General features: G+C 72.5%; 111 protein-coding genes, 4 tRNA genes, 3 pseudogenes and 1 riboswitch (1 of these 119 only partly in view). Of the genes and pseudogenes, 20 read left to right on the top strand and 98 right to left on the bottom strand.

Annotated elements, in window-relative coordinates:
* The 4 genes from ACL02O_RS01440 to ACL02O_RS01425 form a co-directional block, all read left to right on the top strand.
* Positions 1-504, top strand: partial view of an FAD-dependent oxidoreductase gene (locus ACL02O_RS01440; RefSeq protein WP_412816072.1) — the final stretch only. Its footprint begins 948 nt before the window's first position; 504 of the gene's 1,452 nt are visible here — the last part of the coding sequence; its start codon lies off the left edge, out of view; it ends in the stop codon at positions 502-504.
* 127 nt (positions 505-631) lie between these two features.
* Positions 632-3,160, top strand: a complete 2,529-nt coding sequence (nirB, locus tag ACL02O_RS01435) for a nitrite reductase large subunit NirB (RefSeq protein ID WP_412816071.1) — start codon at positions 632-634, stop codon at positions 3,158-3,160.
* Positions 3,161-3,236: 76 nt separating this feature from the next.
* A complete protein-coding gene (gene nirD, locus ACL02O_RS01430) occupies positions 3,237-3,584 on the top strand; it encodes a nitrite reductase small subunit NirD (protein ID WP_412816070.1) in 348 nt (115 codons plus the stop codon).
* Positions 3,584-4,672, top strand: coding sequence for a uroporphyrinogen-III synthase (locus tag ACL02O_RS01425; protein ID WP_412816069.1), 1,089 nt, complete (start codon positions 3,584-3,586; stop codon positions 4,670-4,672). Before nirD ends, ACL02O_RS01425 begins: the two co-directional genes overlap by 1 nt.
* A gap of 51 nt (positions 4,673-4,723) precedes the next feature.
* Here ACL02O_RS01425 and ACL02O_RS01420 read toward each other — a convergent pair whose 3' ends face one another.
* The 4 genes from ACL02O_RS01420 to ACL02O_RS01405 all read right to left on the bottom strand — a co-directional run bounded on the left by ACL02O_RS01420 (position 4,724) and on the right by ACL02O_RS01405 (position 9,168).
* On the bottom strand, positions 4,724-5,341 hold the full coding sequence (locus ACL02O_RS01420; protein ID WP_412816068.1) for a GTP-binding protein: 618 nt from the start codon (positions 5,339-5,341) through the stop codon (positions 4,724-4,726).
* Positions 5,322-5,684: a DUF742 domain-containing protein gene (locus ACL02O_RS01415; RefSeq protein ID WP_412816067.1), complete on the bottom strand. Its 363-nt coding sequence runs from the start codon at positions 5,682-5,684 to the stop codon at positions 5,322-5,324. The genes ACL02O_RS01420 and ACL02O_RS01415 overlap by 20 nt, the downstream gene beginning before the upstream one ends.
* 68 nt (positions 5,685-5,752) lie before the next feature.
* A complete protein-coding gene (locus ACL02O_RS01410) occupies positions 5,753-6,160 on the bottom strand; it encodes a roadblock/LC7 domain-containing protein (protein ID WP_412816066.1) in 408 nt (135 codons plus the stop codon).
* Positions 6,157-9,168 (bottom strand): sensor histidine kinase, encoded by a 3,012-nt coding sequence (locus tag ACL02O_RS01405; protein ID WP_412816065.1) that lies wholly within the window; start codon positions 9,166-9,168, stop codon positions 6,157-6,159. Before ACL02O_RS01405 ends, ACL02O_RS01410 begins: the two co-directional genes overlap by 4 nt.
* Positions 9,169-9,616: 448 nt before the next feature.
* Here ACL02O_RS01405 and ACL02O_RS01400 point away from each other — a divergent pair, with 448 nt between their 5' ends.
* On the top strand, positions 9,617-10,798 hold the full coding sequence (locus ACL02O_RS01400; protein WP_412816064.1) for an ABC transporter substrate-binding protein: 1,182 nt from the start codon (positions 9,617-9,619) through the stop codon (positions 10,796-10,798).
* A gap of 142 nt (positions 10,799-10,940) precedes the next feature.
* On the opposite strand, the gene ACL02O_RS01395 is transcribed toward ACL02O_RS01400, so the two are convergent.
* Both ACL02O_RS01395 and ACL02O_RS01390 read right to left on the bottom strand, forming a co-directional pair.
* Positions 10,941-11,774, bottom strand: a complete 834-nt coding sequence (locus tag ACL02O_RS01395) for an ABC transporter permease (protein WP_412816124.1) — start codon at positions 11,772-11,774, stop codon at positions 10,941-10,943.
* A 111-nt stretch (positions 11,775-11,885) separates the two neighbouring features.
* A complete protein-coding gene (locus tag ACL02O_RS01390; protein WP_412816063.1) occupies positions 11,886-12,917 on the bottom strand; it encodes an ABC transporter substrate-binding protein in 1,032 nt (343 codons plus the stop codon).
* A 288-nt stretch (positions 12,918-13,205) separates the two neighbouring features.
* Between ACL02O_RS01390 and ACL02O_RS01385 the strand changes: the two genes are divergently transcribed.
* From ACL02O_RS01385 to ACL02O_RS01370, 4 genes are all read left to right on the top strand, one after another.
* Positions 13,206-14,045 carry an ABC transporter ATP-binding protein gene (locus ACL02O_RS01385; protein WP_412816062.1) on the top strand — a complete coding sequence of 280 codons (840 nt, stop codon included), beginning with the start codon at positions 13,206-13,208 and terminating at the stop codon, positions 14,043-14,045.
* Positions 14,046-14,047: 2 nt separating this feature from the next.
* Positions 14,048-14,998: an LLM class F420-dependent oxidoreductase gene (locus ACL02O_RS01380; protein ID WP_412816061.1), complete on the top strand. Its 951-nt coding sequence runs from the start codon at positions 14,048-14,050 to the stop codon at positions 14,996-14,998.
* Positions 14,995-15,291: a cupin domain-containing protein gene (locus ACL02O_RS01375; RefSeq protein ID WP_412816060.1), complete on the top strand. Its 297-nt coding sequence runs from the start codon at positions 14,995-14,997 to the stop codon at positions 15,289-15,291. Before ACL02O_RS01380 ends, ACL02O_RS01375 begins: the two co-directional genes overlap by 4 nt.
* 64 nt (positions 15,292-15,355) lie before the next feature.
* Positions 15,356-18,097: a hypothetical protein gene (locus tag ACL02O_RS01370; RefSeq protein ID WP_412816059.1), complete on the top strand. Its 2,742-nt coding sequence runs from the start codon at positions 15,356-15,358 to the stop codon at positions 18,095-18,097.
* Positions 18,098-18,145: 48 nt separating this feature from the next.
* Here the strand turns inward: ACL02O_RS01370 and thiC are convergent, their stop codons facing one another.
* From thiC to ACL02O_RS01315, 11 genes are all read right to left on the bottom strand, one after another.
* Complete coding sequence (gene thiC / locus ACL02O_RS01365; protein WP_412816058.1) at positions 18,146-19,738, bottom strand: phosphomethylpyrimidine synthase ThiC; 1,593 nt, start codon at positions 19,736-19,738, stop codon at positions 18,146-18,148.
* 11 nt (positions 19,739-19,749) lie between these two features.
* A complete protein-coding gene (thiD, locus tag ACL02O_RS01360) occupies positions 19,750-20,544 on the bottom strand; it encodes a bifunctional hydroxymethylpyrimidine kinase/phosphomethylpyrimidine kinase (protein ID WP_412816057.1) in 795 nt (264 codons plus the stop codon).
* The gene (locus tag ACL02O_RS01355; RefSeq protein WP_412816056.1) at positions 20,541-21,149 is read right to left on the bottom strand and encodes a thiamine phosphate synthase; all 609 of its coding nucleotides are present in this window, start codon (positions 21,147-21,149) and stop codon (positions 20,541-20,543) included. Before ACL02O_RS01355 ends, thiD begins: the two co-directional genes overlap by 4 nt.
* A gap of 86 nt (positions 21,150-21,235) precedes the next feature.
* On the bottom strand, positions 21,236-22,015 hold the full coding sequence (locus tag ACL02O_RS01350; RefSeq protein ID WP_412816055.1) for a thiazole synthase: 780 nt from the start codon (positions 22,013-22,015) through the stop codon (positions 21,236-21,238).
* Complete coding sequence (gene thiS, locus ACL02O_RS01345) at positions 22,012-22,212, bottom strand: sulfur carrier protein ThiS (protein ID WP_412816054.1); 201 nt, start codon at positions 22,210-22,212, stop codon at positions 22,012-22,014. Before thiS ends, ACL02O_RS01350 begins: the two co-directional genes overlap by 4 nt.
* Entirely contained in the window at positions 22,203-23,384 is a 1,182-nt protein-coding gene (thiO, locus tag ACL02O_RS01340) for a glycine oxidase ThiO (protein ID WP_412816053.1), read from the bottom strand. Before thiO ends, thiS begins: the two co-directional genes overlap by 10 nt.
* Positions 23,378-24,004 carry a thiamine phosphate synthase gene (gene thiE, locus ACL02O_RS01335; protein WP_412816052.1) on the bottom strand — a complete coding sequence of 209 codons (627 nt, stop codon included), beginning with the start codon at positions 24,002-24,004 and terminating at the stop codon, positions 23,378-23,380. The genes thiO and thiE overlap by 7 nt, the downstream gene beginning before the upstream one ends.
* Positions 23,999-24,107: riboswitch (TPP riboswitch) on the bottom strand. Its footprint overlaps the gene before it by 6 nt.
* Before the next feature lie 244 nt (positions 24,108-24,351).
* Entirely contained in the window at positions 24,352-25,314 is a 963-nt protein-coding gene (locus ACL02O_RS01330; protein WP_412816051.1) for an aldo/keto reductase, read from the bottom strand.
* Positions 25,315-25,438: 124 nt separating this feature from the next.
* On the bottom strand, positions 25,439-26,236 hold the full coding sequence (locus ACL02O_RS01325) for a nucleotidyltransferase domain-containing protein (RefSeq protein ID WP_412816050.1): 798 nt from the start codon (positions 26,234-26,236) through the stop codon (positions 25,439-25,441).
* Positions 26,233-27,912, bottom strand: coding sequence for an ATP-binding cassette domain-containing protein (locus ACL02O_RS01320; protein ID WP_412816049.1), 1,680 nt, complete (start codon positions 27,910-27,912; stop codon positions 26,233-26,235). Before ACL02O_RS01320 ends, ACL02O_RS01325 begins: the two co-directional genes overlap by 4 nt.
* Before the next feature lie 41 nt (positions 27,913-27,953).
* Positions 27,954-28,559, bottom strand: coding sequence for a class I SAM-dependent methyltransferase (locus ACL02O_RS01315; RefSeq protein WP_412816048.1), 606 nt, complete (start codon positions 28,557-28,559; stop codon positions 27,954-27,956).
* Positions 28,560-28,684: 125 nt separating this feature from the next.
* Here ACL02O_RS01315 and ACL02O_RS01310 point away from each other — a divergent pair, with 125 nt between their 5' ends.
* Positions 28,685-29,803 carry a hypothetical protein gene (locus ACL02O_RS01310; RefSeq protein ID WP_412816047.1) on the top strand — a complete coding sequence of 373 codons (1,119 nt, stop codon included), beginning with the start codon at positions 28,685-28,687 and terminating at the stop codon, positions 29,801-29,803.
* Between the two features lie 30 nt (positions 29,804-29,833).
* On the opposite strand, the gene truA is transcribed toward ACL02O_RS01310, so the two are convergent.
* The 58 genes from truA to ACL02O_RS01020 form a co-directional block, all read right to left on the bottom strand.
* On the bottom strand, positions 29,834-30,667 hold the full coding sequence (gene truA, locus ACL02O_RS01305) for a tRNA pseudouridine(38-40) synthase TruA (protein ID WP_412816046.1): 834 nt from the start codon (positions 30,665-30,667) through the stop codon (positions 29,834-29,836).
* A gap of 73 nt (positions 30,668-30,740) precedes the next feature.
* The gene (gene rplQ / locus ACL02O_RS01300) at positions 30,741-31,301 is read right to left on the bottom strand and encodes a 50S ribosomal protein L17 (RefSeq protein WP_412816045.1); all 561 of its coding nucleotides are present in this window, start codon (positions 31,299-31,301) and stop codon (positions 30,741-30,743) included.
* A gap of 34 nt (positions 31,302-31,335) precedes the next feature.
* Entirely contained in the window at positions 31,336-32,358 is a 1,023-nt protein-coding gene (locus tag ACL02O_RS01295) for a DNA-directed RNA polymerase subunit alpha (RefSeq protein ID WP_007073009.1), read from the bottom strand.
* Positions 32,359-32,454: 96 nt separating this feature from the next.
* Complete coding sequence (gene rpsD / locus ACL02O_RS01290) at positions 32,455-33,081, bottom strand: 30S ribosomal protein S4 (RefSeq protein ID WP_412816044.1); 627 nt, start codon at positions 33,079-33,081, stop codon at positions 32,455-32,457.
* Positions 33,082-33,095: 14 nt separating this feature from the next.
* Positions 33,096-33,503: a 30S ribosomal protein S11 gene (gene rpsK, locus ACL02O_RS01285; protein ID WP_013288613.1), complete on the bottom strand. Its 408-nt coding sequence runs from the start codon at positions 33,501-33,503 to the stop codon at positions 33,096-33,098.
* A gap of 18 nt (positions 33,504-33,521) precedes the next feature.
* Positions 33,522-33,902 carry a 30S ribosomal protein S13 gene (gene rpsM, locus ACL02O_RS01280; protein WP_412816043.1) on the bottom strand — a complete coding sequence of 127 codons (381 nt, stop codon included), beginning with the start codon at positions 33,900-33,902 and terminating at the stop codon, positions 33,522-33,524.
* A gap of 261 nt (positions 33,903-34,163) precedes the next feature.
* Positions 34,164-34,277, bottom strand: coding sequence for a 50S ribosomal protein L36 (gene rpmJ / locus ACL02O_RS01275; RefSeq protein ID WP_073834917.1), 114 nt, complete (start codon positions 34,275-34,277; stop codon positions 34,164-34,166).
* A gap of 93 nt (positions 34,278-34,370) precedes the next feature.
* Positions 34,371-34,592 carry a translation initiation factor IF-1 gene (gene infA, locus ACL02O_RS01270; RefSeq protein ID WP_007073013.1) on the bottom strand — a complete coding sequence of 74 codons (222 nt, stop codon included), beginning with the start codon at positions 34,590-34,592 and terminating at the stop codon, positions 34,371-34,373.
* 270 nt (positions 34,593-34,862) lie between these two features.
* Positions 34,863-35,381, bottom strand: coding sequence for a DUF1707 SHOCT-like domain-containing protein (locus ACL02O_RS01265; RefSeq protein ID WP_412816042.1), 519 nt, complete (start codon positions 35,379-35,381; stop codon positions 34,863-34,865).
* A 284-nt stretch (positions 35,382-35,665) separates the two neighbouring features.
* Positions 35,666-36,517 carry a type I methionyl aminopeptidase gene (gene map, locus ACL02O_RS01260; RefSeq protein ID WP_412816041.1) on the bottom strand — a complete coding sequence of 284 codons (852 nt, stop codon included), beginning with the start codon at positions 36,515-36,517 and terminating at the stop codon, positions 35,666-35,668.
* Between the two features lie 91 nt (positions 36,518-36,608).
* Positions 36,609-37,262: an adenylate kinase gene (locus ACL02O_RS01255; RefSeq protein WP_412816040.1), complete on the bottom strand. Its 654-nt coding sequence runs from the start codon at positions 37,260-37,262 to the stop codon at positions 36,609-36,611.
* Positions 37,263-38,591 carry a preprotein translocase subunit SecY gene (secY, locus tag ACL02O_RS01250; protein ID WP_412816039.1) on the bottom strand — a complete coding sequence of 443 codons (1,329 nt, stop codon included), beginning with the start codon at positions 38,589-38,591 and terminating at the stop codon, positions 37,263-37,265.
* Between the two features lie 235 nt (positions 38,592-38,826).
* Positions 38,827-39,270 carry a 50S ribosomal protein L15 gene (gene rplO / locus ACL02O_RS01245; protein WP_123240576.1) on the bottom strand — a complete coding sequence of 148 codons (444 nt, stop codon included), beginning with the start codon at positions 39,268-39,270 and terminating at the stop codon, positions 38,827-38,829.
* Positions 39,270-39,452, bottom strand: a complete 183-nt coding sequence (gene rpmD / locus ACL02O_RS01240; RefSeq protein ID WP_013473693.1) for a 50S ribosomal protein L30 — start codon at positions 39,450-39,452, stop codon at positions 39,270-39,272. Before rpmD ends, rplO begins: the two co-directional genes overlap by 1 nt.
* On the bottom strand, positions 39,452-40,066 hold the full coding sequence (gene rpsE / locus ACL02O_RS01235) for a 30S ribosomal protein S5 (protein WP_073834922.1): 615 nt from the start codon (positions 40,064-40,066) through the stop codon (positions 39,452-39,454). The genes rpmD and rpsE overlap by 1 nt, the downstream gene beginning before the upstream one ends.
* Positions 40,067-40,099: 33 nt before the next feature.
* Complete coding sequence (gene rplR, locus ACL02O_RS01230) at positions 40,100-40,489, bottom strand: 50S ribosomal protein L18 (RefSeq protein ID WP_459560879.1); 390 nt, start codon at positions 40,487-40,489, stop codon at positions 40,100-40,102.
* Positions 40,486-41,028, bottom strand: coding sequence for a 50S ribosomal protein L6 (gene rplF / locus ACL02O_RS01225; RefSeq protein WP_412816038.1), 543 nt, complete (start codon positions 41,026-41,028; stop codon positions 40,486-40,488). Before rplF ends, rplR begins: the two co-directional genes overlap by 4 nt.
* Before the next feature lie 16 nt (positions 41,029-41,044).
* Positions 41,045-41,452, bottom strand: coding sequence for a 30S ribosomal protein S8 (rpsH, locus tag ACL02O_RS01220; protein WP_088997380.1), 408 nt, complete (start codon positions 41,450-41,452; stop codon positions 41,045-41,047).
* A 96-nt stretch (positions 41,453-41,548) separates the two neighbouring features.
* Positions 41,549-41,734, bottom strand: coding sequence for a type Z 30S ribosomal protein S14 (locus ACL02O_RS01215; RefSeq protein ID WP_007073023.1), 186 nt, complete (start codon positions 41,732-41,734; stop codon positions 41,549-41,551).
* Position 41,735: 1 nt separating this feature from the next.
* The gene (gene rplE, locus ACL02O_RS01210; protein WP_353890592.1) at positions 41,736-42,305 is read right to left on the bottom strand and encodes a 50S ribosomal protein L5; all 570 of its coding nucleotides are present in this window, start codon (positions 42,303-42,305) and stop codon (positions 41,736-41,738) included.
* On the bottom strand, positions 42,305-42,625 hold the full coding sequence (gene rplX, locus ACL02O_RS01205) for a 50S ribosomal protein L24 (protein ID WP_018217055.1): 321 nt from the start codon (positions 42,623-42,625) through the stop codon (positions 42,305-42,307). Before rplX ends, rplE begins: the two co-directional genes overlap by 1 nt.
* Positions 42,622-42,990 (bottom strand): 50S ribosomal protein L14, encoded by a 369-nt coding sequence (gene rplN, locus ACL02O_RS01200; RefSeq protein ID WP_007073026.1) that lies wholly within the window; start codon positions 42,988-42,990, stop codon positions 42,622-42,624. Before rplN ends, rplX begins: the two co-directional genes overlap by 4 nt.
* Positions 42,991-43,088: 98 nt before the next feature.
* Positions 43,089-43,364, bottom strand: a complete 276-nt coding sequence (rpsQ, locus tag ACL02O_RS01195) for a 30S ribosomal protein S17 (RefSeq protein WP_088991889.1) — start codon at positions 43,362-43,364, stop codon at positions 43,089-43,091.
* Positions 43,361-43,597, bottom strand: a complete 237-nt coding sequence (rpmC, locus tag ACL02O_RS01190) for a 50S ribosomal protein L29 (RefSeq protein WP_117665103.1) — start codon at positions 43,595-43,597, stop codon at positions 43,361-43,363. The genes rpsQ and rpmC overlap by 4 nt, the downstream gene beginning before the upstream one ends.
* Entirely contained in the window at positions 43,597-44,022 is a 426-nt protein-coding gene (rplP, locus tag ACL02O_RS01185; protein WP_073834927.1) for a 50S ribosomal protein L16, read from the bottom strand. The genes rpmC and rplP overlap by 1 nt, the downstream gene beginning before the upstream one ends.
* A 3-nt stretch (positions 44,023-44,025) precedes the next feature.
* Positions 44,026-44,898, bottom strand: a complete 873-nt coding sequence (rpsC, locus tag ACL02O_RS01180) for a 30S ribosomal protein S3 (RefSeq protein ID WP_091262800.1) — start codon at positions 44,896-44,898, stop codon at positions 44,026-44,028.
* On the bottom strand, positions 44,898-45,353 hold the full coding sequence (gene rplV, locus ACL02O_RS01175; protein WP_357438197.1) for a 50S ribosomal protein L22: 456 nt from the start codon (positions 45,351-45,353) through the stop codon (positions 44,898-44,900). The genes rpsC and rplV overlap by 1 nt, the downstream gene beginning before the upstream one ends.
* Before the next feature lie 40 nt (positions 45,354-45,393).
* The gene (rpsS, locus tag ACL02O_RS01170) at positions 45,394-45,675 is read right to left on the bottom strand and encodes a 30S ribosomal protein S19 (RefSeq protein ID WP_091079388.1); all 282 of its coding nucleotides are present in this window, start codon (positions 45,673-45,675) and stop codon (positions 45,394-45,396) included.
* A 12-nt stretch (positions 45,676-45,687) separates the two neighbouring features.
* A complete protein-coding gene (rplB, locus tag ACL02O_RS01165; protein WP_088997376.1) occupies positions 45,688-46,527 on the bottom strand; it encodes a 50S ribosomal protein L2 in 840 nt (279 codons plus the stop codon).
* Positions 46,528-46,539: 12 nt separating this feature from the next.
* Entirely contained in the window at positions 46,540-46,842 is a 303-nt protein-coding gene (gene rplW / locus ACL02O_RS01160) for a 50S ribosomal protein L23 (protein WP_412816037.1), read from the bottom strand.
* Positions 46,839-47,489 (bottom strand): 50S ribosomal protein L4, encoded by a 651-nt coding sequence (gene rplD, locus ACL02O_RS01155; RefSeq protein ID WP_412816036.1) that lies wholly within the window; start codon positions 47,487-47,489, stop codon positions 46,839-46,841. Before rplD ends, rplW begins: the two co-directional genes overlap by 4 nt.
* Complete coding sequence (gene rplC / locus ACL02O_RS01150) at positions 47,486-48,151, bottom strand: 50S ribosomal protein L3 (RefSeq protein WP_412816035.1); 666 nt, start codon at positions 48,149-48,151, stop codon at positions 47,486-47,488. Before rplC ends, rplD begins: the two co-directional genes overlap by 4 nt.
* An 11-nt stretch (positions 48,152-48,162) precedes the next feature.
* On the bottom strand, positions 48,163-48,471 hold the full coding sequence (gene rpsJ, locus ACL02O_RS01145; protein ID WP_007073037.1) for a 30S ribosomal protein S10: 309 nt from the start codon (positions 48,469-48,471) through the stop codon (positions 48,163-48,165).
* Positions 48,472-48,827: 356 nt separating this feature from the next.
* Positions 48,828-50,021: an elongation factor Tu gene (tuf, locus tag ACL02O_RS01140; protein WP_412816034.1), complete on the bottom strand. Its 1,194-nt coding sequence runs from the start codon at positions 50,019-50,021 to the stop codon at positions 48,828-48,830.
* 223 nt (positions 50,022-50,244) lie between these two features.
* Positions 50,245-52,341: an elongation factor G gene (gene fusA / locus ACL02O_RS01135; protein ID WP_412816033.1), complete on the bottom strand. Its 2,097-nt coding sequence runs from the start codon at positions 52,339-52,341 to the stop codon at positions 50,245-50,247.
* 75 nt (positions 52,342-52,416) lie between these two features.
* A complete protein-coding gene (gene rpsG, locus ACL02O_RS01130) occupies positions 52,417-52,887 on the bottom strand; it encodes a 30S ribosomal protein S7 (protein ID WP_358069101.1) in 471 nt (156 codons plus the stop codon).
* 1 nt (position 52,888) lies between these two features.
* Positions 52,889-53,263 (bottom strand): 30S ribosomal protein S12, encoded by a 375-nt coding sequence (gene rpsL / locus ACL02O_RS01125; RefSeq protein WP_007465318.1) that lies wholly within the window; start codon positions 53,261-53,263, stop codon positions 52,889-52,891.
* 520 nt (positions 53,264-53,783) lie between these two features.
* A complete protein-coding gene (locus ACL02O_RS01120; protein ID WP_412816032.1) occupies positions 53,784-54,218 on the bottom strand; it encodes a hypothetical protein in 435 nt (144 codons plus the stop codon).
* Positions 54,219-54,927: 709 nt separating this feature from the next.
* Positions 54,928-55,296: a hypothetical protein gene (locus tag ACL02O_RS01115; protein ID WP_412816031.1), complete on the bottom strand. Its 369-nt coding sequence runs from the start codon at positions 55,294-55,296 to the stop codon at positions 54,928-54,930.
* Between the two features lie 194 nt (positions 55,297-55,490).
* Positions 55,491-59,378, bottom strand: a complete 3,888-nt coding sequence (locus ACL02O_RS01110; protein ID WP_412816030.1) for a DNA-directed RNA polymerase subunit beta' — start codon at positions 59,376-59,378, stop codon at positions 55,491-55,493.
* 82 nt (positions 59,379-59,460) lie between these two features.
* Positions 59,461-62,892: a DNA-directed RNA polymerase subunit beta gene (rpoB, locus tag ACL02O_RS01105; protein WP_412816029.1), complete on the bottom strand. Its 3,432-nt coding sequence runs from the start codon at positions 62,890-62,892 to the stop codon at positions 59,461-59,463.
* A 572-nt stretch (positions 62,893-63,464) separates the two neighbouring features.
* Complete coding sequence (rplL, locus tag ACL02O_RS01100) at positions 63,465-63,848, bottom strand: 50S ribosomal protein L7/L12 (RefSeq protein ID WP_412816028.1); 384 nt, start codon at positions 63,846-63,848, stop codon at positions 63,465-63,467.
* A gap of 55 nt (positions 63,849-63,903) precedes the next feature.
* On the bottom strand, positions 63,904-64,449 hold the full coding sequence (rplJ, locus tag ACL02O_RS01095; protein WP_412816027.1) for a 50S ribosomal protein L10: 546 nt from the start codon (positions 64,447-64,449) through the stop codon (positions 63,904-63,906).
* Between the two features lie 387 nt (positions 64,450-64,836).
* On the bottom strand, positions 64,837-65,526 hold the full coding sequence (locus tag ACL02O_RS01090) for a hypothetical protein (protein ID WP_412816026.1): 690 nt from the start codon (positions 65,524-65,526) through the stop codon (positions 64,837-64,839).
* The gene (locus ACL02O_RS01085) at positions 65,523-66,398 is read right to left on the bottom strand and encodes an ATP-binding cassette domain-containing protein (RefSeq protein ID WP_412816025.1); all 876 of its coding nucleotides are present in this window, start codon (positions 66,396-66,398) and stop codon (positions 65,523-65,525) included. The genes ACL02O_RS01090 and ACL02O_RS01085 overlap by 4 nt, the downstream gene beginning before the upstream one ends.
* 77 nt (positions 66,399-66,475) lie before the next feature.
* Positions 66,476-67,192, bottom strand: a complete 717-nt coding sequence (gene rplA / locus ACL02O_RS01080) for a 50S ribosomal protein L1 (RefSeq protein WP_412816024.1) — start codon at positions 67,190-67,192, stop codon at positions 66,476-66,478.
* An 83-nt stretch (positions 67,193-67,275) separates the two neighbouring features.
* Positions 67,276-67,707 carry a 50S ribosomal protein L11 gene (rplK, locus tag ACL02O_RS01075; RefSeq protein WP_412816023.1) on the bottom strand — a complete coding sequence of 144 codons (432 nt, stop codon included), beginning with the start codon at positions 67,705-67,707 and terminating at the stop codon, positions 67,276-67,278.
* Positions 67,708-67,892: 185 nt separating this feature from the next.
* A complete protein-coding gene (gene nusG / locus ACL02O_RS01070; protein ID WP_412816022.1) occupies positions 67,893-68,615 on the bottom strand; it encodes a transcription termination/antitermination protein NusG in 723 nt (240 codons plus the stop codon).
* Between the two features lie 35 nt (positions 68,616-68,650).
* Positions 68,651-69,046: a preprotein translocase subunit SecE gene (gene secE, locus ACL02O_RS01065; protein WP_412816021.1), complete on the bottom strand. Its 396-nt coding sequence runs from the start codon at positions 69,044-69,046 to the stop codon at positions 68,651-68,653.
* 216 nt (positions 69,047-69,262) lie between these two features.
* Positions 69,263-69,335, bottom strand: a tRNA-Trp gene (locus ACL02O_RS01060).
* 128 nt (positions 69,336-69,463) lie between these two features.
* Positions 69,464-69,856 (bottom strand): MaoC family dehydratase, encoded by a 393-nt coding sequence (locus ACL02O_RS01055; protein ID WP_412816020.1) that lies wholly within the window; start codon positions 69,854-69,856, stop codon positions 69,464-69,466.
* A gap of 3 nt (positions 69,857-69,859) precedes the next feature.
* A complete protein-coding gene (locus ACL02O_RS01050) occupies positions 69,860-70,306 on the bottom strand; it encodes an FAS1-like dehydratase domain-containing protein (protein WP_412816019.1) in 447 nt (148 codons plus the stop codon).
* A gap of 125 nt (positions 70,307-70,431) precedes the next feature.
* Positions 70,432-70,599: a 50S ribosomal protein L33 gene (gene rpmG / locus ACL02O_RS01045; RefSeq protein WP_013288652.1), complete on the bottom strand. Its 168-nt coding sequence runs from the start codon at positions 70,597-70,599 to the stop codon at positions 70,432-70,434.
* A 131-nt stretch (positions 70,600-70,730) separates the two neighbouring features.
* A tRNA-Met gene (locus ACL02O_RS01040) sits at positions 70,731-70,803 on the bottom strand.
* A 25-nt stretch (positions 70,804-70,828) separates the two neighbouring features.
* Positions 70,829-70,901, bottom strand: a tRNA-Thr gene (locus ACL02O_RS01035).
* 96 nt (positions 70,902-70,997) lie between these two features.
* The gene (locus ACL02O_RS01030; protein ID WP_412816018.1) at positions 70,998-73,526 is read right to left on the bottom strand and encodes a putative bifunctional diguanylate cyclase/phosphodiesterase; all 2,529 of its coding nucleotides are present in this window, start codon (positions 73,524-73,526) and stop codon (positions 70,998-71,000) included.
* A gap of 90 nt (positions 73,527-73,616) precedes the next feature.
* Positions 73,617-73,745 (bottom strand): hypothetical protein, encoded by a 129-nt coding sequence (locus tag ACL02O_RS01025; RefSeq protein WP_412816017.1) that lies wholly within the window; start codon positions 73,743-73,745, stop codon positions 73,617-73,619.
* 1,243 nt (positions 73,746-74,988) lie between these two features.
* A tRNA-Tyr gene (locus ACL02O_RS01020) sits at positions 74,989-75,072 on the bottom strand.
* Positions 75,073-75,220: 148 nt separating this feature from the next.
* On the opposite strand from ACL02O_RS01020, the gene ACL02O_RS01015 reads away from it, so the two are divergent.
* Entirely contained in the window at positions 75,221-75,715 is a 495-nt protein-coding gene (locus ACL02O_RS01015) for a YajQ family cyclic di-GMP-binding protein (RefSeq protein ID WP_132180567.1), read from the top strand.
* A 173-nt stretch (positions 75,716-75,888) separates the two neighbouring features.
* Here the strand turns inward: ACL02O_RS01015 and ACL02O_RS01010 are convergent, their stop codons facing one another.
* Positions 75,889-77,148, bottom strand: coding sequence for an MFS transporter (locus ACL02O_RS01010; protein WP_412816016.1), 1,260 nt, complete (start codon positions 77,146-77,148; stop codon positions 75,889-75,891).
* 381 nt (positions 77,149-77,529) lie between these two features.
* Between ACL02O_RS01010 and ACL02O_RS01005 the strand changes: the two genes are divergently transcribed.
* The gene (locus ACL02O_RS01005; RefSeq protein ID WP_412816015.1) at positions 77,530-78,714 is read left to right on the top strand and encodes an MFS transporter; all 1,185 of its coding nucleotides are present in this window, start codon (positions 77,530-77,532) and stop codon (positions 78,712-78,714) included.
* 54 nt (positions 78,715-78,768) lie between these two features.
* Here ACL02O_RS01005 and htpX read toward each other — a convergent pair whose 3' ends face one another.
* The 8 genes from htpX to ACL02O_RS00965 form a co-directional block, all read right to left on the bottom strand.
* Positions 78,769-79,647, bottom strand: a complete 879-nt coding sequence (gene htpX / locus ACL02O_RS01000) for a zinc metalloprotease HtpX (RefSeq protein WP_412816014.1) — start codon at positions 79,645-79,647, stop codon at positions 78,769-78,771.
* 151 nt (positions 79,648-79,798) lie between these two features.
* The gene (locus ACL02O_RS00995; protein WP_412816013.1) at positions 79,799-81,262 is read right to left on the bottom strand and encodes an NADH-quinone oxidoreductase subunit N; all 1,464 of its coding nucleotides are present in this window, start codon (positions 81,260-81,262) and stop codon (positions 79,799-79,801) included.
* On the bottom strand, positions 81,259-82,767 hold the full coding sequence (locus tag ACL02O_RS00990; RefSeq protein WP_412816012.1) for a complex I subunit 4 family protein: 1,509 nt from the start codon (positions 82,765-82,767) through the stop codon (positions 81,259-81,261). Before ACL02O_RS00990 ends, ACL02O_RS00995 begins: the two co-directional genes overlap by 4 nt.
* Entirely contained in the window at positions 82,764-84,689 is a 1,926-nt protein-coding gene (locus tag ACL02O_RS00985) for an NADH-quinone oxidoreductase subunit 5 family protein (RefSeq protein WP_412816011.1), read from the bottom strand. The genes ACL02O_RS00990 and ACL02O_RS00985 overlap by 4 nt, the downstream gene beginning before the upstream one ends.
* Positions 84,686-85,096 carry an NADH-quinone oxidoreductase subunit NuoK gene (nuoK, locus tag ACL02O_RS00980; RefSeq protein WP_412816010.1) on the bottom strand — a complete coding sequence of 137 codons (411 nt, stop codon included), beginning with the start codon at positions 85,094-85,096 and terminating at the stop codon, positions 84,686-84,688. Before nuoK ends, ACL02O_RS00985 begins: the two co-directional genes overlap by 4 nt.
* On the bottom strand, positions 85,093-85,731 hold the full coding sequence (locus ACL02O_RS00975; RefSeq protein WP_412816009.1) for an NADH-quinone oxidoreductase subunit J family protein: 639 nt from the start codon (positions 85,729-85,731) through the stop codon (positions 85,093-85,095). Before ACL02O_RS00975 ends, nuoK begins: the two co-directional genes overlap by 4 nt.
* Positions 85,728-86,318: a NuoI/complex I 23 kDa subunit family protein gene (locus ACL02O_RS00970; protein WP_412816008.1), complete on the bottom strand. Its 591-nt coding sequence runs from the start codon at positions 86,316-86,318 to the stop codon at positions 85,728-85,730. The genes ACL02O_RS00975 and ACL02O_RS00970 overlap by 4 nt, the downstream gene beginning before the upstream one ends.
* A gap of 170 nt (positions 86,319-86,488) precedes the next feature.
* A complete protein-coding gene (locus ACL02O_RS00965; RefSeq protein ID WP_412816007.1) occupies positions 86,489-86,896 on the bottom strand; it encodes an ester cyclase in 408 nt (135 codons plus the stop codon).
* Between the two features lie 92 nt (positions 86,897-86,988).
* On the opposite strand from ACL02O_RS00965, the gene ACL02O_RS00960 reads away from it, so the two are divergent.
* A complete protein-coding gene (locus tag ACL02O_RS00960; RefSeq protein WP_412816006.1) occupies positions 86,989-88,035 on the top strand; it encodes a glutathione S-transferase family protein in 1,047 nt (348 codons plus the stop codon).
* An 88-nt stretch (positions 88,036-88,123) separates the two neighbouring features.
* Here the strand turns inward: ACL02O_RS00960 and nuoH are convergent, their stop codons facing one another.
* Together nuoH and ACL02O_RS00950 are read right to left on the bottom strand one after the other, a co-directional pair.
* Positions 88,124-89,086 (bottom strand): NADH-quinone oxidoreductase subunit NuoH, encoded by a 963-nt coding sequence (gene nuoH, locus ACL02O_RS00955; protein ID WP_412816005.1) that lies wholly within the window; start codon positions 89,084-89,086, stop codon positions 88,124-88,126.
* A 263-nt stretch (positions 89,087-89,349) separates the two neighbouring features.
* A pseudogene (locus ACL02O_RS00950) lies at positions 89,350-89,946 on the bottom strand (NADH-quinone oxidoreductase subunit C); the annotation flags it as partial.
* A 173-nt stretch (positions 89,947-90,119) separates the two neighbouring features.
* On the opposite strand from ACL02O_RS00950, the gene ACL02O_RS00945 reads away from it, so the two are divergent.
* Positions 90,120-91,166 carry a glucose 1-dehydrogenase gene (locus ACL02O_RS00945; RefSeq protein ID WP_412816004.1) on the top strand — a complete coding sequence of 349 codons (1,047 nt, stop codon included), beginning with the start codon at positions 90,120-90,122 and terminating at the stop codon, positions 91,164-91,166.
* Positions 91,167-91,287: 121 nt separating this feature from the next.
* On the opposite strand, the pseudogene ACL02O_RS00940 reads toward ACL02O_RS00945, so the two are convergent.
* The 3 genes and pseudogenes from ACL02O_RS00940 to ACL02O_RS00930 form a co-directional block, all read right to left on the bottom strand.
* Positions 91,288-91,482 (bottom strand): annotated as a pseudogene (locus ACL02O_RS00940) (DUF2252 family protein); the annotation flags it as partial.
* Between the two features lie 127 nt (positions 91,483-91,609).
* The gene (locus ACL02O_RS00935; protein ID WP_412816003.1) at positions 91,610-93,493 is read right to left on the bottom strand and encodes a hypothetical protein; all 1,884 of its coding nucleotides are present in this window, start codon (positions 93,491-93,493) and stop codon (positions 91,610-91,612) included.
* Between the two features lie 146 nt (positions 93,494-93,639).
* Positions 93,640-94,221: an NADH-quinone oxidoreductase subunit B gene (locus ACL02O_RS00930; protein WP_412816002.1), complete on the bottom strand. Its 582-nt coding sequence runs from the start codon at positions 94,219-94,221 to the stop codon at positions 93,640-93,642.
* Positions 94,222-94,480: 259 nt separating this feature from the next.
* Between ACL02O_RS00930 and ACL02O_RS00925 the strand changes: the two genes are divergently transcribed.
* Both ACL02O_RS00925 and ACL02O_RS00920 read left to right on the top strand, forming a co-directional pair.
* The gene (locus ACL02O_RS00925) at positions 94,481-95,038 is read left to right on the top strand and encodes a SigE family RNA polymerase sigma factor (RefSeq protein WP_412816001.1); all 558 of its coding nucleotides are present in this window, start codon (positions 94,481-94,483) and stop codon (positions 95,036-95,038) included.
* Positions 95,031-96,227: a hypothetical protein gene (locus ACL02O_RS00920; RefSeq protein ID WP_412816000.1), complete on the top strand. Its 1,197-nt coding sequence runs from the start codon at positions 95,031-95,033 to the stop codon at positions 96,225-96,227. Before ACL02O_RS00925 ends, ACL02O_RS00920 begins: the two co-directional genes overlap by 8 nt.
* A 39-nt stretch (positions 96,228-96,266) precedes the next feature.
* On the opposite strand, the gene ACL02O_RS00915 is transcribed toward ACL02O_RS00920, so the two are convergent.
* The 3 genes from ACL02O_RS00915 to ACL02O_RS00905 are packed head-to-tail and all read right to left on the bottom strand — an operon-like array spanning position 96,267 to position 99,484.
* Positions 96,267-97,739: a pyridoxal phosphate-dependent decarboxylase family protein gene (locus ACL02O_RS00915; RefSeq protein ID WP_412815999.1), complete on the bottom strand. Its 1,473-nt coding sequence runs from the start codon at positions 97,737-97,739 to the stop codon at positions 96,267-96,269.
* Positions 97,740-97,775: 36 nt separating this feature from the next.
* Positions 97,776-99,140 (bottom strand): MFS transporter, encoded by a 1,365-nt coding sequence (locus ACL02O_RS00910; RefSeq protein WP_412815998.1) that lies wholly within the window; start codon positions 99,138-99,140, stop codon positions 97,776-97,778.
* Between the two features lie 32 nt (positions 99,141-99,172).
* Complete coding sequence (locus ACL02O_RS00905; protein WP_412815997.1) at positions 99,173-99,484, bottom strand: MGMT family protein; 312 nt, start codon at positions 99,482-99,484, stop codon at positions 99,173-99,175.
* Positions 99,485-99,545: 61 nt separating this feature from the next.
* Here ACL02O_RS00905 and proB point away from each other — a divergent pair, with 61 nt between their 5' ends.
* Together proB and ACL02O_RS00895 are read left to right on the top strand one after the other, a co-directional pair.
* Positions 99,546-100,655 carry a glutamate 5-kinase gene (proB, locus tag ACL02O_RS00900; RefSeq protein WP_412815996.1) on the top strand — a complete coding sequence of 370 codons (1,110 nt, stop codon included), beginning with the start codon at positions 99,546-99,548 and terminating at the stop codon, positions 100,653-100,655.
* Positions 100,656-100,665: 10 nt separating this feature from the next.
* Entirely contained in the window at positions 100,666-101,907 is a 1,242-nt protein-coding gene (locus ACL02O_RS00895) for a glutamate-5-semialdehyde dehydrogenase (protein ID WP_412815995.1), read from the top strand.
* A gap of 548 nt (positions 101,908-102,455) precedes the next feature.
* Here ACL02O_RS00895 and ACL02O_RS00890 read toward each other — a convergent pair.
* From ACL02O_RS00890 to ACL02O_RS00865, 6 genes and pseudogenes are all read right to left on the bottom strand, one after another.
* Positions 102,456-103,325, bottom strand: a pseudogene (locus ACL02O_RS00890) (hypothetical protein); the annotation flags it as partial.
* Positions 103,326-103,395: 70 nt separating this feature from the next.
* On the bottom strand, positions 103,396-104,643 hold the full coding sequence (gene moeZ, locus ACL02O_RS00885; protein WP_412815994.1) for an adenylyltransferase/sulfurtransferase MoeZ: 1,248 nt from the start codon (positions 104,641-104,643) through the stop codon (positions 103,396-103,398).
* Positions 104,644-104,684: 41 nt separating this feature from the next.
* Positions 104,685-105,572 (bottom strand): DUF3152 domain-containing protein, encoded by an 888-nt coding sequence (locus ACL02O_RS00880; protein WP_412815993.1) that lies wholly within the window; start codon positions 105,570-105,572, stop codon positions 104,685-104,687.
* 77 nt (positions 105,573-105,649) lie between these two features.
* Entirely contained in the window at positions 105,650-106,531 is an 882-nt protein-coding gene (locus ACL02O_RS00875) for a DUF3152 domain-containing protein (protein ID WP_412815992.1), read from the bottom strand.
* 5 nt (positions 106,532-106,536) lie between these two features.
* Positions 106,537-107,580 (bottom strand): alpha/beta fold hydrolase, encoded by a 1,044-nt coding sequence (locus ACL02O_RS00870; protein WP_412815991.1) that lies wholly within the window; start codon positions 107,578-107,580, stop codon positions 106,537-106,539.
* Positions 107,581-107,626: 46 nt separating this feature from the next.
* On the bottom strand, positions 107,627-110,500 hold the full coding sequence (locus tag ACL02O_RS00865; protein WP_412815990.1) for a hypothetical protein: 2,874 nt from the start codon (positions 110,498-110,500) through the stop codon (positions 107,627-107,629).
* Between the two features lie 149 nt (positions 110,501-110,649).
* Between ACL02O_RS00865 and ACL02O_RS00860 the strand changes: the two genes are divergently transcribed.
* Both ACL02O_RS00860 and ACL02O_RS00855 read left to right on the top strand, forming a co-directional pair.
* Positions 110,650-111,288 (top strand): TetR/AcrR family transcriptional regulator, encoded by a 639-nt coding sequence (locus ACL02O_RS00860; protein ID WP_412815989.1) that lies wholly within the window; start codon positions 110,650-110,652, stop codon positions 111,286-111,288.
* Positions 111,289-111,353: 65 nt separating this feature from the next.
* Complete coding sequence (locus ACL02O_RS00855; protein ID WP_265008317.1) at positions 111,354-111,581, top strand: DUF3107 domain-containing protein; 228 nt, start codon at positions 111,354-111,356, stop codon at positions 111,579-111,581.
* Positions 111,582-111,627: the final 46 nt, after the last annotated feature.

Below are 111,627 nucleotides of genomic sequence, written 5' to 3'. Positions count from 1 at the left end.
AAGGCGGCCGGCATCGACCTGGCCGCGATGGGCGACGCCACCGACGCCGCCCCGGCCGACGCAACCGACGCCGCCACGCCCGTCGAGGAGCTGACCTTCGCCGACCCGGCCCGGGGCACGTACGCCCGGCTGCGGATCCGCGACGAGCGGCTGACCGGGGCGATCCTGCTCGGCGACAACCCGGCGGTCGGCATGGTGGTACAGCTCTTCGACCGGGGCGCCCCGGTGCCGGCGGACCGGCGTTCGCTGCTGCTCGGGCGGGCGTTCGGCGCCACCCCGGCCGCCCCCGCCGCCTCCCCGGCGCTGATGCCGGACGCGGCCACCGTGTGCCAGTGCAACGACGTGAGCAAGGGCGCGCTGGTGGCGTGCTGGCGCTCCGGCGCCCGGACCGTCGCGGAACTGTCGGCGGGGACCCGCGCCGCCACCGGCTGCGGCGGGTGCCGGGACGCGGTCGCCGGCATCGCCGACTGGCTCGCCGAGGCGGATCCGGTGGCGGCGCGATGAACGGGGCCGGGCGCGCAGCCGACGGGCGACGACCCGTGCGGCGCGACCGGGCCGGACGACCCGGCGACCGCGCGGGCGGAGCGCCGGCGGGGTCAGGTGACGCGACGGACCGCGTGGAGGTGACGCGATGAGCGGCGGCAGGCTGGTGGTCGTCGGCAACGGCATGGTCGGGCAGCGTTTCGTCGAGGCGTTGCGGGCCCGGGACCACGACCGGCGCTGGCGGGTGACGGTGCTCGCCGAGGAGCGGCGACCGGCGTACGACCGGGTGCGGCTCTCGGCCTTTTTCGATGGGGTGAGCGCCGAGGAGCTGAACCTGCACACCCCCGACGACGGGGTGGAGCTGCGCCTGGGCGAGCCGGTCCTCGGCGTCGACCGGGAGCGGCGGGTGGTGCTCACCGCAGCCGGCGAGCACCCGTACGACGCGCTGGTGCTGGCCACCGGGTCGTACCCCTTCGTGCCCCCGGTGGGCGGCACCGACCTGCCGGGGGTCTTCGGCTACCGGACGCTGGACGACCTGGCGGCGATCCGGGTGCACGCCGCGGGCCGGCGGACCGGCGCGGTGATCGGCGGCGGGCTGCTCGGCCTGGAGGCGGCGAACGCGCTGCGCCTGCTGGGGCTGGACACCAGCGTGGTCGAGTTCGCGCCCCGGCTGATGCCGGTGCAGGTGGACGAGGCCGGCGGGGCGATGCTCCGCCGGTACGTCGAGGAGCTGGGCGTCACGCCCTACCTCGGGGTGGCCACCACCGCGCTGCGGCCCGGCCCGGACGGGGCGGTCGGCGCGCTGGAGCTCTCCGACGGCCGCACGGTCGACGCGGACCTGGTGGTGGTGGCCGCCGGCATCCGGCCCCGGGACGAGTTGGCCCGCGCGGCCGGGCTGCCGCTCGGCCCGCGCGGCGGCGTGCTGGTGGACGCCACCTGCCGGACGGCGGACGAGCGGATCTGGGCGGTCGGCGAGTGCGCCGCCGTGGACGGCACCTGCCACGGCCTGGTCGCCCCCGGGTACGCGACCGCCGAGGTGGCGGCCGATCGACTGCTCGGCGGGACGGCCACCTTCCCCGGCGCGGACACCGCCACCAAGCTCAAGCTGCTCGGCGTGGACGTGGCGTCGTTCGGCGACGCCCATGGCGCCACCCCCGGCTGCCTCGACGTCACCTTCACCGACCCGGCCGCCCGGGCGTACGCGAAGCTGGTCCTCTCCGACGACGCGCAGACGCTGCTCGGCGGCGTGCTGGTCGGCGACGCGAGCGCGTACCCGACGCTGCGGGCGAGCGTCGGCGGGCCGCTGCCCGCGCCCCCGCTGGCGCTGCTGGCCCCGGCCGGCGGCGCGGGCGCCGGGGCCGCCGCGCTGCCGGCCACCGCCCAGGTCTGCTCCTGCAACGCGGTGACCCGGGCGCAGCTCGACGCGGCGATCGCCGGCGGGGCGGCCGACGTGCCGGCGCTGAAGGCGTGCACCCGGGCCGGCACGAGCTGCGGATCCTGCGTGCCGATGCTGAAGCAACTGCTGGACGCGGCCGGGGTGAAGCAGTCCACCGCACTCTGCGAGCACTTCGACGCCAGCCGGCAGGAGCTGTTCGACATCGTCCGGGTCCGCGGCATCCGGACCTTCTCCCAGCTCATCGCCGAGCACGGGCGGGGGCGGGGCTGCGACATCTGCAAGCCGGTGGTGGCCTCGATCCTCGCCTCCCTCGGCACCGGGCACGTGCTCGACGGCGAGCAGGCGTCCCTGCAGGACACCAACGACCACTTCCTGGCCAACCTGCAACGCGACGGCAGCTACTCGGTGGTGCCCCGGATCCCGGGCGGGGAGATCACCCCGGAGAAGCTGATCGTGATCGGCGAGGTGGCCCGGGACTTCCGGCTCTACACCAAGATCACCGGGGGGCAGCGGATCGACCTGTTCGGGGCCCGGGTCGAGCAGCTCCCGCAGATCTGGCGCCGGCTGGTCGACGCCGGCTTCGAGTCCGGCCACGCGTACGGCAAGGCGCTGCGCACGGTGAAGTCCTGCGTCGGCGAGACCTGGTGCCGCTACGGGGTGCAGGACTCGGTCGGGCTGGCCGTCGCCTTGGAGCTGCGCTACCGGGGCCTGCGCGCCCCGCACAAGCTCAAGGCGGCGGTCTCGGGCTGCGCGCGGGAGTGCGCCGAAGCCCGCGGCAAGGACTTCGGCGTCATCGCCACCGACACCGGCTGGAACCTCTACGTCGGCGGCAACGGCGGCTTCCGGCCCCGGCACGCCGACCTGTTCGCCACCGACCTGTCCACAGCAGCGCTGATCCAGCTGATCGATAGATTCCTCGTGTACTACATCCGCACCGCTGACCGGTTGCAGCGCACCGCCGCCTGGATCGAGGCGATGGACGGCGGCCTCGACCACCTGCGGGCGGTGCTCGTGGACGACTCGCTGGGGCTCTGCGCCGATCTCGACGCGGCCATGGCCCGGCACGTCGCGTCGTACTCGGACGAGTGGCGGGACGTGCTGGAGGACCCGGAGCGGCTGCGCCGCTTCACCTCCTTCGTCAACGCCCCGGACGTTCCCGACCCGTCCATCACCTTCACGGTCGAACGCGGCCAGCCGGTGCCCGCGCGCGGGACCCCGCCGGCACCCGACGCCGACCACCGCCGGCCCGTCACGCTCGGCCTTCCGGAGGTACGCCGATGAGCGGGCGCGGCGCGCCAGTCAGCCAGCACCGTGCCGCGGCGCGCCGTCGCGGCACCGCACGAAGCGAGGTGACCCGATGAGCCCCCTGCCCACTCTCGACTGGACGCCGGTCTGCCCGCTCGACCGGCTCGATCCCGACCGCGGGGTGGCCGCCCTGGTGGACGGCGTGCAGGTCGCGCTCTTCCGGACCGGCGGCGAGCTGTACGCGGTCGACAACCTGGACCCGGTCGGGGGCGCGTACGTGATGTCCCGAGGGATCGTGGGCAGCCGCGGCGGCGCGCCGACGCTCGCCTCCCCCCTGCACAAGCAGGTCTACGACCTGCGTACCGGGCGGTGCCTCGACCTTCCCGGCGTGGCGCTGCGCCGGCACGAGACGCGCTGCCGGGACGGGCTGATCGAGGTGCGGCTGCGACAGGAGGAGTGATGCGGGAAGAACTGGCCGGCTTCACCATCGGGGTCACCGCCGACCGGCGGCGCGACGAGTTGGCCGCGCTGCTCCAGCGGCGTGGCGCGCGGGTGGTACTCGCCCCGGCGCTGCGGATCGTGCCGCTCGCCGACGACACCGACCTGCGCGAGGCCACCCGGGCCTGCCTCGACCGCCCGCCGGACGTCCTGATGGCCAACACCGGTATCGGGATGCGCGGCTGGCTGGAGGCGGCCGAGGGGTGGGGGCTGGCCGAGCCGCTGCGGGGCGTGCTCGGCCGGTCGTACGTGGTGGCCCGCGGCCCGAAGGCGACCGGCGCGATCCGGGCCGCCGGCCTGCGGGAGCACTGGTCGCCGGCCTCGGAGAGCTGCGAGGAGGTGACCGCCCACCTGATCCGGCGGGGCGTGGCCGGCCAGGTGGTCGCCATGCAGCTGCACGGCGACCGCCAGCCGGAATGCACCGAGGCGTTGGAGGCGGCGGGGGCCACGGTGATCGAGGTGCCGGTCTACCGCTGGGCGCCGCCCACCGACCCCGCCCCGCTGCACCGGCTGATCGATTTGGTGGCGGGGCGCCTGGTCGACGCGGTCACGTTCACCTCCGCGCCGGCGGCGGAGGCGCTGCTGCGGGCGGCCGGGGATCGGACCGAGACGGTGCTGGAGGCGCTTCGGGGGGACGTGCTGGCCAGCTGCGTCGGCGCGGTCACCGCCGAGCCGCTGGTGCGGCGGGGGGTGCCGGTGAGCGCCCCCAACCGGGCCCGGCTCGGGGCCCTGGTCCGGACGATCGTCGACGAGCTGCCGCGGCGGACGGTCACGGTGAAGGCGGGCGGGCACCTGCTGACCCTGCGCGGGCACGCGGCCGTGGTTGACGGGGAGCTGCGACCGCTCGCCCCGGCCCCGATGGCGGTCCTGCGGGCACTCGCCGCATCGCCCGGGAAGGTGCTCTCCCGCACCGCGCTGCTGCGGACGCTGCCCCGCGGCGCGGACGAGCACGCGGTGGAGATGGCGGTGGCCCGGCTGCGGGTCGGGCTGCGGGCCCCTCGCGTGGTGCAGACCGTGGTGAAGCGCGGCTACCGGCTCCGGGTCGACTGAACGTCACCCGGAGCCGGCGCGGGCCCGGCAGCCGCGCCGGCGGTCCGATGGTCAGCCGACCGACGCCGGGTAGCCGTGCTCGCTCTGGAGGCGGAGCATGGCGTGCTCGACGACGGTCACCAGCACCTGCTTGACCGAGTCCCGCTGCCGGGCGTCGCACATCACCAGTGGCACGTCCGACGGGATGGCCAGCGCCTCGCGGACCTCCTCCGGCTCGTACTGCGGCGCGCCGTCGAACCGGTTCAACGCCACCACGTACGGCAGGTTCCGGTTCTCGAAGTAGTCAAGCGGGGCGAAGGCGTCGGTGATCCGCCGAGTGTCCACCAGGACGGCGGCACCCACCGCACCCCGGATGATCTCGTCCCACATGAACCAGAAGCGGGTCTGGCCCGGCGTGCCGAAGAGGTACAGGATCAGGTCCTCGGCCATGGTGATCCGGCCGAAGTCCATGGCGACCGTGGTGGTCTCCTTGCCCGGCACCTTCGACGGGTCGTCGATGCCCACGCCGGCCGCGGTCATCAGCGCCTCGGTGGTCAGCGGTTGGATCTCGGAGATCGCACCGACCAGGGTCGTCTTGCCCACCCCGAAGCCGCCCGCGATGACGATCTTCGCGGAGATGATCTCCCGGCTGCGGCTCGCCCCGGCGGGGTCATAGTTCGCGAAGTCCACTCAGCACCCTTCCAAGCAGGTTCATCCGCGCCGCGAAGCCCGTCGCGGGAGCGGCAGTGTGTAGCGTCAGCAGCCCCTCGGCCACCATGTCGGCGACCAGCACCCGGCTGACGCCCAGCGGCAACCGGGTGTACGCGGCGATCTCCGCCAGCGACTGTGCCCGGCCCTCGCAGACCGTGGCGATGCGGTACTTGTCGTGCCCCGCGAACCGCGCCTCGGCGCACTGGGTGGCGCTGCAGGACAGCACCGCCTCCAGCGCGATGTTCTGCAGCGGCTCGGTGCGGCCGCGGGTGACCGCGTACGGTCGCACCAGCGCACCACGCGGATCCCGCCGTGGTTCCATGCCGCGATCACCTCCCTCCGTACGGAGCCACGCCGGCTCCGGATCGTCCCGTCACGTCGGACGCCCGGTCAGGACCGGACGGCGTCCCGCGGCAGCGGGGAGAGGGCCTGGCCGACCCGCTCCACCAGCAGCGCCATCTCGTAGCCCACCTGGCCGACGTCACAGCTGCGGGCGGCGAGCACCGCCATCGACGAGCCGTCGCTGATGGACATGAGGAAGAGGTATCCGCTGTCCATCTCGATCACCGTCTGGAGCACCCCACCGGCGCTGAACATCCGGGCGGCACCTTCGGTCAGGCTCACCACGCCGGACGTGATCGCGGCGAGCTGGTCCGCCCGGTCCGTGGGCAGGTCGCGGGAGGAGGCGAGCAGCAGCCCGTCCGCGGACACCGCCACCACGTGGGCGATGCCCGCCACGCTGTCGGCGAAGTTGGTGAGCAGCCAACCCATGTCCTGCATGGCCGCTGACCTGTTCATCGGTTCGTCTCCTTGGTCGAGGTGCTGTTCAGGTCCGCGCCGGCCGTCCGACCCCGCTGCACACCGCGGTGGTAGGCCGACAGCAGGCCGCGTACTTCGTCCGGCGTGCGCTTGGTGTGGGCCCGCCCGCCCTTCGGCTCGATGCCGCCGGGCACGAGCTGGGCCTGCGGCACCCGCTTCGGCAGGCCGGAACGGGTGGTGCCGCCGGTGGCGGGCTCCGCGGCCCGGCTGGCCCGCGACCAGCCCTCGTCGGCCGCCGTCCGCCAGGCCTCCGCGCCGGCCGCCGCGGTCGGGGCCGGCGGGGGTACGGGGGCGGCGGGTGGTGTGGAAGGCACCGCCGGCGGAGTGTACGGCGGAGGTGTGGTCATCCCCGACGCCCGGGCACCCGGGGTGCGGGCGGGCAGTGGCGGCGGGGCCGCGGCGACCGGCTGCGCTGCGGCGGGCGCCGGCTCCTCGTCGAACCGGGGCCGGGTGAAGATGGTCGTCTCGTCCTCGCCGTGGGAGCGGAACCAGACGGCCTCCATCTCCCGGAAGATCGGCGCCTCGCCCGGCTGGTCCGGGCGGGACACGACCGGCGCGGCCGGCTGGTACGCCGACGCGGGCTGGTAGGTCGGCGGTGCCGTCGGGGCGACCTCGACCGGGGCGGCCGGCCCGGTCGCCTCCCCGGCCGGGGGCCGCTTCGGCAGCGCATCCAGCGCGGGGTACGCCGCGGTCGGCGTACCGAGCGAGTAGCCGGCACCGGAGACGGGGGTCGACGGCGCGGGCGGCGCGGACGCGACCGGGGCGGTGGGCAGGCTCGGCAGTGCATCGGTCGCCCCGCCCACCTGAACGTCCGGACCGGTCTCCCGCGCCTCGGCGGTCTGCCAGCGGGCCGGGGGCGGGGCGGGGCTGCGCCACTGCTCGGTCAGAGTGGCCGTGCCGCCCCGGGCCACGCCGGCCAGCGGGTCGGCGGCGGTCGAGCCGAGCTGGTTCAGTGGGGACTGCTCGACGGCGAGCGGCTGGCGCGAGCGGGGCAGCGGGGACTGCCCCCGGTTGGCCGGCAGCACCACCGCGGAGTTCGGCAGGGTCACCTGGGCCACGGTGCCGCCCTCGACGTTGCGCCGCAGCTCCACCCGGATGCCGTAGCGGGAGGCGAGCCGGCTGACCACGGCCAGACCCATCAGCCGGAACGCGGCCACGTCCACGGTGGGCGGGGCGGCCAGCCGCCGGTTCAGCGAGTCGAGCTGCTCGTCGCTCAGCCCCAGGCCGCGGTCCTCGACCTGGATCAGTACGTAGTCCCGGATCCGCCGCCCGTCGGCGACGACCGTGGTGTTCGGCGGGGAGAACCGGGTGGCGTTGTCCAGCAGTTCGGCGACCAGCCGGACCACGTCGTTGACCGCGTGCGCGGCGACCGAGATGTCGGTGTCGACGGTGCCGAACTCGATCCGGTTGTAGAGCTCGACCTCGGACTGGGCGGCCCGCAGCACGTCGACCAGGAGCGCGTCCTCCCGGCGCGGCACGGCCGAGTCCGCCCCGGCCAGCACCAGCAGGTTCTCGTCGTTGCGGCGCATCCGGGTGGCCAGGTGGTCCAGCTCGAAGAGCTGGGCGAGGCGCTTGGGGTCCTCCTCGCCGCGCTCGATCGCGTCCAACTCGCCGATCATCCGGTCGACCAGGCTCTGCGAACGCCGGGCCAGGTTGAGGAACATCGCCGAGACGCTGGTCCGCAGCGCGGCCTGCTCGGCCGCCACCCGGACGGCCTCCCGGTGGACCACGTTGAAGGCCGCGGCCACCTGGCCGACCTCGTCGCGGTTGCTCAGCTTGATCGGGTCCCGGACCTGCTGGACGATCTCGTCCACGCCGCCGTCGCCGATGGCGTTGACGTTCTGCAGCCGGCTCACCGCGTCCGGCAGGTCGTGGTTCGCCACCGCCAGCGCGCCCTCGCGCAGCCGGCGCAGCGACTCGTTGAGCGAGCGGGCCAGCACCACGGCCAGGGTCACGGCGATGACCAGAGTGAGCAGGACGATCAGGCTCTCCGTGACCGCCTGCCGGAGGACGTCCGTCCGGACCGTGTCGGCCTCGGCCAGCAGTCGCTCCTGGAGCTGGACCTCGGTCCACCGCATCAGGTCGTCGACCGCGCCGATCGCGGCGGCGGCCTCGTCCCGGGTGACCAGCGGGGCCTGGCCGACCGAGCGGGACAGGTCGTTGGCGACCCGGTCGGCGAGCTGTACCGCGTCACCGGAGACCGTGCCGTCCACCAGGGCGCGTTGCGCGGGCTCGGCGGCACGGGAGAAGGAGAGCAGCGCCTCCTGCTGGCCGGTCAGGGTGGCGACGAAGGAGGAGAACTGCTCCTCGTCGAGCCGGCCGCCGGCCAGCGCGGTGAAGGCAACCGCCTGCTCCTCGGCGACCTCCGCCTTGGCGTGCGAGAACGCGGCCACCGCACGCCGGGCGTCGGCGATGCTCTCCGCGCCGGGCTGCTGAGCGAGCGTGTCGCCGTACGCGACGAGGTCGTTGAGGATGATGCCGTACCGCAGGCTCGCCTCGGCGACCGGCATCTGCTGCCGGTCCAGCACCTCCTGGCGGGTGCCGTTCAGGGTGGCCAGGTGGTCCTCGATGACCTTCAGCCGGCCCCGGACCGAGGCGGGCACGTCACCGAGCCGTCCCCGCTCCTCCTGGTACGCCGCGATCCGCTCGTCGGTGCGCCGCACCCGCAGGTTGTAGTCGTCCGGCTTCTGGTTCGCCGCGGCCAGGTAGGCGGCCGCCGCCATCCGCTCCTTGTGCAGGTCCTGGGTGAGCGCCGAGACGTCGATCGACAGTGCGGTGAGCGAGTGGATCCGGCTGGCCTCGTAGGCGCCCTCACCGACCGAGACGAGTCGGATAGTTGCCAGTGCGATGACGGCGGCCACCGGAACGACCAAAATGAGCGCGAGCTTGGACCGGATCCGCGCGTCACGCAGCCGAGGCAGTCGTCGTCGCCGGTTTCGCCGGTCGGCACCATGACTCTCGGGCAGGGTCGTAGGTCCGGTGCTCACGACATCGCCTCCGTCGTATCTTCCACGCCTGACCCGCCGACCCGTGCCTGGTGCGGCGGCCAGCGCCGCGCGCGGCACGGCCGCGATTTCATCAGACGGAATCCTGTTTGGGAAGCCGCAGTGAGACAGGAAACGGTCGACGATGACTCAACCCGTGCAGCGGTCAACTAATACCTTCATTTTCCCAAGCCCCTGAACAGGGCATGTAACTCCAGAGTGGTCAGACGAAGCTGGGCGGTAATTGTCGGTTAACACTCCGTTACCCCAACATGTGGGACGGGCGTCCCGAAACTGGTCCCGACATCCGCGCTTGACCACACGGCCCGGCATTGGCAAGGTTTTGCAGGCTTCGCGCACACCGTACGGCACATCAATCCCGTTCCTCCACTGAGGACGGATGAGCGGCGGTGACCGGGGGAAACACCCGCGCCGCACCTGGAGGACTGAGTTGAGCCCCATCCGCTCCGCGAGCATCGCGGCGCTCGCATCGGCCGTACTGGCCGCAACGCTCACCGGCTGCCAGTTCGGCAGGGAGCAGCAGAACACCAGCCCCATCGTGATCGCTGCGGACCTCGAACTTTCCGGCGCCTCCGCGCCGATCGGCAAGGTGTACCAACGGGCACTGGAACTGAAGGTCGAGCAGTTGAACTCCTCCGGTGCACTGGGCACTCGGAAGATCAAGCTCGAGGTGAAGGACAACCGCTCCGACGCCGCTGAGTCCTTGCGCAACATCAATGATTTCAGTGCCGACTCGCGGGTCAGCGCCATCATCATGGGCGGCTGCAACGAATGCGCGACCGGTGCGGTCCGAACCATCGGCGAGAAGCGCATTCCGACGATCGCACTCGCCTCCTCCGGCGCGATCACCGAGCCGGTCGCCCAGCGCCGGTACGTCTTCAAGCTGGCCCCGAACGCGGCCGACAGCGCGGCCGCGCTCACCACCGAGCTGAAGCGGCGCCGGCTGGACAAGGTGGCCGTACTGCACAGCGCCGACGGCTACGGACAGGAGGGGCTGGCCGCGCTCGACCGCGAGTTCGACAAGACCGACCTCCGGCTCGTCCGCTCGGAGGCGGTACGCACCACCGACACCGACGTCAGCAGCCAGGTCGCCGCCCTGGTCGAGAAGAAGCCGGACGCGCTCATCGTCTGGACGCCCCCGGAGCAGGCGGCGCTGGCCGCGGCCGCCGCCCGGCAGGACAGCTTTGCCGGGTCGCTCTTCTTCGACGCCTCCGCCGCCGGCGACCTCTTCCTCGGCGCCGCCTCCCGCTCGACCGAGCGGGCGACGCTGATCTTCACCCAGACCATGGTGATCGACGACGTCATCGCCACCACACCGGCCAAGGCGGCCCGGCGGCAGTGGTTCCAGGACTACACCGCCCGCTACGGCGGCTACAACGGGTTCTCCTCGTTCGCCGCCGACGCGGTGCAGCTCATCGCGGAAGCCGAACTGCGCGCCGGTGGCGACCCGGGGCGGGTCGACCGGGACGTGCTGCGCGACGTCCTGGAGACGTCGCAGCTCGACGGCCTCACCGGCCCGATCCGGATGACGCCGGACAACCACTCGGGGCTGATGCCGCAGGCGTTGACGACGTTGGTGGCTCGGGGTGGGCGCTGGCGCCTGGCTGGCTAGTGGCCGCCGGTCGGGGTGTCGGCCCCGGCACAACCGGCTCCGGGCGGTCAGAAGCCGGGGTCGGGCCCGCCATGCCCGGCTCCGGGCGGTCATGGCGGGCCCCACCTGGGATCGATCTCGGATATCTACAGCCGGCGCCGGGTCAGCGGGCGGAGGTGGTGGCTCGCACCCAGGGGAGAGTCAGGCGTTCCACCAGGGTGAGGGCGGAGTAGAGCAGGATGCTCATGACCGCGACCAGCACGATCGCCGCCCACGCCGTCGCGGTGTCGCCAATCCCGTTGTACTGGAGAATCTGGTAACCGAGGCCGGGCTTGTCCGAATAGAACTCCCCGATCACCGCGCCGATCGCGGCCAGCGGCATCGCCACCTTCAGCCCGACGAAGATCTGCGGCAGGGCAGCCGGGAAGCGCACCTTTCGGAACGACTGCCACCACGACGCGTTCAGCGAGCGAGCCAGCTCGGCCATGTCGGCCGGGGTGGTGGTCAGACCGGTCGCGGTGGAGAGCACGATCGGGAAGAAGCAGAGCAGGAACACCATGGTCAGGATGGGCTTCTGCCCCCAGCCGACCGCGACGACCAGCAGCGGACCGAACGCGATCTTCGGCACGGCGTTGACGGCCACCAGCAGCGGCGCGAACATCCGCTCCACCGGGCGCGAGGCGGCCAGCGCCGTCCCGATCAGCACGCCGGCCGCCGACGAGAGCAGGAAGCCGAGCAGGGTCATCCAGGCGGTGATCCCGAGCGCCGGCAACAGGACGTGCGCCGCCCCGGTCATCCCGTGCCACACCGCCCCCGGCGGTGGCAGCGCCGCCGGGTGGACCAGGTGCAGCCCGGAGCTGACCAGCCACCAGAGGCCCACCGCGATCACCAGGCCGAGCACCGGCAGCACCACCGTCGCCGGGCGTACGCCGAGCCGGGTGGGGGCGGCCGGTGCCGACGGGTCCGGCGTCGACGTCCCCGCCCGGACTCCGGTCAACTGCGCCAACGTGTCCTCCTCTCTCGGCCGGCCGTACGGCCGGCACGCGAAGGGGGTGCGCCCCGCCGGAACCCCCGGCCGGTGCGCACCCCCGTTGTCCGAGCCGACCGGTCAGGCCTTCGGCGCGAGGTTGAAGTCGATGATCTGGTCGGGGGTCAGGTTGCCCTTGAGCGCGCCCGCACCCTGGAGCAGGGCGATGCTCTTGGCGACCCGGCCGCTGTCCAGCGTGCCCAGCGCGGTGCCGGAGTTGCTGGACCGGACGTACGCGGCCATCAGCTGAAGCTCCGCGGCGGCCGCCTGCTCGTTGGTGGCGTCCACGTTCTTCTTCAGGATCTGGGCGGCCTCCTCCGGGTTGGCCAGGGCGTACTCCAGGCCCTTGAGCAGCGCCGCGGTGAAGCGCTTGACCATCTCCGGCTTCTCCTTGGCGATCTTCGTGGAGGTGATCAGCGCGTTGCCGTAGAGGTCCTGCATCACGTTGCTGTAGGGCAGCACGACCGGCTTCTTCTTGGTCACCGCCGCCACGGTCGGCTGGCCGACCACGAACTGGCCGATGCCGTCGACCGTGCCGGAGGCCAGCGTGCCCATCAGGGTCTGCGCCTCACCGTTGACCCAGGTCACCTTGCTGGCGTCGATGCCGGCCAGCCGGGCGTACGTCGGGAAGAGATTGCGCACGACGGAGGTGGGGGTGTCGGCGAGCTTCTTGCCCTCCAGGTCCTTCGGAGTGGCGATGTTCTTGCCCTCGACCGAGACGATCGCGGCCATGGTGCGCTGCTGGATCGCCGCGACCGCGACGAAGTCCTTGGCCTGGCCGTTGCCGAGCTGGAGGATGCCACCGGTCAGGTCGATCGGGCCGAAGTCCGCCTGGCCGCCGGTGACGGTCTGGATGACCGAGCCGGTGCCCTGGCCGGGCTTGATGTCGACGTCGAACCCGGCCTCCTTGAAGAAACCCTTGTCCTTCGCGACCCAGGCGTAGGAGTCACGCCCGAAGTTGCCGAACGAGGTGAGGTAGGTCACCTTCTCCAGGGTCGCGCCACCCGCGGCCTTGGTCTCCCCGGACTTGTCCGAGTCGCTGCTGCAACCCGAGACCAGGGCGAGGGCGGTGGCCAGCGCGGCGGCGGCGACCGTACGGGTCAGCCTTCTCATCAGTGCACCATGTCCTTTCCGACCAGGCCATGTTCGCCCGGACGGGTCGTGGGTCCGACGGTGTCGGCAGGAGGGGGCAGCCGACAGGACCGTCGTGAGGGGACTCTTCGCGCGCAACAGCGTACGAGAAGCTCAGCGCGACGACGCCCGGGCGTACGGTTGCGGAACGGAAACGAAGTTGCCTGACGGGAAGTGGGCTGACGTCCACCCCGGACAGTGCTATAAGGATCGTTTCCGGCTACGCTAGCCCGGCTCGCGTTCAGCACGTGGAAGGGAGCCGGCGGCGAGATGATCCGACTGTCCGGGGTGTCCCGCACCTTCGACGGCCGCTCGGGGCGCGTCGAGGCGTTGCGCGACATCGACCTCGAGGCGGCCGAAGGCGAGTTCGTCGCCGTGCTGGGCCGCTCCGGCTGCGGCAAGTCCACGCTGCTCCGCATGATCGCCGGCCTGCTCCCGGCCACCGCCGGTGAGATCACCGTGGACGGTACGCCGATCACCAGGCCACGCCGGGACATCGCCATGCTGTTCCAGCGACCCGCGCTGCTGCCCTGGCGCTCGGTGCTGGACAACGTCCTGCTCCCGGTCGAGATCTTCGGCTGGAGCCGGGCGAAGCACCGCGACCACGCCCGCGCGCTGCTGGAGATGGCCGGGCTGGGCGGCTTCGAGAAGCGCCTGCCGCACGAGCTCTCCGGCGGCATGCAGCAGCGGGTCTCGCTCTGCCGGTCGCTGATCGGCGAGCCGCGCGTGATGCTCATGGACGAGCCGTTCTCGGCGCTCGACGCGCTCACCCGCGAGGAGCTCGCCGGCGAACTCCAGCGGGTGCACATGGAGACCCGGGCGACCATCGTCTTCGTCACCCACTCGATCGACGAGGCGGTACTGCTCGCCGACCGGGTCGTCGTGCTCAGCCCGCGTCCGGGCCGGGTCCGCGAGATCGTCGAGGTGAAGGTGCCCCGACCGCGCACCCTCGGTCGCCACGAGCACCTCGCCGACGTCGCGCGGGTCAGCGCCGAGCTGCACGAACTACTGATGGAGCGGGACGTCCCGGACGTACCCGCGCCGGCCGGTCCGGCGAAGCCGGCCGAGCCGACGGAGAAGCCGGCACCGACCGGCACGGGAGGACAGTGAGCATGCGGGTTTCCGTCTTCACGGAGCCGCACCGCGGGGCCAGCTACGACGACCAGCTCCGGTTCGCCCGGCGGGTCGAGGAGACCGGCTTCGAGGGCTTCTTCCGGGCCGACCACTACCAGGCGATGGGCGACGAGCCGGGGCTGCCCGGGCCCACCGACGCCTGGCTGACCCTCGCCGCGCTGGCCCGGGAGACCTCCCGGATCCGGCTCGGCACGCTGGTCACCTCGGCCACCTTCCGGCCGCCCGGCCCGCTGGCCGTGATGGTGGCCCAGGTCGACCAGATGAGCGGTGGCCGGGTCGAGCTGGGCATCGGCGCCGGCTGGTACGAGCGGGAACACACCGCGTACGGCATCCCGTTCCCCGGGGTCGCCGAGCGGTTCGACCGGCTGGCCGAGCAGCTCGAGGTCGTCACGGGGCTGTGGCGCACCCCGCCCGGCGAGACGTACAGCTTCAAGGGCGACCACTACCAGCTCGTGGACGCGCCGGCGCTGCCGAAGCCGGTCCAACGGCCCGGCCCGCCGGTGATCGTCGGCGGGCGCGGCCCGAGACGGACCCCCGAGCTGGCCGCCCGGTACGCCGACGAGTTCAACATGCCGTTCAAGAGCGTCGCCGAGACGGCCACCGCCTACCGGCGGGTCCGCGAGGCGTGCGACCGGACCGGCCGTACCGCGTCCGGTCGGGCACCGCTGGTGCTCTCCGCCGGCGTGGTGGTGGCCATCGGCCGCACCGACGCGGAGGCGCAGCGCCGGGCCGCCCCGCTGCACGTCAAGAGCGCCCTGCCGCCGGAGGACCCGGTGGTCGGCTCGCCCGCCCGGCTCGTCGACCGGCTAGGTGAGTTCGCCGCGAGCGGCACCACCCGGGTGCACCTGCGCCTGATCGACTTCGACGACCTCGACCACCTGGAGCTCATCGCCGCCGAGGTGCTCCCCCAACTGGACGGGACCCGATGACCGACCTCGCGCTCGGCCCGGTGGGCCAGGAGATCGTCTACGAGAACGACCGGGTGCGCGTCTGGCACATCCGGCTGGAACCGGGCGAGCGGCAGCCGCTGCACCGGCACGACCATCCGTACCTGGTGGTGGCGATCCGGGGCGCGAAGAACGTGGTGCAGACCGTCGACGGCACGACGATCGACGCCGACGAGCCGACCGGTGGGGTGGTCTACCGCGACCCGGGCGCCGTGCACATGTTGACCAACGTCGGTGACACCACCTACCTGGCCCGCCTGGTCGAGCTCAAGTAACCCCGCCGACGTCACCTCGGCGAGTAAGTGGCGGCGGGCCGCACCTGGCCGTAACGTGCCCGGCATGGCCTTTCGGACGTGGAGCAGGCTGCTGCTCACGGCGCTCGGGGTGAGCGTGCTGGCCGGGGCCGGCCAGCTCGGCATCGCGTACGGCTTCGGTGTCGTACGCCTCGACGGCGCGTTCGCCGACGGCTCGGTCAACCGGTGGCCCGCCCAGCTCGCCTGGGTCGGCTGGTTCGCGGCGGTCGCCGCGGTGGCCGGTGCCGTGCTCACCGAACGCATCGCCCGCCGGGACCGGTTCCCGGCGGGCGCCACCGAACAGCTCTCCGTCGCCGGTGCCGCCGCGCTGGGCGCGACGGTGGTCGCACCGCTCTGCATGCAGCCGGCCCGCGCCGCCGAACTCGGCGGCACCGTCGACCCGGTGTGGGCGGTCGGCATCTGCGCGATCCTCGGCGCGGTGGTCGGGGCGGGCGCCTCGATCGCCGTCCTGCTCAAACCGCCGTTCGGGTGGAACATCGTGCTGACCGCCGCAGCCGTCTGGCTGCTGGCGCTGCTCTCCGTCGCGCCGACCGTGACCGCCGCCCGGCCGCTGCACACCGTACGCCTGGGAGTCCTCGAACCGTCCTGGCTGGACGCCGGGGTGGCGCAGCGCCTGGCCATGCTGATCCTGCCGACGGTGGCCCTGCTCGCCGGCGCGGCGGTCGGTGCGCTGGCCCGTCGCCGCGGCCACCTGCCGCTGGCCGGCGGGGCGGCCGGGGTGGCCGGGCCGGTGCTGCTGGCCTTCGCCTACCTGACGGCCGGCCCCGGCGACGCGGCCGACCGCTACCAGCTCGCCCCCTACTACGGTGCGCTGATCGCGATCGCCGCCGGCGCGCTCGGCTCGACCGCCGCCACGGTGCTGCGCCGGCCGGCCACCGGGGCCGGGTCCGCCGCCCTCGAGCCCACCGACATCCTCCAGCCCCTGCCCGCGTCTCCCGAGGTCCCCGGCAGCCCGACCACCGAGGCGTCGGTCCTGGCCAGGCGCCCGGACGGTACGGAACACGGACCGGCGCGCACCACCGGCGACTGGGCAACCGGCCCCACCGGGGCCGGCCGGCACACCCCCGCCCACTGGGACTGGCCGGCGCCCACCGGTGTCACGCCGGCACCGGCGGCCCGCGCCCAGCGGGGCGAGGTCCTCGCTGGCCAGGACACCCGCCACGAGGCGATGGTCGCGGCCGACGAGCGGAGCGACCCCGCGCAAGCCGGCCCGGCCGCCGGAAAGGGTTCGGACGAGCCGACGCGGACCGGCCGGCCCGACGCGCCGGGCCCGAACGAGCCTATGGCGGCCGACCGGCTCGACGCTGCGCCGCCGGACGACCCCAGGGCGGTCGCCGACCCGGGCACGCCCGAACCGGCCCGGACCAACCGGGCGGACGAGCCGCTCGGGGACGAGTCGCCGGTCGCCGGGCGCGACGCCGACGGCCTGACGCGGTCCCTGCCGGTGCCGGGGCTGCTGCCACCCGGGCGGCGCACCGCCGCGATCGACGTGCTGGCCGCGGGTCGCCCGACCGGCTCCGCCGCCACGTCGCCGCGGGTGTCCGCCGAGCACCATCCGGCACCGACCGGACGGGCGGACTTCCCGGCGCCCGCCACCGCCGAACCCGCCGGATCGACGTCGGACCTCGCACCGCCCTCGACGCCGGAACCGGCCGGGCCGGCGGCGGGGTCCGGGACGCCGGACGCACCGCCCGCGCCGGAGGGTCCCGGCACCACCCCCGCCGGCCCGCCGGCCACCTCCCCCACCGGTACCCGGTCGCGGCGGTCCTCGTCGCGTGCCACGGGGGGCGCCGGCGCGGGCCGGGCCACGGCGACGTCCGCCACCCGCCCGGCTGCGGCGGACCCGGCGCGGCCCGCACCGCCGGCCACCGAGATCTCGGGCGCCGACCGCCCCACGTCGACCGGGCCGCGCCCGGCCGGCCGGGCCAAGCGCCCGCGCAAGGGCCGTACCAGCCCGGAGCGGGCCGGGGCGACGGCGGCCACCGAGCCGGCCGACTCCCCCGCCACACCGCCGCCCGCCGGGACGCCCGACACGCCGGCCGGGGGCGCGCCGGAGGCCACCACCGGGGGGCGGCCGGAGGGGCGCACCTTCTTCGTCGACCCGGAGCCGGTCGGGGCCGAACCCGCCGGCCCGGTCGACGCCCCGGCACCGCCCCACCCCCGCTTCTCGATCTTCGACGACGTGCCGGACGGGCCGGGCAACGTCCGGCCGGCCTGGCCGATCGGGGCGCCGAACCGGAAGGGCGAGCCGACCGGCGACGCCGGCACGGACCGCGCCACGACCGGCGCCACCGGGCCGGACGACGCGGCGACCGAGCCGGCCCGGGTCGAGCCCGCGCCCCGCCCCCGCCACCGCGCCCTGCCGGACCTCGGGCGGGGTGCCGCCTGGGACGCCCTCGCCACCCCCCGGCACGCCCCCACCGCCCCGGACTCCCCGGAGTCCACGGAGGGCGGGCGGCACGCCGCAGCCTCCGCCGGGACGCCGCCGTCCGCCGAAGACCCGCCGGCCACCGAAGACCCGCCGGCCGGGGAGGACCCGGCAGCCCAGGGCGAGACGGCGGGCGAGCCCGCCGGCGGTAGGGCGAAGCTGCGGCGGGGCCTGTTCCGGCGCAACCGGGCCAAGGAGGCCGAGGCACCCGAGGCCGACCGCGACGCCGGCTCGCCGGCGCAGGACGACGAGTACGTCGACTGGGTCGCCGGCCTCGCCTCGGACGACACCGCCGGCGACGCGCGTACGCTGCGCACCGGCCGCCACCACCGCGACTGACCGCCGGGGGCGGGCCGGCGGCGCGACCGGCCCGCCCCCGGCGGGCGGTCAGGCCAGCGGCAGGTAGACCCGCGCACCGGCGGAGACGAACTCCTCGGACTTGTCCTTCATCCCCTGCGCGGCGTAGTCCTTCAACTCCTGGGTGATCTTCATCGAACAGAACTTCGGCCCGCACATCGAGCAGAAGTGGGCCGTCTTCGCCGGCTCCGCCGGCAGCGTCGCGTCGTGGTACGACCGCGCGGTCTCCGGATCCAGCGAGAGGTTGAACTGGTCCTCCCAGCGGAACTCGAACCGCGCCTTGGAGAGCGCGTCGTCCCAGGCCTGCGCCCCCGGGTGCCCCTTGGCCAGGTCGGCCGCGTGCGCCGCGATCTTGTAGGCGATCACGCCCGCCTTCACGTCGTCCCGATCGGGCAGCCCGAGGTGCTCCTTCGGCGTGACGTAGCAGAGCATCGCGGTGCCGAACATGCCGATCATCGCGGCGCCGATCGCCGAGGTGATGTGGTCGTACGCGGGCGCGATGTCCGTGGTCAGCGGACCGAGCGTGTAGAACGGGGCCTGGTGGCACCACTCCTGCTGGAGGTCCACATTCTCCTTGATCTTGTGCATGGGCACGTGACCCGGCCCCTCGATCATCACCTGGACGTCGTACTCCCAGGCCACCTTCGTCAGCTCGCCGAGGGTCCGCAGTTCGGCGAACTGCGCCTCGTCGTTGGCGTCCGCGATCGACCCCGGCCGCAGCCCGTCCCCGAGCGAGAACGTGACGTCGTAGCGGGCCAGGATCTCGCACAGCTCGCGGAAGTTGGTGTAGAGGAAGTTCTCCTCGTGGTGCGCCAGGCACCAGGCCGCCATGATCGAACCGCCCCGGGAGACGATTCCGGTCACCCGGTCCACGGCGAGGGGCACGTACGGCAGCAGCACCCCGGCGTGCACCGTCATGTAGTCGACGCCCTGCTCGGCCTGCTCGACGACGGTCTCCCGGAACACCTCCCAGCTCAGCTTCACCGGGTCGCCGCCGACCTTCTCCAGCGCCTGGTAGATCGGCACGGTGCCGATCGGCACCGGCGAGTTCCGCACGATCGCCTCGCGGGTCTCGTGGATCCGCTTGCCGGTGGACAGGTCCATCACCGTGTCCGCTCCCCACCGGGTGGCCCAGGTCAGCTTCTCGACCTCCTCGGCGACCGAGGAGGTGACCGCCGAGGTGCCGATGTTGGCGTTCACCTTCACCAGGAACGCCTTGCCGATGATCGCCGGCTCGCACTCCGGGTGGTTGACGTTGAGCGGCAGGACCGCCCGCCCGGCCGCGATCTCGTCGCGGACGAACTCCGGCGCGACGCCCTCCCGGATCGCAACGAACTCCATCTCCGGCGTGACGACCCCGGCCCGGGCGTACGCGAGCTGCGTCGGGCGTTTCCCGTCCACGCCCGCCAGCGGCGTCCCGGCGCCCCGCGCCGGGGCGACGTCGCCCCGCCCGGCGATCCACGGCCCGCGCAGCGGCGGCAACCCGACCTCCGGGTCGGAGCCGGGACCCGAGGTGTCGTAGAGCCGGACCGGCGGGTTCCCCCCGGCCAGGTCCACCTCGGCGAACGGCACCCGGAGGTCCGACCGCGACCCCTCCACGTAGACCTTGCGACGTGCCTGCATGACAGCCTCCCTCATGGTCGACAGGACCAGCCGAAGTGGTCCAGCGGGCCGCGTCCCGCGCCCAGTTCCCAGTGCCGCGCACCGGTCAGCGCGCGGGTCACGTACTCCTTGGCGGCGGCGACCGCGACCGGCACCGGGTCGCCGGCCGCCAGCCGAGCGGCGATCGCCGCCGAGAATGAACATCCGGTGCCGTGGTTGTGGCGGGTGGCCACGCGGGGCGCCCGCAGCAGCGTGGTCGTCCCCGCACCGACCAGCACGTCCACCGACTCGCCGTCGACGTCCACGTCCCCGCCGGTCACCACCACGTGCGCCGGGCCGCCGGCGGCCAGGGCCTCGGCCGCCGCGACCATCTCCTCGACCGTGCCCACCCGGCGTCCGGTGAGCGCCGCGGCCTCCGCGCGGTTCGGCGTCGCCACCTCGGCGTACGGGAGCAGCCGTTCCACCGCCTCCACCACGCCGAGCCGGTGTCCACTGGTGGCGACCAGCACCGGGTCGACGACCAGCCGGGGCAGCCGGCCGGCCCGTGCCGCCTCGGCCACCGCCTCGGCGACCGCCGGGGTGCCGAGCATGCCGGTCTTCACCGCGCGGACCGCGAAGTCGCCGAGCACGCTGTCGAGCTGGTCGCGGACGGTCTGCGGGGGCAGCGGCAGGACGGCGTCGACGTCCCGGGTGTTCTGCGCGGTGACGGCGGTGAGCACGCTGGTGCCGTACGCGCCGAGGGCGGCGAAGACCTTGAGGTCGGCCTGGATGCCGGCGCCCCCGCCGGAGTCCGAGCCGGCGATGGTGAGGATCGTTTTCGGCGTCACTCGTCCCCCCGGCTTGCGGTGACCGCCTCGTTGAAGGCGCTGCCCAGCGTGGTGGCCGTCCGGGTGGGGTCGTCGGCTCGCATGAGCGCGCCGAGCACGGCCACCCCGGCGGCGCCTGCCCCGACGCACGCCGTCACCTGCTCGGGCGTCTCGATGCCGCCGAGGGCCAGGACCGGGACCGGGCTGGCGTCGATCAGCTCGGCGAGTCCGGCCGCGCCGAGGGGCGGGCCGTAACCGGGTTTGGTCCTGGTCGGAAAGACCGGCGACAGCGTCGCGTAGTCCTCGGTGGTGAGCCGGGCGAGTTCCGCCTCGTCGTGGCAGGAGCGGCCGACCAGGCCGACGCGCGGCGGCGGGTAGGGGCCGGCGGCGGGCAGGTGCACGGCGTCCCCGTCGAGGGGGTCGGGTCCGGCGACGACCAGCGTTCCGCCGACGCCGGCCAGGATCGCGCGCAGCTCGACGGCGAGGGCGGCCCGCTCGGCGCGCGGCAGGTCCTTCTCCCGCAGCACCACCCAGCGCACTCCCCCGGCGACCGCCCCCGCGACCACCTCGACGAGCGCCCTCCGCGCCATCCGCCGGTCGGTCAGCAGCACCACGCCCGACGGCACGGCAGCACGCGGGATCTCGGCGGGTTGCGGCCCCCGGAAGGGCCGCCCTTCTCCGGGGTCCGCGACCGCGACGGCCGACGAGCGCGTCACAGCTCGGGCCGCCCGTCGTCCGGGGTGGAGGCGAGGGCGTGGAAGCGGCGGGCGATCCGGCCCGCCCGGTGGGCGAGGTGCCCGGCCGTCACCGCGTACCGCATGGCGGTGGCCATCGCCACCGGGTCCGCCGCCCGGGTGACCGCGCTGGCCAGCAGCACCGCGTCGCAGCCCAGCTCCATCGCGAGCGCCGCGTCCGAGGCGGTGCCGATGCCGGCGTCCAGGATCACCGGCACGGCCACGCTCTGCCGGATCAGCCGGATGTGGTGCGGGTTGCTCACCCCCAGCCCGGAGCCGATCGGGGCGCCGGCCGGCATCACCGCCGCGCACCCCACGTCGGCCAGCCGCCGGGCCAGCACCGGATCGTCCGAGGTGTACGGCAGCACGGTGAACCCTTCCGCGACCAGTTCCTCCGCCGCCCGCAGCAGCTCCACCCCGTCCGGCAGCAGGGTGCGCTCGTCCCCGATCACCTCCAGCTTCACCCAGTCGGTGCCGAACGCCTCCCGGGCCAGGTGGGCCACCTTGACCGCCTCCGCCGCGGTATGGCAACCCGCCGTGTTCGGCAGCACCCGTACGCCGCAGCGGTCCAACAGGTCGAGCAGCCCGCCCGCGGTGCCCGGGGCGGTGTCCACCCGCCGCAACGCCACCGTGACCAGCTCGGTACCGGAGGCCCGGACGGCCTGCTCCAACACGTGCAGGTTGGCCGCGCCGCCGGTGCCGAGGATGAGCCGGGAGCCGAAGTCGACCCCGCCGAGTTCGAACGGCATCCCGCTCACCCGCCCTGGGCGGCGCTGAGCACCTCGACCCGGTCGCCGTCCCGCAGCACGGTCGCCGACCAGCCACCGCGCGGCACCACCTCGCCGTTGACCGCGACGGCGAGTCCGCGCTGCTGGTCGGTGACCGTGCGGACGACGTCCGCGACGCTCGTCCCGCCGGGCACCTCACGCCCGGCACCGTTGACGATCAGTTGCACGTCTCCTCCTCGCTGGCGGATGCGGGCCGGCCCCGGCCCACGGTGGCCGGCGACGCGGCGCCGGCGAACCGGTCGGGGGTGAAGGGGGCGAGCAGCGGGTCCGGCTCGCCGGTGACGATCAGCTCGGTGACCAGGTCGGCGGTGACCGGGGTGAGCACGATGCCGTGCCGGTGGTGTCCGGTGGCGGCGAGCACGCCCGGCCGGCCGGGCAGCGCCCCGAGGATCGGCGCGTTGTCCGGCGTGCCGGGACGCAGCCCGGCGGACGTCTCCACCAGCTCGTACTCGGCCAGCCCGGGGACCAGGTCCACGGCCGCGCGGAGTAGCCGCAGCACCGCCCCGCCGGTCACCTCCGTGTCGGCACGTTCCTCGACGGTCGCGCCGACCACCACCTCGCCGCTGTCCCGGGGCACCAGGTAGACCGACTCGCCGTCCGCGTACCCCCGGATCACGTGCCGGAAGTCCGGTGCGCCGGGACCGGGCGCGCGGAGCCGGAGCACCTGGCCCTTCACCGGCCGGACCGGGAGCCCGGTGAGCGCCGCCGCGCCGCAACCGGCGGCGACCACGGTGACCCGGGCGTCCACCTGGGACAGGTCACCGACCGCGCCGGGCCGCCACACCGCGCCGGCCCGCTCGGCCGCGGCCCGCAACGCGGTGACCAGCCGGCGCGGGTCGACCTGATGGTCGCCGGGGGCGACCGCGCCGCCGCGCACCCGCGGGGCCAGCGCCGGTTCGCGGTCCCGCAGCTCCGAGGGGCGCAACGGCGTGATCGGCAGCCCCAGTCCCTGCTGGTACGTCCAGAGCCGGCCCGCCTCGGCCAGATCGTCGGCGGTCAGCCCGACCACCAGGGTGCCGTCGGTGCGGTACCCGAATTCGGCCCCGGCGGCCTCGGCCAGCTCGGCGGCGAAGCCGGGCCAGCGGGCGGCGGACTCGGCGAGCAGCCCGGTCAGCTTCCGCTCGCCGAAGTACGCCTCGGCGACCGGTGCCAGCATGCCCGCGGCGACGTGCGACGCCCCGGAGCCGGGTGCCGGATCGTGGACGACGACGCGCAGCCCGCGCTGCGCGCAGCGCCACGCGACCGCCAGCCCCACCGGCCCCGCCCCCACCACGGCGACGTCCGCGCGAGCGGGCCCCCGGTTGACGCCTCCGGTGGGGGAGGGCCCCCCGCTCAACACGCGAGTGCCCCGAGCAGCTCGGCCGCCGCCCGGGCGGGATCACCCGCCTGCGAGAGCGCCCCGACCACCGCCACCCCGTACGCCCCGGCGGCCCGCAGCGCCGGCACCGCCGCGGCGGTCACCCCGCCGATCGCGATCACCGGCACCGCCACCGCCGCGGCGACCGCGCGTACCCCTTCCAGGCCGATCGGATCGGGCAACCCGGTCTTGGTGGTGGTGGCGTGGCAGGGGCCGACACCCAGGTAGCTCGCGCCGGCGGCGACCGCCTCCGCGGCGGCCACCGGCTCCCGGGCGGTCGCGCCGAGCACGGCGCCGGCACCGAGCACCCGGCGGGCCGCCCCCACCGGCAGATCGTCCGCCCCGACGTGGCCACCTGCGGCGTCCACCGCCAGCGCCACGTGCAGCCGGTCGTTGACCAGGCACGACGCCCCGTACGGCCGGCACAGCGCGACCACCTGCCGGGCCAGCTCGTACGCCTCGCGGTCGGTGGCGTCGTCCTCCACCCGGACCTGGACGACCAGCTCGGCACGGGCCACCGGCAGGGCGGCGCGCAGCACGCCGAGCGGGTCCCGCCCCGGCCGGGTGTCGGTGATCAGATGCAGTCGTCCCAGGGACGGCACGGCAACACTCCTCCCTGCGCCGGCATTACCCGGATCAGGTTCGACGGTCGGGGGCTTCCAGCCCCCCTCTCAGCCCGGTGCACCGGGCTCCCGTGGGTCACTTGCGGCCTACCGTACGACGTTCCCCGGGATCCGCCAAGGGCGGGTGACACTTTTCCCACCCACCGTCCCGCATGGAGGGCCGGGACAACGGGTGACCGTCCATTCACGCCATGCTGTCCGGATGCCCTTGACCGCACCTGCCCCCGACGGTTGTCGCACCTGCCGCTCCGGTGTCGCACCTGCCGTTCCGGGCCGGACAGCACGCTGCCCCGGCGCCGTCGGCGCCGGGGCAGCGGAGATCCCGGTCAGAGGAGGGCGTCGAGGGCATCCAGGTCCTCGTCGGTGGGCTGCCAGGTGCCCGCCTCCGCGTTGGCGCGCACCTGCGCGGCGGTGGTGGCCCCGGCGATCACCGAGGTCACCGCCGGCCGGGCCGCGAGCCCGCCGATGGCCACCTGGAGCACGGTGAGCCCGCGCTCGGCCGCGTACGCCTCGATCGCCTCGATGGTGTCCCAGTCCGCCGCCGCCAGCCGCTCGGCGTAGCGGCCGCCGCCGGAGAGCCGGCTGCCGGCCGGGGGCGCCTCACCCCGCTTGTACTTGCCGGTGAGCAGGCCGTTCGCGAGGGGGAAGAACGGCAGCATGCCCAGGCCGAACCGCTCGCAGGCCGGGACGACCTCCGCCTCGACGGACCGCTGCAGAAGGTTGTAGTGGTTCTGTGCGGAGATGAACCGGGTACGGCCCTGGGAGGAGGCGGTCCAGTCGGCGTCGGCGATCTGCCAGCCGGCGAAGTTCGAGTTGCCGAGGTAGCGGACCTTACCGGCGCGGACCAGGTCGTCCAGCGCGGCGAGGGTCTCGTCGATCGGGGTCTCCGGGTCGGGCTCGTGCATCTGGTACAGGTCGATGTGATCGGTACCGAGCCGGCGCAGCGACGCCTCGACCGCGCGGGCGATGTACCGGCGGGCACCCCGGGCGCCGTGGTCCGGCCCGTTGAGGCCGTGCATGTCCATGCCGAACTTGGTGGCGACCACCACGTCGTCACGGCGTCCCTTGAGCGCCTGGCCGAGCAGCTCCTCGGAGCCGCCCTGGGGCTCGCCGTAGATGTCGGCGGTGTCGAAGAAGTTGATCCCGGCGTCGAGCGCGGCGTCGACCACCGCGCGGGTGCCGTCGAGGTCGAGTTTGCGGCCGAAGTTGTTGCAGCCGATGCCGACCACGGACACCACGAGCCCGGAGTCGCCCAACCGGCGGTAGGTCATCTCAGTCACGAGATCCACCCTATGCCGCCCGCCACGGGACCACCGGCGGCGCCGGTGGGCCCGGTCGGCCTCCCGGGTGAGTCGTTCACGACATCAGGTTCGTAGCGGCCCCGACACCTCGCCGCCGCCGACCACCGGCCCCTCAACCGAGCACGTCGGCGACCAGCCCCCGCGCCTCCGCCAGCGTCCGGGCCAGCTCCACCGGGGTACGCCCGACCGCGCCGAGCAGGGCCTGCGCCCGGGAGGCGAAGTCGGGCGGCGCGCCCGGCAGCCGCCCCGCCGAGGCGATCATGCCCTTCTCGTTGACCAGCCACCGCCCGGCCCGGCCGTGCAGGGCGTGGACCAGCACCCCGACCGCACGGAACAGGCAGCCGGCCACATACCCGGCGTCGCCGCCCGCGGCGCCCTTCGCCGCCCCGTCGAGCAGGAGGCCCGCCTCCCAGCCACCGGCCACCAGCGCCGCACCGAGTGCCGGCGGATAGGAGACCGTCTCCGCCCGCAACGCGGTCAGCTCCCCGGTCGGGTCACCGAGCAGCCGGCCGAGCGCCACCTCCCCCGCGTACGCGTGGGAGTAGAAACCGAGCGGGTGCCCGGGCTGCACGCCGACGGTGTAGCGGCCGGCCCGGCAATCGGCCCACACGGCGTGCACCCGGTCCAGGTCGCGGTAGATCCAGTCGACCGCCACCCCGCCGACGCGCAGCCAGCCGCCCCCGTCGACCCACGGCCCCCAGCCGCCCGGCCCGGTGAGCCGCACCTCGTCGTCGGCGACCGGGGCGGCCACCGCCCGCAGCCCGGCCACGTCGAGTTCTCCCCGGTAGTAGAGCCCCAGGTCCCAGTCGGAGTCGGGCCGGTGGTCACCCCGGGCCCGGCTTCCGCCGAGCGCCACCGCGACCACCCCGTCGACCGCGCAGAGCCGGTCGACCAGCTCCTCGCCGATCACGCGACATCCCAGACCGGCTCCGGGGTCTCCACCACCTCGCCGTCCCCCCGGAACAGCACGAACCGGTCGAAGGAGCGGGTGAACCAGCGGTCATGGGTCACCGCGATCACCGTCCCCTCGAACGCGGCCAGGCCCGCTTCGAGGGCCTCGGCGGAGGCCAGGTCGAGGTTGTCGGTGGGCTCGTCGAGCAGCAGCAGCGTCGCGCCGGAGAGTTCCAGCAACAGCACCAGGAAGCGCGCCTGCTGCCCGCCGGAGAGGGTGCCGAAGCGCTGGTCGCCCTGCCCGGCCAGCTCGTACCGGGACAGCGCCGCCATCGCCGCGTGCCGGTCCATCCCGGCCCGGTGCTCGTCGCCCCGCCACAGGATGTCGACCAGCGCCTTCTCCATCAACTCGGGCCGGTCGTGGGTCTGCGAGAAGTGCCCGGGCCGGACCCGCGCGCCGAGGCGTACCACGCCGTCGTGCGCGACGGGCGCGAGCGCCGCCGCGCCGTCGACCGGGGTGTTGGCCGGGTCCGGATCGGTGCCGCCGCGGGCGAGCAGGCGCAGGAAGTGCGACTTCCCGGTCCCGTTCGCGCCCAGCACCGCGACCCGGTCGCCGTACCAGAGTTCCAGGTCGAACGGGTAGGTAAGGCCGTCCAGTTCGAGCTGCTCGGCGATCACCGCGCGCTTGCCGGTCCGCCCGCCCGTCAGCCGCATCCGGATGTCCTGGTCCTTCGGGGGCACCGGCGGCGGTCCGGCCTCCTCGAACTTGCGCAGCCGGGTCTGCGCCGACTGGTACCGGGAGGCCATGTCCGAGTTGTACGCGGCCTTCTGCTTGTACATCAGCACCAGCTCGCGCAGCTTCTGGTGCTCCTCGTCCCAGCGTTTGCGGAGCTCGTCGAGGCGGGCGTGCCGGGCCACCCGCGCGGCGTGCCAACTGGCGAAGCCGCTCGGGTGCACCCAGGCGCTGCCGCCCTCCACGGCGACGACCCGGTCGGCGGTCTGCGCCAGCAGCTCCCGGTCGTGCGAAACGTAGAGCACCGACTTGCCGGACTCCCGCAGCCGCCCCTCCAGCCAGCGCTTGCCGGGCACGTCGAGAAAGTTGTCCGGCTCGTCGAGCAGCAGCACCTCCTCGGGGCCGCGGAGCAGCAGTTCCAGGGCGAAGCGCTTCTGCTGGCCGCCGGAGAGGGTCCGCACCGGACGGTCCCGAACGGCGTCCCACGGCAGGTCGAGCACGACGGTGGCGACGGTGTCGAAGAGCACCTCCGCGTCGTACCCGCCGACCTCGCCCCAAGCCGCCAGGGCGTCCGCGTACGCGAGCTGGGCCTTGCCGGCGGCGGTGCTGTACTTGCCGCGGACCTCGGCCACCCGCATGGCCGCCTCGGTCTCGGCGAGCCGGCGGCCGGCGTCGCGCAGCGCCGGCGGGGCGAGCGAGAGCGCCAGGTCGGCGAGCGTGGACTCGTCCCCGATCATGCCGATGAACTGCCGCATCACGCCGAGCCCACCGGAGCGGGCGATCGCGCCGGTCTTCACCACCAGGTCACCGGCGACCATCCGGAGCAGGGTGGTCTTGCCCGCGCCGTTGGGGCCGACCAGGGCCACCTTGGCGCCCTCGCCGACCCGGAACGACACGTCGGCGAAGAGCTCCCGGCCGTCCGGAAGGATGTGCCCGACCCCAGCCACGTCCACGTATCCCACCCGGGCATCCTGCCCGAGGGGCCGGGACGGGCGACACTCGATTACCGGGTGACCCGCAGCACCCGGTAGCCCTTCTGGCTGGCGTGCCGCGCCACCTGCCAGCCCTGCTCGACCAGCCAGCTGTGCAGCGAGTCGCCACCGAGGTGCCGGGCGACGACCAGCCAGGCCACCCCGTCCGGGGCGAGCCGGGGCAGCCAGCGCAGCAGCAGTCCGTGCAGTTCGGCCTTGCCGACGTGGATCGGCGGGTTGGACCAGATCTGGGCGAAGGAGATGTCGTCCGGTACGCCGTCCGGCGGGACCACCCGTACCCGCTCGGCGGCGCCGACCCGGGCGGCGTTGGTGGCGGTGAGCTCACGGGCGCGCTGGTTGACGTCTACCGCCCAGACGGTGGCGGCCGGCGCGGTGCTGGCCAGTACGCAGGTGATCGGGCCGAAGCCACAGCCGATGTCGAGCAGCGGACCGGTGGCGTCGCCGGCCGGCAGCTCGGCCTTGCGCAGCAGCACGGCGGTGCCGGGGTCCAGCCGGTCGGCCGAGAAGACCCCGCTCGACGAGGTGAGGGTGTAGTCGCGCCCGGCGACGGAGAAGTCGACCTCGCGCGGCCGGGCGGCGGTCGCGGGCTCAGCGGTGAAGTAGTGGTCGCCGGTCACGTGGGGAATTGTCGCACCGCTCAGTCGGGGCCGGACGGCGGTGTGGCGGGCGGAGATGACGCCACTCTGCCGGAATTTCCCGGAATTACCCACTAAAGGGATAATCGCCCCCTAGGGTGGCTCACATGGTGTATCGGTACGAGTCCGATGAGGACGCCTTCCTGGAGTATCCGAGGCCCGGGTCGGACCCGTCGATGTCCGGTGCCACGCCGCCTCCGCCGGCGGGGCCCTCGCCGTCCCGCTTCCCGACCCCGTCCCTGCCTCCACCGGTCCGGCCCACCCGGCCGGAAGCCGACGTCGCCTACCCGCCGGCCCCGGCCCATCCGATGGCCGAACCCGCCCCCGCACCGGTCACCATCCCGGTGCCGCAGCCGACCACCAGCGCCACGTCCCGCCCGGCACACAACCCGGGCCTGCGGACGACCGAGCCGCTGGACCTGCCCCGCACCCGCCGGGACGAACGTCGGCGCGGCGGCCGGACCTGGCAGGCACTGATCGGCGGGGCCGCCGTCCTGGTCCTGCTCGCCCTCTGCGGGCTGGCCGTCGCCGCCCTGCTCCAGGACCGCACCGGCACCCCGCAGGCCGGCACCCCCACCGGCCAACCGGTGGTGGAACAGTCCGCCGTCGCCGACGGGACAGAGCTGGACTCCCGGGATACCGACCAGCTGGCGCTCTCCGTCAAGGAAGTCTTCCCGGGCCGGCAGTTGGTGGTCACCGACGGCCAGCCGGCGTACGACGTGTTGCGGACGAGCTCCAGCGGCAGTTGCGCGGTCGCGGCCACCGGCGAGATCGCCGACCTGCTGGTCCGCCTCGGCTGCAGCCAGGTGGTCCGGGCCACGCTCCGCTCCCCTGACGGGAGGTACCTGCTCACGACCGGCCTGTTCAACCTGACCGACGTGGCCAGTGCCCAACGCGCCCGGGACCGCATCCGGCCGATGCTCGACGGGCGGCAGGGCCGGTTCCGTGGCTTGGCGGCCGGCGACGGCACCGAGAGCGTGGCCAAGGCCGCCGCCCGGGTCGGCTGGCAGGTCCGCGGCCACTACATCGCGTACTGCCTGGTCACTCGGGCAGACGGGGAACGGATCGGCTCCACCGACGCCAAGGCCCGCGAGATCCTCTACGACCTGATCGAGCTCTACCTGAACCGTGGGGTGCTCGACCGCCGGGCGAACGGCGGGGTGGCGAGCCAGCCCACCGACGCTCCGACGGACGGCGTCACCGGCCAGGACGGCACCGGCAACTGAGAGACGCCGCCAGCGGCCCGTCGTCCCCGTTCAGCCCTCGGCGACGGGCACCCGGAGCCGGCGGGTGAGTTCGGCGCGGTAGGCGTAGCCGGCGGCGTCGACCGGGTAGCCGACCTCGACCAGGGCCAGCCCGTGGGCCGGTGCGACGGTCACCTCGCTGGACCGTTCCCGGCGGCTGAGCAGGCTCGCCGGCCACTCGACCGGCCGCCGCCCGTCCCCAGCGACCAGCATCGCGCCGACCAGGCTGCGCACCATGTTCTGGCAGAACGCGTCGGCCTGCACGGTGGCGACCAGGATCCCGTCCGGGTCGCGGCGCCAGTCCAACCGGGTCACCTCGCGCAGCGTGGTGGCGTTCTCCTTGCGCCGGCAGTACGCGGCGAAGTCGTGCTCCCCCACCAGCCCGGCCGCCGCGGCGTTCAACGCCGCCAGGTCCAGCGGCTTCGGCCAGGCCAGGGTGTCCGTGCGGCGCAGCGGCTCGGCACCCCACGGGGCGTCGGTGACCCGGTACTCGTAGCGGCGGAAGGTGGCCGAGAAGCGGGCGTCGAACTCGGCCGGCACCTCGGTCATCGCGCGTACCCGCACGTCGGGCGGGAGCAGCCGGGCCAGCCGGCGCAGCAGCCGCCCCTCGTGCTGCCGCCACACCTCGGTCGGCAGGTCGAGGTGGCAGACCTGCCCGCTGGCGTGCACGCCGGCGTCGGTCCGGCCAGCCACCGTCAGCCCCGTCGCGGTGCCCGCGCCGAGCACCAGGTCCAGCGTCTGGGTCAGGACGCCGGCCACCGTGCGCCGGCTGGGCTGGGCGGCCCAGCCGGAGAAGTCGGCGCCGTCGTACGAGACGTCCAGCCGCAGCCGGGTCCGCTCGTCCACTTCGTACCTCCCGTTCACGCCGTCGGGCCCGGCACCCCACGAGGGGTGCCGGGCCCGACGATGCTGCCTGTGCTCAGGCCTTCTCGTTCTCGGTGGCCTCGTCGCTGTCCTCGCGGGCGGCGGCGGTGTCACCCGAGGCCGAGACCGGGGCCTCGGCGTCCTGGTCACCCTCGCTGGACTTCGGGGTCTCCTCGGCCGGAGCCAGGGCCTCGACCTTGTCCTGCTGGGCGGCCTTGCGGGCGGCGGTCTTCTTGTTCGCCTTCGGCTCGGCGACCTGAAGCTCCTCGACCAGCTCGATGATCGCCATCGGAGCGGCGTCACCCTTGCGCGGACCGGTCTTCACGATCCGGGTGTAGCCACCGTTGCGGTTGGCGTACCGGGGCGCGATCTGGTCGAACAGGGCGTAGACCACGTCCTTGTCCTTGACGACGGACAGCACCCGCCGCCGCGAGGCGAGGTCGCCCCGCTTGGCCTTGGTGATCAGCTGCTCGGCCAGCGGACGCAGCCGCCGGGCCTTCGTCTCGGTGGTCTGGATCTTGCCGTGCTGGAACAGCGAGGTGGCCAGGTTGGCCAGCATCAGCCGCTCGTGCGCGGGGCTGCCGCCGAGGCGGGGGCCCTTGGTGGGCGTGGGCATTGTTGGTGCTCCTCAGATGTGGCGGCAGCCGGACTTAGAGCTGCTCGGTCTCGCGGTAGTCGTCGGTGTCGTAGTCGGCCTCGCCGAAGGCGTCCACGACGTGCGCCGGGTCGAAGTTCGGAGCCGAGTCCTTCAGCCCCAGGCCCATCCCGGCGAGCTTCATCTTGACCTCGTCGATCGACTTCTGACCGAAGTTCCGGATGTCGAGGAGGTCCGCCTCGGTACGCCCGATCAGCTCACCAACGGAGTTGATGCCCTCGCGCTTGAGGCAGTTGTAGGAGCGGACGGTGAGGTCCAGCTCCTCGATCGGCAGAGCCAGGTCCGCCGCCAGCTGTGCGTCCTGCGGCGACGGCCCGATGTCGATACCCTCGGCGGTCTCGTCCAGCTCCCGGGCCAGCCCGAACAGCTCCACCAGCGTCGAACCGGCGGAGGCCAGCGCGGTACGCGGGCCCATCGACGGCTTGGTCTCGACGTCGATGATCAGCCGGTCGAAGTCGGTCCGCTGCTCGACGCGGGTCGCCTCGACGCGGTACGTCACCTTGAGCACCGGCGAGTAGATCGAGTCGACCGGGATCCGGCCGATCTCGGCGCCCGCCTGCTTGTTCTGCGCGGCGGTGACGTAGCCCCGACCCCGCTCGACGGTCAGCTCCATGTCGAGCCGGCCCTTGCCGTTGAGGGTGGCGAGCTTCAGGTCCGGGTTGTGCACCGAGACACCGGCCGGGGGCTGGATGTCACCGGCGGTCACGTCGCCCGGGCCCTGCTTGCGCAGGTACATGCTGACCGGCTCGTCGTGCTCGGAGCTGACGCAGAGCTCCTTGATGTTCATGACGAGCTCGACCACGTCCTCCTTGACCCCGGGGATCGTGGTGAACTCGTGCAGCACACCGTCGATCTTGATCGAGGTGACGGCCGCACCCGGGATGGACGACAGCAGCGTGCGCCGCAGCGAGTTGCCCAGGGTGTAGCCGAAGCCCGGCTCCAGCGGCTCGATGGTGAACCGGGAGCGGGTCTCGTTGATCGACTCTTCGGAGAGAGACGGTCGCTGGCTGATGAGCATTTCTTCTCTTCTCTTCCGGGGCGCCCGCTATATGACGCCCGCGACATGAACTGTTCCGGTGGCCCGCCCCGCAGGGCGGGCCACCGCAACGAGCCCTTACTTCGAGTAGAGCTCGACGATCAGCTGCTCCTGGACCTGGGTGTCGATCACCTGGCGGGCCGGGAGCGAGTGCACGAGGATCTTCATCTGGCTGGGGATGGCCTCGAGCCACGCCGGAACGGTCTTGGAGCCGGCCTCGGCCTGCGCGACGATGAACGGGGTGAGCTCCTTGCTCTTGCCCCGGACCTCGACGATGTCGTGCTCCTTGACGCGGTACGACGGGATGTCGACCTTCTTGCCGTTCACCGTGAAGTGACCGTGCTTGACCAGCTGACGGGCCATGTCCCGGGACTTGGCGTAGCCGGCCCGGTAGACCACGTTGTCCAGCCGCGACTCGAGGATCTGCAGGAGAACCTCACCGGTCTTGGCCTTCTTGCTCACGGCCTCTTCGTAGTAGCCGCGGAACTGCTTCTCCAGCACGCCGTAGACCCGGCGAGCCTTCTGCTTCTCACGGAGCTGGAGCAGGTACTCCGTCTCCTTGGTGCGGCCGCGGCCGTGCTGCCCGGGCGGGAACGGCCGGGACTCGAACGGGCACTTCGGGCCATCGCACTTGCTGCCCTTGAGGAACAGCTTCATCTTCTCCCGCCGGCAACGGCGGCAGTCAGCACCGGTGTAACGAGCCATCTCTCTCTAACCTCTCAGACCCGGCGACGCTTCGGCGGACGGCACCCGTTGTGCGGCTGCGGGGTGACGTCGGAGATCTGACCGACCTCGAGGCCCACGGCCTGCAGCGAGCGGATGGCGGTCTCCCGGCCGGAGCCGGGACCCTTGACGAACACGTCGACCTTGCGCATGCCGTGCTCCATGGCCCGACGCGCGGCGGCCTCGGCGGCCAGCTGAGCGGCGAACGGAGTCGACTTGCGGGAGCCCTTGAAGCCCACCTGGCCCGAGGAGGCCCAGGAGATGACCGCACCGGTCGGGTCCGTGATGGACACGATGGTGTTGTTGAAGGTGCTCTTGATGTGCGCCTGCCCGTGGGCGACGTTCTTGCGTTCCTTGCGCCGGACCTTCTTGACGGCGGCTCCGGCACGAGCCTTCGGTGGCATAAGTCTGTGCGCTCCTAGTTACTTCTTGCCGGGCTTCTTCTTGCCGGCGACGGTCCGCTTCGGGCCCTTGCGGGTCCGCGCGTTGGTCTTGGTCCGCTGGCCACGCACGGGCAGGCCCCGGCGGTGCCGGATGCCGGCGTAGCAGCCGATCTCGACCTTGCGGCGGATGTCAGCGGCGACCTCGCGGCGCAGGTCGCCTTCGACCTTGTAGTTGCCCTCGATGTGGTCGCGGAGCTGGACCAGCTCCTCGTCCGTGAGGTCCCGGACACGCTTGTCCGGGGAGATGCCGGTGGCGGCCAGGGTCTCCAGGGCGCGGGTGCGACCGACCCCGAAGATGTAGGTGAGCGCGATCTCCATCCGCTTCTCGCGGGGGAGGTCCACGCCGACTAGACGTGCCATGTGCGGGCGTACTCCTCGTGATGTTGTTGCGGAGGTGTGGACCCGTCCCACCCCGCTACCGACCGTCCCTGTCCTTCCGGCGCGTTCCGCGCCGGCGACCGGGATCGGTCGCTGCCCGAGCGGGCCCCGGCCTCCGACCGGGGGTCAACCACGAGGGAGTACGCGCTGCGTACCGCTCGCGGCTGGGACGAGCTGACGATGTGCTGTCGGGATCTGCGACCCGGGCCGACCCGACCGGCCGTCACGGCCGGTGGGAGTGGCTCAGCCCTGGCGCTGCTTGTGGCGCGGGTCCTGGCAGATGACCATGACCCGGCCGTGCCGGCGGATCACCCGGCACTTGTTGCAGATCCTCTTGACGCTCGGCTTGACCTTCACGGTTGCCTTACTTCCCATCTGGCCCGGAGGCGCGACAACGCGCGACGCCGGACGTCGAAGACGGACACGGGGACGTCCCGGCCGTCGTCAGGCTTACTTGTAGCGGTAGACGATGCGCCCGCGGGTCAGGTCGTACGGCGACAGTTCGACGACGACCCGGTCCTCCGGCAGGATGCGGATGTAGTGCTGCCGCATCTTGCCGCTGATGTGGGCGAGCACCTTGTGGCCGTTCGCGAGCTCCACGCGGAACATGGCGTTCGGCAGGGGCTCGATGACCCGACCCTCGATCTCGATGGCTCCGTCTTTTTTCGGCATGTCCTCCGCTGTCCTGACGTCGGTTGCTCCGGATGGCCCACAACGCCTTACACGGGTGAAACTGACCAAGGTCAGAAACCCGCGCCAGCCGCGGCTCCGACACCCACCGAAGCGCGGGTGGGCATGCCGGAGTGGACGCTGTGCGCCGATCAGAAAGTGTACGCCCGCCTGCGCGCCGTCGCCAAACCGGCCGCCCGTTCGGTGACCGCGGCGGGGGAAATTCGCCACGCCCGGGCGACCTGCCGTGACGCCGGCCACATATGGCCTGGGTCAGCCCCGGCGACCGTCCCGGCGTCCCCGTCGGGCCTTCCTGCCACCCCGCGCGCCCGGGTGCCGCCCGTGCCGGTCGTGGCCGCCCATCGTACGCAGCAGCAGGAGCACTCCCCACGGACCGAGAACCCAGGCCGGCCAGTAGTGGTCCACGGACCCGGAACCGAGGGAGGTGATGAGCCAGATCACGCTGAGGATCCCCGCGACCCGCAGCCACGGCGACCAGATCCCGAGCAGCCCGCCGCCGTGCCCGGCGTGGCCGGCCCGCACGCCCGGTTCGGTCACCGGGGCCGGGGCCGGGGCCGGGGCCGGCGCGACCTCGGCGCGCTGCGGCGGGACCGGCCCGGGCAGGTCGGCCAGGACCGCGTCCAGCTCGGCGTACGTCTTCGCGCCGTACGTCCGGCCCAGGCGCTCGTCGTACTCGTGGAGGTCGAGCCGGCCCTCCTCCAGGGCCACCCGGAGCCGCTCGGCCGTCGTCTCCCGGTCGGCGTCGGCCGCCCGCATCCCGCTCCGCTCCATGAAGGCAAGCATGACACTGCGGCGCCACCGGCGACAGCAGGCCGGGTCGGGACGATCGCCGCGGCGGTGACGGCCGGTCCGGAACCACCTGACCTGCCCGGAACTTCCCGATCGGCGGCTACGAACCTGATGACGCACACGAATCGCCGCGGATCATGGCCGGGAGCACGAGCCGGAGCCACCCGGCCAACGCCTTCCAGACGCCGATCCGTGCGCCACCCCAGGTGCGTGGCGACGCGTCGGGCACATCGACCGACACGGTCGCCGCCACGGAGCCGGAACAGTCAGGCCGCCGGGGAGTCCGCCGGCTGCCGGGAGGTGACCACGTCGCCGAGGCGGGACCGGCCGCCGTCCTCGGCGGTCAGCACCCACACCCCGTCGTCGAGCAGGGCCATCGAGTGCTCGACGTGCGCCGCCATCGACCCGTCCCGGGTCACCACGGTCCAGCCGTCCGCCAGCTCCTCGGTCCGGGGCGAGCCCATGGTGATCATCGGCTCGATGGCCAGCGCCATGCCCGGCACCAGCCGGGGGCCCTTGCCCGGGCGCCCGTGGTTCAGCACGTGCGGGTCCTGGTGCATCTCGGTGCCGATCCCGTGGCCGCCGTAGCCGTCGACGATGCCGTACCGGCCGCCCTTGCGGATCGCGTTCTCGACCGCGTGGGAGATGTCCGTGAGCCGGCCCTTGCCGCTGGCCGCGCCCCGGGCCGCCGCCGCGATCCCCGCCCACATCGCGTCCTCGGCCACCGACGCCATCTTCAGCAGGGCCGGGTCGACCTCGCCGACGCCGACCGTGATGGCGGCGTCGCCGTGCCAACCGTTCAGGACCGCGCCGCAGTCGATCGAGATCAGGTCGCCCTCCCGCAGCGCCTGCTTCGACGCCGGGATCGCGTGCACCACCTGCTCGTTCACCGACGAGCAGATCGACGCCGGGAAGCCGTGGTAGCCCTTGAACGACGGAATCGCACCAGCCTCCCGGATGGTGGCCTCGGCGATCGCGTCCAGGTCGGCGGTGGTCACCCCGGGGGCGACCGCCTCCCGCATCCGACGCAGCGCGCGGGCGACCACCAGACCGGCGGCCCGCATCAACTCGATCTGGTCGGGGGTCTTCAGCTGGATGTCCAGCTGGGGACGACGCATGGAGGCGTTACCTTTCGTTGCGCGGATCAGCGGGGCACGCCGGACGTACCCCGCTGTTCGCACTCTATCCGCCGGGATCCCCGGCGGGACGTCAGCCGCCGTACGAGCGCAGCGCGTCGATGGCGCGGACGGTGACGTCCTCCACCGGCCCGGTCGCGTCGATGCCGACGAGCTTGCCCTGGGCACCGTAGTAGTCGACCAGCGGCGCGGTCTCCTCGGCGTACACCGCCAGGCGGGCCGCAATGGTCTCCGGCTTGTCGTCGTCGCGCTGGAACAGCTCGGCGCCGCAGCGGTCGCAGACGCCCTCACGGGTGGTGGCGTCGAACTCGACGTGCCAGATCTTGCCGCAGCCGCGGCAGGTGCGCCGGCCGGAGAGTCGCCGGATCACCTCGTCGTCGTCGACGACCAGCTCCAGGACCAGGTCCAGCGCGGTGCCGAGGTCGGCGAGGAGCTTGTCCAGCGCGGCGGCCTGCGGAATCGTCCGCGGGAAGCCGTCGAGCAGGAAACCCTCGCTGGCATCGGGCTCGGCGAGCCGGCCCCGCACCATGTTGATGGTGACCTCGTCGGGGACCAGCTTGCCGGCGTCCATGTACCGCTTCGCCTCGACCCCCAGGGGCGTGCCCTGGGTGACGTTGGCCCGGAAGATGTCACCGGTCGAGATCTTCGGCACCGAGAGGTGGGCGGCGATGAACTCCGCCTGTGTGCCCTTGCCCGCGCCCGGCGGGCCAACCAGAACGAGTCGCATCTACCGCAGGAACCCTTCGTAGTTCCGCTGCATGAGTTGGCTCTCGATCTGCTTCACGGTCTCCAGACCGACGCCGACCATGATGAGCACAGCGGTGCCGCCGAACGGGAAGTTCTGGAACTGCTGGTTGTCGAGCCAGATGAAGAAGAAGTTCGGCAGGATCGCGATGATGCCCAGGTAGAGCGCGCCCGGCAGGGTGATCCGGCTCAGGATGAAGTCGAGGTACTCGGCGGTCGGCTTGCCGGGGCGGATGCCCGGCACGAAGCCGCCGTACTTCTTCATGTTGTCCGCGACCTCGGTCGGGTTGAACGTGATCGACACGTAGAAGTACGTGAAGAAGACGATCAGCAGGAAGTAGATCGCGATGTGCTCCGGCGCGCTCGCCTTCACGATGTGGTTCTGGATCCACGCCTGGGTCTTGCCCGGGTTGTTCGGGTCGAAGAACTGAAGGATGAGCGTCGGCAGGTAGAGCAGCGACGAGGCGAAGATGACCGGGATGACGCCGGCCTGGTTCACCTTCAGCGGGATGTAGGTGGAGGTGCCGCCGTACATCCGCCGGCCGATCATGCGCTTGGCGTACTGCACCGGGATCCGGCGCTGCGCCTGCTCGATGAAGGTGACCGCGGTGATGACCAGCAGGACCAGGGCGATGACGAGGAAGAACATCCCCCAGCCCTTGGTGGTCTTGATCTTCCAGCCCTCGCTGGGGAGCCGGGCCGCGATCGAGGTGAAGATCAGGACGGACATGCCGTTGCCGACGCCGCGGTCGGTGATCAGCTCGCCGAGCCACATCACCACACCGGTGCCGGAGGTCATGGTCATGACCAGGATGGTCAGCGTCAGCCAGTCCGGGATCCCGGTGCCCTTGGGGACGATCGGGAACTGGTCGCACTGGTTGTTGAACAGCTGGCCGGAGCGGGCCAGCGCCACGAACGCCGACGACTGCAGGATGCCCAGGCCCAGGGTCAGGTACCGGGTGTACTGGGTGATCTTCGCCTGGCCGGCCTGGCCCTCCTTGCGGAGCTGCTCGAGCCGCGGGATGACCACCGTCAGCAGCTGCAGGATGATCGACGCGGTGATGTACGGCATGATGCCGAGCGCGAAGACCGACAGCTGCAGCAGCGCGCCACCCGAGAAGAGGTCCAGCAGGTTCAGCACGCCGGTGCTGCCGCCCTGGAGGGTGTCGAGGCACTTCTGGACGTTGCCGTACGAGACGCCGGGGCTGGGCAGCGTGGCGCCGAGCCGGTAGACCGCAATGATGCCTACTGTGAACAGCAGCTTCTTGCGCAGGTCAGGCGTACGGAACGCACTGAGAAAGGCGGACAGCAACTTCTTCCTCCTGCGCGACGCGGGCCGCCGGTGATGATCCCTGGCGGAGCGGGGTGGGTGCCGGGCGAGCGCCCGATATCCATAGCTGGGATGGGACTCTAACAGCCCCGCCCCGGTCCGGGCAGATGTGCCCGGCTACATAAAACGAATCCGATGTTACCCGGTGCACATCTGCCCGGTAGACCGTGGCGCCCGCCCAGTTGTGGACAACTGAGCGGGCGCCATGGACAGTGCCTTACAGCTCGGTGACCGAGCCGCCGGCAGCGGTGATCTTCTCCTTGGCCGACGCGCTGAACGCGTGCGCCGACACCTGGAGCGCCACGCCGCCGAGGTCGCCGGTGCCGAGCACCTTGACCGGCTGGCCCTTGCGGACCGCACCGGCCTCGACCAGCTCGACCGGGCCGACCTGGCCGCCGTTCGGGAAGAGCTCGGCGAGCCGGTCCAGGTTGACCACCTGGAAGACGACCTTGAACTTGTTCTTGAAGCCCTTCATCTTCGGCAGGCGCATGTGGATGGGCATCTGCCCACCCTCGAACGCCGGCGAGATGTTCTTCCGGGCCTTCGAACCCTTGGTACCGCGACCGGCGGTCTTGCCCTTCGAGCCCTCACCGCGACCCACACGGGTCTTGTCGGTCTTGGCCCCGGGCGCCGGACGCAGGTGGTGGACCTTGATCGTCATTACTCGACCTCCTCGACCTTCACGAGGTGGTTGACCGTGAAGATCATGCCGCGGATCTCCGGACGGTCCTCCTTGACCACCACGTCGTTGATCCGCTTGAGACCGAGCGAACGCAGCGAGTCACGCTGGTTCTTCTTGGTCCCGATCTCGGACCGGACCTGGGTGACCTTCAGGCGTGCCATCAGGACGCCACCCCCGCCCGCGACGCCAGCATGGCGGCCGGCGCAACGTCCTCGACCGGCAGACCACGACGGGCCGCGACCGCCTCGGGCGACTCGAGCGCCTTCAGGGCCGCCACCGTGGCGTGCACGATGTTGATCGGGTTGGACGAGCCGAGGCTCTTGGAGAGCACGTCGTGGATACCCGCGCACTCCAGCACGGCACGCACCGGACCACCGGCGATGACACCCGTACCGGCCGAGGCCGGCTTGAGCAGCACCACACCGGCCGCGTCCTCGCCCTGCACCGGGTGCGGGATCGAGGCGCCGATCCGCGGCACCTTGAAGAAGTGCTTCTTGGCCTCCTCGACACCCTTGGCGATCGCCGCGGGCACCTCCTTGGCCTTTCCGTAGCCCACGCCGACGGTGCCGTCGCCGTCGCCCACGATCACCAGGGCGGTGAAGCTGAAGCGACGACCACCCTTCACGACCTTGGCGACGCGGTTGATCGCGACGACCCGCTCGAGGTGCGGGGTCTTCTCGACGGGCGCGTTTCCGCGGCCGCCCTCACGGCGGTTGTCGCGGCGACCACCCTCGTTGCCACCGGACCCGCCGCCACGGCGCTGTTGACCTGGCATCAGCAGCCTTCCTTCTCTCTCGTGACGGGGTTTCTAGAACTCGAGCCCGGCTTCGCGGGCGGCGTCGGCAAGCGCGGCGACCCGCCCCGCGTACCGGTTGCCACCGCGGTCGAAGACGACCTTCGAGACGCCGGCGGCCTTGGCCCGCTCGGCGAGCAGGGCGCCGACCTTGCCGGCCAGGGCGCTCTTGTCGCCCTCGGCACCGCGCAGCGAGGCGTCCATGGTCGAGGCCGACGCCAGGGTGTGGCCCTTGGCGTCGTCCACGATCTGGGCGACGATGTGCCGCAGCGAGCGGGTGACGACCAGGCGCGGACGCTCGGCGGTGCCGCTGATGTTCTTGCGGACCCGGAAGTGCCGACGCGCACGCCCGACGGCACGCTTGGCGGCGACGCCGCGGCGGCGCTTGAGCAGCGTGGCGCTCACTTCTTACCTGCCTTTCCGGCCTTACGGCGGATGACCTCGCCCTGGTACTTGATGCCCTTGCCCTTGTACGGCTCCGGCGGGCGGATCTTCCGGATGTTTGCGGCGATCTCACCGACCTGCTGCTTGTCGATGCCGGCCACGTGGAACAGCGTCGGCTTCTCGACCGTGAAGGTGATGCCGTTCGGCGCCTGCACCAGGACCGGGTGCGAGAACCCGAGCGCGAACTCCAGGTCCTTGCCCTTGGCGGTAACACGGTAACCGGTACCGGCGATCTCGAGGCTCTTCTTGTAGCCCTCGGTCACCCCGACGATCATGTTGGCCACCAGCGTACGGCTCAGGCCGTGCAGCTCCTTGGCCTTGCGCTCGTCGTTCGGTCGGTTGACCTGCAGCGCGCCGTCCTCGGCCCGCTCCGCCGTGATCGGCTCGGCCAGCACGTGGCTCAACTCGCCCTTGGGGCCCTTGACCTTGACGGTCTGGCCGTCGATCGTGACATCGACGCCGGCTGGCACCGGGATCGACTTACGTCCAATTCGCGACATTTCTACCGTTCTCCCGTTACCAGACGAAGGCGAGGACTTCCCCGCCAACGCTCCGCTTGCGGGCCTGCCGGTCGGTGAGCAGCCCCTGGGACGTCGAAATGATCGCCACGCCCAGCCCGCCGAGCACCCGCGGGAGCCCGTCCGACTTGGCGTAAACCCGGAGACCGGGCTTGGACACCCGCTTGATGCCGGCCAGGCTCCGCTCTCGGTTCTGGCCGTACTTCAGCTCGACGACCAGTCGCTTGCCGACGGCGCCCTCCTCGGGCTCCTCGACCGACCAGGTGCTGATGTAACCCTCGGACTTGAGGACCTCGGCGATGTTCGCCTTGATCTTCGAGTACGGCATCGTCACCCGGTCGTGGTACGCCTGGTTGGCGTTACGCAGACGCGTGAGCATGTCTGCGATCGGGTCGGTCATCGTCATGAAACTCGTCAACCTTTCTCGCCGGGGTTCCCCGGGCTGGGCCTGGGGCCTACGGCGAAGAGACAGTTCAGCTGACGCGCGAAGCGCGCCGGGCTATTACCAGGAAGCCTTGGACACGCCGGGCAGCTCACCGCGGTGGGCCATCTCCCGGATGCACACCCGGCAGAGACCGAACTTGCGGTACACCGCCTTCGGACGCCCGCACCGCTGGCAGCGGGTGTACGCGCGAACCGAGAACTTCGGCTTCGCGGCCGCCTTGAGGATCAGCGCCTTCTTGGCCATCTCAGTTCTCCTTGAACGGGAAGCCCAGGAGCTTGAGCAGCGCCCGGCCCTCGTCGTCGGTCGTGGCGGTCGTGACCACCGTGATGTCCATGCCCCGCTGGCGATCGATCTTGTCCTGGTCGATCTCGTGGAACACCGACTGCTCGGTCAGACCGAACGTGTAGTTGCCGTGCCCGTCGAGCTTGCGCCCGTCCAGACCCCGGAAGTCACGGATACGCGGCAGTGCGATGGACAGCAGCCGGTCCAGGAACTCCCACATCCGGTCGCCCCGCAGGGTGACCTTCGCGCCGATCGGCATGCCCTCGCGCAGCTTGAACTGCGCGATGGACTTGGTCGCCCGCCGCACCTGCGGCTTCTGGCCGGTGATGGTGGCCAGGTCGCGGACCGCGCCGTCGATCAGCTTGGCGTCCCGAGCGGCCTCGCCGACACCCATGTTGACGACGATCTTGACCAGCCGCGGCACCTGCATGGGGTTGCCGTAGCTGTACTGCTCGCGCAGCTGGGCCACGATCTCGTTGCGGTACCGCTCCTTGAGGCGCGGCATGGTCTTGGTTTCGGTAGCCGTGGTCATCACAGGTCCTTACCGGTGCTACGCGCGATGCGGACCTTCTGGCCGTTGTCGTCGATCCGGTAACCGACGCGGGTCGGCTTGCCGTCGGAGTCCACGACCATCACGTTCGAGACGTGGATCGGGGCCTCCTGGGTGACGATGCCACCGGTCTTGGCGCCACGCTGGGTGGTGCTGATGCGGGTGTGCTTCTTGACCCGGTTCACGCCCTCGACCAGGACCTTGTCCTGCCGCGGGTAGGCCGCGATGACCTTGCCCTTGGCACCCTTGTCCTTGCCGGCGATGACGACGACCGTGTCGCCCTTCTTGACCTTCACGGTCACAACACCTCCGGCGCGAGAGAGATGATCTTCATGAACCGCTTGTCCCGCAGCTCGCGCCCCACCGGGCCGAAGATACGGGTGCCGCGCGGGTCCCCACCGTCCTTGATGATGACGGCGGCGTTCTCGTCGAAGCGGATGTACGAGCCGTCCGGCCGCCGCTTCTCCTTGGCGGTGCGAACGACGACGGCCTTGACGACGTCGCCCTTCTTGACACCGGCACCGGGGATCGCGTCCTTGACCGTGGCCACGATGACGTCGCCGATGCTCGCGTAGCGCCGACCGGAGCCGCCGAGAACCCGGATGCACAGGATCTCCCGGGCACCCGTGTTGTCGGCGACACGCAGTCGCGACTCCTGCTGAATCACGTCTATCTCCTATGTCTGCCGGTTCTCCGGCCGCCCGAGGGCGGCCGGAGCCTGGCGGAACCTGCGCCCGACCGATGCCGGCCGAGCTCGAGCCTTCGCTACTTGGCCTTCTCGAGGATCTCCACGAGCCGCCACCGCTTGGTGGCGGACAGCGGCCGGGTCTCCATGATCAGGACCCGGTCGCCGATGCCGGCCGAGTTCTGCTCGTCGTGCACCTTCAGCTTGCTGGTCCGGCGCATGATCTTGCCGTACAGCGCGTGCTTGACCCGGTCCTCGACCTCGACCACGACGGTCTTTTCCATCTTGTCGCTGACCACGAGGCCCTCACGCACCTTGCGGCGGGCCCGCGCGGTGGCGGTGGTGTTCTCACTCATGATGCAGTCACCTCAGTCGGCGCGGCCGAGAGACCCAGCTCACGCTCACGCATGATCGTGTAGATCCGGGCGATCTCCCGACGGATGACCTGCAGCCGCCGGTTGTTGTCAAGCTGCCCGGTTGCGCCCTGCACGCGGAGGTTGAACAGCTCCGCCTTCGCCTCGCGCAGCTTCGTGACCAGCTCCTCCTCGGAGAGCTCACGCAGCTCGGAGGCCTTGACGCCCGCTGCCATCAGGATTCACCCACTTCGCGCGTAACAATGCGGCACTTCATCGGGAGCTTGTGGATCGCGCGACGCATCGCCTCTCGCGCGATCTGCTCGTTGGGGAAGGACATCTCGAAGAGGACCCGCCCCGGCTTGACGTTGGCGACCCACCACTCGGGCGAGCCCTTACCGGAACCCATCCGGGTTTCCGCCGGCTTCTTGGTGAGGGCCTGGTCCGGGAAGATCGTGATCCAGACCTTGCCACCACGCTTGATGTGACGGGTCATCGCGATACGCGCCGACTCGATCTGGCGGTTGGTCACGTACGCCGGCTCGAGAGCCTGGATCCCGAACTCGCCGAACACCACCCGGTTACCACCCTTGGACGCGCCGTGGCGGTCCGGGTGGTGCGGCTTGCGGAAGCCCTTCGGGGGCTTGCGCGGCATCAGCATCTGTCAGCCCTCCTGCTGCGTTTCTGCCGGCTGGGTCGCGGCTGCGGCCACGGCGCCGGCGTCGACCGGCTCGCCGGCCGGCGTCTCCGCCTGCTGCGCGATGGTGGTCGCGGCAGCGCGGCCGGCCTCGGTGCCACCGGCGGTCGTACCCGACGAACCCGACCGGCCACGGCGCGGCCGCTCCGGCCGGTCGCCACGGTCGCGGCGCGGGCCGCGCGACGGGGCGGCCTCGGCCGGGGCCTCGCGGCCCGGGACGGCGTCGCCCTTGTAGATCCAGACCTTCACGCCGATCCGGCCGAAGGTGGTACGGGCCTCGAAGAAGCCGTACTCGATGTTGGCCCGCAGCGTGTGCAGCGGAACCCGGCCCTCGCGGTAGAACTCGGTCCGGCTCATCTCGGCGCCACCGAGGCGGCCCGAGACCTGCACCCGGATGCCCTTGCAGACCGGGTTCTTCATGGCGGACTGCATCGCCTTGCGCATGGCCCGGCGGAAGCTGACCCGGCTGGACAGCTGCTCGGCGACGCCCTGGGCGACCAGCTGCGCGTCCGACTCGGGGCTCTTCACCTCGATGATGTTCAGCTGAACCTGCTTGCCGGTGAGCTTCTCCAGCTCGCCCCGGATCCGGTCGGCCTCCGCACCCTTACGGCCGATGACGATGCCCGGCCGGGCGGTGTGGATGTCGACCCGGACCCGGTCCCGGGTGCGCTCGATGTCGACCTTGGAGATACCCGCGCGCTCCAGGCCCTTGGACATCATCCGGCGGATCTTGACGTCCTCGCCGATGTAGTCCTTGTAGAGCTTGTCCGCGAACCAGCGGGACTTCCAGTCGGTCGAGATGCCGAGCCGGAACCCAGTGGGGTGAACCTTCTGACCCATTACTCGGCACCCTCCGTCGTGCTCTGCCCCTCAGCGGCCGCGGCCTGCTTGGCCGGAGCGGCCTTCTTCGCCGACTTCTTCGGCGCGGCCGGCGCCACCGCCTCGACCGCCACGGTGATGTGACAGGTGCGCTTGCGGATCCGGTACGCCCGGCCCTGCGCCCGCGGCCGGAACCGCTTCATCGTCGGGCCCTCGTCGACGAACGCCTCGCTGACGAGCAGCGCGTCGGGGTCCAGCCGCTCGTTGTTCTCCGCGTTGGCGATCGCGCTCGCGAGCACCTTGTACACCTGCTCGCTCGCAGCCTGCGGCGCGAACTGCAGCACCGTGAGCGCCTCCTTCGCGGGCAGGCCGCGGACGAGGTTGACCACCCGGCGCGCCTTCATCGGCGAGATGCGCACGTGCCGCGCAACCGCCCGCGCGCCCGGAAGCACCGGAGCGTCGCCCTTTCCTGGCATCGCTGTAACCCCTTGTTCCTCTATCCGTATGCCCGCGGCGTCAGCGCCGGCGGCTCTTCCGGTCGTCCTTCTCGTGACCCTTGAACGTGCGGGTCAGCGCGAACTCGCCGAGCTTGTGCCCGACCATGGCCTCGGTCACGAAGACCGGGACGTGCTTGCGCCCGTCGTGCACGGCGATCGTGTGCCCCAGCATGTCGGGGATGATCGTCGAGCGCCGCGACCAGGTCTTGATGACGTTCTTGGAGCCCTTCTCGTTCTGCGTCTCCACCTTCTTGAGCAGGTGGTCGTCGACGAACGGGCCCTTCTTCAGGCTGCGAGGCATGTCTTATCTCCCTCAGCCGCGCTTACGCGTGGCGTAGCGGCGGCGGACGATCAGCCGGTCGCTCGGCTGGCCCTTACGACGGGTGCGGCCCTCGGGCTTACCCTGCGGGTTCACCGGGTGGCGACCACCGGAGGTCTTACCCTCACCACCACCGTGCGGGTGGTCGACCGGGTTCATCGCGACACCACGGACGGTCGGGCGCTTGCCCTTCCACCGCATCCGGCCGGCCTTACCCCAGTTGATGTTCGACTGGTCGGCGTTGCCGATCTCGCCGACGCTCGCGCGGCAGCGCACGTCGACACGCCGGATCTCACCGGACGGCATGCGCAGGGTCGCGTACGCGCCCTCGCGGCCGAGCAGCTGGATGCCGACGCCGGCCGAACGGGCCAGCTTGGCACCGCCGCCCGGACGCAGCTCCACGTTGTGGATGGTGGTACCGACCGGGATGTTCCGGAGCGGCAGGTTGTTGCCCGGCTTGATGTCGGCACCCGGGCCCGACTCCACCGTGTCGCCCTGCTTCAGGTCCTTCGGCGCGATGATGTAGCGCTTCTCGCCGTCGGCGTAGTGCAGCAGCGCGATACGCGCGGTGCGGTTCGGGTCGTACTCGATGTGCGCGACCTTCGCCGGCACGCCGTCCTTGTCGACCCGCTTGAAGTCGATCAGACGGTACTGGCGCTTGTGGCCGCCACCGTGGTGCCGCGTGGTGATCCGACCGTGGGCGTTGCGACCGCCCTTCTTCGGCAGCGGAGCCAGCAGCGACTTCTCCGGCGTCGACCGGGTGATCTCGGCGAAGTCGGCGACGCTCGAGCCACGCCGGCCCGGCGTCGTCGGCTTGTACTTACGGATAGCCATTGTCTACACCCCTCAGCTGACCGGGCCGCCGAAGGCCTCGATACGGTCACCGTCAGCCAGCTTCACCATCGCCCGCTTGGTGTCCTTGCGCTTTCCGAACCCGGTGCGGGTCCGCTTGCGCTTGCCCTCGCGGTTGAGCGTGTTGACCGACAGGACGCGGACGTTGAAGATCTGCTGGATAGCGATCTTGATCTCGGTCTTGTTCGCGTCCGGGTGCACCAGGAAGGTGTACCAGTTGCGGTTCAGCTCGCTGTAGCTCTTCTCCGAGACGACCGGCGCGACGATGACGTCACGCGGATCGGCGATCGTGCTCACTTGCCACCCTCCTCGGTGGTCTCGGCGGGAACGCCCAGGAACTCGTCCAGGGCCTCCTTGGTGAAGACCACGTCGTCGGCCACCAGCACGTCATACGTGTTGAGCTGGCCGGCCTCGATCAGGTGCACCCGCGGCTCGTTGCGCAGCGACACCCAGTTCAGCTCGTCGGTGCTGCTCAGCACGACCAGGACGCGACGCGCCTCGGTCAGCTTCGCCAGCGTGGCCAGAGCGGCCTTGGTCGACGGCTTCTCACCCGAGACGAACGCCTCGACGACGTGCACCTGGCCGGCGCGGGCCCGGTCGGAGAGGGCGCCACGCAGGGCGGCGGCCTTCATCTTCTTCGGGGTCCGCTGGCTGTAGTCGCGCGGCACCGGGCCGTGGACCACGCCACCGCCGGCGAACTGCGGCGCGCGGGTCGAGCCCTGGCGGGCACGACCGGTGCCCTTCTGCTTGTACGGCTTCTTGCCTCCACCGGAGACCTCGCCGCGGGTCTTGGCCTTGTGCGTGCCCTGCCGGGCCGCCGCGAGCTGAGCCACCACGACCTGGTGCATCAGCGCGATGTTGGCCTGCACGTCGAAGATGTCGGCCGGCAGCTCGACGGAGCCGCTCTTGGCGCCTTCGACGTTGAGGACGTCAACGGTGGTCACTTGGCCGCACCGCCCTTCTTCGCCTTGGCCTTGGCCGCGGTACGGACCAGGACCAGCGCGCCCTTGGGGCCGGGGATGGCGCCACGGACGAGCAGGAGGTTGTTCTCGGTGTCGATCGCCTGGACCGTCAGGTTCTGGACGGTGTAGCGCACGCCACCCATCCGACCGGCCATCCGGGTGCCCTTGAAGACGCGGCCCGGGGTCGCGCAGGCGCCGATGGAGCCCGGCGAGCGGTGCTTGCGCTCCACACCGTGGCTGGCGCGCAGACCGTGGAAGCCGTGCCGCTTCATCGGGCCGGCGTAGCCCTTGCCCTTGGTCTTGCCGGTGACGTCGACGGTGATGCCGGCGGGGAACTCCTCGACCGTGACCTCCTGGCCCGGCGAGTAGTCCGCGGCGTCCGTGGTGCGCAGCTCGACGATGTGCCGCCGCGGCGCGACGTCCGCCTTCGCGTAGTGCCCGCTGATCGGCTTCTTGACCTTGCGCGGGTCGATCGTGCCGTACGCCAGCTGGACCGCGGAGTAACCGTCCTTCTCGGCGCTACGAACCTGGCTGATGACGCAGGGGCCGGCCTCGACCACGGTCACCGGGACAACCTTGTTGTTGTCCCAGACCTGGGTCATGCCGAGCTTTGCGCCCAGGATCCCCTTGACTTGCCTGTCCATTTGTCCGGTCCCTACAGCTTGATCTCGATGTCGACGCCAGCCGGCAGGTCGAGGCGCATGAGCGAGTCGACCGTCTTCGGGGTCGGGTCGATGATGTCGATCAGACGCTTGTGCGTGCGCATCTCGAAGTGCTCGCGCGAGTCCTTGTACTTGTGCGGCGAGCGGATAACGCAGAAACGGTTGATCTCCGTGGGCAGCGGCACCGGGCCAGCGACCTGCGCCCCGGTACGCGTCACCGTCTCGACGATCTTCCGAGCCGAGGAGTCGACGACCTCGTGGTCATAGGCCTTGAGCCGGATGCGGATCTTCTGTCCCGCCATGGTGGCTTCTGTTCCTTCTCTCGATGCCGCTGTGTTGCGGGCGCCTGTACCGGCTGGCACAGGCCCACTTCCGCCGACCCCCGCGGTCGGGCGTGTCGCGCCCGTGGACCAGGCTCCGCCCCGGGACTCCGGAGCGATTCTCTGACCACGCGGTGGGTCATGGCGTCGATCGCGTTACCGCGACCTGGACGCCGTGCGAGGGTGGTTGACCGCCAGTGGCGATCAACCACCCTGCGCGCGACTGTTGGTCTGCCCGGAGGTCCAGTATTCACCGGACGCAGGCGACTAACCGTCGTTACGCAACCTGACTAGTATGCCGTACTACCGCACGGCGACGCTAATCGGGGTTACCCAGCTCACTTGATGATCTTGGTGACGCGACCCGCGCCGACCGTACGGCCACCCTCCCGGATCGCGAACTTGAGGTTCTCCTCCATCGCGATGGGCTGGATCAGCTTCACGGTCATCGTGGTGTTGTCGCCCGGCATGACCATCTCGGTGCCCTCGGGCAGCGTGACGACGCCGGTGACGTCCGTGGTCCGGAAGTAGAACTGCGGACGGTAGTTCTGGAAGAACGGGGTGTGGCGGCCACCCTCCTCCTTGGAGAGGATGTAGACCGTCGCCTCGAACTCCGTGTGCGGGGTCGTGGTGCCCGGCTTGACGACGACCATGCCGCGCTCGACGTCCTCGCGCTTGATGCCGCGGAGGAGCAGACCGACGTTCTCACCGGCCCGGGCCTCGTCCAGCAGCTTGCGGAACATCTCGATGCCGGTGCAGGTGGTCTTCATCGACTTCTCGCGGATGCCGACGATCTCCACCTCCTCGTTCGGCTTGAGGATGCCACGCTCGGCGCGACCGGTGACGACGGTGCCACGACCGGTGATCGTGAACACGTCCTCGATCGGCATGAGGAACGGCTTGTCGGTCTCGCGCTCCGGCTGCGGAATCGCGGTGTCGACGGCGTTCATCAGGTCCATCAGCTTGGCGGTCCACTCGGGGTCACCCTCGAGGGCCTTCAGCGCCGAGACCCGGACGACCGGCAGGTCGTCACCCGGGTACTCCTGCGAGGAGAGCAGCTCGCGGACCTCGAGCTCGACGAGCTCCAGGAGCTCCTCGTCGTCCACCATGTCGCTCTTGTTGAGCGCCACGACGATGTACGGCACGCCGACCTGGCGGGCCAGCAGCACGTGCTCGCGGGTCTGCGGCATCGGGCCGTCGGTCGCGGCGACCACCAGGATCGCGCCGTCCATCTGGGCGGCACCGGTGATCATGTTCTTGATGTAGTCCGCGTGACCCGGGCAGTCCACGTGCGCGTAGTGCCGGTTCGCGGTCTGGTACTCGACGTGCGCGATCGAGATCGTGATGCCGCGGGCCTTCTCCTCCGGCGCCTTGTCGATCTCGTCGAACGGCGTGTACGGGTTCAGGTCCGGGTACTCGTCGTGCAGGACCTTGGTGATGGCCGCCGTCAGCGTCGTCTTACCGTGGTCGATGTGACCAATGGTGCCGATGTTGACGTGCGGCTTAGTCCGCTCGAACTTCGCCTTCGCCACTGGTGTCCTCCTGTGGACTTTCTTGGTTCGTTCGCCCCGGTGCGCCGGTCGGCGCTTAGGACTCTGTCGACAGCCTTTCCGGCCTGACGGCCGGAGAGCCTTGGTGGGTTCTGCGGCGATGAAGCCTACAGGCCCGGATTCACACAACCCGACCGAGGTGGTCGCGGGCGGGAGATCCCTCCCGCGACCGTACCCCGGCTCATCGGATCAGCTCAGGCGAGCGTCACTCACCGGTCGCCTTGGCGATGATCTCCTTGGCCACCGAGGCCGGAACCTCGGCGTAGGAGTCGAACTGCATGCTGTAGCTAGCCCGGCCCTGGGTCTTCGACCGCAGGTCGCCGACGTAGCCGAACATCTCCGACAGCGGCACCAGAGCGCGGACGACGCGGGCACCGCCGCGCTCCTCCATCGCCTGGATGATGCCACGGCGGGAGTTGAGGTCGCCGATGACGTCACCCATGTTCTCCTCAGGAGTGGTGACCTCAACGGCCATCATCGGCTCGAGCAGCGCCGGGTCGGCCTTGCGGGCCGCCTCCTTCAGCGCCATCGAACCGGCGATCTTGAACGCCATCTCGGACGAGTCGACCTCGTGGTACTGGCCGTCCACCAGGGTCAGCTTGACGCCGACCAGCGGGAAGCCGGCGAGGATGCCGTACTGCATGGCGTCCTGGGCGCCCGCGTCCACCGACGGGATGAACTCCCTGGGGATGCGGCCACCGGTGACGGCGTTCGCGAACTCGTAGGTCGGCGAGTCGTTGTCCAGCGGCAGCGGCTCCACGCTGATGATGACCCGGGCGTACTGGCCGGAACCACCGGTCTGCTTCTTGTGGGTGTACTCGACCTTCTCCACCGCGCGGCGGATGGTCTCGCGGTACGCCACCTGCGGCTTGCCGATGTTCGCCTCGACGTTGAACTCGCGGCGCATCCGGTCCACCAGGATGTCCAGGTGGAGCTCGCCCATGCCGGAGATGACCGTCTGGCCGGTCTCCTCGTCCAGCTTGACGCGGAAGGTCGGGTCCTCCTCGGCCAGCCGCTGGATGGCGGTGCTGAGCTTCTCCTGGTCGGCCTTGGTCTTCGGCTCGATGGCCACCTCGATGACCGGCTCCGGGAAGGTCATCGACTCGAGGATGACCGGGTTCGCCGGGTCGCACAGGGTGTCACCGGTGGTGGTCTGCTTCAGACCCTGGACCGCGATGATGTCGCCAGCCTTGGCGGAGCTGCGCTCCTCCCGCTTGTTGGCGTGCATCTGGTAGATCTTGCCGACCCGCTCCTTGCGGTCCTTGGTGGAGTTGACCACCTGGGACCCGGACTCGACCACGCCGGAGTAGACCCGGACGTAGGTGAGCTTGCCGAGGTGCTTGTCGGTCTGGATCTTGAAGGCCAGCGCGGAGAACGGCTCCGAGGTGGACGGCTTCCGCTGCATCGGGGTCTCGCCGTCGGTCGCGGTGCCCTCGATCGCCGGAATGTCCAGCGGCGACGGCAGGAAGTCGACCACGGCGTCGAGCATCGGCTGGACGCCCTTGTTCTTGAACGCGGAGCCGCAGAGCACCGGGTTGGCCTTGCCGGCGATGGTGGCCCGACGGATGGCGGCCTTGATCTCCTCGACGGAGATCTCCTCGCCCTCCAGGTACTTCTCCATCACCGAGTCGTCGACGTCGGCCAGGGTCTCCATCAGCTTCTCGCGCCACTCGGCCGCGGAGTCGGCCAGGTCGGCCGGGATCTCCTCGATCGCGTAGTCCTCACCCTTCTGGGTCTCCCCGCGCCAGGTGAGGGCGCGCATGCCGATCAGGTCGACGACGCCGATGTGGTCGCCCTCGAGCCCGATCGGGATCTGGAGCACCAGCGGGGTGGCGTTGAGCCGGTCGATCATCATCTGCACGCAGCGGAAGAAGTCGGCACCGGTCCGGTCGAGCTTGTTGACGAAGCACATCCGGGGGACGTTGTACTTGTCCGCCTGACGCCAGACGTTCTCCGTCTGTGGCTCCACGCCGGCGACACCGTCGTAGACCGCGACCGCACCGTCCAGCACCCGCAGCGACCGCTCGACCTCGACCGTGAAGTCGACGTGGCCGGGCGTGTCGATGATCTGGATCGTGTGGCCCTTCCACTCGCACTTCGTGGCGGCGGAGGTGATGGTGATACCGCGCTCCTGCTCCTGCTCCATCCAGTCCATGACGGCAGCGCCCTCGTGGACCTCACCGATCTTGTACGTGATACCGGTGTAGAACAGGATTCGCTCGGTGGTAGTGGTCTTACCGGCATCGATGTGCGCCATGATGCCGATGTTGCGTACGTTGGCGAGCGCGTCTGCGGCGGCCACTTCAATCCCTACTTATCGTCGTCTCGACACAACTGGTGGCGGTTCCGGCGCCTCGTGGGCGCCGGAACCAGGGTGTTACCAGCGGTAGTGCGCGAAGGCCTTGTTGGACTCGGCCATCTTGTGGGTGTCCTCGCGCCGCTTGACGGCGGCACCGAGGCCGTTGCTCGCGTCCAGCAGCTCGTTCATGAGTCGCTCGACCATGGTCTTCTCGCGCCGGGCGCGGGAGTAGGTCACCAGCCAGCGCAGACCGAGGGTGGTCGCGCGGGCCGGCCGGACCTCGACCGGAACCTGGTAGGTGGCGCCACCGACGCGCCGGCTGCGGACCTCGAGGGTCGGCTTCACGTTGTCCATCGCCCGCTTGAGGGTGACGACGGGGTCGGTGCCGGACTTCTCGCGGCAGCCCTCGAGGGCGGCGTACACGATGCGCTCGGCGAGCTGACGCTTGCCGCGCAGCAGGATCTTGTTCACCAGCTGGGTGACCAACGGCGAGTTGTACACCGGGTCAGCGACCAACGCCTTCCGCGGAGCGGGTCCCTTACGCGGCATGTCAGCTCTTCTCCTTCTTCGCGCCGTAACGGCTGCGCGCCTGCTTGCGGTTGCGGACACCCTGGGTGTCCAGCGAGCCGCGGACGATCTTGTACCGCACGCCGGGGAGGTCCTTCACACGGCCGCCGCGGACGAGCACGATCGAGTGCTCCTGCAGGTTGTGGCCGACGCCCGGGATGTAGGCGGTCACCTCGATCTGGCTGCTGAGCTTGACACGAGCGACCTTGCGCAGCGCCGAGTTCGGCTTCTTCGGGGTGGTGGTGTACACGCGGGTGCACACGCCGCGCCGCTGGGGAGACCCCTTGAGCGCAGGGGTCTTGGTCTTGGTCGTCTTGGCCTGTCGGCCCTTTCGGACCAGCTGCTGAATGGTGGGCACCGGGTTTCTCCGCTCCCTTCGGCCGCTGCGAGGCGACCGCGCCGTCTGCTCTAGCCGGCCTGATGGACGGCTCTCCTACATTCCAACCAGGGCCACCTGACGGAGGTCCCAGCACCCGCGGTCGGGCGTGTCGCCCGGATCACGGTCCCGCTGCGTCGCTCGCGCGCCGTACCGGGTTTCTGTCACCGGCGCAGGGAGGTCCCCGCGCCGGATCTTGGGCTTTGGTCGTGCGGCCGCGCGATCACCGGCTGACCGGGTCCAGCGCACGCACGCATTGCCCGGGCCTGCCCGGGCACAAGGGAAAAGAGTACCTACCACAGCCGCGCAGGTCAAAACGGAGCGGTCCGGGAGAACCGCGTCGCAGTCCACCGGCCGATCGCATCGCGCCTGCCCGCCCGTGATGGGCACCTACGGCTACCAGTGTACCGGCTGCGCCCGCGACCGGCCGGGCGGCCCCGGTTCCGCCCGCGCACCGAACACCGCAGGACGTCCGGCCCGCCCGTTCGCCCCGGTCAACGGCTCAAGCGGCCGCTTGCGTGATCTGCACCACCAGGGCCACCGCGAGCCCGAGCAGGCTGAGGAGAAGCCCCACTCCCCCGCAACTGAGCCCCGCCACGGCCAGACCCCGCCCGGTGAACCGCACCGCCGGCGGCGGCGCCGGCCGCCGGATCTGCCGGCGAGACAGCAGACCCGCGACGATCGCGGCGGTCCCGGCGATGCCGCCGAGCACGGTGAACGCCCCGGCCGCCCAGGCGCCGCCGTAGTCCGGCCCCGCGAAGCCGAAGCAGAACACCAGCAGCGAGACCAGGATCGAGGCGATCCCGGTGACCAGCGACCCGACGGCGAGCCCCGAGGTCACCGGGGGCACATCCAGGTGAACCACGCCGAACGGCGTGCCCGGAACCGGGTCGACCCGCTTCGGCGGGCGGCCGGGCTCGCGCGGAGGCGGCGGCATCGCACCCGGCCGGGGCCCGACCGCCGGTGGCACCGGACTCCAGCCGGCACCGCCCGGCGCGCCGCCCGGGGCCGCCCACCCGCCACCAGACGCCGGCGCCCGCCCCGGATAGGACCCCGGCCAGACGCCGGGGGGCGGCGGCTGCTGGCCCGGGTACCCGCCGGGACCGGGCACGGTCGGCGGAAAGTAGGGCCCGGCGCCGGTGGGGCCGGGCTGAGCCGGGGACATCCCGCCGGGACCGGCGACGGTCGGCCCGACCCCGGGGCTTGCGGGAGCCGGCTGCCCGGGGTGGCCCGGCCCGCCGTGAGGGCGGGGACCGGCGGGCCCCGGCTGGCCCGGGCGACCGGTTGGCATCGAAGGTCCGGCGGGAGGATACGGGCCGACCGGCGACCAGCGTCCGCCCGGCGCGTCCGGTGGGGCGACCGGCGGCGGGGCGTACCCGACGCCGGCGACCTCCGGTGGTGCGCTCGGCCCTTCGTCAGCACCGGCCCCCGGCGCGGCCCACCGGCTGGCGGGCTCGGCATCGGCGGCGGACCCGGCGGCGTCCGACCCGGTGACGGACCGGGTCGGGTCGCTGCCCGGCGAGGGGGCCGGTTCCGTCACGGGATCCTCCTGTCGACATGGCTCGCCACCGCGTGGCGGACACCGGCCAGGCTACCGTCGCGCGTCCCGGTGCCGGGGTCGGGCGTGCTGGCGCTCCCCCACCCGGTCAGTCGATGTTCGGGGGGTAGTCATGGCCGACGGGAGCGCCGGCCAGCCGAACCACCCCGATCACCACCGCCGCCACCACGGCGAACGCGGCCAGCACCAGGCCGGCCCGGGCCAGTCGCTCACCCTGGCGCAGCCAGTCGCCGCCGGTGAGGAAGCCGCCCGAGGCGTACGCCTCCCGGCGGGCCTGCCGGGCGAGCACGAGGGCGATGGTCGACGGCACCACCCCACCGACGAAGAGCCCGGTGAGCGCCCCGATCAGCCCGAGGGCGAAGACCGCGCGGGCCTTGGTCGAGCGGACCGGCTCAGGGTCGAGCGGATGGCGCGGCGCCTGCGGGGCGACGGGCACCTGTCCGGGCACGGTCGTCATGCCCACCATCATGCCCCGCTCCGGCCGGGCCCGGCCGGGGACCGGTGCAGGCCCCGGTCGACGACGGCCTACCCGGTGGACTCGGCGAAACCCAGGACCAGGGCGAGCACCGTGGTCGCGAGCACCATTCCGGCGCACCCGGAGACACGAGGAGGCCCCCGGCATCCGCCGGGGGCCTCCTCGTGTTCTATTGCTTAGCGGTACGACCCGAAGTCGAAGTCGTCCAGCGGCACCGCCTGGCCGCTGGCCGGCCCGAAGCCGTAGTCGGTCTCCGGGTAGCCGGTCATCGAGTAGACCTTGGCCTTCGCCTCCTCGGTCGGCTCGACCCGGACATTGCGGTACTTGCTGATGCCCGTACCGGCCGGGATGAGCTTACCGATGATCACGTTCTCCTTGAGGCCGATCAGCGAGTCGCTGCGGGCGTGGATCGCCGCGTCCGTCAGCACCCGGGTGGTCTCCTGGAAGGAGGCCGCCGACAGCCAGGAGTCCGTGGCCAGCGAGGCCTTGGTGATACCCATCAGCACCGGGCGACCCGCGGCGGGCTCGCCGCCCTCGGAGACGAGCCGGCGGTTCTCCGACTCGAAGAGCGCCCGGTCGACCAACACGCCCGGCAGGAACTCGGTCGAGCCGGAATCGATGACCGTCACCCGCTTGAGCATCTGGCGGATGATGATCTCGATGTGCTTGTCGTGGATGAGCACACCCTGCGAGCGGTAGACCTCCTGGACCTCCTGGGTCAGGTGGACCTGGACCGCGCGCGGGCCGAGGATGCGCAGCAGCTCGTGCGGGTCGATGGTGCCCTCGGTGAGCTTCTCGCCGACCTCGACGTGGTCACCGTCGTGCGCCCGCAGCTTGACCCGCTTCGAGATCTTGTCGTACACGATCTCGTCGCTACCGTCGTCCGGGATCACGATGATCTTCCGCGACCGCTCGCCGTCCTCGATCCGGATCCGGCCCGGGGTGTCGGCGATGGGCGCCTTGCCCTTCGGGATCCGGGCCTCGAAGATCTCCTGGACACGGGGCAGACCCTGGGTGATGTCCTCACCCGCGACACCACCGGTGTGGAAGGTACGCATCGTCAGCTGCGTACCCGGCTCACCGATGGACTGGGCGGCGATGATGCCGACGGCCTCACCGATGTCGACCGACTTGCCGGTCGGCAGCGAACGGCCGTAGCAGGCCGCGCAGACGCCCAGCTTCGACTCGCAGGTGAGCACGCTGCGCACCCGGACGGTCTCCACCCCGGCCGCGACGATCCGGTCGACCCCGATCGAGTTGATGTCCTGACCCCGCTCGGCGACCACGGTGCCGTCCGGCCCCTTGATGTCGTCGGCCAGGGTACGGGCGTGCACGCTGGTCTCGGCGTGCGTGTGCACGACCAGCTTGCCGTCCAGCCGCTCGCCGATCTGCATCGGGATGGCGCGGTCGGTGCCGCAGTCCTCCTCGCGGATGATGACGTCCTGCGAGACGTCCACCAGACGACGGGTCAGGTAACCCGAGTCGGCGGTACGCAGCGCGGTGTCGGCGAGACCCTTCCGGGCACCGTGCGTGGAGATGAAGTACTCCAGCACGGAGAGACCCTCCCGGTACGACGCCTTGATGGGTCGCGGGATGATCTCACCCTTCGGGTTGGCCACCAGACCACGGATCGCCGCGATCTGCCGGAGCTGGAGCAGGTTACCGCGGGCACCCGAGTTGATCATCTTCCACAGCGGGTTCTCCTGCGGCAGCGCGGTGTCCATCTCCTTGGCGACCTCGTTGGTCGCCTTGGTCCAGATCTCGATGAGCTCGCCGCGACGCTCCTCGGCGGTCATCAGACCACGCTGGTACTGCTTGTCGATCCGGTCGGCTTCCTTCTCGTACCGCTCCAGGATCTCCCGCTTGCGCGGCGGAGCGATGACGTCCTCCATGCCGATGGTGACGCCGGACCAGGTGGCCCAGTGGAAACCGGCCTCCTTGAGCCCGTCCAGGGTGGCCGCGAGGGCCACCTTCGGGAAGCGCTCGGCGAGGTCGTTGACGATCGCGGAGAGCTGGCCCTTGCGGATCTCGTAGTTCACGAAGCGGTAGCCCGGGGGCAGCGTCTCGTTGAACAGGACCCGACCCAGGGTGGTCTCCACCGTCACCGGCTCACCCTCGACCCAGCCCTCGGGCGCGACCCACGGCTCGGCGCCGGCACCGTTCTCGACCCCGACGACGCCCCGCAGCCGGATCTTGACCGGAGTCTGGAGGTGCAGCTCGCCGTTGTCGAACGCCATCCGCGCCTCGGCGTCCGAGCTGAACGCCCGGCCCTCGCCCTTGCCCCCCGGAGTGAGGTGGGTGAGGTGGTAGAGACCGATGACCATGTCCTGGGTGGGCATGGTGACCGGCTTGCCGTCGGCCGGCTTGAGGATGTTGTTCGACGACAGCATCAGGATCCGGGCCTCGGCCTGGGCCTCGGCGGACAGCGGCACGTGGACCGCCATCTGGTCACCGTCGAAGTCGGCGTTGAACGCGGTGCAGACCAGCGGGTGGATCTGGATGGCCTTGCCCTCGACCAACTGCGGCTCGAAGGCCTGGATACCCAGGCGGTGCAGGGTGGGCGCCCGGTTCAGCAGGACCGGGTGCTCACCGATGACCTCCTCCAGCACGTCCCACACGACCGGCCGCTGCCGCTCCACCATCCGCTTGGCGGACTTGATGTTCTGCGCGTGGTTGAGGTCGACCAGCCGCTTCATCACGAACGGCTTGAACAGCTCCAGCGCCATCTGCTTGGGCAGGCCGCACTGGTGCAGCTTGAGCTTCGGGCCGACCACGATGACCGAACGGCCGGAGTAGTCGACGCGCTTGCCCAGCAGGTTCTGGCGGAACCGGCCCTGCTTGCCCTTGAGCATGTCGGAGAGCGACTTCAGCGGCCGGTTGCCCGGGCCGGTGACCGGACGGCCGCGACGGCCGTTGTCGAACAGCGCGTCGACGGCCTCCTGGAGCATCCGCTTCTCGTTGTTGACGATGATCTCGGGCGCGCCGAGGTCGATCAGCCGCTTGAGGCGGTTGTTCCGGTTGATCACGCGGCGGTACAGGTCGTTCAGGTCGGAGGTCGCGAAGCGGCCACCGTCCAGCTGCACCATCGGACGCAGGTCCGGCGGGATGACCGGCACGCAGTCGAGCACCATGCCGAGCGGCGAGTTGCGGGTGTTCTGGAACGCCGCGACGACCTTCAGCCGCTTGAGCGCCCGGATCTTCCGCTGGCCCTTGCCGGAACGGATGGTCTCGCGCAGGTTCTCCGCCTCGGCTTCGAGGTCCATGTTCTGGACCAGCGCCTTGATCGCCTCGGCGCCCATGCTGCCGGTGAAGTACTCGCCGAAGCGGTCACGCAGCTCGCGGTAGAGCAGCTCGTCGGTGACCAGCTGCTTCGGCTCGAGCTTGCGGAAGGTGTCGAGGACCTCGTCGAGACGGTCGATCTCGCGCTGGGCCCGGTCGCGGATCTGGCGCATCTCGCGCTCTCCGCCCTCCTTGACCTTGCGCCGGACGTCCGCCTTCGCGCCCTCGGCCTCCAGCTCGGCCAGGTCGGCCTCGAGCTTGGCGGCCCGCTTCTCGATCTCCGAGTCGCGGCTGTTCTCGGACTGCCGCTTCTCGGCCAGGATCTCGTTCTCGATCGTCGAGAGGTCGCGGTGACGCGCCTCGGCGTCCACGCTCGTCACGACGTACGAGGCGAAGTAGATGATCTTCTCGAGGTCCTTCGGGGCGAGGTCCAGCAGGTAGCCCAGCCGGCTCGGCACGCCCTTGAAGTACCAGATGTGGGTCACCGGAGCGGCCAGCTCGATGTGACCCATCCGCTCCCGGCGAACCTTGGAGCGGGTCACCTCGACGCCGCAGCGCTCGCAGATGATGCCCTTGAAGCGGACCCGCTTGTACTTACCGCAGTAGCACTCCCAGTCCCGCTGCGGACCGAAGATCTTCTCGCAGAAGAGCCCGTCCTTCTCCGGCTTGAGGGTGCGGTAGTTGATGGTCTCGGGCTTCTTGACCTCGCCGTGGGACCACTGACGGATGTCGTCGGCGGTGGCGAGGCCGATGCGCAGCTCGTCGAAGAAGTTGACGTCGAGCACTATGTCCCCTATGTCGTCGTCTGTACTGCTTAGCTAACGGGCGGGGTCGGGGGCCGGCGGACCGGCTCCCGAACCACCAACCTCAGACCTCTTCGACCGAGCTCGGCTCGCGCCGGGACAGGTCGATGCCCAGCTCCTCCGCGGCCCGGAACACCTCGTCGTCGGTCTCGCGCATCTCCAGGGCCACACCGTCGCTGGAGAGCACCTCGACGTTGAGGCACAGCGACTGCAGCTCCTTGAGCAGCACCTTGAACGACTCCGGAATGCCCGGCTCGGGGATGTTCTCGCCCTTGACGATCGCCTCGTAGACCTTGACCCGGCCGAGGACGTCGTCGGACTTGATCGTCAGCAGTTCCTGCAGGGCGTAGGCGGCGCCGTACGCCTGCATCGCCCAGCACTCCATCTCACCGAAGCGCTGGCCACCGAACTGCGCCTTACCACCCAGCGGCTGCTGCGTGATCATCGAGTACGGGCCGGTCGACCGGGCGTGAATCTTGTCGTCGACCAGGTGGTTGAGCTTCAGGATGTAGACGTAGCCGACCGCGATCGGGTCCGGCAGCGGCTCACCGGAGCGACCGTCGAACAGCTGCGCCTTGCCGCTGCGGCCGATCAGCTGCTTGCCGTCCCGGTTGGGCAGGGTCGACTCGAGCAGACCGGAGATCTCCTCCTCGCGGGCACCGTCGAAGACCGGGGTGGCCACGTTGGAGTCCGGCTCGGACTCGTGCGCGTTGATCGAGCGGAGCTGGCGCTTCCACTCGGCGTCGTCGCCGTCCACGCTCCAGCCGGTCTTGGCCACCCACCCGAGGTGGGTCTCCAGGACCTGGCCGATGTTCATCCGGGACGGCACGCCGAGCGGGTTCAGCACGATGTCGACCGGGGTGCCGTCCTCCAGGAACGGCATGTCCTCGATCGGCAGGATCTTGGAGATGACGCCCTTGTTGCCGTGGCGGCCCGCGAGCTTGTCACCGTCCTGGATCTTGCGCTTCTGGGCCACGTAGACCCGGACCAGCTCGTTCACGCCCGGGGGCAGCTCGTCGCCGTCCTCGCGGGAGAAGGTACGCACGCCGATGACCGTGCCGGTCTCACCGTGCGGCACCTTCAGCGAGGTGTCCCGGACCTCGCGCGCCTTCTCGCCGAAGATCGCGCGGAGCAGCCGCTCCTCGGGGGTCAGCTCGGTCTCACCCTTCGGGGTGACCTTGCCGACCAGGATGTCGCCGGGGACGACCTCGGCGCCGATCCGGATGATGCCGCGCTCGTCGAGGTCGGCGAGCATCTCCTCGCTGACGTTCGGGATGTCGCGGGTGATCTCCTCCGGGCCGAGCTTGGTGTCCCGGGCGTCGACCTCGTGCTCCTCGATGTGGATCGAGGTGAGCACGTCCTGCTGCACGAGGCGCTGCGACAGGATGATCGCATCCTCGTAGTTGTGACCCTCCCAGGTCATGAACGCCACGAGCAGGTTGCGCCCGAGCGCCATCTCGCCCTCGTCGGTGCACGGACCGTCGGCGATGACCTGGCCGGCCTCGACGCGGTCACCCTCGAAGACGACCGGCTTCTGGTTGACGCAGGAGCCGGCGTTGGAGCGGCGGAACTTGTGCAGCAGGTAGGTCCGGCGGTGGCCGTCGTCCTGGTGGACGGTGATGTAGTCCGCGCAGAGGTCCTCGACCACGCCGCCGACCTCGGCGACCACGACGTCGCCGGCGTCCACGGCCGCGCGGTACTCCATGCCCGTACCGACCAGCGGGGACTCAGCCTTGACCAGCGGCACGGCCTGCCGCTGCATGTTCGCGCCCATGAGTGCGCGGTTGGCGTCGTCGTGCTCGAGGAACGGGATCATCGCGGTCGCGACCGACGTCATCTGCCGCGGCGAGACGTCCATGTAGTCCACGGCACCGGGCGCCACGTCCTCGGTCTCGCCGCCCTTACGGCGGACCAGGACGCGGTCCTCGGCGAACGACCCGTCGGACTTCAGCGGGGCGTTGGCCTGCGCCTTGACGAACCGGTCCTCCTCGTCCGCGGTCAGGTAGTCGATCTGGTCGGTGACCCGACCGTCGATGACCTTCCGGTACGGCGTCTCGATGAAGCCGAACGGGTTGACCCGGGCGAAGGTGGAGAGCGCGCCGATCAGACCGATGTTCGGGCCTTCCGGCGTCTCGATCGGGCACATCCGGCCGTAGTGGGACGGGTGCACGTCGCGGACCTCGAAGCCGGCCCGCTCCCGGGACAGACCACCCGGGCCGAGCGCGCTCAGCCGCCGCCGGTGGGTCAGGCCCGCCAGCGGGTTGGTCTGGTCCATGAACTGGGACAGCTGCGACGTACCGAAGAACTCCTTGATCGCCGCCACCACCGGGCGGATGTTGATCAGGGTCTGCGGGGTGATCGCCTCGACGTCCTGGGTGGTCATCCGCTCGCGGACGACCCGCTCCATGCGGGACAGGCCGACCCGCACCTGGTTCTGGATCAGCTCGCCCACCGTGCGCAGGCGACGGTTGCCGAAGTGGTCGATGTCGTCGGCCTCGTAGCCCTCCTCACCGGCGTGCAGCCGGCAGAGGTACGCGACGGTCGCGACGATGTCGTCCTCGGTCAGCGTCCCGGTGTTCATCGGGACGTCGATCTCGAGCTTCTTGTTGAACTTGTACCGCCCGACCTTGGCCAGGTCGTACCGCTTCGGGTTGAAGAAGAGGTTGTCCAGCAGGGTCTGGGCGTTCTCGCGGGTCGGCGGCTCGCCCGGACGGAGCTTGCGGTAGATGTCCAGCAGCGCCTCGTCCTGACCGGCGATGTGGTCCTTCTCGAGCGTGGTCATCATCAGCTCGGACCAGCCGAACTTCTCGCGGATCTGCTCCGCGGACCACCCGATGGCCTTGAGCAGGACGGTGACGGCCTGCCGGCGCTTGCGGTCGATGCGGACGCCGACCGTGTCGCGCTTGTCGATGTCGAACTCCAGCCAGGCACCCCGGCTCGGGATGACCTTGACGCTGGAGAGGTCGCGGTCGGAGGTCTTGTCCGGCTGCTTGTCGAAGTACACGCCCGGCGAGCGGACGAGCTGGCTGACCACGACGCGCTCGGTGCCGTTGATGATGAAGGTGCCCTTCGGCGTCATCATCGGGAAGTCACCCATGAACACCGTCTGGCTCTTGATCTCGCCAGTGGTGTTGTTGGTGAACTCCGCGGTCACGAACAGCGGCGCGCAGTAGGTCAGGTCCTTCTCCTTGCACTCCTCGATCGAGGCCTTGACCTCGTCGAAGCGCGGAGCCGAGAAGGAGAGCGACATGGTGCCGGAGAAGTCCTCAATGGGACTGATCTCGTCGAGGATCTCCGCGAGACCCGAGCGTGCGTGCGGGTCGTCCGACGACCGGCCCTGCCAAGCCTCGTTGCCGACCAGCCAGTCGAAGGACTCGTTCTGGATGGCGAGGAGGTTGGGGACCTCGAGGTGTTCGGTGATCCGACCGAAAGAAACTCGGCGGGGCGCGAAAGCGCTCGACGTACGACTGGTCTTCGCAGGGCGGGAAGCTGCCAAGATGCGTCCTTCCGAGGACCGGTGCTGCAGAACGGCTGGTACGCGTGCACTCCAATGACCCCACCAGAAATATCCGTAAACGGACATTTCCGAGCAGGGGTCAAGTCGGAAGGCAGCGCAAACTAGCAGTGTAGCCGAGAGGCTAACCGCTGTCCAGCCCACCCCGCAGGTCATCGCGGAACTTGCCTCGGGACCTCGGAAAACCGGGTCTACCGGGCCGCTCGGAACGCGACGTTCCTGCCGGGCCGCTCGGGTGTCGCGGCGGTGGTGCTGCCGCTGGCATTACCCAAGAGGTGGCCGTTGCAAGCGCGGAAGGTCTTGCTCGTGTCAGCGTGCCTGTCAGCCCGGGGCCGCGTCAAGGGCCGGTTACGCCTCGGGGTGTCTTTCCCACCGACGGGCTACCGACAGACGTCGCTGTGAAGCCGGTGCGAGGAACCTGAACGCCCTGTTCACGCCGCTGCCACCGGGAACCGCAACCACAGCGGGCGGCGATCCGTTCCCGGATCACCGCCCGCCGCGACGCGGTGTGCCCCGGCTCACGAGAGCCGGACGCGCGTCAGGTCAACGCAAGGTCACTTGAGGGTGACCTTGGCGCCCTCGCCCTCGAGCTTGGTCTTGGCCTTCTCGGCGGTCTCCTTGTTGACCTTCTCCAGGACCGGCTTCGGCGCGGCCTCGACCAGGTCCTTGGCCTCCTTCAGGCCCAGGCCGGTCAGCTCGCGCACGACCTTGATGACCTGGATCTTCTTGCCACCGTCGGCGTCGAGGATGACGTCGAACTCGTCCTTCTCCGGCTCGGCCTCGGCCGGGGCGGCACCCTGGGCGGCGGCGGCCATCGCGACCGGAGCGGCGGCGGTGACCTCGAAGGTCTCCTCGAACTGCTTCACGAACTCGGAGAGCTCGATCAGCGTCATCTCCTTGAACGCGTCGAGCAGCTCGTCGGTGCTGAGCTTCGCCATGTCTGGCGTCCTTTCCTGAATGGTTTAACTAAGAACGTGGGTGCGCCGCGGGGCCTCAGGCCGCCTCGGCGCCCTCCTTCTCGCGCTTGTCCTGCAGGGCGGCCGCCAGACGCGCGGTCTGGGCGAGCGGAGCCTGGAACAGGGCCGCGGCCTTGCTCAGGTTGCCCTTCATGGCGCCGGCCAGCTTCGCCAGCAGCACCTCGCGGGACTCCAGGTCGGCGAGCTTCGTGACCTCGGCCGCGGAAATGGCCTTGCCCTCGAAGACACCGCCCTTGATGACGAGCTTCGGGTTGGCCTTCGCGAAGTCGCGAAGCCCCTTCGCCGCCTCGACGACGTCGCCCGAAACGAAAGTCAGCGCGGTAGGACCGGTGAACAGCTCGTCGAGGCCGGAGATGCCCGCGTCGACCGCAGCACGCTTCGCCAGCGTGTTCTTCGCGACCGTGTAGCTGGTCTCCTTGCCGAGCGAGCGCCGCAGCTGGGTGAGCTGCGAAACCGTGAGCCCGCGGTACTCGGTCAGCACGGTGGCCCCCGCGTTGCGGAAGCTCTCGGTCAGCTCGGCGACGGCCGTGGCCTTGTCGGCCCGGATCGGCTTGTCCGCCATGTCCCTCCTCTCTCGTTGCTCGGAGCTGGTACGCCGGCGACGAGCGGAGGGCTCGCGACGGCGGCGGAGGCATCACGACAACGAGAAAAGCCCCGGCGCAGGGCGCACGGGGCGAGGGCCGGCATCGTGGGCGCAGTCGGCGGACCACGCACAGCACCGATTTTCGCTTGCCGCCCTACGCGGGTCGCCCGTCATCGCGGGACCTTCGACCGTGCCGGGGCACGGTGACCAGCGGTCTCTGGGTGGAACTACACGGCAAGGTTACGCGACGTGTCCCGGTACCGCCAAATCGCCCCCAGAGTGCCGCCGGTCACCCTTTCCGAGCCGCGGCCGGCCGCGCCGGGCGGGCCGGGGCGGCGGGGCCTGCGGGCCGGACGGCGGGGCGGTTCAGGCGCGGGTGCGCCGCCCCCAGGCGTAGCCGGCCAGCACCACCGCCGCCCAGGCCGACGCCCAGGCGGTCAGCGCCAGACCCATGGAGACCGCGAGGTGGCCCGTCAGCGCCCGGGCGGTCGCCATCACCGGCGGCGCCAGCCACGGGACGACCGAGCCGGACAGGCCGAGGACCAGGGCACCGACCGCGCCCAGGGCGAGGACGGCGACGCCGTACCCGGCGCTGCGGGTGAGCGCCCGGCTGGCCAGCGCGCCCAGGGCCACCGCAGCGGGCAGGGCGAGCAGGTGCGCCCAGAGGCCGAGGGCCAGCCCGGCGGCCAGCGATCGGTCCCCCGGCCCGCTCGGGCCGGTCACCCCGCCCACCAGCCAGGGGAAGAGCAGCGCTACGGCCACCGTGCCGAGCCCGGCCACGGCAGCGGCGAGCAGGCCGGCGAGTCGCTCACCGGCCGGGCCGAGCACCACCTGGGCGAGCCGACGCTGCACGTCCGGCTCCACGTCCAGCAGGATCTTGGTCTGCCAGGCCAGCACCGGGAAGAGCACCACCGCCGAGACGCCGTACGCCTCCGCTGGCTGCGCCCGGCCGCCGCCGTAGAGGACGCCCAGCGCGAGCAGGCCGGCCAGGATCGGGGCCAACGCCCGCCCGGTACGCAGGAAGCCGGCCAGCCGCAGCCGGGCCAGCGCGATCACCGGGCCACCTCGGGAGCGGAGCCGGTCGGGCCGGGTCCGGCCGTCGCGCCGCCGGCAGGCTCCGGCTCCGGAGCCGGCTCCGTCGGGACGCCGCAGTCGCCGCCGGCCCCGGGCTCGGGCCGCGCGGCGGGAGGCGGGGGCGCGTGCCCGCGTACCCGGAGAACGTGATGGCCCTCGGCCCGCAACCGGGCGACGGCGGCGGCGACACCGGCGGCCGGGACCGCCAGCTCGACCACCGCGACGGCCGCGTCCCCGGACGGCGGCTCCTCGCTCACCGTGCCGTCGGCGAGCGTCCAGTACCGGGCACCCGGGAGCCGGGCCGTCTCGCCGCGGTGGTCGCTGACCAGCACCACGCCGCCGTCGGCGAGCACCTCGTCGACCACCTCGGGGACCAGGTCGCGGGCGGCGGCGTCCAGCCCCTCCCAGGGCTCGTCGAGGACGAGCAGGCCGGGCGGGCGCAGCAGGGCCTGGGCCAGGCCGACCTTCTGGGCGGTGCCCTTGGACAGCTCCGGCAGCCGGACCCCGTGGAACCGGGTCAGGCAGAGCCGCTCGACCCAGCGCCGCACCGCCCGCTCCGCCGCGGGGCCGGAGAGCCCGGCGACACGACCCATCGCGGTGAGGTACGCGCCCACGGTGAACGGCTGGTCGGCGGGGAACCGCTCGGGAACCCAGCCGACGACCCCGGGCCGGTCGACCACCCGGCCCCGGGTTGGGCGGAGCACGCCCGCCGCGAGCTGGAGCAGGGTGGACTTGCCCACGCCGTTGCGCCCGAGCACCACCGCCACCTCGCCCGGGCCGATCCGTACCTCGGTGTCCCGCAGCACCCACGGCGCGCGCCGGTGATACCGCAGCCACACGCCCTCCAGCCGCATGGGCCGAGCCTGCCACAGCGGACAGACGGACGGGGCCCCGCCACGTGGGTGGCGGGGCCCCGTCCGGGCAGTCGTGCTCAGGCCTCGGCCGAACCCTCCCGCAGGTTCTTCACCAGCTTCGGGTCGACCGGGACGCCCGGGCCCATGGTGGTGGTGAGGGTGACCTTCTTCAGGTACGTGCCCTTCGCCGCGGACGGCTTCGAACGCAGGACCTCGTCCAGCACCGCCGCGTAGTTGTCGATCAGCTGAGACTCGGAGAACGAGGCCTTGCCGATGATCAGGTGGAGGTTGGAGTGCTTGTCCACCCGGAAGGTGATCTTACCGCCCTTGATGTCCGCGACGGCCTTGGTGACGTCCATGGTCACGGTGCCGGTCTTCGGGTTCGGCATCAGGCCGCGCGGGCCCAGGATCCGCGCGATCCGGCCGATCTTGGCCATCTGGTCCGGGGTGGCGATCGCCGCGTCGAAGTCCAGCCAACCGCCCTGGATCCGGGCGACCAGTTCGTCGGTGCCCACCTCGTCCGCACCGGCCGCGGCGGCCTCCTCGGCCTTGGCGCCGGCGGCGAACACGATCACGCGGGCGGTCTTACCGGTGCCGTGCGGCAGGTTGACCGTGCCGCGGACCATCTGGTCCGCCTTGCGGGGGTCGACGCCGAGGCGCATCGCGACCTCGACCGTGGCGTCGAACTTGACGTTGGTGCTCTCCTTGGCCAGCTTCACGGCCTCGGCGGGAGAGTAGAGCTTCGACCGGTCGATGACCTCGGCGGCCTTGCGGTAGCTCTTGCTGCGCTGCATTTCTCGTTACTCCTGTGGTCTCTGGCGGGCCCGCGACGTCCGCGGCCCCTCCCACGATCTGATCGGTAAGGCGGTGACCGAGGTCAGTCGGCGACGGTCAGGCCCATCGACCGGGCGGTCCCGGCGATGATCTTCTCAGCCTGGTCGAGGTCGTTGGCGTTGAGGTCCGCCATCTTCTTCTCGGCGATCTCGCGCAGCTGGGCGCGGGTCACCGAGCCGACCTTCTCCTTGTGCGGGACGCCCGAGCCCTTCTGCACGCCGGCGGCCTTGATCAGCAGCCGGGCGGCGGGCGGGGTCTTCAGCACGAAGGTGAAGGTGCGGTCCTCGTAGACGCTGATCTCGGCGGGGACGATGTCGCCCCGCTGCGACTCGGTCTGCGCGTTGTAGGACTTGCAGAACTCCATGATGTTCACGCCGTGCTGGCCGAGCGCGGGGCCGACCGGCGGCGCCGGAGTGGCCTGGCCCGCCGGCAGCTGAAGCGTGAACGTCTTGACGAGCTTCTTCTTCGGAGGCATGTCTCTTCCTGGGGCTTGGAACTGGGATTTTCGCCGGTCCACGGGCGCGCACGGTCAGCGCGGCGCGGAGAGCCGACGTTCTAGGGTAGCGCAGACTTCCGTGGCCGCCGCCGCCGAGGTGGCCGGGCAGCGAAACGACACACCGGCGGCGGGCCGGAGAGCCCACCGCCGGCGCGAGGCGTACGTCAGATCTTGGCGACCTGGTTGAAGTTGAGCTCGACCGGCGTCTCCCGACCGAAGATCGAGACCAGCACCTTGAGCTTCTGCTGGTCGGCGTTGATCTCGCTGATCGTCGCGGGCAGCGAGGCGAACGCGCCGTCGGTGACGGTGACCGAGTCGCCGACCTCGAAGTCGAGGACCTTGACCTCGGGCTTGGCCTTCTTCTCCACGGCCTCGACCGCGGGGGCCAGCCACTTCAGCACCTCGTCGAGGCTCAGCGGTGCCGGGCGGTCGGCCCGGTCGGTCGCCCCGACGAAGCCGGTGACACCCGGAGTGTTCCGCACGCAGGAGTACGACTCGGCGGTCAGCTCCATCCGGACCAGGATGTAGCCCGGGAAGACCTTCGCCTGGACCTGCGACCGCTTGCCGTTCTTGACCTCGACCTCTTCCCGGGTCGGCACCTCGACCTGGTAGATGAAGTCCTCCATGTCGAGGGAGGTGATCCGGGTCTCGAGGTTGGTCTTGACCTTGTTCTCGTAGCCGGCGTAGGAGTGCACCACGTACCAGTCGCCGGGGGCGTAGCGCAGCTTCTGGCGCAGTTCGGCGACCGGGTCGAACTCCTCGTCCGGGGCGGGCTCGGTGGTCGGGAACTCCGGCTCGCTGGCGGCCTCGACCGACTCCTCGTTGGCCGCCGTCGCCACCGTGGACTGCTCGTCCGGGGTCTCGGCGGTCTCGTCGTACTCAGGCACGCTCGCTCACTTCCGTCACTATCGCTGTTGGCCCGTCAGCTGGCGTTGCCGAAGACGAACAGCACCGCCTTCGCGAAGCCGTAGTCCAGGCCGCCGACGATCGCCAGCATCACCGCGACGAAGGTGACCACCACGGCCGTGTAGGTCAGCAACTCCTTGCGGGTCGGCCAGATGACCTTACGCAGTTCGGCCACGACCTCGCGGAAGAACCGCGCGATGCGGGCGAAGAGCCCGATCCGCTCGGTGTCCTTCCGGGTCTTGCGGCCCTCGGTCGACTCGGCACGGGCCCGCTTGCGGGTGGTGGTGCCGCCCCGGGAAACCGGCTCGTCCTCCGCGGTGGTGGCGTCGTCGTCGGCCACGTCGTCGACGATCGCGTCCTCTTCCAGACGCTCGTCGCCGGCGTCCTCGCCGCGCCGCTTGCTCTCGGCCACTTCGCCCTCCGTGCGGGATATCGGGTCGCACGCCGATGGTTGACGTACGCGGCGTGTGGTCACGCCGGCCGGACCAACCGTCCCGCGACGGGCCGCGGCCGGCGGACCGACCGGAGTAGCCCCGATTGCCTCGGAACCACCCCTTCGGTGCCACCACCACGGGCCGGACGCCGCCGTACGGGCGGCGCGACCCACGGAACGGTCAGGCCTGAGGCGCAGGGGTGACAGGACTTGAACCTGCAGCCTGCGGTTTTGGAGACCGCTGCTCTGCCAATTGAGCTACACCCCTGTGCGGCAACGATCACCCCACCCGAGCACGCGGTGCCGGGCAGGGGTCACTTGCCCCACGGCGGACCAGTGTACGGGTAGTCGTGCGACTTTCCCAACCGGTCCACCCCTCGCGCGTCGGCAGATAGTTCAGCGGGGCGTCCGGACGGTCGCCCGGGCCTGCGACAGCACCTTCTCGCCGAGACAGGTCGCGGTCACGTCGAGCCTGGTCAGACCGTCTTCGGTGACCTCCTTGACCACCGCGTTGACCTCGATCTCGGCGCCCTCGTCGGTGTCCGGGACGACCACCGGGCGGGTGAACCGGACCCCGAAGTCGACCACCGCGTCCGGCGCGCCAGCCCACGCGGCGACCGCCCGGCCGACCAGCGCCATGGTGAACATGCCGTGGGCGATCACCCCCGGCAGGCCCACCTTGGTGGCGATCCGGTCGCTCCAGTGGATCGGGTTGAAGTCGCCCGAGGCGCCCGCGTAGCGGACCAGGTCCGCGCGGGTCACCCGGAAGGTCTGGGTGGGCAGCTCCATCGGTCAGGCCTCCCCGCGTACGACGATCTTGGACCAGACGGCGACCACCGGCTCACCGGCGGCGGTGTTCACGTCCGTGCGGGTGGTCAGGAAACCGTGCCCGCCCCGGGTGGTGATCTCCTCGATGGTGTTGACGCAAACCAGCTCGTCGCCGGCCACCACCGGACGGGTGTACGCGAAGCGCTGGTCGCCGTGCACCACCCGGCTGTAGTCGACCCCGAGCGCGGGGTCCTCGATGATCTGCCGGCTGGCGGCCATGGTGACCACCACCGGGAAGGTCGGCGGGGCGACCACGTCGCGGTGCCCGAGCGCCCGGGCGGCCTCCGGGTCGTGGTGCGCCGGTTCGGTGGCGCCGATGGCGGTGGCGAACTCGCGGATCTTTTCTCGGCCCACCTGGTAGGGGGCGGTCGGCGGATAGGTCCGGCCGACGAAGGACGGGTCCAGGGACATGCCGCGAACCTACACGCAAAACACGAACGCCGATCCGTTCGGGACGGGCGGCGCATGGCCGCCGTCCCGTGCGGATCGGCGTTCGAAGGAGCCTGAGGGACCGGGCCGGCGGAGCCGGCCGTGGGTCAGCGGGTCTCGCGGTGGACCGTGTGCTTGCCGTCCCGGGGGCAGAACTTCTTCAGCTCGATGCGGTCCGGGTCGTTCCGACGGTTCTTGCGCGTGATGTAGTTGCGCTCCTTGCACTCCACACACGCCAAAGTGATCTTCGGCCGGACATCGGTCGCCTTCGCCACGGCGGAGTGCCTTCCTCGCTAACGGGTAACAACTACGGCGCATCAGCCTACGCGTTGGTGGCGCAGACATGCAAAGTGGGCGCCTGTGGCGCCCATCCCACCGACCACCGGGTAAACCCGGGGGACGAGAGTAGCGGTGGCCGGACTTGAACCGGCGACACAGCGATTATGAGCCGCTTGCTCTGCCATCTGAGCTACACCGCCGTGGCGGGTCCAGCCGGACCCTCTGAGCCCCCTTACGGAATCGAACCGTAGACCTTCTCCTTACCATGGAGACGCTCTGCCGACTGAGCTAAGGGGGCCTACCCGATCACCCCGTGGGGTGTCGCGCAGAGGAAACAGTACACGACCCCGCCGCCGAGGTGAAATCGGATCCCCCCTTGCCACGTCCTGGCAGCTCAGGGCACCACTCGCAGGCGGGGCAGCTCCCCGGCGGGGACCGGCTCCGGGTCGACCTGGGCGGCGAACCACGCCTCCAACCGTTCGTACGGCAGCGGCCGGCTGAACAGGAAGCCCTGACCGATCTCGCAGCCGATGTCCTGGAGCAGTTCCAGGGTGAGCTCGCTCTCCACGCCCTCGGCCACCACGGCCAGGCCGAACTGCTGGGAGAGGGTCACCACGGCGTTCACGATCGCCAGGTCGCCGGGATCGGTCGCCATGCCCTGCACGAAGGAGCGGTCGACCTTCACCTCGTGCACCGGCAGCCGGCGCAGCTGGGCCAGGGACGAGTTCCCGGTGCCGAAGTCATCCACCGAGAGTCGGACGCCGAGGTCGCGCAGGCGCCGCAGGGTAGGTATCGGGCGTTCGGTGCCGTCCAGCACCCCGGCCTCGGTGATCTCCAGGGTGAGCCGCTGCGGCGGCACGCCGTACTCGTCGAGCAGCTCGTGGACCAGCGAGGGGAAGTGCTGGTCGGTGAGGGTGCGGGCGGCGAGGTTGACCGAGACGGCCAGCGGCTGCTCCCCGTGCTGCCAGTCCCGGCTGCGCCGCAGGCTCTCCCGGAGCACGAACTCGGTCAGCCGACCCAGCTGGCCGGTGTGCTCGGCCACCGCCACGAAGTCCTCCGGCGCCACCGTGCCGTGCGCTGGATGCTCCCAGCGGGCCAGGCACTCCACGCCGGCCAGGCGGCGATCCCGCAGCGTCACCTTCGGCTGGAAGTAGACCTCCAGCTCGCCGTCGTCCAACGCGCGGCGCAGGTCGCCGGCGAGGCCCAGCCGGCGCAGCGACCGGGACTCCAGCGCCGGGCTGTAGAGCTGGACGTTACCCGGGACGGACTTCGCCGCCGTCGCCGCCAGGTCCACCTGTTGCAGCAGGCCCACCGCGTCGCTGCCGTGGTCCGGGTGCACCGCCACCCCGACGGCCGTGTCGACGTCCAGGGTGAGCGCGTCGAAGACCATCTCGTCGCGGATCTGCTCGCGCAGCTGCCCGGCCAGCTCCAGCGCCACCTCTGCGCTCTCCAACCGCAGCGTCACCAGGAACTCGTCGCCCCCGGCCCGGCCGACCAGCGCCGAGGAGGGCGCGCAGGCGCGCAGCCGCTCGGCGACCTCGACCAGGACCTTGTCCCCGGCCGCGTGCCCGAGCGACTCGTTGACCTGGCGCAGCCGGTCGACGTCGAACAGCAGCAGCGCCACCACCTCGCCCGGTGCCCCGATCTTGACCGCCTCCGCGACCGCCGCGGTGAGCCGCCGGCGGTTGGGGAGCTTGGTGAGCCCGTCGTGCTCCGCGTCGTGCCGCAACCGGTCGACCAGCCGTGAGTTCTCCAAGGCGACGGCGGCGTGCGCGGCCACGGTCTCGAGGACCGCGATGTCGCTGGAGGTGAAGTGGTTGCCGTCCCCTAGCCGGTTCGCTACCTCCAAGGCGCCGATGACGACCTGACCGGAGCGGAGGGGGACGACCACGATGTCCTTGATCCGGTGCTCCAGCAAGAGGGGCCGCAGCTCCGGGTCGGTGGTAACGATCCGTCCTACCGCGATCGTCTGGCCGCCCTTTCGCGCCATCTCCCGGATCTGTGGTGGGGTACGCGCCAGGTCCAGCAGGCCCACATCGTCCACCCGGGCAGTCAGCAGCGTCTCCGGGTAGGGCCCCTGCTCGGGCAGCCAGAGGGTGGCGTACTCGGCCTGCATCAGGGCACCGACCCGGCCGAGCAGCGCATCGGCGATCGACCCGTTCTCGCCACGCTCCATCACCGCGCGGGTCAGGTCGTACAGATCGGTCAGGGTGCGGTGCTGTCGGAAGAATCGCGCGTACGAGCGGTAGACCAGGGCCAGGCCGACACCGAGCACGGCGAGCAGCAGCAGCGACCACCATGTCGTCTCGACGGTGATCAGCACGACCAAGCCGACCGCCACGTTGATCTCGTTGGTCAGCAGGCCTGACATGGCGGTGCGCAACACGCCTCGACCGGTCTGCCAGCCGTGCAGCAGCGTGTGCACCCCGGCCACAGCCAGGACGCTGACCATCAGCAGCACGCTGACGGCGGCGAAGATACTCCCCCAGGTGCGTGGGCCGACCCCCTCCAGCGGTGGGAACGCCTGCAGGACGAGCGTGGCCAGCGAGGCGCCGGCCGCAGCCCGCGCGACGTTGAACCAGACCTTCGGGGCCGCCATCCGGAAGCGAAGCTGCGCGACGAGCGAGGCCAACGTGTAAACGATGACGACCGTCAGCGGGGGCAGGTAGAAGAGCGCGAAGACGAACGGGATCTCGGTAAGCGTGACGCCGATCGTCTGTCGTTGGACGATCAGGCTCAGCAGCGGTATACCCGCCGCGACCATGAGCACGAGGAGGAGCGCCGCCAGCGGCCACTCTCCCACCGGGCGGTCGGCGACAAGTGCTGTGGCGGTGGCACAGACCACGGCCGCCAACGCCAGGGGAGCCGTAATGATCCAGGCGTCCTCGGACGACCTACGTCGTGCTTGACCCCGTCCGATCATCCGCTCCTCGCGAGAATCAGGGGTTACGCAGCGTGACCCACGCAACGCCGGTCGCATGACCCCGGCCGGCGGGACATGGACGCCTCGGCGTCACTGCCAGATGATGTCCACCATCTGGGCATCCGGCACTGCCGCAGGGTCGGCTGCGGCGCTGCCGCCGAAGAGCGCGGCCAGAAGAAGCAGCGAACCAAGCAGCCGGCCCAACCTTCGACCAGACATGATTGCTCCTGTCGCGAGAAAGACACAACGATGACGGGTGCCCACGATCGTGCCACAACGCGGGAGCCCAGGAAAGTTGTGAGGGCAGCACCGATCCGACCGTCGAGGACCTTCCGCCGTTCGGTCCAGATCCCACGGGACAGCCAGCCAGATCACGGGCGCTACGGACGGCGGGCCGTTCGTCCACTGCGGAATCAGACCTTCAGCACGAAGAGGTCAAGTCACGCGGGGCCCTACCCCACTCGACCATCACGCTACGTCATCGCGCGAAGAATGTTTCGACTCCGGGCATAGACCACCATACCTATAGCTCGCCGAAGCGCCAGAGGTTGGTCCGCTCATTCACGCCCGAAGTGCCGATGGTCTCGCGCCAGCCCAGGCAGGAGGCGCAGGGGACGACGAGATCCCAGGGCCTCGTTCATCGCCTGGACAGTGGACGGTCCTGCATCCATGAGGGCCAGGCCGACCCCACGGGTGGTCCACTTGACGGTTGACCTGGGCGGTCGACGCTCGAAGGAACGTATGGCAAGCCTCCACAGCCCGACAGATGTCCGCTCATAGCCAACAGCGACTGCCGATCCCAATCAGTCGCCATTGGTTGCCACAGGCTCACGCCAGGCCGAGACGTTATGGTTCTCCGATGGCCGACGATCCAGGCTCAGTGCTGCTTGACCTACAGGATGGCGATAGCCGATTCCGAATCACTCTGAGGCCGCCATACGGCCGACGGGTTGCAGACCTCAGCATGAGGGGTTGGCAGCCCATTTCGATCTCATAATCCCTCGGTCGCAGGTTCAGGGCCCACCGCTCTGGGCCCCTGCCCTCCGGGCGCGCCGGCCGGCCACACCACTGGCTGCGGCTGTGTCCTACCGGCGAGCGCGCCAGCGCCTGACTTTCTGAGCGCTGAGTATCAGCCCCAAAACGATCATTGGGGGGCCGGGCCAACGCTTCCGGTCGTGCGCGCTGGTCACGTACTCCACGCCTACGCCCGTCAGGACCACGTCCCGGAAAAGTTCCCAGAACACACCCGCCCTTGCGGATGGCTTCTGCTCTTGCGGGATGGGCATACGGGGAGGGTAGATACGGCTTGCAGGAGTGGCAAGATCCGACCTGGTGCTCTGCTCCGCGTGCCCGTTACGTGCCCGATCGTTCGATCGGCCAGGCGTAACGACGGTCAGGAGCAGCCGGAGACGGCAAAGGCCCCGAACCTACGTTTCCGCAAGTCAAGGGCCTCGCCGTTCCCTGGTGGCGGGTAGAGGATTCGAACCTCTGTAGCTTTCGCGACGGATTTACAGTCCGCTCCCATTGGCCGCTCGGGCAACCCGCCAGGGCGTACCACCGCGTCGCAACGCGGCAGCGGAAGCAAGGATAGCGGTTGCCCCCCGCGCCGTCGCAACCGGGTACCGTCAGGGGGTCCCACCGCTGGTCAGCGGGGGACGGAACAGGACAGACCGCCGGACAGCAGGAGCATGAGCATGGCAGCGAACCCGTCGTTCGACATCGTGAGCAAGGTCGACCGGCAGGAGGTCGACAACGCCCTCCGCCAGGCGGAAAAGGAGCTCGCGACCCGGTTCGACTTCCGCGGCACCGGCGCCGAGATCTCCTGGTCGGGCGAGGAGGCGATCAGCCTCCAGGCGGAGACCGAGGAGCGGGTCCGGGCCGCCCTGGAGGTCTTCAAGGAGAAGCTGGTCAAGCGGAACATCTCGCTCAAGTCGCTGGACGCTGGCGACCCGCGTTCGTCGGGCAAGATCTTCAAGATCGACGCCAAGGTGATCCAGGGCATCGACTCGGACAAGGCCAAGGCGATCAGCAAGAAGATCCGGGACGAGGGCCCGAAGGGCGTCCAGGCGCAGATCCAGGGTGACCAGCTCCGGGTCACCGGCAAGAAGAAGGACGACCTTCAGGCCGTCATCGCGCTGCTCAAGGGCGAGGACTTCGGGGTCGCCCTCCAGTTCACCAACTACCGCTGACGACGACCGGCCGACCCCGGTCCGGGGTCGGCCGGTTCAACGCGCGAAGATCAGCAGCAGGACCACCGTGAGGATCGCGCTGATCAGGATCGAGCCGAGGCATCCGATCCGGTTCGAGAAGAAGACGAACATTTCCCGGCATTACCCGTCCGGACGGGTTTGATCCACGCGGGTCAGCCGGCCACCGCGTGTTCGGCGCGTACCGCCCGGGCCTCGGCGCGGGCGATGGGGCCGGCGGGCAGCGCCGCGAGGGCGGCCCCGACGGCGACCGCCGCCCCGGCGAAGAGGAAGGCCCCGGGCACGCCGCCGGCGTGGTCGACGATCAGCCCGGCCGCCGCGCCGCCGACGGCGGACGCCGCCACCGACATGGTGACCACCCAGGTGTACGCCTCGTTCAGCATGCCGGCCGGGGCGATCCGGCCGACCAGGGTGTTCTCGAGCGTCAGCGCGGGGGCGATGGCGGCCCCGCCGAGCACCAGGGCCACCCCGAGGGCCAGCGGGTCGGGCATCACGGCGAAGACGGCGAAGCTGGCCGCCACCCCGCCGAGCAGCCAGGCGAACTGGCGGGTCATGTTCGCCGCCGGCCGGCGTACGCCGAACCAGAAGCCGCCCGCGGCGCTGCCGACGCCCCAGACGGCGAGCAGCAGGCCGGCGAGGCTGTCCGGGTCGTCGGCGCCGGTGTTCCCGGCGAAGGCCGGCACGACCACGCCGGCGGCGCCGAACGCGATGCCGAGGCTGGCGACGCAGAGCAGCAGCGCGGGGAAGCCACCGACCCGCAACGGGCCGAGCCCCCGGGCGTGGTGTTCGCGCGGGTGGGGGCGCCAGGCCCGCATCACCCGGCCGAGCGCGACGGCGCCGGTCCCGGCCAGGGTGACCACGGCCGCCCCGACCAGCGCCGCGGCGGCGTCGGCGACCAGCACGAACGCGGCGACCAGCAGCGGGCCGAGCACGAAGACGACCTCGAAGAGGGAGGTCTCCGCGGCGAGCGCGGTGTTGCGCAGGTGCGCCCGGCCGGACGCCGGGGTGGTGAGATCGTTCCAGGCGCCCCGGATGGCCGCGGTGAGCGGCGGATAGGTGGCGCCGGCCAGCCCGGCGGCGAGGTAGATCAGGGCCAGGTTCCCGGAACCGGACCGGCTGGCCCCGAGCAGCCCGAAGAGAGCGAGCGGGTGGGCGGCGGCGGTGGCCAGCAGCACCGGGGTGGGACCGACCCGGTCGGCGATCCGCCCGGCGACCGGGCTGAGCGCGGCCCCGGACAGGGCGTAGATCCCGCCGGCGACCGCGGCGAGGGAGTACCGGCCGGTCACCTCCTGGACCACGAGCAGGAGCGCCAACGGGGTCATGCCGATCCCGAGCCGGCCGATGATGCCGAGGACCAGCAGCATCGGCGCGCCGGGGACCCGCCAGACCCCCAGGTACTGGCGCAGTGCGGCCAAGGGTGCACCTCCGGTGCGGGACGGTAACGAGTGGAATCCCCTCCGACCCTAACGTCGCAGCTCGCCGCGGGGATGGTCGGCTCGCTCACATCCCGACCACGGCCGGGGGCTGCCACGACGGCGGCGAGAGGGGTAGGTTGCTGATCGAACCGGGTCCATCCCCTGCACACTCCGCCCGACGCCGTACGGAGGTCCGATGACCGCGCGCCTTGCTGAGCTGGTGACCGGGCAGGGCCCCGCGCAATGGCCGGACGACGGGTGGGGGAACTTCGTGCCGTCGCGCCGCCACCGGCAGGGTCCGGGGGTCCGCGCCAGCTGCCGGCGTGAGCAGCGGGCCGGCCGCCGACCGATCGGGTTCGGGGAAGCGGGCCAGCCGAACCGATGACGGAAGCTGACGAACGGCTCGGCTACCGGGCCCTGTTCCGCCACCCGGTCGCGTCCCGCCTGGTCACCGCCCGCGGCATCTCCGAGCTGGGTGACTTCGTGGGTCTGGCCGCCCTGCTGCTGGTGGCGTACGACCAGACGGGCTCGGTGCTCGGCCCGGCCGCCGTGTACGCCGCCCGGACGATGCCGGCCCTGCTGGTCGCCACCGTGTTCAGCGGCTGGCTGGACGTGCCGGCGCGACGCACCGTGCTGGTCTGGCTCTCGCTGGCCGGCGCGGTGCTGATCGCGGTGCCGACCGCGGTGCCCCGGCCGCTGCCGGCGATCGTCGCGGCCGGCCTGCTGGGCGCGGTACGGGCCGCGTACTCCAGCGTCAACGTGGCGGTCGTCGCCGAGTCGGTGGACCCCCCGCTCCGGTTGCCGCTGTTCGGTCTGTCTGCCTTCGCCAACCAGGCGGGCCAGGTGATCGGCCTGCTCGCGGGGGCGAGCCTCACCGTGGCGCTCGGCGCCCGGGTGGCGCTCCTGATCGACCTGGTGTCGTTCCTGATCGCCGCGCTCGTGCTGGCCGGGCTGCCGGACGGACGGCGCGAGCACCGAGGGACCCGCCCGCCAGCCACCGCCGGGTTCCGCATCATCGCCGGCCATCCGGTGCTGCGCGCGGTCGCCCTGCTCACCCTCGCCACGATGATCACCGCCTCGTTGCCGGAGACCCTGGCGCCGCGCCTGGCCGGCGGCGGATGGCGCCCGGTCGTGCTGGCCTCGTCGGCGCTCGGCGGCGCGGTCTTCGTGCTGCTGGCCGGGCGGCGGGCCTGGCTGGCCCGGCTGGCCGGCCAGGTGGCGACCGCCGCCGCGCTGGCCGGGGCGTTGCTGCTCGCCGGGGCGCTGGTCGCGCTCGGCGCACCTGCGTGGGCTCTCGCCGCGGCGAACGCGCTGATCGGCGCGGGTGGCGGCTGGCTGATCGGCGCTCAGGCCACCTTCGCCCGGCTGGCCCCGAAGGAGCGGATGGGGCAGGTCGAGGCGACCATCGTAGCGGCCAACATCGTGGTGGCCGGCTGCGGGATCTTCCTGCTCGGCAGCACCGCGGAGTTGTTCGGCCCGGCCGTCTCCTACCTGGCCGCGGGGGTGGTGCTGCTCGCCGCCGTGCTGCTCACCCGGCCCGACCGGTTGTCCGCGGCCGCCTCCTGAGACGACTCCGCCCGCGTCCGGGACGGACGCGGGCGGAGGAGTTCGTCGGTCGGGTCAGCGCTGGAACTGCACCGGGCCGCTGTTGCGGGCCATCTGCTCCAGCCGGGCCACCCGCTGCTCCATCGGCGGGTGGGTGGCGAACATGGCGGCCAGGCCGCCGCCCCGCTTGAACGGGTTGTCGATCATCAGGTGGGCGGTGCTGGTGAGCTGGCCCTGCGGCGGCAGGGGGCGCATCTGCGTACCCATGTGGATCTTGCGCAGGGCGCTGGCCAGGGCAAGCGGGTCCCGGCTCAGCTCGGCGCCGGACTGGTCGGCCTGGTACTCGCGGCTCCGGCTGATCGCGAGCTGGATCAGGGTGGCCGCGATCGGACCGAGGATCAGGGTGAGCAGCAGCACCGCCGGGTTCGGGCCGTCCTCGTCGTCGGACGAGCCCAGCGGGATGAACCAGGCGATGTTCGCCAGCATGGTGATGATGCCGGCCAGTCCGGCCGCCACGCTGGAGATGAGGATGTCCCGGTTGTAGACGTGGGACAGCTCGTGCCCGATCACGCCGCGCAGCTCGCGGTAGTCGAGGATCTCCACGATGCCCTGGGTGACGCAGACCGCCGCGTGCTGCGGGTTACGTCCGGTGGCGAACGCGTTGGGCTGCGACGTGGGGCTGACGTACAGCCGGGGCATCGGCTGGCCGGCCTGGGTGGAGAGCTCGCGCACCATCCGGTACAGCTCGGGGAACTGCGCCTCGCTGACTGGTTGCGCCCCCATCGAGCGGAGTGCGAGCTTGTCGGAGTAGAAGTAGGTCACGCCGTTCATCAGCAACGAGACGACGACGGCGATGACGAGGCCGCCGCTCCCGCCGAACCAGTAGCCGACCGCGAGGATCAGCGAGGTCAACAGGCCGAGCAGCGCTGCGGTCTTCAGACGGTTGTGATGCACGATCGCTCCTTCGGTGCGCGCCCCCCTGCGGGGACCGCTGACCGGTTCAACAACACCGGTACCCGTCAACCATCCTGCCCATGGCTGAAAGTTGGCTGAGAGTTCCTGTGCGCCGGCTGTGCCATCCGTGCAACAAGGGACGAAACGCCCCTCAGCGGGCCGCCACGTCCAGCACGAGCTGCGGGGCGAAGCCGACCACCACCGCCAGCACGGTGGCCACCCCGAGGGCCGCCACCACCAGCCGCGCCGGGCGGGCCGGAACCGGGCCGGGCGTCGCGTACAAGGTGGCGGCCAGCCGCAGGTAGTAGGCGAGGCCGAGCACCGCGTTCACCGCCACCACCAGGGCCAGCCAGCCGGCGTGCCCGGCCAGCAACGCCCGGACCACGGTCACCTTGGCGAAGAGCCCGGCCAGGCCGGGCGGCAATCCGGCCAGCCCGATCAGGGCGAGCGCGAACGCCCCACCCACCCACGGGTGGTGGCGGGCCGCACCGCGCAGGTCGTCCATCGTGCCGCCGTCCCCGTCCCCCGGCCGCAGCGCCACCACCGCCGTGAAGGCGGCCAGCTCCAGCAGCACGAAGAAGACGGCGTACGCGACGGCCGCGGCGTACGCCCCGGCCCGCGCGTCGGCGCTGCGACCGCCGGCCAGCGCCAGTGCGCCCAGCGGGGCGAGGATGTAGCCGGCCTGGGCCACCGACGACCAGGCGAGCAGCCGCACCGTCCGCCGCTGGCGCAGCGCCACCAGGTTACCGACGGTCATGGTGAGCACCGCCAGCAACGCCAGCACCGGACCGGTGACGGTGGCCGGCAGCGCCCGCTGCACCACCGCGAGCAGGGACACCACCCCACCCAGCTTGGAGGCCGTCGACAGGTAAGCGGCCACCGGCAGCGGCGCGCCGTCGTACGTGGCCGGGGCCCACGCGTGGAACGGCACCGCGGCCACCTTGAACGCCAGCCCGGCCACCACCAGCGCCACCGCCACCGTGGTCAGCGGCAGGTCGAGCAGGTCCGTCCGGTCGGCCAGGGTGGCGCCGAGCCGGTCCAGGTGCAGCACGCCGGTCACCGCGTAGAGCAGCGCCGCGCCGAGCAGGGTCAGCGTCGTGGCCACCACGCTGACCACGAAGAAGGTCACCGCCGCCTCGGCTCCGGCCAGGCTGCCCCGGCGCAGCCCGACCAGGACGTACAGCGGCAGGGTGAGCGTCTCCAGCGCCACGATCAAGGTGATCAGGTCACCGGCCGCGCCGAGCACCACGCCGCCGGTCATGGCGCAGGCGAGCAGGAAGGCGTACTCCCCCACCGGCGTCCGGCCGGCCCGCAGCAGCGGCCCGGAGATCGCCAGCACGCCGAGGGTGAGCACCGCGAAGACCACCGCCACCAGGGCCGCCCGGCCGCCGTACACCCAGGAACAGTCCGGCCCGACGCAGAAGGTGCGCCGCTCGCCCCCGGCACCGGCCAGGGCCGCGCCGAGCGCGGTGGCCGCCGACCCGGCCGCCGCCACCGCCACCGTCACCGCGGCGCGGGCCACCAGCAGGTCGGCCAGCAGCACCAGGACGGCCGTGCCGCCCGCCAGGTAGACCGGCAGCAACGCCACGTGGTCCACGCTCTGCACCAGACTCATTTGGTGACCACTCCCAGCAGGGCGCCGACCGGGCCGGAGGTGTACGACAGGACGAGCGCCGGGACCAGGCCGACGGCGAGGGCGAGCAGCACCAGCGGCGCCCAGGCGGTCACCTCCGCCCCGGCCAGCCCCGGCGCGACACCGGCGACCGCCGGGCTCGGCCGTCCGTGGGTGACCCGGCGCAGCAGCCGCAGGAAGTACGCCGCGGCCAGCGCGCCACCCAGCGCGGCCAGCACGGCGAGGGTGGTCCACAGCCCGCCGCCCCGCCGGACGGCGGCCACCACGGCGAACGCCTCGCCCCAGAAGCCGGCGAGCCCGGGCAGGCCGAGCGAGGCGATCGCCGCGAAGCCCAGCAGCCCGGCCAGCCGGGGCGCGGTTTCCCGCAGCCCGGACAGCTCGGCCAGCGCGCCGGTGCGGGTCCGGTCCTTGACCGCCCCGGCCAGGAAGAAGAGCAGCCCGGTGATCACGCCGTGGGCGATGTTGCCGATCAGCGCCGCCTGCAGGCCGGTGGCGGTGAGCGTGGCGACCCCGAGCAGCACGAAGCCCATGTGCCCGACGCTGGAGTACGCGATCAGCCGCTTCAGCTCGTCCTGGGCCAGGCAGACCAACCCACCGACCAGGATCGCCGCGACGGCGAGCACCCCGAGCGCCGGGGCGGCCCACCGGGCGCCCTCCGGGGCCACCCCGACCGCCACCCGGATCAGCCCGTAGGTGCCCATCTTCAGCAGCACGCCGGCGAGGATCACGCTGCCGACGGTGGGCGCCTGGGTGTGCGCGTCCGGCAGCCAGGAGTGCAGCGGCCAGAGCGGGCTCTTCACCGCGAAGGCGAGCGCCAGCAGGGTGAACGCGGCGAGCTGGGTGCCCCGGGGGAGCCCGGCGCCGCCGGTCAACGTCACCAGGTCGGCGGTGCCGGCGGCGGCGACCACCACGTAGACGCCGACCAGCAGCAGCACCGAGCCGAACAGGGTGTAGAGGGCGAACTTGCGGGCCGCCCGCCGCCGGTCGTCGCCGCCCCAGCCGGCGATGACCGCGTACATGGGCAGCAGGACGACCTCGAAGAAGAGGAAAAAGAGCACCAGGTCGAGGGCGAGGAAGGTGCCGAGGATGCCCACCTCGACCACCAGCAGCAGCGCCACCAGGGCCCGCCCGCTGCCGCCGCCCCCGGGCACCCGCCACAGCGTGTACCCGCAGCAGAGCAGGGTGAGCAGCGCGGTCAGCACCACCAGCGGCCAGGAGATGCCGTCCACGCCCAGGTGGAAGCGGAGGTTCAGGCCGGGCACCCAGGGCAGGTCGAGCCGGTGCCAGGGCTGCACCCCCGGGCGCGGGCCGTAGCCGAACCAGCCGTGGTCGCCGCCGACCAGCGGGAGGGTGGCGAGCAGGGTCAGGCCGGCGGCGACCGTGCCCACCAGGCGACCCGCCCGGTCACCCGGGACGAGGGCCGCGGCGACGGCGCCCGACGCGGGCAGCGCGAGCACCGCGACCAGCAGGAACTGTCCGAAACTCATGTCAGGCCCCCGATCAGGGCGACGGCGAGACCGATCAGCAGCGCACCGGCCAGCACGCCGGCCGCCGCGCGGGGCAGCGCCGCCCGGTGCAGGGCGGTCAGCCCACCACCCAGCTCCACCGCCGCGCGCCCGCTCCCTTCGACCAGCCCGTCCACGCCGAGCTCGTCCCCCGCGCGCACCAGGCGGGCGAGCCCGGTGGTCGGGCGTACGACGAGGGCGCGCTGCACGTCGTCGAGCCGGAACGCCCGGGCGAAGACCGGCCGCAGCGGACCCAGGAAGCGGGCCGGGTCGGTGGCCGGGTCCCGGCGCCAGCCGGCCCAGGCGACGCCCGCGCCGGCCACCAGCAGCACCAGCGGGAGCAGCAGGTTCGGCCCGAGGTGGACCAGTTCGACGGCCTCGCCGGTGGCATCGGCCGGCGCGCGCAGGCGGTCGGCGAACCACGGCGTGAAGGCGGCCAGGCCGAGCAGCGTGGCCGGCAAGGCGAGCAGCAGCACCGGCCAGCGCAACACCGCCGGCGGGTCGTGCGGGTCGGCGAGCGGGATGCGGGTGTCGCCGAGGAAGGTGCGCAGCAGCAGGCGGGTCGCGTACCAGGCGGTGACGGCGACGCCGAGCAGCCCGGCCAGCCAGACCAGCCAGCCCACCCAGGCGGGCGCCGGGCCGGCGCCCTCCAGCGCGGCGGCCTCGGCGGCGGCCAGCACTCCGTCCTTGCTCCAGAAGCCGGAGAGCGGCGGCACCCCGGCGAGCGCGCCGAGGCCGATCACCATGCACCAGAAGGTCACCGGCATGCCGGCCCGCAGGCCACCCATCCGGGACATCAGCGTGGTGCCGACCGCGTGGATCACCGCACCGGCGGCGAGGAACAGCAGCGCCTTGAAGGCGGCGTGGCTGAGCAGGTGGAACAGGGCCGCGGCGGGGGCCCCGACGGCGAGCGCGCCGGTCATGTAGCCGATCTGGGAGACCGTCGACCAGGCCAGCACCCGCTTGATGTCGTCCTGCGCGGTGGCCGCGAACGCGCCCAGCAGCAGGGTGACCGCGGCCATCACGCCGAGCACCGCGAGCGCGGCCGGGGCCTGCGCGAAGAGCGGGAAGAGCCGGGCCACCGCGTACACCCCGGCGGCGACCATGGTGGCGGCGTGGATCAACGCGGAGATCGGCGTGGGGCCGGCCATCGCGTCCGGCAGCCAGGTGTGCAGCGGAAACTGGGCGCTCTTGCCGGCCACCCCGCCGAGCAGCAGCAGGCAGGCGGCGGTGAGCGTGACGGTGGAGTGCTGGTGGGCGAGCACGTCGGCGATCCGGAAGCTGCCGGCGGAAGCGCCGAGCAGCGCGATACCGAGCAGGAAACCGACGTCACCCACCCGGGTGACCAGGAACGCCTTCATCGCGGCGGCGGGCGCCTCGGGCAGCCGCCGGTCGTGGGCGATGAGCAGATAGGAGCAGATGCCCATCACCTCCCAGCCGACCAGCAGCAGGATCAGGTCACCCGCGACCACGACGGTCAGCATCGCGGCGGTGAAGAGGCTGATCTGCGCCGCGTACGGCGGGTAGCGGTGGTCCACCTCGATGTCGTCGTGCGGGCCGCGCTTCAGGTAGCCGATCGAGTAGACCTGCACGGCCAGGGCCACCGCGGCGACCGCCGTGGCGACCAGCACCGCCGCGCCGTCCAGCCGGTAGCCGAGGGTGACCCGCAGCCCGCCGAGGTCGACCCAGGTGGTGCCGGCCTCGACCGGGTGGTCCACCCGGGCCAGCAACGCCACCGCCGCGACCAGGGCGACCGCCGCGCCGGACACGCCGAGCGCGATCGCCGCCCGCCGGGCCCGGTCCTCGCCGGTCGCCGCGCCCCGCGGTGACGGCGGCAGCAGCAATCCGAGCAGACCGGCGACCAGGGGTACGCCGGGCAGCGCCGCCGCGAGCAGTCCGGTCATTTGTCCCCCTCCGGTCCGTCGACGCCGCGCCCCGTCGACGGCAGGTCGCCGACCGGAGGCGTGGCGTCTCCGCGGCCCGGACCGGTGGCCACCGGCACCGGCGGCTCGCTGAGCGGCACGTCGTCCACGGTGACGCTGGCCCGCAGCCGGTAGAGCTGGAGCACGATGGCCAGCCCGACGCCGATCTCGGCGGCGGCGAGCACGATCACGAAGAGCGCGAAGACCTGACCGGAGTGCGGCAGCCGGGCCCGGACCGTGGTGTCGGCGGTGACCAGGATCAGGTTGACCGCGTTGAGCATCAGCTCGACGGCCATCAGCACCAGGACGGCGTTGCGGCGGCGCAGCACGCCGTAGCCGCCGAGGCCGAACAGCAGCGCCGCGGTGACGTACGGGACAACCGGTCTCACACACCCTCCTCGACGGGGGCGGCGACGGTCGGCTCGGGCCGGGCCGCGCCGGTGCCGGACGTGGGGATGCCCGGACCGCCGGGCGGCGGGCCACCCGGTCGACCCCGCCCGGCCGGCGCGCCGGCGGGCGTCGTGCCGGGGCGGCCGATCTCCGGGCGGGACAGGACGATCGCCCCGACCAGGGCGGCGAGCAGCAGCACCGAGAGCACCTCGAACGGCAGCACCCAGGAGCGGAAGACCTGCTCACCGAGGCGGTCGGCGGTCCCCGCGGCGGGCAGCTCCACCCGGGACCAGCGGAACGCGTCGACCAGCAGCACCGCGAGGCCGAGGCCGCTGCCGCCGCCGACCAGCGCGGCCGGCCAGCCGGGCCGGTCCAGGTCGGCGGAGGCGCCGATCGGGGCCCGGGTCAGCATCACCGCGAAGAGCAGCAGCACCACCACCGCACCGACGTAGATGAGCACCTGCACCCAGGCCACCAGCTCCGCGGTGAGCACCAGGTAGTCACCGGCCAGCGCGCCCAGGCAGACCACCAGCCAGAGGCCGGCCCGGACCAGGTGCCGGGTGCCCACCACCAGCGCGCCCGCGCCCACCGCGACCGCGCCGAGGGCGAGCAGCAGCACGTCCGCTCCCGTCATACCGGCGCCCCTCCCTGCTCCGTGCCCGGCGCGGGGCGTACCCGGTCCGGACGCGCGGCGGGAGCCGCTGCCTTACGGGCGGCGGTGGTCTCCTCCTTGGACGGCTCGCCGTGCGGGTCGTGGGCCGGCGGCGGCGGCACGGTGGCCATCCACTCGCCGAGGTGGTCCTTGTCGTGCAGCAGGTCCTTGATGTCGTACTCGGCGTACTCGAACTCGGGTGACCAGTAGAGCGCGTCGAAGGGGCAGACCTCGACGCAGATGCCGCAGTACATGCAGAGCGAGAAGTCGATGTCGAACCGGTCGAGGACGTTGCGCTGGCGGGGGCGGGCGGCGCCGGGCACCGCCACCTCCTCCTTGTGCGAGTCGATGTAGATGCACCAGTCCGGGCACTCCCGGGCGCAGAGCATGCAGACCGTGCAGTTCTCCGTCAGCAGCGCGATCACGCCACGCGAGCGCGGCGGCAGCTCGGGTGCGACGTCCGGGTACTGCTGGGTGGTCGAGCGGCGGGTCATCGTCCGCAACGTGACCGCCAGCCCCTTCACCAGCCCCTCGCCGGGCAGTCCGCTCCGCTCGCTCATGCCGCCCATCCTGCCCTGTGCCCCCGGCCCGCGCGACCACCCCCTGGCTCTTGGCGGACGCGGGCCGGCTCTTGGCGGACGCTGGGTGGCCCGGCCGCCCGGTCGGGGCGCGGGCATTCGCCGCGGGCCGAACCGGCACCGCCGGTCCGGTCGCCCGGCGGCTGGGGCCTGTCGTGCGTTCAGGCGGGCGGGATCATCTCCACGCCGAGCTGCTGAAGCACCTGGAACAGCTCGTTGACGCTCCACACGTCGACGATCCGGCCGGCCTCGTCGAAGCGCAGGAAGGATGCCCCCGAGTAGCTGACCACCCGGCCGGTGGGCGGCACCGGGCCGAACTGGCCGGCCTGGGTGCCGGCGGCCCGCCAGTGCACGGCCACCCGGTCGCCGGCGGCCACCAACTCAACGACCTTGTAACGGAGGTCGGGGAAGGCCGCCCGCCGGTCGCGGTGCCAGGCCAAGGTGGCCTCCGGCCCGGTCCCGCCCAGCCCCGGGCAGTCTGCCGCGATGAGGTCGTACGCGCTCTCCTCGCGGCCGGCGTTCCACACGTCGGCGATGAAGCGCCGGGCCGCCGCCTCCACATCGGTCACCGCGGCAGCCTAGCCCCGTTCCTTCGGGCTCCGCCTGCCGGTTGCCGCCGGAACGACCATGATGGGAACGGGACAACCTCTTGGGAGGCGGCGTGGGCGGCAAAGACGACGAGATCCTCAACCGCACCGGCGGCAAGTATGTGGAGCCAGGCGGCGAGTTCACCCGCGACCAGCGCTACATCGCCACCAGGATCACCGCCGACGGGCGGGACGGCTGGCCGGTGGAGCCCGGGCGGTACCGGCTCGCGGTGAGCCGGGCCTGCCCGTGGGCGAACCGGCTGATCATCGTCCGCCGGCTGCTCGGGCTGGAGGACGCCATCTCGATGGCGGTGGCCGGGCCGACCCACGACCGGCGGAGCTGGACCTTCGACCTGGACCCGGACGGCCGGGACCCGGTGCTCGGCATCGAACGGCTGGCCGAGGCGTACTTCAAGCGGTTCCCCGGGTACGACCGGGGCATCACCGTGCCGGCGCTCGTGGACGTGCCGACCGGGCAAGTGGTCACCAACGACTACGCGCGGATGAGCCTGGACCTGTCGACGGAGTGGACCGCGTACCAGCGGCCCGGGGCGCCGGAGCTCTACCCGGAGCGGCTGCGGGAAGAAATTGACGAGGTCAACGCCGTGGTCTTCCGGGACGTCAACAACGGGGTCTACCGGTGCGGCTTCGCCGGCAGCCAGGAGGCGTACGAGCGGGCGTACCACCGGCTCTTCGACCGGCTGGACCGGTTGGGCGAACGGCTGGCCGGGCAGCGCTACCTGGTCGGCGACACGATCACCGAGGCGGACGTCCGGCTCTTCACCACGCTGGTCCGCTTCGACCCGGTCTATCACGGCCACTTCAAGTGCAACCGGCAGAAGCTGACCGAGCTGCCGGTGCTCTGGGCGTACGCGCGGGACCTCTTCCAGACCCCCGGCTTCGGCGACACGATCGACTTCGACCACATCAAGCGGCACTACTACGAGGTGCACCGGGACATCAACCCGACCGGGGTGGTGCCGCTCGGCCCCGACCTGTCGAACTGGCTCACCCCGCACGACCGCGAGGAGCTGGGCGGCCGCCCGTTCGGCGACGGCACCCCGCCGCCCCCGCCCCCGCCCGCCGAGCGCGTCGACCCCGCACACACCCCGCTGCACTGAGCAGGCTTGATCGGCACCGGTTGCGGCAGGTCTCGGCGTCCACGAACGGGGACACCGCGACCCGCCGCAACCCGCGCGGCGGACGGGGTCACATGGCCAGGCGGACGGCGGCGGTGAGGACGAGCTGGGCCAGGGCGAGGGGAACCAGCACCAGCCAGCAGAGGCGCTGGAGCTGGTCCTCCCGCAGGCGCGGGTAGGACACCCGGAGCCAGATGATCACGAACGCCACGGCGAACACCTTGAGCAGGGTCCACAGCCAGCCGAGCTGGGCGTCGGCGAACGGGCCCTGCCAGCCGCCGAGGAAGAGCACGGTGGTCAGCGCGGCGATCACCACGATGCCGACGTACTCGGCGAGCAGGAAGAACGCGAAACGCAGGCCGGTGTACTCGGTCATGTAGCCGAAGACCAGCTCGGAGTCGGCCACCGGCATGTCGAACGGGGGCCGTCGGATCTCGGCCAGCCCGGCGACGAAGAAGACCACCAGGGCCGGGGCCTGCCAGAGCAGCCACCACGGGTGCCACGCCTCGACGATGCCGGACAGGCTGAGCGTCCCCGCCGCCATCGCCACCGAGGCGGCGGAGAGCACCAGGGGCAGCTCGTAGCCGAGCAGCTGGGCGGCGCCGCGCAGCCCGCCGAGGAGGCTGTACTTGTTCGCCGAGGCCCAGGCCGACATGAGCACCGCCAGCACCCCGATGCCGACCACCGCGAGCACGAAGAACAGGCCGATGTCCAGCGGCTGCCCGACCAGGTCGCCGGGGCCGAGCGGGATCACCAGCAGGGCGAGCAGGTACGGCACCAGGGCCACCGCCGGGGCCAGCCGGAACACCGGCCGGTCCGCGTCGCGCGGGGTGACGTCCTCCTTCTGCACGAACTTGATGCCGTCGGCCACCAGCTGCGCCCAGCCGTGGAAGCCACCCGCGTACATCGGACCGAGCCGGCCCTGCATGTGCGCCATCACCTTGTGCTCCGTCTGCCCGACGATCAGCGGCAGGGTGAGGAACGCGACCAGCACACCCACCACCCGGAGCACCAGCTCCAACCAGGCGGGCATCAGGCCTCCCCCTGCTCGGGCGTGGCGTCGGGAGCGGGCTCCTGCCGCGCCGGGCCGGTCGGGCGCTCACCCGGGGCCGGACGCCCGAGCGGGCCGGCCTCGTCCACCGGCTCCCGCCGCGCCGGACCGGTCGGGCGCTCGCCGGGGGTCGGCCGGGCCGCGCCCGCGCCGCCGGGCCGCGCCGGACGCTCGCCCGGGGCCGGGCGGGCGGGGCGTTCCCGGGCCGGGCGGGCCGGCGTACCCCCGCGCGGGCCCTCGCCCACCCCGGCCGCGCCGGCCGGGGTGGGGATCACGCCCCACTCCCCCGGCGCCGGCACGCCCGGCGGGCGCATCGGCCGCCGGCCGCCGCCCGCCTCGGACTCGCCCGGCTCCTTCGCGCCCGGCCAGGGCTTGGCGACCCGGGAAGCGAGCACGAACTCCTTGCGCAGCGGGTGTCCCTCGAACTCGGGCGGCAGCAGCAGCGGGCGCAGCTCGCCGTGCCCGTCGAAGGCGATGCCGAACATCTCGTACGTCTCGCGCTCGTGCCAGGCCGCGCCGGGGAAGATGTCGACCAGCGACGCCACGGTCGGCGTGTCCCGGGGAACCCGGGTGCGCAGCAGCAGCCCGTGCCGGTGCCGGGTGGACCAGAGATGGACCACGACGTCGAAGCCCTCGGTCAGCTCGTCGACCGCCGACAGCCAGTCGAAGAAGTCGAGGCTCAGCTCGGCGTCGTCGCGGACCGCGCGGACCGCGTCCCGCCAGCTCACCGGCGGCACGTCGAGAGTGGCCCGCGCGTACCCCTGACCGCCGGAGACCGACGCGGTGGCCGCCACCGGCGCGAGCAGAGCGACCACCCGTCGGCCGACCTCTTCCGGAGTCATGCCGCTGATCCTAGGGCCTGCGCCGTCGGGCTCGCCCGGGCGAGCCGAGGCCCCGGCGGGGTCCGGGCTGGGTCCGGCGGGGCGGCGGCCCGCCCGGACGCCGTCTCCGCACCTGCGGTCGGGATCCGCCGCTTTGCCCGCCGGGCGGCCCTCCGGCGGGAAAGATGAACACCGTGCGCGCTGTGACTGTGACTCCCGGGGTACCCGACTCGCTGCGGCTGACGGACGAGTGGCCGGAGCCGGCCACGGAGGAGGGCGCGATCCTCGTGCAGGCGCTGGCGGTGGGGATCTGCGGCACCGATCAGGAGATCATCTCGGGCTCGTACGGCGAGGCGCCGCCCGGCCAGGAGCGCCTGGTGCTGGGGCACGAGTCGCTCGGCCGGGTGCTGGAGGACCCGACGGGCACCCTGCAGCCCGGCGACCTGGTCGCCGGCGTCGTCCGGCACCCCGACCCGCTGCCCTGCCCGAACTGCGCGGTCGGCGAGTGGGACATGTGCCGCAACGGCCAGTACACCGAGCACGGCATCAAGGGGCTGTCCGGCTTCGCCCGGGACCGCTGGCGGGTGCAGCCCAAGTTCGCCGTCGGCCTGGACCCGGTGCTCGCCCCGGTCGGGACGCTGCTGGAGCCGACCAGCGTGGTGGCGAAGGCGTGGGACCACATCGAGCGGATCGGCTCCCGGGCCGAGTGGAAGCCGCACAGCGTCCTGATCACCGGGGCGGGGCCGATCGGTCTGCTGGCGGCGCTGCTGGCCAGCCAGCGCGGGCTGTCGGTGCACGTGCTGGACCGGAACACCACCGGCCCCAAACCGGGCCTGGTCCGGTCGCTCGGCGCGACATACCACACCTCGCCGGTGGGCGAGCTGGACCTCGAGCCGGACGTGGTGGTCGAGTGCACCGGCGCGCCCAGCGTGGTGCTCGACGCGATGTGCAAGGTCGGGCCGACCGGCATCGTCTGCCTGACCGGCGTGTCCAGCGGCGGCCGGACCATCGACTTCGACGCGGGCGCGCTCAACCGGGCCCTGGTGCTGGAGAACAACGTGGTCTTCGGCTCGGTGAACGCCAACCGGCGGCACTGGGACCTCGCCGCCGAGGCGCTCGCCCGGGCCGACCAGTCCTGGCTGAACTCGCTGATCACCCGCCGGGTGCCGGTCTCGGAGTACGCCGACGCCTACACCTCCGGCGGCGAGGACATCAAGGTGGTGCTGGACTTCGCCCAGTGACGGGCGGGCGCCGCCGCCCCGCCAGACCGGTCAGACGCCGGGGAGCCAGCCGTTGCGGAACAGGTCCACGAAGAGCTGATGGTCCGCCGGGCCCGGATCCCGTGCGCGTGCGCGCAGTCGACCAGGTAGTCGACGAAGCCTGCAACGCCCGCTGCGACGCGGCGGTCCGGTGCCCCTGGTGGCGGAAGTACGACCGGACCTGCTCGTCGTCGATGTGCCGCGCCACGGCCGGGACCTGGGCCTGCTTCATGTGGATGACGACGTCGTTCTCCAGCGCCTGGCTGTGCCCCTCCAGGAGGAGGTTGTACGACGGCAGCGGGGTCTTGGCCCGCAGGCCGGACCTCGGCCGCCGGCGGCGGCCCTCGGCCGCCCGAGCCGCCCGGGTGGACCGGTCCGGCGGGACGTACCCACCGGACCGGCCACCCGGGCGGACGGATGCCCGGTCAGCCCGCGGCGCTGGTGCGGGACTGGGAGGCGACGACGGGCGAGCGGCCGCAGGTCCGGGTGCTGTCCATCGCGAGGGTGGTGGTCGCGCCGGCCTTGACCTGCACGGTGGTGGCGCTCCGGACGCCGTACCAGCAGTCCTTGTTCACCAAGTACTGGACATAGACGTCCTGGGTGCGGTGCCCCGCGGCGGTGAAGGACCCGCCGCTGCCGTTGCTGAAGTAGCCGGAGTTGGCCGCGACGTCACCGGTGCGCGCGTTGTACGTCCAGACGTAGCCGCTGGCCCACGGGTCGGCCGGGTCGGTCACCGTGCCGGCGAGCACCCCGCCGGTGACCAGCTTGGCGTCGACGGTCGCCGTGCCGCCCGGACTGACCTGCGTGTACGTGGCGGCGTACCGGTCGGCGACGTCGCCGGACCACTGCCACGCGTATCCGCTGTTCGTGGTCGGCGCGAACTCGACCGGCCAGCGGTACGGGCCCAACGCGTCGATGGTGTAGCGGCCCTCCGCGTTGGCGCAGTTCTTGCCGAAGATGGCGCCCTGGCCGGGGTTGAACGCGAACGGGTACGTGCAGACGCCCGGGACCACCGCACCGGAGGCGTTGCGGACCGTGCCGGTGATGGTGCCCGGCGGGTCGACCCGGATGGCGGGCAGGGTGATGGTCTGCCCGGCCTTGAACGTCACCAGCAGCGCCTCGCGCTGGTCGCCGCTGCCGCCGTCGGCGGTGACCCACTGGTCGCCGTAGCGCTTGGCGGGCGGGTCGTACGGGTTGGTCGCCTGGAAGGCGTAGAGCTGCCAGGTGCCCAGCTCGGTGTCCTCGAACGGCCCGACCTCCAGGTGGCCGTCCGCGCCGGAGCAGTACCGGGGCATGTGGGCGGACTGGCCGCCCCACCTCGGCTTGACCAGGTGCACGCAGATCCCGTCGACCGGGGCGGACGTCGCCGCGTCCCGGACGGTGGTGGCGATCGCCGCGCCAGGCCGCAGCGCGTAGGAGACCTTGGTGACCTGGCCACGCTGCACGTCGATGGTGGGCCTCGGGTCGGCCGGGAAGTAGGAGGCGCCGCCGGTGACCTCCGTCTCCCAACTGCCCGGCTGCACGTCGGGGACCCGGACCAGGCCGTCGGTGCCGCAGACCGACCCGTCGTGCCCGCCGAAGACGTACAGGCAGGGACGCGGGACGGGCGCGCCGGTGACCGCGTCGGTCACCCGGGCCTCGATCTCGCCGAGCGGCAGCAACTGCTCGTCGACCACCAGGGAGTCACCGTCGGCGACGTCGAAGACGGTGGCGGCGTCCCGGGTCTCCTGCCGGGGCACCCACTGGTAACCGCGCACGTTGTCGTAGACGGAGATCCGGTAGCGGCCGGGCGGGACGTTGTCGATCTGGTAGCGCCCGTCGCCGAGATCCCAGGTGTACGCGATGGCCTCGTAGCTGGAGTCCTCGTCGTAGATGGTGACGGTGGAGTCGACCGGCGCGCCGGTCTCGTCGGTGATCCGGCCCCTGATGCCGGCGGAGCCGCGGTCGAGGGTGACGTTCTGCTCGATCAGGTCGTACGTCGGGATGGCGACGGAGTTGGCGTTGAGGTAGTCGGGGGCGCGGTACCACCACTCGGTGCGGAAGCCCTCGACGTGCATCCGGATCTTGTAGCTGGGGGCGCCGGCCACGCCCGGAATGGTGTAGCGGCCCTCCGCGTCCGAGCAGTACTCGGCGGCGACCACGGTCGGTGAGGTGTGCAGGGCGAAGCAGGCGTTCGCGACGGGTGCGCCGTCGACGTCACTGACCAGCCCGGTGTAGCCGACGGTGTCGGCGGCAGCCGGAGCAGCTGATAGAGGGATTGTGGCGAGCGCCGCCAGGAGGGCGGCCCCCGTTGCCCGCATGGTTCTCATGGCAGACAAGATAGCGATCCCCGTCGACATTGAAGATCATCCGGTCGGCCGGTGGTCGGGCGCTGGCCGGTCCGCTTTCGGTCGACGGGCTCGGCCACCGGCCGGCGGCTCCGGGCGCGGCGGGTGGCTCGGCAGGCCCGACGTGCTCAGGACGCCGGGCGGCGGATGGGCGGGGCGGTGAGCGACTCGACCGGGCGGGTGACGGTGCGGCCGTCGGCGGGCGACGCGTCCACCGGCGGGGTGAGCCGGTCCGGGCGGCTGACCCCGCCGAGGCCGGACTCCTCGGCGGCGATCTTCTCCTGCAGGCGGAGGATGCCGTGCAGCAGCGCCTCGGGCCGGGGCGGGCAGCCGGGCACGTAGACGTCGACCGGGATGAGCTGGTCGACGCCCTTGGTCACCGAGTACGAGTCCCAGTACGGGCCGCCGCAGTTGGAGCAGGCGCCGAAGGAGATCACGTACTTCGGCTCGGGCATCTGGTCGTAGAGGCGCTTGATCGCCGGGGCCATCTTGTCGGTGACCGTGCCGGAGACCACCATCAGGTCGGCCTGCCGGGGACCGTGGGCGAACGGGATGACGCCCAGCCGCATGAAGTCGTGCCGGCCCATGCTGGTGGCGATGAACTCGATGGCGCAGCAGGCCAGGCCGAAGTTGAACACCCAGAGCGAGTAGCGGCGGCCCCAGTTCAGCACGAACCGGATCGGCTCGCCGAGCACCGCCGGCAGCTGCACCTCGGGCCTCCCTCACCTGTCCTCGACATGACAGTCAACCACAACCCCGGCGAAGGCGGCCCGCGCAACCGGCCCACCTCCGTCTCGCCCGCCTCGCCGGGGCGGGCGGTCGCGCGGATCTTGGACAGTTGCCGTCCGCCGGGAACGGAAACCGTCCAGGATCGGCCGGCGGAAAGCGGGGTGGACGGGCGCAACCGGGCGGGGCGGCATGGAGTGTTATCGACGCCGGACCGCCCGGCGGCCCACACGGGGAGGGACAGTGACTGTGAGGATGAGGGCCCGCGCCGCCGAACCGCCGCCGGCCGAGCTCGGGAGATCTCCCGGGCCACCCACCTTCGACGGCTTCTACCATGCGCACTTCCGCAGCGTGACAACCCAGCTCTGGGCGTACACGGGGGATCTGGGCCAGGCGCAGGACCTCGCGCAGGAGGCGTTCTGCCGGGCGCTGGCCCGGTGGGACCGGCTGGCCCGCTACGACGACCCGGTTGCGTGGGTACGCCAGGTCGCGTGGAACCTGGCCCGCAGCCGGTGGCGCCGGCTCCGCACCGCCCGCAACCACCTGCTACGGCAGCGGCGGCAGGAGCCGGAGGTGGCGGGGCCGAGCCCGGACCGGGTCGCGATCGACCGGGCGCTCGCCGAGTTACCGGCCAACCAGCGGCGGGCCATCGTGCTGCACTACCTGGCCGACCTGTCGGTCGCGCAGATCGCACTCCAGGAAGGGGTGGCGGAAGGCACCGTCAAGTCCTGGCTGCACCGGGGCCGCGCCGCCCTGGCCACCTTGCTCAACGACAACACCGAGGGGGTCGGCGATGTCTGACCGGGACCCGCTGCGGGCGCGCTTCGAGACGTACCGCGGAGAGCTGACGACGCACATCGACGGGCCGGGCCCGGAGGCCGCCCGGCGCACCCTGCGGCGCCGCCGCCGCACGGCCGTGACCGCCGGAGCGGCCCTGGCGGTGGTGCTGGTGGTGGCCCCGATCGCGGCCGGGGCGGCGCTGCGGCGGGATCCGCCGCTGCCGCCGGCCGTCACCCCGACCGCCGAGCCGACACCGTCACCGTCGGTGAGCCCGTCGGTGAGCCCGGCCCCGACGCCCTCGGCCAGCCGCACCCCGGACGCGCCGGACGGCCGGATCAGCGAGAAACAACTGCTGGCCGCCCGGGTCGACCTGCCGGACTGGTTCGGTGGCAACTGTGCGGACAACGCCGGGGTACGGCTGTTGCCCGGCAGCACCAAGGAAGTGCAGAAGCCTTACCTGATCGAGGTGACCTACGGCGACGTGGACGCCGACGGCGCGCAGGAGACCGCCGCGCTGCTCGGCTGCCGGATAGGTGAGGCGTCGGCGAAGCAGGTGGTGGTGTTCGACCGGGACGGTCAGGACCGGATCGTCACCGTGGGTCGGGTGGTCCGCACCGAAGGGGAGGGCCCGGAGGCCGTCGAGGACCTGCTCGCCGTCTCGGTGCCGGACGGGTCGGTCCGGGTGAAGGTCGCCGACCTGCAACCCTGCTGCTCCACCCCGGCCTACTGGGCTCGCCAGCAGTGGCGGACGTACGGCTGGGACGGGACGCGGTTCGCCCAGAACGGCGGCCCGACCGGGTGGGGGAGGGACCCGCGGCTGACCGATCTCCGGGTGACCGCCGGACCGCTCATCCTCGGACCGGCGGACGGCACCGGCGCGCGGGAGGGCACCGTCAAGGTGACGGTCAGCAACCGTGGCCGGGTGGACGTGCCCCGGCTCGCCCTGTTCGAGCTGAACTTCGTCGGGACGCCGGAAGGCGGCGCCTGGGACAGCTGCGAGCCGGACAACGGGCGGAGCGACTGGCCCCCGTGCATGCTGCCCGGCCTGGCCGCGGGGAAGCAGATCACCTACACCTTCCGGTACCGGTACGGCCCGGCCGGCCCACCCGACGCCCGGATGGTCCGGGCGGTCCACTACGACGACGACCTGCGGTACTGGCGGGATCTGACACCGCAGGACAACTGGACCCAGGTGCGCCTCGCCGGATGAGTGGAGCCGCGGGGTGTCCGACGGACGCCCCCGCGGCCGTCACCAGGACGGACGTTGCAGCAGGCCGACGAACTCCGCCAGCAGCCGCTCGCGCAGTGCCGGCGCCGCGGCGTCGAGCAGGGTGTTCACCACCGCCATCCGGTCCGTCACCGGGCCGGCGCCGAGCCCGAGGCCGGCGGCGAGCCGGGCGACCAGCTCGGGGGTCAACGCCTCCGGGGTGAGGCTGCCGGCGAGCGCCCGCAGCTCCGCCGAAAGCTCGACCGGCCCGGCGGCCCGGGCCGCCGCCACCGCCTCGGCCAGCGCCGGGCCGAACTCGGCCACCCGGGGGGCGACGGCCGCGGTCACCGTGAGGTGCACGCTGGCCGGCAGGTCGGCGTACCCGAGCTGCGGCTGGGTGTGCCAGCCGCGGGCGGTCAACTCGTCGACCAGCACGAACAGGTCGAGTCCCGGGTCGTCGCTGGTGAAGCAGACCACGGTGGACTCGGGCTCGGCCAGCAGCCGCAGCCCGTCCACCGGGCGGACCGCGTCGGCCAGTCCGGCCACCGCGTCCCGGGTCAGCGCGGCCAGCCGCAGGTAGCCGTCCTCGCCCAGGTGCCGCAGGGTGGCGTAGGCGGCGGCGATCGGCCCGCCGGAGCGGGTCGAGGCGATCACCGGGTTGATCATCGTGTATCCGGGCCAGTCGGCGTACGCGAAGTACTGCGGGGCGCGCAGCGCCGGATCGCGGTGCAGCAGCACCGACACCCCCTTCGGGGCGTACCCGTACTTGTGCAGGTCGACGGAGATCGAGGTGACCCCGTCGACGGCGAAGTCGAACTCCGGCACCGGTGCGCCGAGCCGGCGCAGCCAGGGCAGCGTCCAGCCGCCGAAGCAGGCGTCCACGTGGCAGCGCACCCCGGCCGCCGCCGCGACAGCCGCGATCTCCGCCACCGGGTCGACCACGCCGTGCGCGTACGACGGGGCCGAGGCGGCGACCAGCACGGTCTCCGGCCGGATCGCGGCGGCGACGTCGGCGGGCGCCGGGCGCAGGGTCAGCGGGTCGACGGGGACCTGGTCGAGGGCCACCCGCAGGTAGTGGGCGGCCTTGGCGAAGGCGGCGTGCCCGCTGACCGGCACCACGATCCGCGGCTCGGCGAGGTCGGGGCGGGCGTCGCGGGCCGCCTTCACCGCCAGCATCAGCGACTCGGTGCCGCCGCTGGTGACGCTGCCCACCACCTCCGGGGCGGCCGTGCCCGGGCCGCCGCCGAGCAGCCGGGCCGCCGCCGCGACGAGGGCGTTCTCCATCGCCAGCAGGGACGGGAAGGCGGTCGGGTCGAGCCCGTTGACGTGCGCGCTCTCCGCGTCCGCGGCCTGCGCCAGCTCGTCCAGCCCGGCCACCCCCGGGTCGTACACGTAGGCGAAGAGCCGCCCGCCGTGCGTCGGCCGGTCGGCCGCCCGCAGCGCCCGGATCTCCTCGAGCACCCGCGCCGCGGGCACCCCGACCTCGGGCAGCGCGCCCGTTCCTTCGTCGATCATGGGGATGTGCTGCCCTTCCTGTGGTGTTCAGCGGTTCTACTCCCCCACCACGACTCCGTGATCGGCGGAGCTCAGGGGGGAGGGGGCGGTGAGTGGGGGGAGGGTGTAGCCGCGCAGCAGCAGCACCGGGAGCGCGACGAGGAGGGCGGGGAGCACGGTGAAGCCGAGCAGGACGCCGAGCCGGGCGCCCGCCGACTGCGCCGCCGCGACCCCGGTCGACGAGGAGACGTATCCGGAGAGCTGGAGGACCAGGCCGTAGATGCCGGGACCGAGGGCGAGGCCGAGGGTCTCCCCGGCGGTCCAGAGCCCGGTGAACACGCCGGCCTGCCGCCGCCCGGTGCGCGCGGTGTCGTATGCGATGCAGTCCGGCAGCATGGCGAGGGCGAAGACCTGCTGGCCGGCGTACCCGACGCCGATCAGCGCGACCACGGGGTACACCCCGGCCGCCGGCAGCGCCGGGGACGCGACGAGGGCCAGCGTGCCGGCCGCGAAGAGCAGCGACGCGGCGACCAGCGCGGCCCGCTTGCCGACCCGGGCGCCGACCCGGGTCCAGAGCGGCATGACCAGCAGCGCCGGCCCGACGAAGCAGGCGAAGAGCAGGGTCGGGCCGGTCTCCGGGTCGCGCAGCACCTGGTCGGCGAAGTACTTCACCCCGGCCAGCACGGTGGCCACCCCGGCGGACTGCACCACGAAGCAGACCAGCAGCAGCCGGAACGGCCGGTTGCTGCCGGCGACCGCGAGCTGGGCCCGCAGGCTGGGCTCGCTCTCCCCCACCGTCCCGGCCGGTGCCGAGCGGGTGCCGAGGAACGCGCCGACGGTGCCGGTCACGATCAGCGCGGCGACGAAGAGGCCCATCCAGCGGTGCCCCGGCACGCCGTCGCCACCGGCGGTCACCACCGCCGGGGCCACCGCGCCGGAGACCAGGATGGCCAGCGCCAGCACCGCGATCCGCCAGCTCATCAGGCGGGTACGCTCCGCCGGGTCGTCGGTCACCTCGGCCGGCATCGCCACGTAGGGCACCTGGAAGAAGGCGAACGCGGTGGCGGTGGCCAGGAAGGCGACCGCCACGTACGCCCCGGCGGCCGGGCCGGTCCCCAACGGCGCCGCGAAGATCGAGGCGAAGAGCACGGCCAGCGCCAGCCCGCCGCCGAGCAGGTACGGCCGGCGCGCTCCCCAGCGGGACCGGGTCCGGTCGGAGATCCGCCCGGCGACCGGGTTGACCAGCACGTCCCACGCCTTGGGCAGGAGCACGAGCAGGGCGGCCACGCCGGCCGCCACGCCCAGCGTGTCGGTGAGGTACGGCAGCAGGAGCAGCCCGGGCACGGTCCCGAACGCCCCGGTGACCAGGGACCCCGTCGCGTACCCGACGTGCACCCGGCGCGGCAGGCCCGTTGCTGTCATGGAGCCGAATGCTACTCATGTTATGGCCCGGGTCACATCCCCTCCTCCGGCGACCAGGCCGCCGCCATGTCCACCCCGGACGGGCGCAGCGGGCAGCCCTCGGCCCGCAACCGCGCCCGCGCCTCCCGCTCGTGCCCGGGCGGCAGCCGGCCGGCCGAGTTGACCACCCGGTGCCAGGGCACGGCGCCCCCGTGCCGGGCCATGATCGAGCCGACCAGCCGGGCCGAGGCCCGTCCCGAACGCTCGGCGAGGGCGTCGGCCACCGCCCCGTACGACATCACCCGGCCGGGCGGGATGCGCTCGACCAGGTCGAGCACCGCCTCGACGTACTCATCAGGCGTCATGACCGGCCACGATATGGGAAGCCACCAAGGTCCCTCGGACCGCGACGCGCAGAATGGTCGGGTGCGCGAAGCAGTCACCTCGGCCCGCCGGGTCGTCGTCAAGATCGGCTCGTCCTCGTTGACCACGGCGACGGGCGGCCTCGACGACGCCCGGGTCGACACCCTGGTGGACACGCTCGGCGCGCTGGCCGCCGACGGACGCGAGGTGGTGCTGGTCTCGTCCGGCGCGATCGCCGCCGGCCTCGCCCCGCTCGGGCTGCCCCGCCGTCCCCGCGACCTCGCGACCCAGCAGGCCGCCGCCAGCGTCGGGCAGGGCCTGCTCATCGGCCGGTACGCGGCCAGCTTCGCCCGGCACGGGCGCACCGTCGGGCAGGTGCTGCTCACCGTCGACGACGTGACCAGGCGGGCGCACTACCGCAACGCGTACCGGACCCTGCGCAAACTGCTCGACCTGCGGGCGGTGCCGGTCGTCAACGAGAACGACACGGTGGCCACCGAGGAGATCCGGTTCGGCGACAACGACCGGCTGGCCGCCCTGGTCGCCGCCCTGGTCGACGCCGACCTGCTGGTGCTGCTCTCGGACGTCGACGCGCTCTGGAGCGGCAACCCGACCCGGCCGGGCAGCACCCGGGTCGCCGAGGTGCGCGGCGACGGCGACCTGGCCGGCGTCGACATCGGCGGTACCGGCCGGGCCGGGGTCGGCACCGGCGGCATGGTCACCAAGGTCGAGGCGGCCCGCATCGCCACCGGCTTCGGCATCCCGGTCGTGCTCACCGGCGCGCCGCTGGCCGCCGAGGCCCTCGCCGGCGAGCCGGTCGGCACCTTCTTCCACCCGAGCAGCCGGCGTCCGGCCGCGCGGCTCTTCTGGCTGGCGCACGCCACCGCGCCCCGCGGCCGGCTGCACCTCGACCCCGGCGCGGTGCAGGCGGTGGTGGGCCGGCGCAAGTCCCTGCTCCCGGCCGGGATCACCGCGGTGGACGGCGCGTTCACCGCCGGCGACCCGGTCGACCTGGTGAACGCCGACGGCGCGCCGGTCGCCCGGGGACTGGTCAACTACGACGCGGTGGAGCTGCCCGGGCTGCTCGGCCGCTCCACCTCGGAACTCGCCGCGGCGCTCGGCCCGGCGTACGAACGGGAGGTCGTCCACCGCGACGACCTCGTACTGCTGTGAGGAGTGCGGAATGAGCGTCGTCGAGCAGGCCCGGCGGGCCCGGGACGCGGCGGAGGCCCTCGCCGTCGCCACCCGTACGGTCAAGGACGCCGCGCTGGTCGCGATGGCCGACGCGCTGGTGGCGCGTACCTCGGAGATCCTGGCCGCGAACGCGACGGACCTGGCGGCCGGGCGGGCGGCCGGGCTGACCGCGGCCGTGCTGGACCGGCTGGCCCTCGACGCGGGCCGGGTGGCCGGCATCGCCGACGCGTTGCGCCAGATGGCCGCGCTGCCCGACCCGGTAGGCGAGGTGGTCCGCGGCTCGACCCTGCCGAACGGGCTGGAGCTGCGGCAGGTCCGGGTGCCGTTCGGCGTGGTCGGCATCATCTACGAGGCCCGGCCGAACGTGACCGTGGACGCGGCCGGGATCTGCCTGAAGTCCGGCAACGCGGCGCTGCTGCGCGGCTCCTCCTCGGCGGCGCACTCCAACGCGGCGCTGGTCGCGGTGCTCCGCGACGCGGTCGCCGGGGCCGGCCTGCCGGCCGACGCGGTGCAGCTCCTCGACGCCACCTCCCGGGACTCGGTGAAGGAGCTGATGCGGGCCCGGGGCCTGGTCGACGTGCTGATCCCGCGCGGCGGCGCGTCGCTGATCCGGACCGTGGTCGAGGAGTCCACCGTGCCGGTGATCGAGACCGGGGTGGGCAACTGCCACGTCTACGTGGACGCCGCCGCCGACGTCGCGAAGGCCGTGGCGATCACCCTGAACGCCAAGACCCAGCGCCTCTCCACCTGCAACACCGCCGAGTCGCTGCTGGTCCACGGGGACGTCGCGGACGCCTTCCTGCCGGCGGTGCTGGCCGCGTTCGCCGAGGCCGGGGTGACCGTGCACGGCGACGCGCGGGTGGCGGCCCACTCCCGCGCGGTCGTGCCGGCCACCGAGGAGGACTTCGCCACCGAGTACCTCTCGGCCGACATCTCGGTGGCCGTGGTCGACTCGCTCGACGCGGCGGTCGCGCACATCCGGCGGTACGGCACCGGCCACACCGAGGCGATCGTCACCGACTCCCAGTCGGCGGCCCGGGAGTTCGTGGCCCGGGTGGACGCGGCGGCCGTGATGGTGAACGCCTCCACCCGGTTCACCGACGGCGGCGAGTTCGGCTTCGGCGCGGAGATCGGCATCTCCACCCAGAAGCTGCACGCCCGGGGCCCGATGGGACTGCCCGAGCTGACCAGCACCAAGTACGTGGTCACCGGGGACGGCCACTTGCGCTGACCGGGTTCGGCTCGCAGCTTGCGGCAGGTCGGACATCCCGCAGCGACGATGCCCCGACCTGCGGCGACACGCCCCCGCATGCTCCGCAACCGGCCGTTGCCCGGCGGAACAGCCGGTCAGGTGGTGGGTGCGGCCGGCTCCGGCGGCGCGGACTCCGGCGGCCCGGCCGGCTTCGACCGCGGCAGCGGCACGGCCGGCGGCACCAGCGGTCGCGCCGACGGCTCGACGTCCGCCGCCGGCTCGACGAGCCACGGGGTGAAGGGGGACGCCGGCGCGGCGACATCCGGCTCGTCGACCACCGACGGCTCGGTGACCCACGCGGTGAACGGGGACGTCGGTGGCGTGGTGGCCGGTGGCCCGGACAGGGCGGGCGGCGGCAGGGCCGAGGTCGGGGGCGCCACGTCCGCCGGGGGCGCCACGTCCGCCGGGGGCGCCACCTCCGACCGAGGTGCCGGGCGCGGCGCCGGCACCACCGGTGGCGACGGCAGCGCGGCCGGCTGCGGCGACCGGAACACCGTGCCGGAGGCCGGAGCCTCCGGGGTGTCCGACCGGCAGGCCCGGATCGCCCGCAGCGTGGTGTGCACGTCGAACTGGTGGCCGTCGTCGCTGTCCCAGCCGCCGTCGCTGCGCTGGGTCTCGCCGAGCCGCTTGCGCGCCGAGACCAGCAGCCACTGCTCCTCGCCCACCTCGACCCGGCGCAGCGTGGCGGCGAGCCAGGCCACATCGGCCGGGGACATCTCGGGGATCCGGTCGGCCAGCACCGCCTGGATCCGCGCCGACTCGTAGTACATCCGCTGGCGGTGCAGCACGGCCGCGCTCAGCCAGCCGGCGGGGAGGAAGGACGGCCAACTCCCGTCCGGGGCGAGCTGCGCGGCCAGCGCCTGCGCCGCCGCCTGCACCACGCCGGCGTACGCACCGCCCACCCGGTGGTCGAGCGGCCCGGCGGCGCGGGCGTCCAGCCCGGCCACGGTCAGCCAGAACCCGGCGTTGGCGGTGAGGAAGAGGCGGGCCTCCGGGTCCCCCGGGGTGGCCCACTCGGGGGCGAGGCCGGCCAGCGACGGGTCCTCGTCCCAGCCACCGTCGCGGAGCTGCCGGGCGGCCAGCCAGTCCAGGGCGTGCCGGGCGGCCGGGCGGCCCAGTCCGCCGAGATCGTCCACTTCGGCCAGCCGGAAGCAGGTGGCGTCGACCGAGGCGACCCCGCCGTCGAGGACGGCGGGCCAACCACCGCCGGGTGCCTGCCCGGCCTCGGCCGCGTCGAGCAGGGCGGCCGGCACCGGGGTACCGGTGCGCAGCCGGGAGAGACGGGCGCGGTCCACCGCGTCCCCGTGCGCCACGACGAAGCCGATCGCGGCATCCAAATCGACCACGAGGCAGACGCTACCTGCGCGAACGTTGCTGCGCCTCAGCAGCTCGGCCAGGGGTGGCCCGGCCCACCGGCGGGTACGCGCAGGGCCCTCCCGGCATCCGGAAGGGCCCTTTCGCTCACACTCAGTACGCGGGCAGCGACGGGTCGATCTGCTTGACCCAGGAGAGCACCCCGCCCTGGACGTGCACGGCGTCCCGGAACCCGGCCGCCTTCAGCGCGGCGAGCGCCTCGGCGGACCGGACGCCGGACTTGCAGTGCAGCACGATCTGCTTGTCCTGCGGGAGCTTCGCCAGCGCCTCGCCGGAGATGATCTCGCCCTTGGGGATCAGGGTCGAGCCGGGGATCCGGACGATCTCGTACTCGGCGGGCTCGCGGACGTCGACCAGGAAGATGTCCTTGCCGGCGTCCTGCCACTCCTTCAACTCCAGCGCGGTGATGGTCGAGTCGAGCACCGCCTCCTGCGCCTCGACGGAGACCGCGCCGCAGAAGTCCTCGTAGTCCTCCAGCAGCTCGGTGACCGTCGGGTTCTCGCCGCAGAGCACGCAGTTCGGGTCCTTGCGCACCTTGATCTTGCGGTAGCTCATCTCCAGGGCGTCGTAGACCATCAGCCGGCCGACCAGCGGCTCGCCGATGCCGGCGAGCAGCTTGATCGCCTCGTTGACCTGGATCGACCCGATGGACGCGCAGAGCACGCCCAGCACGCCGCCCTCCGCGCACGACGGCACCATGCCGGGCGGCGGCGGCTCCGGGTATAGGCAGCGGTAGCAGGGGCCGTGCTCGGCCCAGAACACCGACGCCTGGCCGTCGAACCGGTAGATCGAGCCCCAGACGTACGGCTTGCCGAGCAGCACCGCCGCGTCGTTGACCATGTAGCGGGTGGCGAAGTTGTCGGTGCCGTCGACGATCAGGTCGTACCGGGAGAAGATCTCCTTGACGTTCTCCCGGTCCAGCGCGGTGTTGTGGATCTCCACGTTGACCAGCGGGTTGATCTCGCGGATCGAGGCGGCGGCCGACTCGGCCTTGGAGCGACCCACGTCGGAGACGCCGTGGATGATCTGCCGCTGGAGGTTGGACTCGTCGACGGTGTCGAAGTCGATGATGCCGAGCGTGCCGACACCGGCGGCGGCGAGATACATCAACGCCGGCGAGCCGAGACCGCCGGCGCCGACGCAGAGCACCCGGGCGTTTTTCAGCCGCTTCTGACCCTCGACCCCGACGTCGGGGATGATCAGGTGACGCGAGTAGCGACGGATCTCGTCTACGGTCAGCTCGGCGGCGGGCTCGACGAGCGGGGGCAACGACACGGTGGACTCCCCGGGATCGGCGGTGGGACCGCGCCATTGTCGCTCGCAACGGTGGGGATCGGCCATGATGAGGGACACGTCGCCCGACATGCGGGACCGGGAATAATTCAGACCCCGTCGATGGACTCCCCCTCGTACCGCGCCCCGGCCAGGTACGGCCAGGCGTTGGCGACACAGCCGTCCAACCCGTACGTCTGCTGCTGCATCACCGGGGCGGGCGCGCCCGGCCCGGGGCAGGCCTGGTGCGTCTCGCCGAACTCGTGTCCCACCTCGTGGTTGATCACGTAGGTCCGGTAGACGTCGAGCGGCGCCCCGTAGTCCGGCACCGCCTCCATCCAGCGGGCGAGGTTGATGATCACCCGGCCGGGCAGCCGGCAGGAGGTGTACCGCTCGGTGCTGAGGCCCCCCTCGGCGCACATCCGCTCCGAGGTGGCCGGGGTGGCCAGGTAGACGGTGAAGTCGGCGGCAGCCGCCTCGGGAACCCGCTGCACGCGCAGGTCGCCCGAGGCGATCCAGCTCCGGGAATCGCCCAGCACCGCGTCCACGGTGTCGGCGAACGCGTCGGCTTCCGGCCCGGCGCCCTGCTCGACCTCGACCCGGTAGCGGCGCAGCGGCCCGCCGTACCCGCGCACCGGCGAGCGGCCCTCGGCGGCGGCGAAGAGCCCGGAGCCCACATCCGGATACCCGCCGCCCGCGCCGGCCGCGTTCGCCGCCCGCCCGTGCCGGGCCGCCGCCATCGGGGCCGGCGCCGGGTCCGCGGACCGGCGGGCCAGGTCGCGCAGGCCGACCGCGGCGCCGCCCACCGCGAGCAGGACGACCAGGAGCAGGACGGTACGTCGCCGGCGGCGTCGCATCCGGCGTAGCGCGGGGCGGACGGGTGGTCCGTCCCCGGGGCGGGCCGGCGGGCGGTCGGCGTCGAGCCGGCCAGGCCGGACGGCCGGGGTCGATGGCGGCGCGGGCTCGGCAGGCGGGTCGGAAGGGGACGACGACGTCATGACACCAGCGTGCCATGCAATTCGGGCATTTAGCCGCTTTTACCGCCAGTTATGCGCAATACTCTTCATCGCCACGATCAGGGCTTCCAGACCGGCGGGCCGGCGTACCGTCGGCCGTCGAGGTACGGCCACGGGTTCGGCCGGCAGCCGTCGAGGAAGAGGGTCTGCTGCTGCATCACCGGCGCCGGCCGGCCGGCCGCCGGGCAGCCCTCGTGATGGTGCCCGAGCTGGTGCCCGACCTCGTGGTTGATCACGTAGAGCCGGTACTCCTCCAGCGGCATCTCCGCCGCCACCAGGTGCGGCACCGAGGTCCGCCAGCGGTCCAGGTTGATCACCACCTTGCCGGGCACCCGGCAGGAGGTGTACGGCACCCCACCCTTGCGGATGTCGATGCCACCGTCCCGGCACAACCGCCCGGCGGTGTCCCGCGTGGCCAGGTAGATGGTGAAGTCGTAACGGGCCCCCGGAACCACCCGCTGCAACCGCACCTGGCCGCCGTCCACCCAGCTCCCCGGCCCGGCGAGGGCCCGCTGCACGGCGTCGCCGAAGGCGTGGACGTCCTCCCCCGAGCCGTTCTCCACCGCCAGCCGGAACCGGCGGAGCCCGCCCGCCCGGCCCAGCACCGGCCCCGGCCGGGCGTCGTACGCGAAGCTGCCCGAACCGTGCGCGGGCACCGGGCCGGGCAGGGTCAGCAGCGGCGGGGGCGGGGTCGGGTCCGCCGTCGGCGAAGGGCTCGCCGACGGCGACGGGGTGTCCGACGGGGTCGGCGGCTGCACCACCGACCCGTCACCGACCAGCATCTCGGCCCCGGCGGACGGCCGTTGCACCGCCACTCCGACGCCGACCGCGGCGGCGGCCAGGAACGCGAGCACCACGAGGGCGGAGCGCCGCCGACTGGTGCCCGGACGACGGGGGACGGAGCGCACGGCACTACGGCGGGGGCGGGAGGAGGCGCGCATCCGGCTCAGCCTGCCACCTCGCGCCGCCGCCCGCCGTCCCCCGTTCCGGTGAGCAGATCACCGCCCGGGAGGTCGCCGGCCAGCGCCGGGGCGGACGCCGCGCCGTCACCTGCCTCGGCGAGCAGGGCCAGCACCGCCCGGGCCACCGTGCGGGGCACCTCAACCTGGGCCACGTGCCCGACCCCGTCGAGCATCAGCAGCCGGCTGTCCGGGATCACCCGGGCGGCCTGCGGCGCCACCCGGACGTCGACCAGCCGGTCGCGACGTCCCCCCACCACCAGGGTGGGCACTCGCAGGCCGGCGGCCAGCCGCCACAGCGAGTTCGGTCCCGGCAGGTACGACCGCAGGAAGCTGGCGACCAGGCCACGGAAGGTCCGCAGATAGGCGGCCGCGTAATGGGCCGCCTGGTAGCGGATCCGGATCTCCTCGACCGCCTCCTGCCGGCGCTGCTCGCTGACCCGGGTCAGGTCGGCGATGCACGCCTCCAGCACCTGCTGGGCCATCAGCTCGGGGGCGAGCTGGGTCAGGTGCCAGGCGACCAGCCGCTCGCCCAGGGGCAGCGCCAGCAGCGGCAGCATCCGCCCCTGCAACGAGCGACGGAAGTCGAGGAACGGCAGCGCCGGGGAGATCAGGGTCAGCGTGCGGACCAGGTCCGGTCGAAGCGCCGCGACCCGGACCGAGACCGCCCCGCCGAGCGAGTTGCCGAACAGGTGCACCGGGCCCCGGTCACTGTGCTCGATCCAGCGGACCACCCGGTCGGCGAAGGCGGGGATGGTGTACCGCCGGCCGGGCTCGCTGCGACCGAAGCCGGGCAGGTCGATCGCCTGCCCGTCGAGCCGTCCCGCGAGCAGGCCGGCCAGGTCCGTCCAGTTCTGTGACGAGCCGCCGAGGCCGTGCACGTAGAGCGCCGGTTCGGCGTCCGGACCGGTGGCCGGGGTGTCGCGGACGTAGGTGACCGCGCCGTCAAGACGCACCCCCCGGCCGGGCCAGGGCGGTGGGACGTGGTGCGCGGGCAGATGCTCGTCCGGCCACAGGGAGGCGCGCTTCATGTCACCCAGTCTTCCCACCCGAACGCCGCCCGACACCCGCCACCGGTCAGGCCAGCAACGCCTCCAGCCGGCGGTTCACCGCAGCCAGGGTCGCCCGGACCATCGCCTGCCGGGGGTCACCGGCGACCAGGGCCGAACCGGCGAGCTGCTCCACCCAGCCGTCGCAGACCAGCAGCACCACCACGGTGGCCACCTCGCAGTTGCCGAACGGCAGCACGGCGGCGTGCTCGACGAAGCACCGCCCCCGCTCCGCGGCCGAGGCGGCCCGGCCGAGCAGCTCGTCCACCGCCGCCGCGGCGGCCACCGCGCAGAGCCGCAGCACGTACCCGTCGACGGCCGGCCCGGTGGCATGGCCGACCGCCGTGCGGTCGCCCGCGATCAGGCGTACCTCCACGGTGGCGTCGAGCCCGAAGGTGCTCACCTGGACGTGGTCGATCACCACCCGGGGTCCCGACGCGCCACCGGTGTCCAGCGGTCGCGAAGGCGCGGTCTCCGTCGTGGTCATCTGGCCGCCGGAGTACGACGTACCGAGGGTCGCCGGGCTGCCGGCGGGCGCACCGGTCGGGGCGGTCAGCGACGACTCCTCCACCGCCGCCCGACCTCGGTGGATGGCGGGCTGCCGGCGACGGCGCGACGGCTCGGTGACCCGCTCCACGCCCTCGGCCGGCGCCTCGACCGGCCGGCCGGCCCGAGACTCGGGCGCGGTGGGGTGGTTCTCTCCGGCCCGCACGTCGGCCGGCCGGCCCGCGACCGGCCGGTCCTCCGCCGGCCGCGGCTCGGCGGGCCGCGGCGCGGCCGAGCGGCGGCGGACCGGGGGCGGCGGGACGGCCGGCGCGCCGGGCAGGTTCTGCGGGGCGGCGGCCAGGCCCATCCGCTCCTGGAGCAGGCGGGCCACCAGCCGGCTCACCTCGGCCGGGTCGGCGCCGTCGGCCAGATCGAGCCGGAGGCTGTGCGCACCGGCCGGGGTACGGCGCAGCGCCGCGTCCCGGACGCCGGCCACCTCGCGGACCGCGTCGAGGATGGCGTTGACGTCGAAGCCCTCGGGGCGCTCGCGCAGCGGCGCGGGCTCGTCGTCGCGGCGCAGGTGGGTGGCGATACGGGCGAGTTCCGGGGTTTCGGCGGGCGGTTCCACGGCGGGCGGCTCCGGCACGACGGGCACGTCCGGTTCGGCGGGGACCCGCTGCGGCAGCCCGGCCGGCGCGGCGTCGGCCGGCCCGGGGTCGGCGGCTGCCTCGGCCGGCGGCGGCACCGGTTCCGGGGCGGACCGGCGGGGCGCGTAGGCGGGCGCGCTCGTCGGAGCGGACGCGGGGGTGCGGTCGAAATGGGCCCCCCCGCTCGTGGCGGAGGCGGGGCCGGAGAAGGTCGGCGGCTGGCCGGAGGACCCTGCGGGAACCTCCCCGGTCGCGCCGGGCGACCGGTACGACGTGCCGTCGCGGTCCTCGGCCCGGCGAGCGCCGGGCGGCGACGGGGCGTACTCCGCGGGCGGGGCGGCGGCGGGGGCCTCCCGGGGGACCGGCGGAGCGCTGGTCGGGACGGCGTGGGGCGGGGCGCTGGTCGGGACGGCGTGGGGCGGCGCACTGAACGGGGTCACCGGGACGGGCGGCCCGGCCCAGGCGGGCCGTTCGGGCGCTTCCCGGGCGGCCGGATCGGATTCGTTCCGGGGCGACTCGTACGACCGGGCCGGCTCGTACGCCGGGGACCGTTCGGCCCGCACCGGCTCGTACGGCCGCACCGGCTCGGGCGCCCACTCGTCGACCCGCTCGTCGCGGGCCCGGCTCCCCACCGGCTCGGCCTCGACGGACCGACGTCCCACCGGCTCATCCCCGGCGGACCGACGCCCGGCGGCATCCTCCGGGACCCGGCGGCCGGAGGACTCCTCGTCGCGGGCCCACGGTGCCGCCCAGCCGTCGTCCCGGCTCGACCGGTGCCAGCTCTGCCCGGACCGCCCGGGCTCCTCGCCGGTCGCGGCGCGGCGCGGGTCCACCGGCCCGGCGGGCCGGTCGTCGGCGCCCGCGGCCCGGGGCTCCTCGGCGCGGCCCCCCTCGACCGGGCCCGTGTCCCGGGCGGCGGGCGGCGCCGAGGCGGGGCGCTCGGACCAGCCCCGATCGGCGGCGGGGGGCGCCGACGCCGGACGCCCGGGCCAACCCGGGTCGGCCGGAGGCGCGGAGGCCGAGCGGTCGGCCCAGCCGTGATCGGCGGGAGGACGGTCGGCCCAGCCCTGGTCGGCGGGAGGACGGTCGGCCCAGCCCTGGTCGGCGGGGGGCGCCGACGCCGGGCGGCCGGCCCAGCCGTGGGAGACCGACGGCGGCTGCTCGGCGGCTCGCTCGGCGGTCGGGGCGTGAAACCCGGGTGGCACCTCGAAGCCGGAGGCGGCGGCGCCGACCGGCGGCACCTGGAGGGCCGGCGGCGCGGACGACGGGACACCGGCCTCCGACCAGCGCGCGACCCGACCGGCGGGCGGCTCGTCCGAGGTGTGCCGCGCCGGCCCGGGCTCCGCGTCGGCGGCCGGCTGCTCCACCGCGGGTGCCGGCCGCTGGCCCGGTACGGCCAGCCGGTCGCCGTCGGTCTCGCGGCGGGGCTCGTCGACGGGCGGGGCACTCACCGGCGCCTGGCGGGTCACGGGCGATTCCTCCCCGGCGTGGTGCACGCCGTTGACGTGGTGGCCGTTGACCCGGGCCGACGGTTGCTCGGCGGGTAGCGTCGGCAGCGGGGCCGGGAGGTCGCCGTGGCGGGGGGACGAGACGGCCCAGCCGTTGGTGAGATCGGGCCGGGGCCAGCCGGCGGGCGCCTGTGCGCCCCGGGCCCAGCCGGTCGCCGGGGGCGCCCACCCGCTGCCGGTGCGGGCCAGGTCGTCCTGCTGACCCGTCCCGTCGCCGTGCTCTCCCGGGGTGGGGGCTCCGGGTTGCCCTGATTCACTCACCGCGCGCTCCTTGGTCGCCCCCGCTGAGGCTACCGTGTGGTGACAGTGGCGATAAGTTACAGCGGCGGGCCAATTCCGGGCCGGGTTCACCAACCCGGGCCGGTTCGGGTGATAAGTGCCGGCTCGTACGATGAAACTCGGAGGTTCCCATGACCGCAGTGGGGAACGGCGCGCAGACCGCCGGCCGGCCCACCCGCCTGCCCCGCTCGGCGCGCCGCAAGCAACTGCTCGCGGCCGCTCAGGAGGTGTTCGTCGCACAGGGCTACCACGCTGCCGCGATGGACGACATCGCCGAGCGCGCGGGAGTCTCCAAGCCCGTGCTCTACCAGCACTTCCCAGGCAAGATGGAGCTCTACCTCGCGCTGCTGGACACGCACTGCGACGCCATCGTGGCGAAGGTGCACGACGCGATGCGCGGCACCAACGACAACAAGGAGCGGGTCAGCGCCTCGGTGCGCGCCTACTTCGACTTCGTCGACCACGAGAGCGAGGCCTTCCGGCTGGTCTTCGAGTCGGACCTGCGCAACGACCCGGCAGTCCGGCAGCGGGTCGAGCGGGTCGAGCAGGGCTGCATCGCCGCGATCACCGACACCATCATCTCCGACACCGGCGTCAGCCGGGCGCACGCCGAGCTGCTCGCCTCCGGCCTGGTCGGGGCGGCGGAGACGGCCGCCCAGTTCTGGCTGGCCGGAGGCCGGCAGGTGCCCAAGGCGGAGGCGGAGGCGCTGGTCGCCGCCCTCTCCTGGCGCGGCATCGCCAGCTTCCCGCTGCAAGGTGACTCAGCCTGAACATCGGGCCGCCAGATCGGATAGCCTTCCCACGGTGGCTCTTTCGCCCCAGTTGAGGAGGCACAGTGGAGGTCAAGATCGGCGTGCAGTACGCGCCGCGGGAGCTGGTCCTGGAGAGCGCGCAGTCGCCGGCCGAGATCGAGCAGATCGTGACCGACGCCGTCGCCAAGGGTGAGGGCACCCTCTCCCTGACCGACGAGAAGGGCCGGCGGGTGATCGTGCCGGTCGGCAAGGTCGCCTACGTCGAGATCGCGGAGGCCTCGCCCCGCGCGGTCGGGTTCACCGTCCGCTGATTCCCCACCGGGTCGGGGGGGGGGGGGGGGGGGGAAGGGGAGGGAG

The sequence above is a fragment of the Micromonospora mangrovicola genome (assembly GCF_047200535.1).
Classification (GTDB): Bacteria; Actinomycetota; Actinomycetes; order Mycobacteriales; family Micromonosporaceae; genus Micromonospora.
The sequence above is the reverse complement of the archived record's forward strand: the minus strand, read 5'-3'. Positions and strand labels throughout refer to the sequence as shown.

What these genes read in the sequence shown, in the direction of transcription:
- nirB (WP_412816071.1), top strand. Translation starts at nt 632, where the DNA reads ATGAGCGGCGGCAGGCTGGTGGTCGTCGGCAACGGCATGGTCGGGCAG.
- nirD (WP_412816070.1), top strand. Translation starts at nt 3,237, where the DNA reads ATGAGCCCCCTGCCCACTCTCGACTGGACGCCGGTCTGCCCGCTCGAC.
- ACL02O_RS01425 (WP_412816069.1), top strand. Translation starts at nt 3,584, where the DNA reads ATGCGGGAAGAACTGGCCGGCTTCACCATCGGGGTCACCGCCGACCGG.
- ACL02O_RS01415 (WP_412816067.1), bottom strand. Translation starts at nt 5,684, where the DNA reads ATGGAACCACGGCGGGATCCGCGTGGTGCGCTGGTGCGACCGTACGCG.
- ACL02O_RS01410 (WP_412816066.1), bottom strand. Translation starts at nt 6,160, where the DNA reads ATGAACAGGTCAGCGGCCATGCAGGACATGGGTTGGCTGCTCACCAAC.
- ACL02O_RS01390 (WP_412816063.1), bottom strand. Translation starts at nt 12,917, where the DNA reads ATGAGAAGGCTGACCCGTACGGTCGCCGCCGCCGCGCTGGCCACCGCC.
- ACL02O_RS01385 (WP_412816062.1), top strand. Translation starts at nt 13,206, where the DNA reads ATGATCCGACTGTCCGGGGTGTCCCGCACCTTCGACGGCCGCTCGGGG.
- ACL02O_RS01380 (WP_412816061.1), top strand. Translation starts at nt 14,048, where the DNA reads ATGCGGGTTTCCGTCTTCACGGAGCCGCACCGCGGGGCCAGCTACGAC.
- ACL02O_RS01375 (WP_412816060.1), top strand. Translation starts at nt 14,995, where the DNA reads ATGACCGACCTCGCGCTCGGCCCGGTGGGCCAGGAGATCGTCTACGAG.
- ACL02O_RS01370 (WP_412816059.1), top strand. Translation starts at nt 15,356, where the DNA reads ATGGCCTTTCGGACGTGGAGCAGGCTGCTGCTCACGGCGCTCGGGGTG.
- thiC (WP_412816058.1), bottom strand. Translation starts at nt 19,738, where the DNA reads ATGCAGGCACGTCGCAAGGTCTACGTGGAGGGGTCGCGGTCGGACCTC.
- ACL02O_RS01310 (WP_412816047.1), top strand. Translation starts at nt 28,685, where the DNA reads ATGGTGTATCGGTACGAGTCCGATGAGGACGCCTTCCTGGAGTATCCG.
- rplQ (WP_412816045.1), bottom strand. Translation starts at nt 31,301, where the DNA reads ATGCCCACGCCCACCAAGGGCCCCCGCCTCGGCGGCAGCCCCGCGCAC.
- ACL02O_RS01295 (WP_007073009.1), bottom strand. Translation starts at nt 32,358, where the DNA reads ATGCTCATCAGCCAGCGACCGTCTCTCTCCGAAGAGTCGATCAACGAG.
- rpsD (WP_412816044.1), bottom strand. Translation starts at nt 33,081, where the DNA reads ATGGCTCGTTACACCGGTGCTGACTGCCGCCGTTGCCGGCGGGAGAAG.
- rpsK (WP_013288613.1), bottom strand. Translation starts at nt 33,503, where the DNA reads ATGCCACCGAAGGCTCGTGCCGGAGCCGCCGTCAAGAAGGTCCGGCGC.
- rpsM (WP_412816043.1), bottom strand. Translation starts at nt 33,902, where the DNA reads ATGGCACGTCTAGTCGGCGTGGACCTCCCCCGCGAGAAGCGGATGGAG.
- infA (WP_007073013.1), bottom strand. Translation starts at nt 34,592, where the DNA reads ATGCCGAAAAAAGACGGAGCCATCGAGATCGAGGGTCGGGTCATCGAG.
- ACL02O_RS01265 (WP_412816042.1), bottom strand. Translation starts at nt 35,381, where the DNA reads ATGGAGCGGAGCGGGATGCGGGCGGCCGACGCCGACCGGGAGACGACG.
- map (WP_412816041.1), bottom strand. Translation starts at nt 36,517, where the DNA reads ATGCGTCGTCCCCAGCTGGACATCCAGCTGAAGACCCCCGACCAGATC.
- ACL02O_RS01255 (WP_412816040.1), bottom strand. Translation starts at nt 37,262, where the DNA reads ATGCGACTCGTTCTGGTTGGCCCGCCGGGCGCGGGCAAGGGCACACAG.
- rplO (WP_123240576.1), bottom strand. Translation starts at nt 39,270, where the DNA reads ATGACGATCAAGGTCCACCACCTGCGTCCGGCGCCCGGGGCCAAGACC.
- rpmD (WP_013473693.1), bottom strand. Translation starts at nt 39,452, where the DNA reads ATGGCACGCCTGAAGGTCACCCAGGTCCGGTCCGAGATCGGGACCAAG.
- rpsE (WP_073834922.1), bottom strand. Translation starts at nt 40,066, where the DNA reads ATGCCAGGTCAACAGCGCCGTGGCGGCGGGTCCGGTGGCAACGAGGGT.
- rplF (WP_412816038.1), bottom strand. Translation starts at nt 41,028, where the DNA reads ATGTCGCGAATTGGACGTAAGTCGATCCCGGTGCCAGCCGGCGTCGAT.
- rpsH (WP_088997380.1), bottom strand. Translation starts at nt 41,452, where the DNA reads ATGACGATGACCGACCCGATCGCAGACATGCTCACGCGTCTGCGTAAC.
- ACL02O_RS01215 (WP_007073023.1), bottom strand. Translation starts at nt 41,734, where the DNA reads ATGGCCAAGAAGGCGCTGATCCTCAAGGCGGCCGCGAAGCCGAAGTTC.
- rplE (WP_353890592.1), bottom strand. Translation starts at nt 42,305, where the DNA reads ATGACCACGGCTACCGAAACCAAGACCATGCCGCGCCTCAAGGAGCGG.
- rpsQ (WP_088991889.1), bottom strand. Translation starts at nt 43,364, where the DNA reads ATGAGTGAGAACACCACCGCCACCGCGCGGGCCCGCCGCAAGGTGCGT.
- rpmC (WP_117665103.1), bottom strand. Translation starts at nt 43,597, where the DNA reads ATGGCAGCGGGCGTCAAGGCCTCCGAGCTGCGTGAGCTCTCCGAGGAG.
- rplP (WP_073834927.1), bottom strand. Translation starts at nt 44,022, where the DNA reads ATGCTGATGCCGCGCAAGCCCCCGAAGGGCTTCCGCAAGCCGCACCAC.
- rpsC (WP_091262800.1), bottom strand. Translation starts at nt 44,898, where the DNA reads ATGGGTCAGAAGGTTCACCCCACTGGGTTCCGGCTCGGCATCTCGACC.
- rplV (WP_357438197.1), bottom strand. Translation starts at nt 45,353, where the DNA reads ATGCCAGGAAAGGGCGACGCTCCGGTGCTTCCGGGCGCGCGGGCGGTT.
- rpsS (WP_091079388.1), bottom strand. Translation starts at nt 45,675, where the DNA reads ATGCCTCGCAGCCTGAAGAAGGGCCCGTTCGTCGACGACCACCTGCTC.
- rplB (WP_088997376.1), bottom strand. Translation starts at nt 46,527, where the DNA reads ATGGCTATCCGTAAGTACAAGCCGACGACGCCGGGCCGGCGTGGCTCG.
- rplC (WP_412816035.1), bottom strand. Translation starts at nt 48,151, where the DNA reads ATGGACAGGCAAGTCAAGGGGATCCTGGGCGCAAAGCTCGGCATGACC.
- rpsJ (WP_007073037.1), bottom strand. Translation starts at nt 48,471, where the DNA reads ATGGCGGGACAGAAGATCCGCATCCGGCTCAAGGCCTATGACCACGAG.
- rpsG (WP_358069101.1), bottom strand. Translation starts at nt 52,887, where the DNA reads ATGCCGCGTAAGGGACCCGCTCCGCGGAAGGCGTTGGTCGCTGACCCG.
- ACL02O_RS01120 (WP_412816032.1), bottom strand. Translation starts at nt 54,218, where the DNA reads ATGCCGCCGCCTCCGCGCGAGCCCGGCCGCCCGCCGAAGCGGGTCGAC.
- ACL02O_RS01115 (WP_412816031.1), bottom strand. Translation starts at nt 55,296, where the DNA reads ATGACGACCGTGCCCGGACAGGTGCCCGTCGCCCCGCAGGCGCCGCGC.
- rplL (WP_412816028.1), bottom strand. Translation starts at nt 63,848, where the DNA reads ATGGCGAAGCTCAGCACCGACGAGCTGCTCGACGCGTTCAAGGAGATG.
- rplJ (WP_412816027.1), bottom strand. Translation starts at nt 64,449, where the DNA reads ATGGCGGACAAGCCGATCCGGGCCGACAAGGCCACGGCCGTCGCCGAG.
- ACL02O_RS01085 (WP_412816025.1), bottom strand. Translation starts at nt 66,398, where the DNA reads ATGCGGCTGGAGGGCGTGTGGCTGCGGTATCACCGGCGCGCGCCGTGG.
- rplA (WP_412816024.1), bottom strand. Translation starts at nt 67,192, where the DNA reads ATGCAGCGCAGCAAGAGCTACCGCAAGGCCGCCGAGGTCATCGACCGG.
- rplK (WP_412816023.1), bottom strand. Translation starts at nt 67,707, where the DNA reads ATGCCTCCGAAGAAGAAGCTCGTCAAGACGTTCACGCTTCAGCTGCCG.
- ACL02O_RS01055 (WP_412816020.1), bottom strand. Translation starts at nt 69,856, where the DNA reads ATGGAGCTGCCCACCCAGACCTTCCGGGTGACCCGCGCGGACCTGGTC.
- ACL02O_RS01050 (WP_412816019.1), bottom strand. Translation starts at nt 70,306, where the DNA reads ATGTCCCTGGACCCGTCCTTCGTCGGCCGGACCTATCCGCCGACCGCC.
- ACL02O_RS01030 (WP_412816018.1), bottom strand. Translation starts at nt 73,526, where the DNA reads ATGATCGGACGGGGTCAAGCACGACGTAGGTCGTCCGAGGACGCCTGG.
- ACL02O_RS01025 (WP_412816017.1), bottom strand. Translation starts at nt 73,745, where the DNA reads ATGTCTGGTCGAAGGTTGGGCCGGCTGCTTGGTTCGCTGCTTCTTCTG.
- ACL02O_RS01015 (WP_132180567.1), top strand. Translation starts at nt 75,221, where the DNA reads ATGGCAGCGAACCCGTCGTTCGACATCGTGAGCAAGGTCGACCGGCAG.
- ACL02O_RS01005 (WP_412816015.1), top strand. Translation starts at nt 77,530, where the DNA reads ATGACGGAAGCTGACGAACGGCTCGGCTACCGGGCCCTGTTCCGCCAC.
- ACL02O_RS00995 (WP_412816013.1), bottom strand. Translation starts at nt 81,262, where the DNA reads ATGAGTCTGGTGCAGAGCGTGGACCACGTGGCGTTGCTGCCGGTCTAC.
- ACL02O_RS00990 (WP_412816012.1), bottom strand. Translation starts at nt 82,767, where the DNA reads ATGAGTTTCGGACAGTTCCTGCTGGTCGCGGTGCTCGCGCTGCCCGCG.
- ACL02O_RS00985 (WP_412816011.1), bottom strand. Translation starts at nt 84,689, where the DNA reads ATGACCGGACTGCTCGCGGCGGCGCTGCCCGGCGTACCCCTGGTCGCC.
- ACL02O_RS00975 (WP_412816009.1), bottom strand. Translation starts at nt 85,731, where the DNA reads ATGACGGGAGCGGACGTGCTGCTGCTCGCCCTCGGCGCGGTCGCGGTG.
- ACL02O_RS00970 (WP_412816008.1), bottom strand. Translation starts at nt 86,318, where the DNA reads ATGGGCGGCATGAGCGAGCGGAGCGGACTGCCCGGCGAGGGGCTGGTG.
- nuoH (WP_412816005.1), bottom strand. Translation starts at nt 89,086, where the DNA reads ATGCCCGCCTGGTTGGAGCTGGTGCTCCGGGTGGTGGGTGTGCTGGTC.
- ACL02O_RS00935 (WP_412816003.1), bottom strand. Translation starts at nt 93,493, where the DNA reads ATGAGAACCATGCGGGCAACGGGGGCCGCCCTCCTGGCGGCGCTCGCC.
- ACL02O_RS00920 (WP_412816000.1), top strand. Translation starts at nt 95,031, where the DNA reads ATGTCTGACCGGGACCCGCTGCGGGCGCGCTTCGAGACGTACCGCGGA.
- ACL02O_RS00915 (WP_412815999.1), bottom strand. Translation starts at nt 97,739, where the DNA reads ATGATCGACGAAGGAACGGGCGCGCTGCCCGAGGTCGGGGTGCCCGCG.
- ACL02O_RS00910 (WP_412815998.1), bottom strand. Translation starts at nt 99,140, where the DNA reads ATGACAGCAACGGGCCTGCCGCGCCGGGTGCACGTCGGGTACGCGACG.
- ACL02O_RS00905 (WP_412815997.1), bottom strand. Translation starts at nt 99,484, where the DNA reads ATGACGCCTGATGAGTACGTCGAGGCGGTGCTCGACCTGGTCGAGCGC.
- ACL02O_RS00895 (WP_412815995.1), top strand. Translation starts at nt 100,666, where the DNA reads ATGAGCGTCGTCGAGCAGGCCCGGCGGGCCCGGGACGCGGCGGAGGCC.
- moeZ (WP_412815994.1), bottom strand. Translation starts at nt 104,643, where the DNA reads ATGGCCGATCCCCACCGTTGCGAGCGACAATGGCGCGGTCCCACCGCC.
- ACL02O_RS00880 (WP_412815993.1), bottom strand. Translation starts at nt 105,572, where the DNA reads ATGACGTCGTCGTCCCCTTCCGACCCGCCTGCCGAGCCCGCGCCGCCA.
- ACL02O_RS00875 (WP_412815992.1), bottom strand. Translation starts at nt 106,531, where the DNA reads ATGCGCGCCTCCTCCCGCCCCCGCCGTAGTGCCGTGCGCTCCGTCCCC.
- ACL02O_RS00870 (WP_412815991.1), bottom strand. Translation starts at nt 107,580, where the DNA reads ATGAAGCGCGCCTCCCTGTGGCCGGACGAGCATCTGCCCGCGCACCAC.
- ACL02O_RS00860 (WP_412815989.1), top strand. Translation starts at nt 110,650, where the DNA reads ATGACCGCAGTGGGGAACGGCGCGCAGACCGCCGGCCGGCCCACCCGC.